Here is a 115343-nt window from a genome sequence, read left to right on the forward strand (position 1 = left end):
GTCCAAATATCACTTCCCGATGTATCTGAAGGAAATTGAGTATCGCTTCAACCACCGCAAAGAAAATCTCTTCAAGCTCTTCTTGCGGTGTTTCTTTGGTTACGTTTCGCCCTAATTACCTATCCTTATTAGGCTCCACACAAAATTTAACGCCCGTGAACGTAGTCGCCTCGTAAAACACTGCCTTCTGAAATGTCACCCTGCCACGAAATCTAGTTCCCTCAAAATCTGCCCCTTTCTGAAATGTTACCTCTGAGAAGTTTGCAGCCCAATCACCTGACTGATCCCCAAAGCAAGTGTCCTCAAAATAGGTCTTCTCGTTGAATGTAGAATCATGAAAGTTGATACCGGAGAAGTGGGCGCGCGAACAATCGACGTATTTTTTAAATTGGCAACCGTTAAACTCAACAGAAGATGTGAAGGAAATGGAGTTCAAATGCACGGACCTTTTGAACAGACACCGCTCGAATCGCATCTTTACGGCTTGCAGGCCTGAAGACCCACCGGAAAATTCTAATTCGCCGAACTCGCACTTCTCCGCATCAAAAGTCAGTTGCAGTTGTCGGTTATCCCATAGCAGGCGAACCTCTCCCCCCCCTTGAATAGTGACCGCTTCAAGATTCAGATTGAGTTTTGATTTATTGCATGCTCCATTGCCAAATGTACAATTCACGAAACATAGTCGTGCGATTTTCGCCTCTTGGGCAAAGAACCCGTTCTTGAACTGGCAGTCCTCGAACTCTACAGCACGCTTCATACAAGCATTTTTCAAAAATGCCAGCTCGTCAATGGCGCATTTTGTGAACCTTAGGAACCGCCCGGCTTTCGGCAACGTCAGTTTCTTATTGAACGTGCAGTTAGAAATATATCGATCTCGGCTGCCTTCCATTATGGTGCAATCATTTGATACTATTGCGGAAGTAATCTCGCCATTGGCATCCTGGTTCAACTGACAGTTGAAGGTCTCTGCATCCATTTCTTTCATATAGAAGACTCCGTCAAGACAACACGACGACCCGTGCGGCAATCACGGCGGTAGCCTACGTTTCACTCCTCAACCTGTCAATATAGCCGGAAGGGATTCGCGCATATTAAGCCTGAACATGACGTAGTCCAGCCTCACGTAGTTGACAACTCAAGTTACAGCTTAGCGGCTGGACTCAGCTCAGAAAGAACCGAAGGAGCAACACACCGTAACACCGCTACAGCGTTTGCCTGATCGAAGCATCATGGGATGCGGAGAGCGGGGCTGAGGCCTTGGGATTCTGAATCAGCCTACGCACTCGTGGTTGAATACGCTGCTGTTTGGGTCGTTCAATCAACTCCACATTCGCCAGCTTGACCGCCGCTCTTGAGGGAAGCGGGTCGACATCCCAGAGCGAGATCAACACGGCGCTGAGGGTGGGGACCTTGGTGAGCAGGACCGTCACCACCCCGGCGAGTGCCTTCAGATCCAACCAGATCGCTTCCGAACGAGCATTCTTTTCCCCCTGAAGGTCAGCGCGTGGAATTGAAATACTGAGCACGACCGGATCGCAATAGTCGGCCAATTGCTTGGCCTTTTGCCGGATACGCGCAAGAATTCGATGAATTAGGATAACGCCCCGATCCTCTTCCTCCCCAACAACCTCATCAAGATCGAGTCCGCGTAGAGGTAATCGTTGACGCGCCGCCGATCCCACCATTGCGGTGACTTCCACGAAAAAACGTTCGCGACCGAGATCACATTCAAAATCGGCTGTTCGCGCCTGCGACTCTGGCAAAAACGTGACCCGGACTCCGACACGAAATAATTGGGTGGCCAATTCCAACTCAGCAAGCGCGGATTCCCTCACCCCGTAATCATAGTGCGTGAGCCGCCACACGAGGCGGCCCACACGGAGTTTGCTTGATTGATCGGCGCAGTGACGATGAAGCATATTCCACCGATCGTGAAGTTCGCCAGAAAGCCCCTCCTCTTCCCGTTTCCAGGCTGGTATCGGTTCCGGCTGCCGGCCTCGCAGAGGTGCAACCAATCTGAATGTTTTTCGTGGGCGAAACCGTGCCACCGTTTACGCGACCTCCGAATCCCCCTCATCTTGACTGGACAGGCCCGACAGCTCAGGTTGCCGCTTAGCCAATTCATCGGCCACTTCATCCAACCATCTGCCCGCACATCCCAATACCTCACGCACCAACGGCTCTGGCTGCCCCGTTTGCTTGATCGTCCATTGAGAAACATATTCGAGCAGCGTCTCGCGGTCAAATGATCGAGTTGAATGGGTCGCGAGCGCAGAGAGTTCCCTCAGACCCACGCGCAGAATGTCCCCCACGGTCTCCCGTCCATAGGACGTACTCGCCGTGACATACTGGACTACGCGATGAAGTTCATGGTCGTTCATGGTGCTGTCCGTTCGAAGAATTCTTACACCATAGCCGTGACCTGTCAACGCCGCGATCTTGTTCAGTCCGGCAATTTTCTCCAATCTCGCCGTGGCCTGGTGATACACTACCGCCTGTTCCTGGCACACAACTTACTTGAGAGGAGACTCGGCATGGCCGCCAGACGTCCGGTTCGACAGAAGACTTCCACATCCCTTATATCCAACCAGTGGGATCTCACCCACCTCGTGAAGAACCCGCTGAAAGATTTGAAGCAACATCTGGCGGCCTTGGATGCACAGGTTGTGCAGATTGAGTCAGCTCGTCCTCGACTCCAGGCAACCATGGCGAGCACTGATTTCCACTCGCTCCTAAAAATCACCGAATCGATCGCAGAAGGGTCTGCCCGGCTTGGCGCATTCGCCTACCTCTGGTTTTCGGAAAACACCACAAACACCCAAGCGCGATCGTTTAAGGCGCAGGTAGAGGAGCGGCTCACCGGCATTACCAATCGCCTGCTGTTTCTCGATCTCTGGTGGCAGGGAGTCGATCAGAAGAATGCGGCACGGCTGATGACCGACGCCGGCGACCTTCGGTACTACCTGGAAACCATCAGACGCTATACGCCTCACACACTGTCTGAATCAGAAGAGAAGATCATCAATATCAAGAATGTCACTGGACGGAGCGCGGTCAATACCCTCTATGACGTGGTGACCAACGGACTGACATTCACGATGAAGATCGGCGGGAAAACCCGCACCATGAACCGCGAAGAACTCATGAGCCACGTGCGGAGCCCTAAGGCATCCATCCGCCAGGCCACCTACAGAGAACTCTATCGGGTCTTCTCGGGCCAACGAGACCTGCTCGGAGAGATGTATCGGACACTCGTGAATGACTGGAAAGCGGAGAACGTCGGACTCCGTAGGTTTGCCTCTCCCATTGCCACCCGCAACCTCGGCAATGATGTGCCGGACCAAGCGGTCGATGTGCTGTTGGCGACCTGCGCCAAGAATGTCGAGATCTTCCAGACCTACTTCAAACTGAAAGCAAAGATCTGCAAGATCTCCCCGATGAATCGGTACCATATTTATGCCCCCCATCGGGCAGAGACCAAGAAGTATGCGTATGCCGATGCCGTCCGCATGGTGCTGGGCGCCTATCGCGGCTTTTCTCCCCAGCTTGCAGACCTCGCCGAACAGGTCTTGAGGGAACGACGCATCGATGGGCCAACACGTCCTGGCAAACTAGGCGGCGCCTATTGCTACAGCGTGGCGCCAGGCCAGACACCGTACGTGATGTTGAATTTCACCGGGGAAGCCCGAGACATCGCCACCATGGCCCATGAGCTCGGCCATGCCGTCCACGGAATGATGGCCAAAGACCATTCGATCTTTACCTTCCATTCGACCCTCCCCTTGGCGGAGACAGCGTCTGTCTTCGGTGAACGCATTCTCTCCGACACCCTCATGTCGAACGAGCGCAACAAAGCCGTTCGACAGGGCTTGCTCCTGAGTCAACTGGATGACATCTATGCCACCGTGGTGCGGCAGGCCTATTTCATTCGCTTCGAACAAACAGCGCATCGAATGGTGGGAGAAGGGGCGACAGGAGACCAACTGGCCAAAACCTATTTGGCTGAACTTCGACAGCAATTTGGCAAAGCGGTGAAAGTGCCGGAAGAGTTTCAATGGGAATGGCTCATGATTCCCCATCTCTTCGCCAGTCCGTTCTATTGCTACGCTTACAGCTTTGGCAATCTGCTCGTACTCGCCCTCTACAGAATGTACAAGGAGCAAGGGGAATCATTTGTCCCACAATACCTGAACTTGCTTGCCACCGGCGGATCGCAATCCCCTCGAGATATTCTGAGCAAGATGGATGTGGATATGACGTCCGGAGCATTCTGGCAATCAGGATTCGACACCATCCAGGACATGGTCCAGCAGCTGGAAGACACGATGTAAGCCGCTGGATTGACGGTTGCTGCAGAAGCACTCACTAATCCTGGGTCGGCGAACGACAGAGTGACCAAGAGGTCACCGTTTACAGATTGCTCAGTTGGTTGATCGCCTTGATTTCCTCCTCCTCCAAGACTCGCCATTCACCCAGGTTGAGGTCGCCCAGGCGAACTGGTCCGATGGCGATGCGCACCAGCCGCAATGTGGGATGGCCTACCGCAGCCGTCATACGACGAACCTGACGGTTCATCCCTTCACTGATCGTGATTTCCATCCACGCCGTTGGAACATTTTTTCGAAACCTGATGGGCACGGACCGTTCTGGCAATGGTGGCTCCGTATCGAGCAACCTCACCTGCGCCGGTCTTGTTCGCTTTCCACCAAGCAGCACACCTGCGCAGAGCCGTTCGATCGCTGGTTCATCTGGAATCCGTTCAACCTGTACCAAATAGACTTTCGGCAATTTGTGCTGTGGATCGGTAATCCGGTGCACCAACGCTCCATTCGAAGTCAAAATCATCAGCCCTTCGCTGTCCTGATCGAGACGCCCCGCCGCATAAACGTGAGGGACCATGATGTAGTCCGCCAGCGTCGGTCTGCCTTCCAAATCGGTAAAGCATGGAAGCACCCCGTAGGGTTTATAAAATGCGATGGAATGAGTGGACATAGCCGTTTCGAACCCTGCCTGTATGGTATCAATCATGCCGTATCGTGCTTTGGGGAAATAGTCGGAAGTTGTGGCATGAAACTTACTGAAGACTAACAGAAAAGGATATTGGCAAGGTGTGAAAGCTTCGGCATGATATGGGAGATGAAGTACGAGTGCACACCTATCGACCGGCAACTCTCGGCCAGTAGCGGAAGTTCAGTACCGAGATCACACCGCCATAAAGCGGTCCTCTGCCCTGTCGCAGTAACGTTCGCCATCACTGGGCCAATTGAACGGACGCTGTCCTATCCCGCCACACGCCTTCCTCCTATTGAGCAGACCTGGAACCGTGCCTCTCAGATGTCAGCCTCAGCGCTGAATCGCATCGGCGTCGTGATCGAGAATGGGTTGATCGAACAAGGCCTATCGTAACCCGTACACTCAGGTCTGCTCGAATCTCCGCCCATGCCTGCCCCATCAACGCCCCACACAATTCTGGATGTCACTGAAGACAGTGAGATCGGCAGCGGCAGCGGATTGGGGAGCAGCCGGGATAACGGAATATTCAATCAGATGAGGGCACATGACGCCGTGTACGTCTGCTGTGGCTCGGATACCGATGGTCGAAGACGGCCAAGTGCGGAAGTTCGGCGCCGAGATCGCACCACCATAAAGCAGTCCTTAGCCCGCATTGAATGAAGCCAAAGCCCTAAGTTTCGATTTGCAGGGGGATTCTCCATATACTACGACTGTGCAGATTAGTGCGAGATGCAGGATCAGGATCAACAAAGTACAGAAATGGATTATTTCCTGTGAATTGGAAGACGTAACCACTTGAGGTGGGATCGACTATGCTGGGGTAGTAGGTCGTATTTGGTACCACATGTTCGCTATTCGGCCCATCCTCAACTAGCGAAATTCCGTGCTGCTCCCAGTTTGGACTAGCCAGAGAATCGCTCAAGGTATAGCACACAGTACGGGCACCACGATTGGCATAGCCGAGCGCAATCCACTGTTGAGCAGTTTGGTGATAGACTAATCGATAACCAAGTAATTGTCCCTTCGTAGGAAATTGTTGGTAAGGACAGTATTCCTCTCGGTGCCAGAGCTTAACCGTTTGACCCCCAACCCCATCGATGCGCCACCCTTGCCAGGTATTGACATCAATTGCTTTCCAGCCGAGCGCCGTAAAGACTTCCCAGGCCCGTGGATGGCCAGGATGCTGGGTTCGGATCATGGCAAAGCCGCCTTGATTCAAGCACTGGATTCCGTCATTTTGGTAGGTCTGACCAAGCCAGTTCGACGCTGTACACAATGCGTAGCAGTAAGCCCCTTCGCTGACGATATTAGACGGATGATAAAACCCATAATTAATCTTGGGCGGCCACGGGCGCATGTGAGAAGGCTCAGGAATCAGCACGGTCCGCCAGGAGTTCGAACGACCGCCGTTGTCATCATACGGATGGTAGGGCTGCGGCAGAAACGTTTGACCGCCATCAAATGAAAACATCTGATGAATGGTATTAATCCAGTGTTCCGTCGTCGCGTTTGGGCAGGAATCAGGATAAAACTCGTGATGACAGAGCGCCGAAAACGTATAGCCATCCGCTGTCCAGGGACTGAATACCCAAAAATTGTGATCATAGTCGGCCTCAACACAGCTTCCCGCCACCAGATTCCTCCCATAGCCACGATGGTAATATCGTTCAGGACGATTCGGATGGGGATAGGTACGTCCGGAATGAAAAACGATATCGCCCTGATCAAGTACTCTAAGCGGTCGCAGGTTGCTATCTAATGGGACTCTGTAATTGACAATATTTGCTGCAATGACAAAACATTCACCGTTTACATTTCTCCACGGGTTAAATGGGTTATCAAACGTACAGACACTCTTCTGTGGATCTGGGAAGTTCTCAGCCGAAGGGTCATGATATACCTCCCAATCCCAAACCAGCTCTTTCTGGCCAGCAAATCGTATTCTCTCAATGGGCATTTTGCTCTCATTTCGTTTAGCGGGAACGCGGGCTAACGCGGTGATCAGCCGCGAGTGTAACGAGACGGCTGCATCAAGTGGTTAGCCGTCTTGAAGGCAGGTTCCGTTACTGATGTTTTTCAATTGTCCATATTCCAATTACGTCCCCTCTGTTCATCCCATTGCCAATCCGGCTGTTTACGGGCGCTCAGCCGCGTCTGTGTACAGAGCACCTGTATCGGTGAATCCGCAATTTGTGCCATAAAACTTCACAACCTTACGAGCGGTATTGGGTGTGTAGCCATTATAGGATGAGAATGTGCACCCAGGAATGTTGAGCTGAGCAAACCCTCCCAACTGGTCAATTCTTATGTGATTCTGAACATACGGGTCGGCCACATTCGAGTTGAAGGTACAACCCTGGCAGTTAACGGTTACTTGTTTCGTGGCCACTACCACTCTGATGCTCGCGAGGCCTGCATTACTTTCGAAGTACGTTCCAACAAAGGTCGCAGCAACGCCGCCCTCATAGCCAGGATCGTTCAAGAATACCGCGCACTTATTCACGTCGCCACCGCTGTAATGAGCATTGCCCTCAATAGAACCGCCGATCCAAGTAAGTGCCGAGCCATTGTTCATTTGAATTCCGTGTTGATATTGCAGAGATGCTTGGCATCCGACGAATGTCAGCGCATTTGGCATTGAATACATATTATGTCTGCCACGAAACCCAATAGCGCCCCAGCGCGCTTGGCATCGCATCCATGTACACGACAGCACATCCTGCAAGTCCCAATGCACATTGAGGTGTAGGGTTGTAATATCTTCAAAGAGAGCGTATGCCGTCAGCAGTAACTGGATGCCTATGCCGCTTCCCGTTGTTTGCCCATGAACCGTGAAGCCAGACCACTTCCCCCAGATATGTATCCCAGCTCCAATGCTCCCTCCGCGCAATCTGATGAGTGGAACATCGGCAGCGATCGCATGGATCAAGATTGTATTTCCTGAACCATCCCCTTTGACGTTGATGGTTGTACCATCGGTGTCTAAAGTGGATGCAGAAAGATCAATATCGATAGTGCGAGATATCAAGTACTTTCCGACTGGAAGATAGAGCACACCTCCTGTGCTCGCGAGATACTCGACAGCAGCAAGGACAGCTTGTGTATCATCTGTCACGCCGTCTCCCACTGCACCAAATCTTCGAACATTTGCCTCCCTGTTTGAAGCAAGATCCCACCAAGCACCATCCGCGCTCCGAAAATGCCATGGCTTCACGGGAGAGGGTGCTGCCAATAATCGACGATACAGAGCGCCGCCGCCGTCGCCACCCGAGTAGTAGCCGAGTATCTGCAAAGTCTTGATCGCCGCCGGTACTTGTGCAGCAATGGCTTCGGAACGAGAGTCGTACATGGTGTTCTCCAAGTGAAGTCTATGAGTCGGCTAATATTTGCGCGTCATCGTAATTGCATGCGTTCAAGAGCTCACCAAAGCCTGTCCGTATAAACCGCCACTAGCGTTCGTGAAGAATATAGCAGGCTCGTTGTCGTTTCAATAAGTTGCGACGGTGGGATCGTTTATCACGGGTTCTTATGCGGATCGGTGTAAGATCCCTCTCTTGAGCAGGTTCACATCCGTAGCCCATTGCCACGACTGCCAGTCTCCCTGGGACGTACTTGGGTAGTAGAGGAGAACCGCCTACCATAGAACGCAGACGTTGAACGGCCGCTTTTCAATTCCATGAACGACCGGTTTGGGTCGGATGGCGACGGTCGGAGATCGGCCACGAGCGGCAGTTCGGCGACGAGTTCGCACCGCCCTAAAGCGGACCTCGGCCCTGTAGCAATAACGTTTGAGCTCAGCGCGTGCGGAGGCCGTAGCACGTCAGCTGGAGCGAAGGGTTAGCCGTCACTGGCGAAAGAGCCCGGCGGCCTGAAGCTGTGGAAGGCGCCGCTTGATGGGACGGTGGATCGCCACAAAGCAAAGACCGAAGCAGAGAAGAACCCACAGCAGAGCGGGAAACTCGAGTGCAGCAGGATAACGTTCCCTTGCGATGATGATCCAACCAAGGAGTGGTGCTACGGCTGTAGTGGCAAACTTGAGCCACAAGATGGTGGAAAGTGCCACCCTCAAGAGGCGTGACAGCTTAGCGACGGCGAGCAAGGCATGCACATAGACCGTGGCGAGGACAAAAAGCGCGGCGGCGGCTACAGCGAACCAGAGCAAAGTCGCGAGCAGCAGTTCAAGCGTAGGGTGCATGTGCCGGCTAATAATGTTTAGACAGACTGTATAGTCCCGCTACGGCAGATTGTCCACTTCTGCCTAAACCGGCGAGCACGCACCGCTCGCCAGCCCTAACCCATTGCAGCAGGACAAGTTCCGCTCCACTACCGCGATGAGATCATCGTCTTATGCGGATCGGCGTAAGCCCCCCTCTGATAGCGATCAGTAATGTGCGTCTGCTTTCGGTCGAGACCTGCCGGTCACTGGGCATATGTAAGGCGCCCCACCTAACAGAACGGCAGTTTCTTGCCGCCGTCATAGGGGCGCGCGAGGTTGGCGGTGATGAGGCATTGGGAGAGGTCTTGGCCGTCGGCGAGGAGGCGCCCATTGAGGCTGAAGTATTTATCCCGTGCAGGCGAATGGAGATCGACACGCACTGCGGTTACTAGCCACGCCACGAGAAAATCCCGAGCTTGAATCGGGAGTGCCCGCTCAGCGGCGCAGTCGCCTTTCAGTTCCGGCGTATCAATCCCGGCGAGCCGCACAGGAATATGATCCCCTAGCACTGGCGGCAGGAACGGATCATTGAGCGTCACGGTACACGTGTCTTCATCATAACAATGGTGGACGGTGATCGGAAAATAGTCTGAAGTTGTGGCCCCTTGCACGGTCTCTTTCGCGCCTTTTCGTAGCTTGACAGCATGCCCGTCATGTGGCATACTGAGAATGCTTCTCATAATCGTCGCTTGAGGATAGCATGTACGTGTGCTTGTGCAATGGCATTACCGAATCAGATGTCCGGGAGGCTGGACGATCAGGCTGTGTGATGCCCTGTCAGCTCAAGTCGAAGTTCGGCCTCAAGCAGAACGGCTGTTGCGGCCGCTGCGCGAAAAACATCCATGAGTTTGTCGAGATTGCAATCCAGGGAGCATCGACCAGCACAGTGGACCGGTAGAGATGCTCCTCACCACACGGCAGTTAGCAGAAAGATCTCCTCAACATCATTCAACGTGAAGACCCGCCTCTGATTAGCTTCGTGACTTCAGCTACGCGCCGACCTAACGCTCTGGCATCAGCGAGCTCTTGGTCATCGATCCCAGGACTCTCACCTTCTGTGGTCGCCGACGCTCCAAATGCGCCACCGCCACTCACCACAATCATTTGATTTCCCAGCATCGCGGCAAGAATGGTCAACAGCGTGACCTCTTTCCCGCTCGAGATTTGCCCTCCTGTGGCGAAGGCCGCCCCAACCTTGTTTTTCATCTTGAATTCTGGAAAGACGCCGAACTTGAACTGCCAGTTATCGAAGAAGGTCTTCACTTCTCCTGACATGTTCGACCAATAGACAGGAGAACCGACCACCACCGCATCTGAAGAAAGCAGATCTTCCGCAGTCACGTGTCCAACACGCTTCAACAGAACCTGCGTCCCAGAGACCGATTGTGCTCCGGTCACCACCGCTTCCGCCATACGTTCGGTATTTCCTGAAAGCGAATGGTAGGTGACAAGGATCTTCACCGATGGAGAGGCCTCGTTCGCCCACGACCAAGATGTGCAGCCGGCGCAAACAAAGATAACCGTTAGGGCAAGGGCCAAGCCATGCCCAAGTTGAATCAACGGAGAGATGAAGGTTCGATGTGATGACACAGCGTTACGGTCAGGATGGAAGCATGAGGCCGGTTAGTGCCGAATGGTCTCTTCCTCCATATGCTCTTCAACCGACACTTCCGTCAACGTTCCACGGTAGGTACAACGATGGCAACGAATCCGCCATTCTTCGATCCACTTTTCCTGCACGTAAGACTGACGGCAGGTAGGACAGACAAACACACCTTTTTTATAGAGCACTCGACGCTTTTCTTGCATGGTTCCCTCTCAGTCAACCCGAGGCGAGGATGGCACAAGCGGCGAGAAGATTGCAAGATTACGGGAGCAAATGCCTTCCTGCCAAGACATCAAGCAAATAGCCTTCTTGACTGCGAGAGAATCGATCATTACGATACGCGGATGCGCTGGAGATTCTCGACATGGCTTGCTTTCTCTGCCATGATCACAGGCGGATTACTCGCCGGTGATATGCGGGCGGCCAGAGCCGCCGGAGCTGAACTCGTATCGATTCACACTCCTTCCGGGACCACCATCAAGGCCGAAATCGCCGACACACCCCTCAAACGCTCCGTCGGACTCATGTACCGGGATCATCTCAAGAAAGACCATGGGATGCTCTTCTTCTTCAGCGAGCCTCAAGCTTGGTCCTTCTGGATGAAGAACACAAAACTTTCGCTGGATCTCATTTGGCTCGATGCGAAAAAGCGAGTGACTCATATTGAGCGCAGTGTTCCGATCTGCACGAAGACCGACGAGTCCTGCCCTCAATACCGCCCAAACGGGGACGATGCGATGTACGTGCTTGAAATTACGGGTGGAACCGTTGACGGGTACAAGATTGAGAAAGGAACGAAACTGCTGTTCGGCCAGCCCTAACCTCCATTATTCATGACTCTTCTGCTGTAATCGCCGATCCGCTGTTCCGACAAGCCTGCGGCCAGCACAGATCTTTTACGATTGTTCCTGCCAAGACCGAACACGCCGCGCCATAATCACCCCTTCGATCCGCTCAATGGTTTTCAGCACTCGATTGAGATGGGCCTTATCGGCGATTTCGATGACAAAGTCCAGCTCCGCCTTACGGTCTTCCCGCGTCATGATTTCCGCGCGGCTGATGTTTGCTTTGCATTCGGCAATCGCTGAGGAGACATTCGCCAACACTCCTGTTCGATCTTCCGCAATCACGGCAACTTTCACTGCGTGGTGGCTCTGCGAGGCGGTATCCCATTCCACCTCCACCAACCGTGCTCGGTCATACTCCAAGGCCTCCAGATTGGGGCAATCGACCGAATGGATCGTGAGGCCTCGTCCACGAGTGATATACCCCACAATTCTATCGCCGGGCACCGGATTGCAACAGCGAGACAGTTGCATCAAGAGATCCCGCCCGCCCTTCACTTGCACGCCCTGCTCTGCGCCTTGACCACTGGACATTTTGTGCGGTGTCGGCGGTTCAGGCTGAACAGGTGCGGTCCCGGATGCTGGAGCGGTCAACCGCCCGACGATGTGGGCCGTGGCAATGTGTCCGAATCCTATCGCGATCGCGAGTTCATCGGTCGTTTCATATCCCTCCTGCTTGGCAATCTCGAGGAGCGCGGAGGACTTCAAGGTCTGCGCCGGCGCAAGCCCATGCCGGCGTAATTCTCCGTCCAGCAAACGCCGACCGATCTCTAAGCTTCGCGCCTGCTCTTCAGCCTTAATCCAATGCTTAATCTTCGTTTTGGCCCGCGAGGTGCGCACGAATTTGAGCCAGTCCTTGTGGGGAGTCTGGTTCGGTGACGTGAGAATTTCAATGGCGTCGCCGCTCTCGATCTCATGCTTAAGCGGCACGATTTTCCCGTTCACCTTCGCCCCAACACAGTGGTCGCCGACTTCCGTGTGGATCTCATAGGCGAAATCGATCGGAGTCGATCCTTTCGGCAATTCCTTCACCACCCCCTTCGGGGTGAATACATAGACGACATCATGGAACAGCTCAAGTTTGACCGAATCCATAAACTGGCGGCTATCCGGCAAGTCTTTTTGCCATTCGATGAACTGCCGCAACCAGCCAAATGTTTTACTATCCTTATCAGGGATCTGCCCCTGCTCCTTATATTTCCAGTGGGCCGCAATCCCATAGTCTGCTACACGGTGCATCTCCTCCGTGCGAATCTGAAATTCTACGTGTTCCCCTTTCGGGCCAACAATCGTCGTATGGAGCGACTGATAGAGATTGGATTTGGGGATCGCAATGTAATCCTTGAATCGGCCGGGCACCGGGCGCCACAGCGAATGAATCACGCCAAGCATGGCATAGCAATTCATCTTCGTATCGGTAATGACTCGCAAGGCGGTGAGATCATAGACTTCCTCAAACGAAATCGATTGCTTCTTCATTTTTTGATAGACGCCATAGAGGTGTTTCGGGCGCCCATACACCGCGCCGACCAACCCATTCTCCTTCAACGCCTTCTCGACAAGCTCTTGCACTTCTTGAATGTACTGCTGCCGGTCTTCGTCCCGTTTCGCCACGCGAACCCGTAACATGTCATACGCATCCGGGTTAAGATGCTTGAGGCAAAGATCTTCCAGTTCGTTCTTGACCCAGCCGATTCCAATGCGGTTCGCCAAGGGCGCGTAGATTTCTAGCGTCTCTTGCGCAATTTCCTGGCGTTTCCCCTCATTGAGATGTTCGAGCGTGCGCATATTGTGAAGCCGGTCGGCTAGTTTGATGATCACGACGCGGATATCATCCGCCATCGAAAGCACCATTTTTCGAAAGTTCTCCGCTTGCCTCTCCTCGGAGCTTCGAAACGTAATCTTTCCGATCTTCGTGACGCCATCGACGAGATGAACGACGTCCTTCCCGAATTCCCTCTCAAGCTCATCAGCCGTCGCGACCGTATCCTCCAACGTATCGTGGAGTAGCCCGGCAACAATCGCCGTGACATCGGTTTTGAGGGTGGTTAAGACACCCGCCACGGCCACTGGGTGTTTCACATAGGGTTCGCCGGAGCGTCGGATTTGGCCTTCATGCGCTTTTGCAGAAAACTCATACGCCTTTCGCACTATGCCGACATCAGCGTCAGGCTGATAGCTCAGCAGACGCTCCAGTAATCGATCGATATCAGTTACGGTTTCGTACATGGTTCGCTATTCGCACCCGGCGGCCCGTATATCTCGAATGCGCAACTGAATCCGATCCTGGCCATTCCAGTGATTCAGTTCTGGCGTAAAGGCGACGTCGATGGGTGTCTTCAGAGACAATCCATGATCTTCCAAGGATTTCATCCCAAATCCAATACTATCAAACGGCAGAGATCCAGCCTGCCGAACAGTCATCTTCAAATGTTTCTCTCCGACTACGCGAGCATTGAGAACGTTCAGCCCTCGGACAGCGAATGTTGGCTCGGGATTCCCCGCGCCGAATGGATGTAGCGTCCCGATTTCACGAATCAGCTGTAGCGTAACCTCGGCCAAGCGCAGCTCAGAATCCAGACGCAGCATGGGAACGCTGTGAGTATCCCGCATCCACGTCTCGGCAATTGCGGAAAAGCGTTCGGCAAATTCAGGCAACCGCCCCTCCCGGATCGTAACCCCAGCTGCGCTGGGGTGGCCACCGAACGCCATGAGGAGGTCTCGACAGCCGGCTAATGCTTGATAGAGGTCAAACCCTGGCACAGTCCGAGCCGATCCCTTCCCGATACCGTCTTCATTCACGGCAATCACGACCGTCGGACGATGAAAGCGCTCCATAATGCGGGCGGCGACGATGCCAACGACCCCGAGATGCCATCCTCGGGCGTATAACACGATCCCTCCTGGCAGCTCCCGTGATTCCACCTGAGCTACTGCTTGCTCCACAATATCGGCCTCAATCTCACGGCGGGCTCGATTCAACTGCTCAAGCTCTTCAGCCAACTCTTTTGCTTCCTGTTCAGACTCCGTCGTCAGAAGTCTGACCCCTTTGATCGCGTCATCTAAGCGCCCTGCGGCATTGAGCCGAGGCCCAAGTTTAAACGCGATGGTCTCCGCTGTGCACTCACGACTAATACCCGCAACCTGCTTCAAGGCCCGTAGGCCACAGCGGGCACCGCGCGAAAGATGAACCAGACCTTCTCGAACGAATAGTCGATTTTCGTCGTGTAACGGAACCACGTCGGCGATCGTGGCCAGCGCGACCAAATCCAAGAGCGACTCCAACGGCACCGAACCGGAGCCGTATTTCATCTCATACGCCTGCGCCACCTTGTACGCCAGACCTCCGGAACAGAGCCCGTGAAAAGGATACCGCGCGTCGGGCCGATGCGGATTCATCACCGCCAACGCAGGTGGCATCTCCATATCGCTTTGATGATGATCGGTCACCACCACGTCGATCCCCAATTGATTCGCGAGGCGAATTTCATGGTGCGACGTGGTCCCGCAATCGGACGTCACCAATAGAGAAACACCCTCCTCCGCCAAGGTCCGAACGGCAGTCTCATTCAGTCCATACCCTTCACGCAGCCGATGAGGAACATAGGCACGGACTTCGGCACCGAGCCCACGGAAGAATGACAGATAAATGCTTGTGGCGGACATGCCATCTACATCGTAATCGCCGTAAAAACAGACGATTTGACGACGTTGCATGGCCTGATGCAGACGGTCAACCGCCCGTTCCATATCGGGAATTAAGAAAGGATCATGAGTTCGGAGAGGAGACATCCAGGCCGTCGCCTGGTCCACGTTCATCACACCCCGATTGAGTAACAACGAGGCAGTCGCCGAGGAGATCGACAAGGCCTTTGACAAGAGGCCGCGTTGGATGGGATCAACTTGAGAGAAAACCCAGAGCTTAGACTTCATCCCCATCTCCTTCATGGCCTAGGCCACACACTGACTCCCGATAATAGGAGAACGAGAAAGACTGTAATAAGGGGCTTCTTCTTTGTCAAACCGAAGGACGTCAAGGAACTGGCAGGGTGATTCGAGGGAGAGCTGGCGGTGGCGCTATTCCCCTCCCTTTTGGACGTAATTCTTCACAAATTCTTCAGCGTTCTTTTCAAGCACATCATCGATCTCATCGACCAGCTTGTCGATATCTTCCTTCAGCTTCTTACCGGTCTCGACCACCTTGGGGTTGGCCTTCACCTCTTCCTTGCCCTGTGGTTCTCGTCGAGGCTCTTGCTTCCGTTCCTGTTTTTCCATTCGAGCACCTCCCGTGGATCTGGGAAACCCTCGCGATCAGCCAGCAGCTGTCATCAATGAATTTACCATACTCTAGGGTATGGAAACCCGTCAAGACGAAGGGAAAAACGAAAAGCGCCGTGCCCCAGCTTGGACACGGCGCTTCAGCATGCAATTTAATCGAGTGTTACCGGATACTCGACCCTACCCTTTCAGACAATCAACGACACGATCAGCAACGCCACGATATTGATGACCTTGATCATCGGATTCACCGCCGGTCCTGCCGTATCCTTGTACGGATCGCCGACCGTATCACCGGTGACCGCCGCCTTGTGCGTATCGGTGCCCTTCAACCCCTGCTCTTCGATATACTTCTTCGCATTGTCCCAGGCCCCACCGCCACTCGTCATCGAAATCGCGACGAATATGCCGGTCACGATGCTGCCCACCAACACACCACCAAGCGCCTGCGGACCGAGAATCACGCCCACCAGAATCGGCGACACCACAGGAATCAAACCGGGGATCATCATTTTCTGAATCGCCGCTTGAGTCACAATATCGACGCAGGTTGCGTAGTCAGGCTTCCCCGTACCTTCCATGATGCCCTTGATGGTCCGGAACTGCCGCCGCACTTCTTCCACGATCAAACCGCCGGCTTCGCCCACGGCCCTCATGCACATCGCACCAAAGATGAAGGGCAACATACCGCCGAGAAACAGGCCGACCAACACTTTCGGGTTGGACAGGTCAAACGCTGCCAGCGCGGGATTAATTGCCGCCACCTCGCGGGAATATTCCGCGAACAACACCACCGCCGCCAATGCGGCTGACCCAATCGCATAGCCTTTTGTTACCGCCTTGGTCGTATTGCCGACCGCATCCAACGGATCCGTGATGTCCCGAACTTCTTTGCCCAGATGCGACATTTCGGCAATACCACCCGCGTTGTCCGTGATTGGACCGAACGCATCAATCGCCACGACAATCCCTGCCATCGACAGCATCGAGACTGCCGCCACCGCCACGCCGTACAACCCACCGGACTCCGCACCACCGCAGACCGAGTAGCTGCCCAAGATCGCCATTGCAATCACCACCACCGGTGCCGCCGTCGATTGCATGCCAACCGCCAGCCCCGCGATGATGTTCGTTGCATGGCCGGTTTCGCTCGCCTTGGAGATGTACTGCACCGGTTCATAGCTCTTCGATGTGTAATAGTCGGTAATGAACACGAGCGCCAGCGTCACCGCCAATCCCATCAACGCAGCAATGTAGTAACTGAACCCACTGACGCCCCCGACTCCACCCATGATCATGAGGGTGATCGGGAGAAATGCCACGGCAGCGATCCCGCCAGCCACGAACAGCCCCTTGTAGAGTGCCGTCATGACCTCCCCACCCGGGCTCACCTTCACGAAGAGCACCCCGATGATCGTCGCGAAAATTGTCACGCCTCCTAAGACCAACGGATACAGGATTGGGCCAGACGCCCCTTTAAACATCGTAAACGCCAACACCATGGCCGCCACTGTCGTCACGGCGTAGGTTTCAAACAGATCCGCTGCCATACCGGCGCAGTCACCGACGTTGTCACCCACGTTATCCGCAATGACCGCCGGGTTACGAGGGTCGTCTTCAGGAATTCCCGCTTCGACCTTGCCGACGAGATCCGCACCCACATCCGCAGCCTTAGTGTAGATGCCGCCACCGACACGAGCAAACACCGAGATCAAGCTGCCGCCGAACCCAAGGCTCAGCAAGGCGTGAATGGCTTTCTCTTGCCCCGCTATTGATTGTGCGACCATATAGAAGGTCGTAATCGACAACAGTCCCAGGCCGATCAGCAACAGACCCGTCACCGCCCCCCCTCGAAACGCGACGGTCAAGGCGGCATTCATGCCATCGTGCGCGGCTTGCGCTGTCCGCACGTTAGCGCGCACGGCGATGATCATCCCTACATAGCCGGCAATCGACGAGGCTCCCGCGCCGACCAAAAACCCAACCGCCGTCAGCAAGCCAAACTTGTCGGAAACCGCCCCAGCGGCCCAGAGCATGACGAAGAGCACCGCAGCCACATAGCCGACGGTTTTGTACTGTCGATTCATGTAGGCACTGGCACCTTCTTGAATCGCCTTCGCAATTTCCTGCATCTTCGCATTGCCGGCATCAAGCTTGAATACCCACATCGCAAGGTATAACCCATAGGCAATACCAGCGAAGGCCGCAATGATGGCAAATGTGATAATCGATGAATCACTCACTGGAAATCCTCCTGCTGGTTAAACGCACTCCTTAGGCCACACGGCCATCCGTGGCTTCAACCCATCCAACATACATGCATGAGTGGGGAAACCTAAGACGGTGCGGAGTCGAATTCGAAGTTAATGACCTGAAAAACGCGCTCATTCTATTAGAGTTGAACTGGCCGGATCAAGACCAAATGCGAGGCATTCGCAAACCGCTGCCCCGTCCATATATGGGCTAGGGCATGGTGGAATCGGGGTTCCACCATGGCCCGCTCCATGAGATCCTGAGGCTGCGCTAGCGAATTGGCACCGCTAGAAATGATAGGGTACGGATCATCTTTCAAACAGGGGGAAGGTGCAACCATGAGACAGGCGATCATCTCCATACCTCTGAGCCTGTGTTTCGTCGGCCTCCTTGCTGCCTGCGGGAGCGACAGTAACTCAGGAAACGCTGCCCCGACTTCTGGCAGTCTCAAGCTCCACACTGTTGCAAACAATCTGAGTTCGCCGGTGTTCCTTACCTCTCCCCCTGAAGACCAGACTCGCCTGTTCGTTGTCGAGCAGGGCGGCACCATTAGAGTTCTCGATCGGGCAACTGGCAGTGCACTCTCGACATTTCTGACCCTGACCGGTATCACGAGCGGAGGGGAACGAGGATTGTTGGGGCTGGCCTTTGACCCAAACTACAATGCCAACGGCCGGTTTTACGTCAATTATACGGATGCTAATGGCGCCATCACCATCGCGCGGTTTGTGGTGTCGTCAACGAACCCCAACGTCGCTGACCCAAATTCACGAGTCATCTTGGTCTCCATTCCCCATCCAACCTTCGCGAACCATAACGGAGGGATGCTGGCATTCGGACCGGATGGTTGCCTGTACGCAGCCGTTGGAGATGGGGGAGGTTCAGGGGATCCGAGTAACAATGCGCAGAATCTTGCAAGCCGGCTGGGAAAAATTCTCCGGATCGACCCGACGACCCCAGGAGCAGGCTGTACCAGCGAAACAATCAACCCTTTTGTCCTCAGCGGGGGCGATCAGCTGGTGTGGAGCTACGGGCTGCGGAACCCCTGGCACTTTTCGTTTGATGGAGCCGATCTGTATATCGGAGACGTCGGCCAAGATGCCCGAGAGGAGATCAATGTGTCACGAGGCCCCAATGCCGGACGCGGACTCAATTACGGCTGGCGGCTCATGGAAGGATCGGCCTGTTTTAATCCAGCCACCAACTGTAATAATGGAACTCTCACGTTGCCGATTCTTGAGTATCCACATGACAACGGCACTTGCTCGGTCACAGGAGGCTACGTCTATCGAGGAACAGCAATACCAGTCATTCAGGGCACCTATTTCTATGCAGATTTCTGCGCCGGCTTTGTCCGTAGTTTCCGCTTCAATAACGGCTCGGCTCTCGAACAAACAGAATGGCCACTGCTGGCTGCCTCTTCCATCACCAGCTTCGGCCAGGACGGCTTGGGAGAGCTCTATATCCTGAATCGGGGTGGCACCGTGTCTCGGATCGTTCCGAATTAGAATTTCCTCCGGATGTCTCATGGCTCAGCCGCGCTTCTTGGGCTGGTTTACGATTATTGCCAACTTTGCTATAGTCCTCGTGGCAGGAACCCTATGGCATTCGAACCGAGCTATATCATTATCGATGGGCAGACCTTCTCGAAGGCGACACTTCCCCTTGATAATCACGTCTACAAAAACTGTCAGATTGACGACTGCGACCTCTATTACAGCGGCGGGCAGTACGAACTACTCGACACCCATATCACCAATTCACGCTTGATCCTGAATCATCCCGCCAAAGGCATCTATAACGCCTTGCAGATCTTCAAGATGAAATCACCGGGATCGCGCATCATCTTCGAGTAGTCAGCTTTCTTCATGCCTTACACCTACGACTACACCAGCGCCGCTGTCGGCGAGAGCGCCGCTCGGAGATATTGGCGCGCCATGAAGATGACGCTGACCCGCAGCGTGAGAGCCAAGACGTTCCAATTCGACGGTCGGGAGTACGAGTACCTGTACCACCCGTACAACAGGACCTGGAAAAACGAGCGTGGCGTCGAGATCCCCATCTTCCGTGAACTTCTCCTCAAACATGAAGGCAAACGGGTGCTCGAAGTGGGCAACGTCCTCTCTCACTATTTTCCCATTCATCATGAGGTCATCGACAAATATGAGGTCAGCTCAGGCGTCATCAATCAGGATATCGTCGAGTTTGTTCCTCAGGATAAATACGATCTGATTCTCAGTATCTCGACCTTGGAGCATGTCGGGTGGGACGAACAGCCACAGAAACCAGGCAAACTCCTGCAGGCGATTGATCATCTGCGAGCCACGTGCCTCGCTCCATCCGGCCGGCTCGTGGCGAGCCTCCCGATCGGGTATAACCGCTACTTCGATTATTTGCAGAACAACGGCAAGAGTCCGTTCACGACTCAACACTTCCTCAAGCGGATCTCAAAACATAACTACTGGGTGGAGTCTGATTGGAATGGGTGCAAGGACGCGACCTACGGCCGGTTCGTCGCCCATGCGATCTGCATCGGAACCATCCAGGGGTGAGGGTGGGGCTGAGTGCCGACCGGCCCACACCCTAGGCACTGCACAAATTCAGGACTTTTTCCCGAACAGATTCAAGACATTCTTATTGCTGTAGCAGCCATGACGCTCTTCTACGTTCGCAGAGTCTAATTGTGTGGCTGTACAGTACGCAGCCATTACAAGAACATACGCTGACAACTAATTTTGCGGTGCAGTGCTACCGGTGTCCGAAGTCGTTGACCCAGGTGAAGAACCAGTTGCGCCTGATGCGCCAGCTGCTCCTGTTGAGGCAACTTGGCTATCATCACCTGAAATCGAGAGAAATTTCCCTGGGTAGTATTTTGCCACCCACATTTGAGCCAGTTCTGACTTGCTGATGGGCTTCAGATAGTAATTAATTGGTGCACCAATATTACCGCTCAGACACTTCGTCACATAATCCTCAAGTGCAGTCATCATGGAGTTGGTATCGATTACTTGGTTCTGCAGCTTGTCTATGTCTGCTAAACCGCCTAATGCAGCCGTCACCGTTGAGTTTTTCAAGGCTATCATCTGGTTGCCGGTGCGAGCGGCGGCCGCCGACGAATCAACGGAATCCTGGTCGGTCGCAGTCGCGTTTTGTATTTTCTGAAGCATGGTCATTGCCTTAGACCCATCATCGTCGGTAAAGCCCTTGACGGCCATTTGGACCGAATTCGATTTTATCGAGGGAATAGATCCGACTGTGACAAGAGAACAATGGGAAGTAATATTTTGCGAGCTTAGAAGATTTTTCGCATCATTCGCGAAGCTACTGTTGATTCCAAACCCTCCGGATGCGGACTCAAACCAGCCGCCGATCTTAAATTGCGCCTGCAACTTACTTGCGATGGCATACATCGTTTCACTCGATCGTGTATCGGTGGTGTTTAAAATATGGACCATGCCGATGAAACACGACCCATACGTGGCACCCGACAGAAGCGTCAACGCTTTCTCCTCTTTTGTATTGGCCTGAGCTGCGATTTTCGTGAGAGTCGCCATGCTGTCGGTTTTAATCATGTCATCGCGATAGACCGCGTTCCACACACGGATCGCCTTATCAACATCGAGGCAGAAGGGGAACAACAGCACCGCATCCTTGTGCGTGCACGACACGCTGATTACTAAGGTGCCTGCAATACTGTGCCGTGAGTGCTGGCTATTCATTTGTGCGGAAACTGAAGCGCTGACCTGGCCGGAATACGAGTCGCCCAACTCGTTGACCTCACCGCTCACAAACGAGCTGATCGTGGCAGAATGGGTGCCTGAAGTCTGACTGTTCTCATCAAACGAAAAATATTGCACATTCATTTTCATCGAATCCGCCGAGAGCGGTAGTTTCTTTACTTGTGTACGGTTATAGTCGATCGGACTCTCGACGCTGTCGCTTACCTCCGCAATACGTGCTTTTAACGGTTGAGTCTTGGTTTCTGCCTCGATCTTGGCTTTGGCATAGGCTTTGGCTGCCTCCCCCACCTTCTTACCCACATCCTGGCTTTCCTTCATCAGATCGGATGCATCAATGTTCATATTAATCAGCTCCTGAATAGTCATATCCACGCTGCGCTTCAGCGCGATGAGCGAATTCAGCTCAGCTTCAGCTGAATCTGCTGGAGCCTGTAGTTTTCCGATTTGAATCAGATTGTCGAGTTTTGCCTGACTGACAAGATTACCGAGAGCCAAAGATGGATCGTATGGAATAGTGCTAGGCATTGGGAGATCCCCTTTCTCAATAGTTTGTATCGTGCATTAGGTCAACACCATCATGTGCCTTCACCTTCCACAAACAGCTGAGAGAGCCACCTCACTATTTAGCCAGCTACCGAACGTACGAACCGGCAGCTGCATCTCTAAATAGCGAGTAACGTGGCGACGTGATCCGACATCGTGTTTGCCCCACCCGCGCCTGTGTCCAGGGTATTGGTGCGGACATGTGCCGCCGGTAGGCCTCCAGCTACTCCATGGTTAGCATACCAATAGTCGTACAGATTCCCGTGCCATGTTGTGCCACCAGCTTGTGCTCCTGCTGGTATGGCAGCTGGAAGAGTACCTTGGGAGTAGCATGCTGCGATGCCAAGGCGATCATTAGTCCTATCGACGGGATCGACATTGAAATCGCCGCCCAAGTAGATGGCTCCTCCGCCAAGCGCTGGATTTTTCCCGATCAACGACATCATGCTGGGAATCTTCCCTGCAACCAAAACTTTTTGGTCCACGAATGAGTACATATTGTGAAGGAAGCCAACGGCAAAAATGTGGCCTGCGCCATTCTGTACCACTACATACACGACTCCGCGGTAGTCATGGGTGGCACTCGGGTGAACAGCATCACACCAAGCCGCGGGTGGTGGGTGCACAGGAGCTCTGTCATCTATCAGATTGAGGCTCTTTCCATCAGAGTGAAGGAAAATTCTTCCGACGGACAGCACGTTCATACCTAACGCCGCCGCAGAGCTAATCGAGATTCCAATGAATTCAGGTTTTCCATTTGCCAGCGCAGTCAGTCCGCAAGCAGCCATAATTGGAGGCTGGACATTCAATGCCGCACAGAGGTTTGCGGGACCCCCGCCAGGGATACCTACTGCATTATGCCCACCAAGAGCAGTCGCTACATTTCCTCCGCTAGTCAGCTCGGTAAATCCAGCAACCGCGATCGGATTCACTGCACCAAGTCCAGCCGAAATGGCACCAAAAGCGCCAACATAGGCAGCGTTTCGCGCTGCATTCGCGCCGTTGAAGTTGCGCATATTTTGGTGGAACAACATTGGCATGTAGGCTTCCTTCTTCTATAGCTCGAGTACGAGTGTGTGTCTCAACATAATCTACGGAGAGGCAGAACCCTCATCTAGGATGTTTCGTTCTAGCGATAAGCAACTGCCATACCAATAACGTAGCATTCATTACTTTAAGAAATCTTGGTATCTGATCAGAGCAGGACTTCGGCAGCATGCCCAACTGGATGAAATTGCATTCACCAGCAATTGCAAAATCAGCTCATATTCATGATTTAATAAGCATTACTAATATGCATGCTGATTCCTACACATCTGCGGGGATCCGCAACATCCCCTGAACCACGTTCCTCACAAATCGCATGCAAATTAGATCAGGTTTGTACACTTGGGTAAGTATTTGTTTAGGGTCTTGCGCTGTCCGGTACTGGTAACAGTTCTGACACTCTAGGGTTGAAAACTCTCGTGGTCTCAACCCGATTCGTTGCGAACGCCGTACATCGTTGCCCCTTGAAATGCCCACACAATTGAATCCTATATAGCTCTCACTTGGGGGACAACTTTGTCATCAGCCTTGATGGTACAACACTTGCTCGCCGTCCAGTCGGAAGCCGTGGGACACGGCATCAATCCCTATAGCAGCACAAAAACAACCTCGCGTTCTATGTTTCATGTTCTTTGCTGCCTTGATTTGGATGACTTTACGCTAACAAGTAACCATGCTTTCCGTTCGAAGCTGTAGCGATCGATGGAGAGATGACGGACGTGTTCTCATAGGAAACTCTTAGCAGATAAACCGAACAAACCGGTTAGATCTGCTTGCGCAATCTTCCCGATCATTATGCCTATGACATTGTCCTGAACGTGAGAAGAATATTGATGATACCAAAACAAAGGAGAAGCAATGACACTACTTGAATCACTTCAGCGTGCGCGCCAACTCACGACACCGGCCGAAGTCTGGTGCATCACACGATTTGACCGTAGTGACGCCACGCTCGAAATATACTGGTCGGAAAAGGACACTCACAACCCTGCTGCAGTCATCAGCTCTACACCAAGTGGTGGGGAAGGCCTTAGGCCGTATGGTGGTTCGGCTGCGCATGCGGAATGCGTGATGGCAAGAGCTTTTCCGCGAGCGGTCACGACGTATGGCCGAACACCTGCACGGGTTGAGATTTTTCTCAGCCGTAGTCCTTGTGCCGTATCCGCGGCTTTCACGTTCGGAGGCATCACCTTTCCTACTGGTTGCGCGGCAAAACTCGCCACGCTCATTGCGCACAACCCGAACGTGGGTTTCTGGGATATCCGATACGATACTATTTATTGGGGAAATCCTGTGCACCAACCGAATCCGGAGTCAGACATACTGGCAGGTTCAGCGTCCGGCTTGGAATCTCTTGCAGCGCTTCACAATGTTTCCATACATCAATTTAACGCGCTTGATGTTGTGCCGTAGCGTACACGCATTGCCACAATCAAAGCGCTCAACAATGCGCGTCCCTGTGAACGACACTGCGTTCCATTTTTCTGGCACTGAGAGGATTGAGCAACGACGAGCGGCCATAGAACTCCCTCTTTCACAAGAGAGACGAGGTGGTCCAATCAATGTTCCGAACATGAGGAGGTGTCGACATGAACCTTTCCATTAATCTGACTCCGACCGTGGTCCTTGCCAATCGGGTTGCAGGGAGCTTTGGCATTTGTGAACTTATTTCCCTCAGCTGCACCGTCACACCAGCTACTGCAAATATTGCGGCACTTGGTGGTGTGGGATATAAGGTAAAGCAGGGAACCGGGAAATTGTCCGGGGCAAACACCGGGCTTGGCACTGCGATATTCACTGCGAGCGGCACTGCAGAAATCGTGAAAGTGGCGGCTTTCGGCTTGAATGACCCTAATAAAGAATTAGCGATCGCTACGTTGAAGATTGTCGCACCCCAAAGTTTGAAATTTACCAAAGTAGGTAACAGTATCAAACACACACAGGGCCAGGCCGACGCTGGTTTTATGGGAAAAGTGTCTTTGGAGCCTGCCGGAGTTTCTTATGAGCGATTGAGAGTACGTGAGGGGGAGTTTAAGGGCAAAGGGACTGGGTACTACGCAGTGCAGGACAATATGCTCCATCCCGCAACGGCAGGGTCTGTGTCTATCATCAATGGCAATCAAATCAATGGTGATGATTCCATTTATTCAGGAATTCAGGGGCAACCATGGTCGGCTGGGAAGTTTGAATGGAATATCCCCTGGCAATATCAGACACCTGGGAATACGGAATGGGTTACCTTTGCGTACGCAAACCATGTTCAGGAAATTACTGCCTCTGGCGTCGTGAGCATAGGGAAGTTCAATGCCGGGCCGTTTGCTGCGAAGCCATCTGACCCCACGCAACCGTAACATCCTATGAGCGCTATTGTTGGGCCAAATTTTCTGACTTTTCGTTGCTACGCGACGTCTTGCATCTTGCTGGCAAAGTCCCGACCCGAGGTCGACGGCGGAAGCGGCTTGCCGTCTTTGTGGTAGAGAGCGATGACCTCTTCGACGACTTGACAAAGCTCATCAAACACCGCCTTTTCGTCGGGACCGTGGCAGCCGCCATAGATGAGGCCGGGAGAACTGCCGACATAGCACTGGTCCTCCTCGGACCACTCAACGATCTTTGCGTAACGCGTGCTCTCTTTCATGACTTAGGAGCACCGCGTTGACAGACAAGACAGTTGAATGGAAATTGGGGTCGGATCTTGCACAGTGCATACCCGCTCTCTGAACTCGCACCGTCTGCAGCTCCACGTTCGGTACCGACATCGACGCTCGCGTACAGTTCCTCAGGTGCGATATCCGCACCGTTCGGCCAGGCGACCGTCCAGCCGTCAAGGAAGAACCGTTGAAAGTATTTGACGTCCTTCAGCGGCTCAAAGATTGGCCCCTTGAGGTAGCGTCGGAAGTCGATCGTCTTCTGAGATTCGTCATCGAAGGTCACACGAATCCGATACCCGCCTCGATATTGGGCCTTGGCCACATACCGAATCCTGTTCATGACGCTTTCCCTCTCACAATTACCACAACCGCAAAAAACAGATTCAGCCTCCTTGAATTTGGTGCCGCTGTCGCCGAGGAGCGGCGCACTGCGTTGCTATGCGACGTCTTGCATCTTGCTGGCAAAGTCTCGACCTGATGTCGATGGCGGAAGCGGTTTGCCATCTTTGTGGTGGAGCACGATGGCCTCTTCGACGACCTGGCAAAGCTCATCAAACACCACCCTTTTGTCGGGACCGTGGCAGCCGCCACAAATAAGGCCAGAAGAACTGCCGATTTAGCACTGGTCCTCTTCGGACCACTCAACGATCTTTGTGTAACTTGCGCTTTCCTTTATGACTTTAACTCCTCAATTGCACGGCGGGTCACCATAGTAGTTCAGAGTCAGCCTGCATATATACATCCATACGCGACAGCCATAGACAGACATATGTCGAATACACCGAAAGGTTAGGCCTTACTCGCGCTCCCAAGTCTTGCGGCTCTTGAAGTAGGCGTCCTCGCCCTGGAAGATTCCCAAGACCTCGCTGAACTCCGGAATGTCGCTGCTGATTCGCATTGCCCGATGCTGCAGTTCACTGAGGACCTCGACCCAGTACCGAATGATCTGAAGGACATAGAGCTGTCGATATGGGCCGACGAATTCGAAGACACCAGTGCGGTAGCTTGCATTCTCCATATCTGAGATTGTGTCACCTGTCTCCGAGGTGTACAGGACCATCGTATGGCCAGCCATCATCTGCGCCATAGCCCGTGCTTTGCTCCCGATAAGAACCTTTCGCGCGGGTGAGACATGCTTGTCGAAGAGAGGCATGTCAACTTTTTCGTGCCACAGCGATATAGGGTCCGATGAAGACGGCGCGCCAACAAGCAGGTTAATATTCGAATAGCGATCGCCTTCGGCAAACCTATGGAGGCAGTCGAGGATCGCGCTGTGAAAGGGGTCGCTTAGCTGTTGGCGATATTTCAGTTGCAGACCACGCCGAGTGACCAGTGCATCTGTGCGCTGATAGAGGAGCAATAGCCGGTGCCCAATCTGTTGTTTGAGGTGAGCTAGATCCGGAAACCTACCGTGTTCGAGATAGTGGTCAAGCATCAGACAGAGCTTACCCAGGCGCTCGATCCCCGTGGATAGGCTTACCAGAGCGAGGAAATAGGTGCCCTTTGTAGCGTAGTTTGCCCGTCGAATCTGCGTGCAGCCAGATCCCAGAATCTGCCGCGTGAACTGAGCCTCATTCAGCAGTGCTTGGAAGACCGGCGTGAGGGTAGCAGACATATGGGTCGTGAGACCTAACTCGTAAGTATCCTGGTCAGGATATTATCGCGAACATATCCCAAACAGTTCGGTAATTCTCCTGACTTCCCCAGGACGTGTCAAGCCGGTGAAATACCGGGACAGGCACCAGCATGAATTTCTGGTTTCGAGTTACGACAAGACAATGCTCTCAAGCACGACACTCAAAACGAGAAACCCGAAACTTGGTCGCGGAATAATACGGTTCACGAGAGACGAACGACGGACAGCGATTACTTCCCGACCGGCACATTCTCCGTGCGCTTCACGATCTCGATCGGCTGGAAGACCGGATCTTGTGAGCCTTGGGATGACTCTGCTTCAACACGCTGGAGGAACGAGGCAGGGCCATTCAGTGGAGCGTAATTGAGCCCGATTTCGACATCGAACGTCTTGGTATCTTTCGGCGTCGGAAATGTGAATATTTCCTCTCTCGTCTCTTCGGGTTTCAAGACCGTGTCTTCCGCCACTTTCGCCGCTTCGAAGTCAAAGATGGTGGGCTGTCCCTGGGCATCCAGATACGTCCGACCATAGACACGCTTGTCAGAAAATACCGTTTTGAGATTTTTCCCTTTGATGTCCAGATTGAGAACTACTGCGGCCCAAGCCGGATGGGTGGCAGGCAAATTATGCGGTACCAGACTTTGGACCTTGACCACAACAGTCGTTTTGTCACCGTCGACCTTGGTTTGCACATCTAGCTTCGCTGCCTCTTGACGCAACTTCCCAATTCGTCCAGGGAAACTATGATTAGCGATCGTGCGCTTCTTTTCCCCATTGGCTGACTCCCCTACTTGTTGTGGCATATGGCATGTCTGGCATTCTTTCCCAGACTTGACGGCCCGACTTTGGTCCCAATTCCCAAGCAAATCGTTAGCCTTGCCCAAGTTCGTTGCCGACGGCACCGACTGATGACAGTTCAGGCACAGATCAGACTTCTGAAACAGGCCCAATTCCATCGACTGATGCGCGAGATTCTGGACAAAGTCCTTGTAGGGTCCGTACAGCGTCTTTCCGCCTATCTCATACTTCGGCTCCGGGGGATGTTTGGCCCGATCCACCTGCTTGATCAGATGGCACTGGCTGCAGGCGACGCCATCCAAGGAAGGGTCACCCGATTTTGCTTGATCCACAAAGAGCTGCGCATGATCCTGGAACTCCCGCACATGCGGAGCATGGCAGCGAAAACACGCAGCTTTGTCTTTCCCACTTGGTGATTTAAGATACGCATCGAGCGAGACACGGAACGCCGGAGAATGGATGGATTTCGCCAGAGGCGAGGTTTCCCACTCTTCATAGACCCGTTCGTGACAGCGCTTACATTTATTCGAGTGAGGAAAGGTCTTCTCGATCAATGGCTGACTGACACCGGTCTGTGCCAGCGAGGAAGTGACCGTGCCATCAGATCCCCAAACGGCATACATCGCCAGGACGAAGATGAGCCTCACCGAAAGTGAGAAATGCGATCGTCTCACGGTCACAGCGTTTTCAGGAAAGTGATTTGACACGATACGTCAGAAAATGCCGCTGGGTATATTCTTGGATGATTTGCTTCGCCTCTTCGCGTTCTTTCTCGGTCTGCAAGGAAGCAAGATACTTGTCCGTCAGCATAGGCTCAGGCGTCGGAATGAGCGCATAGGTGAGCACTGCTTCGATCGACGAAGCAGCTGTGTCGGCTGGGAGGGCCAGCGCAAATGGGACCTTTCTCGTATTGCCACCCTTAATGAAGGGATCAGGAATCGGACCGCGAAGGATTTTGTTGTACGGCAACCCAAATTGTTTCGTCTCTTCCGCTAAGATCTTGCCTGCTGCATCCTTTGCCGTGACAGTCAAAAAAAACTGTTTCAGCACCGGATCGCCATCAGGGAAACTGTGCGGGAGACTGCCGACTTTCACAATCCCGGTTCCCTCCACCACCGTGCCTGCCTTCGTCACATCCACATCGATACGAGGCAGCCATTCCGCCTGCAGATTCCGATTCTTGAGCATCGTACCGGCAACGACGACACCTCGAAACCAGTGGCGTCCGATCGCTCTCGTCATGGCCCCACGTCTCGACGTGGAACTGCCGGTCGAGGGCTCCATGTGGCAATCCTGACAAATCGTTCCCTCAAGAATTTCTCCCGGCAGATTCCTCTGCGCCACATCCTTGACTTTGTCGAAATGGCACGCGGCACAATAATTGGCTCCTCGAAAGTGCTCAGACTGCGCGGCAGGATGGACAAGATTTTCTTCGGGATTGGGATAGGGGCCATAGAGGGTGTTGCCTGGCTGTAGTTTAAATGTCGGCGGTGAGTTTAATCCCTTTTCCATTCCGTTCATTAAATGGCACGCTGAGCAACCGATTCCTTCGAATCCCGCCTTGCGGGCAAGCACGTGCGCCACCATCTTCTCAGCATGCTGAGGGAACACGGTAACGGCAGGCACATGACAAGAGAGGCATCGTCCCTGTTCGTCCGCGGTCGGATTCGTCTGTTTCCAAAGACCCAACACCGTTCGAAAAACAGGTGACTCCAACGACGTGCCATGTAAAAGGGCCGCGTCCACTCGGCCAAAGGTCTTCAAATCTGGCGTCTGTTCTCTGACACCCTTCCACTCTTCGTAATGCCGTTCATGGCACTGCTTGCAGTCTTCAGAACGGATGAAGATTTTCTCGATTTCAGCGACCCACTCAGGCACAGACCGACTGTTCGCCTCCTGAGCAATCGCCAGATCGTGATAGAGGCTAGTCAGGCAACCCGCCATCACTAGCATCCCGATTATGCCCACGATTCGCAGCCTTACCATGTTCAAACGACCTTCACTCCTTAATCCCGCTTACAGCCGGCAAAGTGAAAGTTCACCCCCCAGCCGACCGGATCACCTGGATCGGCTGGCTCATAGGTGCCGACGGTAAAATTACATTCTTTCATGGCTTTCTTAATGGCGCGTCCGAAGTCCGCCATGGTTCGAATCTCCTGCTTATCGATTTCCTTAATGACGGAACGAACCTTAATCCCTGCGTAATCCGCGCGTGAATTCCCGATCACCTCGAACACGGCAACTCCCTGCGGCTGCTGGAGCTTCAGTTCTTGCTGAATGTCCTCGTCCACGGCTCCGACGACGATCCCGAATTCCTCACCGAGCCGAGCCGCTTCTTCCTCCGTCATCGGGTCGAGTTTCGTCTCACCAGCCGCAAACGCACCCTCGACGAATAACAGTCCGCTCACCAGACAAAAGACGCATCCCCAAGCTATGGTCTTCATTCGTCCTTCATTCGCATCTCCTAACTCGTGCAAATCCCGCAGGATGTTCAAAAAGTCCGTCCAGCGCGACCGTAACGAGCGAAAGACCGAGGAGGTACATACCAAGCTTCGCTTGAACCGCTCGCTTCGATCACATGCGAGCGGATAGGTATCTTTCCTTCGCCTTCGGTACGTTGAGGCCTTGAGCGATGTGAGAATAAAGCTGGCGGCCTTTTTCAACATCCTGCTAGAGTTTGGCGACGGGATCGATCGCCAGTTGAAACCATGGCGCCACAGCCTTTTGGCCATTTCGCTCTTTATTTTCCCCATTCCAGACGGCGAATGACACGGTCTGCATACGACCAGGAACGAGTGTGGCTTCATTCTCCTGTTCTTCGCTCACCAGAGGGCGGCGCATCACAACATGCCAGACCCCGTCCTTCCAAACCGCCTGTCCCTGCACCCGTCCTTGTTTATCTTTTGTGGTCAACGTGCTGAATCCCCCGCCGATCAAATCCTCGACTGACGACACCCGTCTCGGAATGACTTCGAATGTCCGAACCCCGCCCTCTTTCTTTTCCGGTGTCCGAGCCGCCCGTCGATCGATATCGGTTTGCCAGTCCGCCTTCCAATGCCAAATATTGATGTAGTGATCCAGCTGCCCCATGCAGAAAAATGCCGGCGCATCGCCGAGCGGAAGTCCAATTGCGACGCCATCCCGGAAGGTCCCCGGAGTGAGCCGATCATTCTTCGTGTTGTCCTGCCATTCCAGCAGAAAGGCGATCTCGGTTCCGTTGTGGATGGACCGTACGGTTAGTGCATGCACCGTGGGTTCCGGCCACACCGGTCTCGTGATCACCTGCCCGCTCAGGGGAATCGTAATTGGTGAGACCTGTTGCCAAGCGGTATCATCGGCAGCATTCGGTAGATCACCGTGGATCATGTACGATCTGATGGTCATCCCCTCGGAACTGACCAGTGGAATCCCAAATGCCCCGAGCACACTGGCCACGATAATCAGACCTGAAAAAAACCCAATGAGGTGAGAGCGGGAACTGTCGATGTACGTCATTCGCACAGCACAGGGCTCCGAGAGAAAACCAAACTCAGAATACCACAAAACCCGTGCGGGACAAACGTGAAGGATCGAGGTGAGGGCTAGACGAGCTTCAGACGGCGGATCTTGTTTTCTCCGCGTTCGCAGATGTAGAGGTGGCCTTGTGAATCCATGGTCAACCCCACGGGTGAATTCACCACAGCCTCAACCGCCAGCAAGCCGTCGCCGTGTTTCAACATCCCTGCCGATTCCTTGGCGACAAATCGAGCGGCGCCGCAACCGCCGATATTCTTATCCTCATACCCACTGTCGCCATTCCCCGCCACCGTAGTTATGACACCGGTCTTCACATCCACCTTACGGACCCGATGATTCATGGTATCGGAAATGTACAGATTGCCGTCGTGATCAAAGACCACGGCCTCTGGGGCGTGGAGCATGGCTCGAACGGCCGGCTTATCGTCACCGTCATATCCGTATCGGCAGACCCCTGCGACCGTTGAAATAATTCCCGTCTGGGAATCGATTCTTCGGATGCGATTGCTACCCTTGTCGACCACGTACACATCGCCCTTTGCATCGACCGCGAGTCCGACAATGTCGTAGAGACGCGCCTCCATCGCGGGCCTCCCATCGTCCAGATACATCGACATATCCAACCCATCGGAACACACCGGCATGAGCCATCCCTGATCATCGCTGAAATCAATTCCGATCGCATCGCCTGATAGCACCACCAAATTCCTCGCCACCAAGGGCTGTTCTCGTGCCTCATCTTCAGCCGTCCAGGCCCCAGCAATCGTCGTCACCATTCCCGTCTTGGGATCATACCGCCTGACCTTGTGCGCTTGGGTATCAGCGATGAAGAGGACATCATCGCGATCAAAGGTGATCGCCGCAGGCCAGGTCAGATTAACATCCAGCGCGGGGCCGTCCCCATTGAACCCATGCTGACCGGTACCGATCACCGTCGTAATGATGCCCGTCTCATGATCAATTTTCCGAATCCGGTTGCTCCCGGAATCACAGATATACAAATCATTGTGGGAATCAAACACGACGCCTAAGGGCAGATAGAGTCCTGCTTCTCCACAGGAGCCCTCATCTCCGCTATAGCAGGTTTCCCCCATGCCGGCGAAATTGTGGAGCGTGCCTTGTAGCAGGTCAATGCGCCGGACTCGGTCAGACCCCGATTCGGCGAAGTACAGCCACTTCTCTTCCTTGTCCAGTGCAACGTGATGGGGGAGCGGGATTCCGGACTTCACCGCGCGCTTGCCGTCACCCGTACTTCTGGCCTTGCCGTTTCCGGCAAAGGTTTCAATGTAACCAGCAGCTAAGCCAAGTTCGGTTTCCATAAGTATGACGCTCTCTAGAGGGCTGTTAGAAAATTATTTTGCCGCTCGCGCACGTTCGACTCTCGGCGCAGGATGTTCAACAAGACCTTCGTTCTCACCCGCCCACCCCTGCGCGCCCGCTTCGCCAACTCAGCCTACATCGAAGAGTCTGCGAGGCAAGCCAAGACGCGCATTTCACCGCCCAAGGTCCCAGCGAGCGAAGAAGCAAGGCGTATGCTCGGTACGTTGAGCCTCTGAGCGACGCGAGAACGCCGCTGGAGGGATTTTTCAACATACTGCTAGGTGCGTGGAGCCGGCTGTGCAGCGGCCCCGGCAGCTTGATTCAATGTGGCACTCTGAGTGGGCGCTGCCGTCACGGCTTGCGGCGCCGTCGCCTGTTGAGCCGCGGCCTGCGCTTCGGCCTCGATCGCATCCGCCTCATGGACAGACTTCTTAAATCCCTTGATTGCCTTGCCGATCCCCTCACCTAACTGCGGCAATTTCCCTGCGCCAAAAATAATGAGCACAATCATGAGGATGAGAATCAGCTCGGTAATCCCTAGACTCCCAAACATAGTGCACCTCTTCCTACAAGTAAGTTAGGACTTCGGACTATCCTTCGGCTTCTTGGAAAACCGCTCTTTCAACCGTTTGCGGGCTTCTTCCGCCTGGTCAAACATCTTGCACTTGTCATACACGCTGATAAGGTTGTAATACGCGAGCGGTTCATCCGGATTGTGCTCCACTGCACTCTCCATGACCCTGACTGCCAAATCGGTCTTCTTATGACTGAGCGCGATTTCCATGAGCTTGAAGCTTGACTCCAAATGCTTCGGATCCAGCTCCAAGGTTCGAAGATAGCACTGAATGCCCATATCGATCGTGTTGTAATCGGATACTTGGGGATTATCCAGCTCGATATAGACGCCGGCAAGATTATACCAAGCGATCGGATCATCCGGCGTGATCTCAACGAGGCGTTCGTAGTATCCCTTGGCCTCCATGTATTTCTTCTTGTCTGCGTAGAGCCTCCCCAGGTTGAATAGCGCCAGGACATCATGAGGGAAAATATCCAGCGCATGCCGAAACTCGGCCTCGGCTTCATCGGCCATGCTCTTCGTCGCATAGATCGTTCCCAGATTCGCGTAATACATGGCCAGTGAGCGATTCATTTCCGTACGAAGAGATTCCGCCATCTCAATGGCTTTCTTGACCTCCGCCAACGCATCGTCGAGCCGCCCCTTACTGAAGTACAATTCACCGAGTCGACAGCGAGCCTGAAAGTCATCAGGTTCGTCGACCAACAACTTTTCGATCCCAGAGATCTCTTCATCCGGAGTAAGCGGCTGATCGCCGGGGTCAAGAAGGGTTTCTGACTGCACTGATGTCGGTCCTACATTTTCCATAATCATCTCGCTCTCACACTAGGCCTGACCGTGGACGAGGCCGTCCGTTGCCGGCAGCACAGAGCCGGTGGCAGCCGGCAACGATTCAGCAACGGTAGGCTTCACTCGATCAAGGGTAAGTAATATAACTCCGAGAACAACCATCAACGTCAAGTTGGAGAACAGTAAGGCATACCCGGCGATAAACATCAGACCGACCCCATAGCCGGCCAGTCGCCCGATCATCAGCAACTTCACAACAGTGTAGGACCAACACAGTAATCCTGCCACATACACCGCAAAGGGGAGATAGAAGGTATAGCCCATTCCAAATTGAAAGATCCAGCCGATGCCTTGCGAGGCCTGCCGAAAGGCCGATGCGAAAGCCGGGCTATACAGTTCCAGAAGATAGTCAGCCACGATGAGCGCCGAAAAAATAATACCTGTCGTCGACCAAAACCACATGGCCCGCTTCCACTGCTGCCGGTTCCTCGTTCGTAGCGACAAACTCTTGCTCTTGCCATAGGCCACAAACACGAAGAAACTGGCCACAACCATCAATGCCTCACCCATGCGATGTGATTCGTAGACCAATGGCGGCGCCGCTATCGTTCCCGTCAAACTGTACATGGTCGATACGATCTGATAATAGAGCCACCCGGAAATGCCCAAGTAATATGTGGCCGCCAGCACACGCTGTGCCGGCTCACGATGGGTCATCACGTATTCCGACAGAAACGCCGTCAGGATCAGCAGCGTTAACCCGTTGTAGATGACTGCGCCCAGCATGCCGGGCTGTATCACGAGAAACACAATCGTCAACAGCAACAAGAGTGCCGCCCCTGCACTGCCAAGTTTGCTGAGCTGGCTTGTTTGAGGCCCTCCCCAGCGATTGATCACGGCCAATGTCAGCGCCAAAAATAGCAACACGGCGACGATATTGAGAAGCCATGTGCCCACCTCGGTCAGGGCGGTGAATGTGGGGTTAATCCACGGGTGATCTGTCGCTAGCTTGCTGAGATGCATCCCAAGACGGGAGACCAGCCGATAGAGAACCAGCTCGAGAAAAGAGGTGAGGAGAACGAGCTTGACGGTATACTCAAACAGTGGACCGAAGTCCGATACTTTCCCCGTCACCCGTTCGCTGAACGTTGCTGTCTTCATGACCATACCCATCAGGGGCAGACATTATAGCTGTCGCAAAAAAAAGCGGTCAATGTGCCGCCACCGACGCCTGTCCGGCTCCTTCCTTCGCCCGTGAGATGTAGAGTAACCCATCGGCCATCGCATAGTTGAAGGGAAGCTCGCACACGACTTCACTGATCCGCCCATAGACATACTGATACAGTCGCTCGGCCTCGTCGGGAGTCATACCCTCTTGCACTTCATAGAAAAACCCGAGGCTCAGGTCCTCCGCCGACGGACGCATGATTCGTCGAATCCCATACCCGCCGGGGTCGTTCATAATCGGCGCTTCTTTTTCCAGGTCGAACAGGCAGGGCTGGCAAGAGAATCCATACGACTCGTGGAGTTGCTTGTTTTCGACGATAAAGTTCATAGTTTCAAGCGCTTCTTCTTCTTTTTCCGTGGGGAACCCAACGATGATGTAACAATGCACCGCAATCCCAAGATCGACACAGTCGCCTGTGACGCGCCGAACCCATTCCTGCTTGATCCCCTTCTTCATGAAATCCATGATGCGCTGATTAAAGGACTCCAGCCCGAAGACGATCTTCAAACACCCGGCATCCCGCATCGACGTCAGCAGCTCACGTGAGAGATTTTTCTCGAACCGCATCTCGCAGGTCCATTTGATATCAAGCTGTTTTTCGATCATCTGCTGGCACAACCGCCTTGTCGGCGCCAGCGCAAAGCATTCGTCGGTAAAAAAGAAATGGCGCGCCCCATAGCGTTGTTTGAGCCATTGCAGCTCCTCGATCGTTCGGCCAGGGTCTTTCTGTCGAAAATTCTGATGGTCGAGGGTCAGGGCACAGAATGCACAATCCTTGTAATAACAGCCTCGCGAAAACTGGACCGGCAAGACCGGCTCCGGCGACAAATAGCGATCCAGCGGGAATCCATCATAGTTCGGCGCCGGGAGTTGATTGACATTTTCTGAATAGAACGGTTGATTGACCGTAATCTTGCCATTCTGCCGATAGATCAGGTTGGGAACCTTACTGTAATCCTTCTTGCCCGCCAGCTGATTGACCAATTCCAGCAAGGCCGTTTCGCCCTCAAACACAACAATATCGTCGGCCAATTCGAAGAGGCTCGGGCAGCGACGAATGTTGTCCACGAGACGAGTGAAGATGCTGCCCCCAATCGTCACGTGAAGGTCCGGTGCGGCCTCCTTGATCAGCCGACAGAGGGTGAGGCCAGGGATGATCTGAGACGTGGCCGTAATCGAGACCCCGATGAGATCAGGACGGTCATTCACGATCGAGGGAATGAATCGATCCCGGAAGAGGCTCAGATAAGGATTCTGCCCTTCGTCACGAATGACCTTCATCAAATCTTTCGAGGAATAGATGGAGTAGTTCCCAAATTGATTATCCACAACGGTCAGTCTGGTCGGAAAATACACAGAGGAAACAACTTCCAACCATTTGTCGATCATGAACAAACTCGCTCGATAGGCGTCAGGATCGTAAAATCCTTCGCTGCGCAAGGTGTCCTTGGCGAGCTCAATCCGATCGACGAGATAGGAGAACCGATCGAGCGAATCGGTCACCTTCGCGTAATGCTCGCGACTTCCAGAACCCGTCTCCCCGGTCTGAGTCCGCTCAAGGTCGCGCTGCTTGGCGATCAACTGCTGGTAGACTTCAGCCGCATACTCTCTGGTCAGCACGGTATCCAACAATTCGATACCAAGGTCGCGCTGCGAGACGTCAGAAACCCCACCCTGGTGCAAAAACCCGGTCAGAGACGGCAAACTGAGATAAGGCTGAGACGGATGCCAGGTTGGGGGGAAAAGCAGCGAGACTTTCATGCGGCACTGGTCCTTTTATGCTTGAAAATCAGTGAGTTCGAGACCGAACACTCTTATACCCTCCGCACTTCGGCAAATGCAATCCCGCGGATGTAGAGAGACTGAAGCCCGTACCGGAATCTTCAATGAAAAAGGCCTCGAACCGTTCCCTCACTTACCGGGATTCCGATCCGAGGCCCATTTCAAATACGCGACGTCGCGGCTGTTACTTGCTGCTCTAGCCGCTACAGCTTCAACGTGAACCAGGTCGACAGCGACTTCATGCCGTTTCGCTCAACGTTGGCACCATCCCACACTGCGAAGGCAATCGGCACCGACATCCCCCCTTTAAATTGCACGTCGTTCGCATCACCGCTCTCCAGCGACCGCTTCACGACAACCCGCCATGTCGGCCCTGAATACGCTCCACCCTTGACGGATCCCGACGGTTCCCAGACACCGTTTCCGATGACGTCCTGGTGAGCTTGCGTCGTGAGGGTGCTGAAGCCGTTCGCGCTCAAATCTTCAACGGAACTCACGCGAAGCGTCGGATCAGACATGATGTTTCCCGACCAGATACCGGAGTTGAATGGCCCCAGGCTCCGACCAATACGGTCTGGATAGGTGACGCCCCCCGCCGGCTCTTCAAAGTAATAATCCCAGAAAATCCCAGGATACTGATCGTCGACATCCCAAATCCCCGCGCTGTCCTTGCCAAGGTCCTTCTGCCATTCCGCATTCCACCGCCAAATGTTGGTCGTCCCACCGGACTGTCCCATACACTGGAACGGCGGAGCCCCCGCCGTATTCACCGGAAACATCACCGCAACCTGGTCCCTGAAGTCTTGCGGACCGATCGCCGTGTCATTCTTCGTTTGATCAATCCACTCCAGCCGCATCCCAATATCCTTGCCGTTGGTCATCGCCTTGACGAATACCGACTTCACCGAAATATTCGGATGCATCGGTGTCGTGATGAGCTGACCGCTCAACGGAACGACCACGCCTGGAACACTTTCCCACATGGGGTTGGCGCCATCCATGGGAATTGGGCCCTTCACCGTCTTCGCCGGTATCGTCACCGGTTGACTGACGGCCAGTGGTACTCGCCCCAACGTCAGCATCAGGCCGACAGTGAGGGCGGAGAGAAGAATGGCAAACACCAATTTCTTGTTGGTCGTCTGCGCTACCCTCATAGTGCACTCCCTCCTCTGAATTAGTGTAAAGATTGTGTTCGCTCTCGAACCGTTACCACACTTACTCACGCCGTTCCGGAAGGCTGCCCCTCCTCACTCTCCTTGTCTTTCTCTTTCACATCCATAAAAGACTGCGCACCAACTTCGTTCAACAACATGGTCAACTCGTTCCCCTGGTCTTGTGCACCGCATTCATACGTTTGGCCTTCGGGGGAGCTGAATGTCGCAGGACGATAGTCGGTTTCCGTATAGGGCTGAGGGATCACACCCAAGAAAGCTGTCTCAAAATCCATCCAATCCGCGGTCATATCGGCTACCAGTTTAAAGAGACCCGAGTCCGCCTTTTTGGTCAACATGCGACAGAACAGCGGGACCCATCGACCAATATGATTCTTGACAAACTTCTTCTGTGCGTCAACCACGATCTGCGTCTTCTCCGGCCCGTCGTGGCAGAGCGAGTAGGATTCCTTGTACGCGAGAAAGTGCATGAACTCAAACTCGACACTGAGATGATCGAGCCGTTCATGGATGTCTTTCGACAACTCAACTCCAAAGGCCTTATAGAATCCGGAAATGTCGCCCATCACATGGGATTGCGCAAACACATGGTCATTCCCGAACAGGGTTTCGTAAGGAGGGCAATCCAGTGTAATCACGTTGCTGAACACCCGGCGATGTTCTGACTGGAGATCGCTGAGCTGCCAGTTGACACATTCGGAGGCAATCAGATCCTCAATCAGTGCCAACTGTGTCCTCAGCGAAGTCAATTTCCTCTTGGCTCGCTCGCCCCCCTCAGTGCCGAGGGCGACCTCTAATGCATCAAGGGCAGCCCGGCCATCCTCCACAAACTCGCCGCACCGGAGGTAATCAAGAAACTCCTCATCTTCCGGGTACAGGAGGCTCCAAGAGACCAATAAATAGATTTTACTGCGATTAAGCGCACGTTCAACGGCGGGGGAGTCCTTAATGGACACAGGACTCGGCAGCGTGGCGGCGGCAGATGCAGATACGCCTTGCATCGGCTGTTGACTCGTCATACAAATTGCCTCCCGACCACCTTAGCTCACCCTACTACAGAAGCCCCCAAGGCAGGGTAACAGGACCTCGTATGTATATGAAAAGGCCCGTGCGAAGTCAAGGGTGAACTAGTTCGATCTTGTGACATAGTGATTTTCTTCCAAGCGACATCGCAGACGATGTGGCGCAATTATCAATCGATCCCTTCCAATAGACAGTATCAGAAACGCCGCCAGGATGTTCAAAAAGACCGTTCGCGAGGCGAGAACAACGCTGGCGGTCTTTTTCAACCTCCTGCCAACTGCCTCGACGGTACCACACGGATTGCGACATGGTCATTGACGGTTTTACAGATCATCTCACACATTCCACAGCCAACACAGGCTTCCTTCATCACGGAAAGCTGCAGGGACGCCACGTCCATCGCAAGGGCATCCGTCGGACACTTCGAGACACAGGCATGGCAGCCTTGCCCTGCCGTGCAAAGTCTATGTGAAACTGTCGCAATTCCCATTCGGACATGGTTGATCCCCTCGACCGGAAGGAGCGCCTCTGTCCCACAGGCGATAATACAAGGAAGGTCCTCACATAACACGCAGGGCGACTGATCGGCGAAAAGTAGGGGTGTCCCATCCCGAGGATGAGCCGTGATCGCGCCTGGCGGACAGGCCGTGACACAATCATTGCACTTCGTACAACGTTCAAGGAACAGCGATTCTTCTACCGCACCAGGGGGACGCAGCCAGTCCATACGCATCGGCGGAGGCGGCGGCTCCACTGGAACACCCTCAGCCTCTTTGACGAGTTCGCGCGCGGCTTTGACGGTAGAGATAACGGAGTCTTTCAGGAAATCCCGCCGACCGTATGAGGGGTTAGTTGCCACAGCTGGGGTGTTCCTTCGAGGAGGGTCAAAAGGGCCGTTCGGCAAGGCCGCAGGCGATGCAAGAACCGGAGGCGTACCTTCGGAGGTACGTTGAGGATTCTTGCGAGCCGAGAACGCAGCCGGCGGCTTTTTTCACCCTCCTCTATCTACATGACGCCGTCGGCGCGCAACTTATACACCTCAACACAACGATCACAGGCTCCGAAGTCCACGTCCCATCCAGGATGATTCTCGCGAATGAAGTCGAGCACATAGGGTTCCACCTTCGTCCCCATATCCTCGACCCACGAATAAGTGGGGAACCGACACAGCGGACACGGGAACCCCGGCATGAGCATGATTTTGTTTTCAGTCTCAGGAACTTCACCACCCTCCACATCCACAGCCCGATCCATCACACGAAGCGTATCGGCGGACATTTCAATCAACTCGGAATGGGTGAAGTACGACGTCTGCCAGAGCCCCTCAAACACCGACTTCAGTTGAGGAGGCGGAATTTTTCGGTACCACGACCGAAATTCCTTGAAGCGATCCTCCTTGCTCAGCATCGGCTCCTTGCCTGCTGCAACCAGCCGACTATCGACGCTCAAACTCCAGAGCACACGATAGCGCTGTAAGATGAGCGTCTCTTCGCCGGGGTTCTGTCCCAGCTTGGTATCTGGGTCGTAGCCGAACACCGAGTCGATCATGTCGGAGATGTGCATCAACTCATGGCGGCAATAGCGGGTCAATGCCGGGTCGTAAAAACGGCGGGGAATCAGCTTAATTCCAACGCCCTTCAGGCCCTTCTCCTCAAACTCCTTCGCCAAATCCTTTTCGACGGACCCCCACTTGCGTAGGATATCGACGCCTTCCTGAGCTTCCTTCAGCACGCCTTTGACCAGGACAATTCCCACCTTCTCCTTCAACAGCGGATACTCGTTGAATGAATCGCGGACGATATCGGAAAACCCCCAGATGCCGAAGAGATATTGATACAACTTTTTGAACTCCGCCTCCCGATCTTCGAGCATGTATTTCTCGTAAATCGGGTCGGCATACTCATGGAATTCTTTGTAGTAGGTGGGATCCCCTTCTCGTTCCGTCTTTTCAACAAACGAATCGATGACTTCCTGGAGCAAAGCTGGCTGAAATCTAATTTCCATGAAAAAATCCTCAGCGGCTAATTGGGGAAACCAGTAAGAAACACGGTGCACGACGACCCATGGACGACATAGCCATGGAAGCGGCTTGACTTGACCGCGAGGCATCTCTTACGATCCGAACGACCAACAGAATTATACTGGCTGGCCTGTTGCCCAAGCAAGGACTAGACGGCCAAGAAAACACGCTGCACATGCCGGAACCGACCATGACTCCACCACTCCCTGGCGTCTCCTCAGAGATCGTCGCCGCATCAACACCTCCGATCGACTTTTTGAACTTCTGGGAAGCCGACTGTCGGGAAGTGAATACGTTCCGTGGCCATTCGCACGGAGTCTGGGTGGTCGCCTTTTCCCCTGATGGATCGACGCTCGCCAGCGGCGGCGCTGAACGCCTCGTGCGCATGTGGGACATCGAAACCGGCCGGCTCCTGCGTTCCCTGCGCGGTCACACCCATGATATTCGCGCCGTTGTCTTCACACCGGACGGACAGACCTTGGCCACTGGGAGTGAGGACCGCACCATCAGGTTGTGGAACGGCAAGACCGGCGAGCCCATGAAGCTCCTGTTCTCACGGTACGATCATAACGTCTGCAGCCTGTCGCTCTCGCCGGATGGGCTCATGCTCGCGCGTGGCAGCTATAACAAAGACATCAAGATTTGGGAAGTCACCACGGGAACCGAGCTGATGACGTTGCTCGGGAAGGATGAGTACGACCATCACTGGTCAGTCTGTGTGGCCTTCTCCCCAGACGGCATTCATCTGGCCAGCGGAACTGACATCGGAAAGATCAAGATGTGGGAGGTCCTCCCGAGCGGCGAGGAAACAGTTCTCCACGACGGGCATTGGCGGAAAAACCAGGAAGATTCCACCGAGACCCGCGGCTACTATATCGAGGATGACGGCGGTTTCCAAAAACCCATGGACTACTGGATCGGGGCCATGACCTTTACCCCGGACGCGAAACTCTTGATCACCGGCAGCCGGGATACCACGATCAAGCTGTTCGAGATGCCGGGCGTCGTTGAGAAGAAATCCCTCACCGGCCACAAAAGCTGGGTCCGCAGTCTCGCTGTGTCGCCGGATGGGAAAGTCTTGGTCAGCGCGAGCGACGACGAGACCATCAAGTTTTGGGATCTATCCACCGGCCGCAACTTCCGGACACTCAAAGGCCATGGTGGCGGTGTGCGTTGTATCACCTTTTCTCCGGATGGCAAACGCCTCGCCAGCGCCTCCTGGGATCGGACCGTGAAGCTCTGGGAAGGTGGAGAGAAAACGAAAGAGTAAGCGCACTGCTTACTGCAACAAGCCTGGAACGTCTGACACTTTCTTTGCGACAGCATACTGCCAATTCCCATATGTGCCATCCGCATTGACCGCAGCAACCCATCTCTCAGCAGCAGCGCGTTTTACTTCCTCTGTTGGGTCATATCCCTTGATCTCAAGTATGAAGTGGTGCGGCTGCTTAGACTTGAGCCGAATAATAAAGTCGGGCACATAGTCGTGCATCTGGCCATTGTGGAGATAGGGAATGGCAAAGCCTAATCCTGAGTTCTTCACAAAAGCATCAACATTCGGATGTTTATCCAAATAGTAGGCAGCTGATTGCTCCCATTGGCTGGTATCTGCAACGACATAGTTTAAGTGGCTCTTCGTCACTTCTCGCACATCACGGCTCGTCCAAAAATCGACGTCGGCTGTCGAGCCTGGGCCGCGATTTGTTTCATAGCGTGGAACTTCCGGGCTCTCCCCTTGGGAGGTATCTGGACGAATGGCTTCGATGAGACGCTCCACAATCCATCCATAGTAGGGAGCCAGAAACAGATCTTTGATGTTTGCAGGAGAGCGAACTTCGACCTTTCTATCAAGAGACTGGTGAATAATTGCTGCTACCTGCGGAAAGAGGACATGCGCGGATACGCCACAATCCTTTTGAGATACATAACTGTGGGTCAGAGTCTTTGCAAGATCGAACACCAATTCCTGTAACCGCCTCCGCGCCCTAAACTCATCCAGATTCACTTCATCAATTCGACCAGGGCCACTAAGAGACAACTTCCCCTTCGTGTTGACGTGCAGCCCTTTGACATCGACCTCTGGTGGAATACGTCCCGGCTCTAATACCAAAGAGGGAACCGTAGCCCAATCCACCGTCACACGATTACGGATTGCCTGCGTGTACCCTTCAACTCGCGGAAACTTAATTTCATACTGCGCTTTTCCTGGAACTGCATGAACGTGGAAGCGTTTGACCTTCGACTTGGGTTGGCCCTGCGGCGAGGATTTGAAGGGGATCACTTCGAAAGGCACACCAAAGACCTTGGCTACTTCCTCCGTCAGCTTATCGTCAGGGCCAAGTTCATAGCTCGCTCGACGCAGCCCTCGACCGACAACCTGCTCACAAAGAAGCTGAGACATGAACGGCCGAAGCCCGATAATATGCGTCACCGTGTTGCAGTCCCATCCTTCCGTGAGCATACCCACACTGACGATACACCGTACATCTCGACCCGGGGGGTGATCAGGACGATCGAGCTTCTCAGCCAGATCCTTGAACCCATCAGGATAAATCGGCCGCCCAACTCGGTCTGTCGGCCATGCAAGCTTCCCCACCGTATCAAGCGTGAATCTCATCCAGCGAACTTCATCGTTCTTGGACTCGCCAGAATCCGACTCATGAACAACCTTCGAATCCACACGGATCGTATGTTGCCGGCCATTGTTCTTAAAACTCTCGATTTTGACTGGCGGGATTCCGGTTGGCGCTTTGTCTTCAGCCAGCCACTCATACAGCACTTTGGCAATCTGCGTGTTCTTGCACACAAGAATGAAGACCGGTGGCCGAGGGTCTTCTCGATTCGCAACCCAGTCTTCTCGTTCCTTCTCCCAGAGCCCACCGAGCATCGCGATCGGATGATGGGCGTACTTCAAAATCGCCTCAGGCTTTGGACTCGCCTTCTTGCCGCCTCGTTCTGCAGGCGTGAGTTGCGGGAGAATCCAATGCCAAATATTGAAGTAGCCGGGAATCTCCTTGCCGGTCGTGTCACGTACAGCAAGCTGTGGGATTTTCACCAAGCCTGATTCGATCGCGTCAATCAAACTGAAATCGCTTACCACCCAGGAAACGGCCGGTTGGTGTCCTGGCCGACTCGCCCAAGAAAGTAGGGTGTTGCGGAGAGATCGAGGCAGAAGTTAATCCCTCGCAGCTTCTGAATACGATCGAGCCCATCAACCCAGACCGTCGCTTCCTTAAAGAAATCATCCGCCTCTTCGTCCTCTCCGAAAAGATCATCCTCATCTTCATCTTGCTCTTCCCGCACGATACGGTAGGCATGATGTGCTTCGTCGTTCATGACGAGGATGTTCTGCTTGCCCCCCACTTCGCGGCCAAGAATGCGATTCACTAAAGCCGTATCGCTTTCGACATACCGCCTTGATTCAACCGTCACCTTCTTCAGTGTGCCGTCATTCTCACGTTCTTCTCCTAGAACCGTCAGAATCCCAGCGGCCACCTGCCGCTCAAGATCTTCCAGCGTCAAATACCGCTTTCCTCTGGCCGTCGTCGTCTTAGCACTGATGGTAATGGTCTCTTTCGTCCGGACCTCAACTCCGGCTTTGTTGACTCTCGCACCGACCCCACCAGTCTGAATCGCTTGAGGTTCAAACACATGCCAGTTCGTCACAAGTACCCGGCCTTGCGTCAGGAGCGGCATCAAGTGGGAAGGAACCAGGTCGCGTGTACGGTACAGACTGGCCTCCCCTATTTCTGGATCCAACTCACGAAGCCGGCTCTTAATCGTCACATTTGGACAGACAACCAACACCACATCGGAGAATCTTGCGTCACTTCGATCATTGACCTTATTGAGAATGCTCCACGCAGCCAACATCCCCATCACGGTCGTCTTCCCAGACCCCGTCGCCATCTTAGAGGCATATCGCCGAAACCCCATGAAACCCTGCGTACGCTTTTCCTCGCTGAGTTCTTCTTGCGGGACTTCGATGCCCTGGCGGAAGTCAGACCGAGCCTCACAGAGAAAGATGACCGTTTCTACTGCATCGAGTTGCGCAAAGAAGAGGCGCTGCGCCCGCCCATCGCGCCGCCACCACTGCAAGAGCTCAAGGGTGGTTCTCGTCACGCCGGGATAGCCATCTGATCGCCACTTCTTCACTTGAGCCCGAATGCGATTCACCAATTTCAGCTCGATGGCTGTCCCAGCGACCGTTCCATATTCCTTTTCCGGCCGCACCTTGGGGTCACGATAGAAATACATCGAAGGGCGACGGCCAGGCCGTTGCTCGGGCTCTTCGCCTTCCACGATATGCCAATGCTCTTTGGGCTCTTCGAAGGGAGAATTCAGAATGGGCTGTGGGACTTCGTAGGCGCTCATGGTCAAAGAGGAATAGACGCGCGCTCAGGCGGCAAATTTGATCACACTCAATTCAGCAGCCTCATCCACCGCATCGAGTATTGTTTCTACGACCGCCATGACGGAATCCTCAAAGGAGTATTCCGTGCAGTTGTCACAGAGCAGGACGGGCAGGCTCTTAATCACGACAATAGACCGGTCGCTGTGCTTAAACGGCAAGTCTGTCGTCTCCCGTTGCATGTGCCCTCCACAGACTCGGCATCTCATGGGTTCTTCCTCCTGGTTCTGAAATCCGGTTCCCACTCGCGAGGACTCGGCCGGTACACCGTTACGATGCGGACATTGTCTCCCGGAACATCGGTCGCAATCTGGAGATGCGCCGCCCCTTCATCCGACTGACACAGGATCAAATAACTCGGCAAATACTTGTCATCGGGATAGGACTCGATGATGTCATAGGTCTCCACAGCACGGAGAAGAGCATCCCGACGAATCGTGCGTCCCTTCAGCCGCATCTGCACATGATACGTCCACAGTATCCGTCGCTCTCGTATGCAGCGTTGGATAAAAGTGAGCGGATTCTCCGGAATGATACGCTCGCTGACCATTTAGAAACCAGTCCTCAAATCGGGGCGCGTCACAGCTTCTTCACCACCAGCAATTCATTCCCTCGATCGTCAATCACTTTCACGGCAATCTGTTTGTGCTCGCCTGCCTCGAACGGCGCGCTCGTCGTCCCGGAAAGATGATCCCACACGGATTCTTCATATTCGCCCTTGAGGGCTTTCTTCAGATTGTCCCAGGCGCTGGTGCGGGGAAAGAAAGCTTGCGAGACATGAAAACAGAGGTCATTGTAGTCAGTATCAAGGAGCCAGGCCGGTACATCGTTACCGCTTCGGTGCGTCACGTCCATCGTAATGGGATCGAACACATCCAGACCGAGTAGCTCGACTTCGTATTGTTTATCCTTAGTCCGAATAACCTTAATCTCTGGCTGCCCACAGACGCTGAAGATTTGGCTCGACCGCATATTCTTGAGCAAGTCGCCCATCATCAAGTCCGGCGTGGCTTGGACATAGGTGGCCGGAACACCCATCACATCCACACATTTCTCCACCAACGTGCGCGCGTTCGGCTGGATGGCAAAACCGATGACGTAGAGATGGGTGTAGTTCTTCGCATGGGCCTCGCGCGCTGCTTCATAGACCAGCTTCTCACTCACCGCGCCGTTCTCCGGTCCAAACACCAATGCCACGGCCTTTTCCTGGCCATTGATGATCAATGCCTCGGCGGACAGCGAGAGTGACTTCGCAGGAGGTCGGACGTTCTTGAAGGTGACGGTCTTGTTGCCTTCTAATCGAAGAACTGGGCTCTTGCGGAGCACTTCAAGCATCCGGTCGACAAAGGAACCGTAGGCTTCGCTTGAGACAACCCCGGAATCTTCGATGCCATCGCCTTCCCAATCTACTGGTGTCGGGATAGTCGCTTCGACGCAGAAGGGGCCAGTGACCCTGGTGATGCCATTCTCAACTTCCGGCCGATCCACCAGCACTTCTTCAGCCGGTGGTTCGTTGTTCGCAATGCTGCCAAGCGTAATGTGCGGAACGATGCCGCCAACCTCTTCACCCTTCTTGTTCTGCTTGCGCTTGTAGGTGAATCCGCCGGCCGGACCGCGATGCAGGTCTTTCAGTTCGTACCAGGGGAACGTTGCCGTCAGGAGTCGTTGCCGAGCCAAAGCTAGCGGTACGCGGCTGGTATCTGCCGTAATCCACCGCCTGCCCCATTGCTCGGCGACATAGGCAGTAGTTCCGCTGCCACACGTGGGATCAAGCACCAGATCACCTGGATCGGTGGACATGAGAAGACATCGATCAACAACCTTCGAATTTGTTTGAACAACGTAAAGCTTGTCTGAAGCAAAACCGGCAATTCCCGTGTCATCCCAATTGTTATCAAGCGGGCTAACAGGAAAATCGCTCCAATGGCGAACGTAGTAAAGTCCAGTTGTGGCTTCAAGGCGGTTTAAACTGACCAGTCGGTTCAACCCATCAACGGTAGTTTTCCAATTCCGCTCTGCCCCAGGATGGTAGCGCTTTCCATTGAACTCGAACTCAACAGTTGTGAATTGACGAAACCCCTGGCTGGTTAAATTGTCTAATCGGTAAAGCTTGGCACCCGGAGGCAACAGTGTAAGATCATCTCGCTCTTCCTTGGTCATAGGTCGTCTGATACCACCGGGAAGTTCAACGCGAGAATAGGCGCTATCGTCGCTGCCAGCAGTCGCCTTAAGTTTGAATAATGGATGATATTTAGTTCGCTCTCGATCTCGGCCATACCACAGAAGATAGTCGCAAGGAGACCCGAGTAGCTCACTTGTTGTTCCGCCTGACTTTTTAAAAACAATCAACCCGCAGAAATTCTCCGCCCCAAACACCTCATCCATTACTTCCCGAACATGGTGCAAGTTCTCGTCGCTGATCTGGACAAAGATACTGCCGCTCGGGGTGAGCAGATCGCGGGCAAGGAGCAGCCGGTCGCGCAGATACGTCAAGTACGAGTGCAGTCCCAGTTCCCACGTATCCCGATAGGCCTGAACCATTTCGGGCTCGCGGGTCATGTCTTCATCGTCGTTGTGACTCACGTCTCGCTTGCGAACGAAGGGCTGGAAGTTGCTGCCGAACTTCACGCCGTAGGGCGGGTCCATATAGATCATCTGCACTTGGCCGCCCAGGCCTTCGTAGTGCAGCATCGAGTTCATCACGACGAGCGAATCGCCAAGCACCATCCGGTTGGTCCAGTCATCCTGATACTCATACGATTTCAACACCTGATCGGTAATCGAGTGCTGTGGATCGCCGAAGAGGGCGAACATGTCCTCTTGCTTGTCGGTCTTGTGTCCGGCCAGCGTTTCGATGATGGCTTTAGTGGAGAGCCGCTCATGGATAAAGAGCGGCAAGGTTGGCACATCAAAAGAAAGCCGCTCGACTTTCCCAGCCCAATTGAGGAAGGGCTTGCTCAGGCTCTTGAGCTTGGATGCGGCGGCTTTTGCTTCTTCGAGGCTTTTCGCGTCGAGGACTTGCTTGATGAGAGCCTCCCCCTGCTCACGAGCCGGGTTCTTGGCGTCCCAATCCAGGGCAGGTGAGAGCGATGAATCGTAGCGGTAGGTCTTCGGAGATTTCTTCTTCTTAAACTGTGCCTGCGTCCCCACCTCCGGTCGCATGAGGCTCTTCGCCTCAGGATGCTTGTAGGGAGCGGTCTGGTTCGCCTTTGCAGCAGACTTGGCTTTCTTGGCCATTCACCTGGTCCTTAGTGGTGGATACGAACAATTGCGCCGAAGGATACCCTGTTAGGGCAAAGAAATCATCTGGTGGTCTCTAATGGAGAAATGGGTAAGACTAAAGAACCGGGGTAAGAGCAGCATTCCAGAACGTTTAGTGAGCAGGGCCTAGCCGGCTTTTGGCTTTCGGAATCTCCATCATGGCCTTGAGACTTTTCATACTGACCGGCTGGTTCTCAAACGCCATGGACTGGACCACGCGGTCCAGTAGAACTTTCCGATGCGTCGCAGCGACCTTCGCGGGCGTGTTGTGTTCCTCTCGCCACGCGCGTAGCTTGGCATCCGACTCGTCAGCGTTTATGGAAACGATCATGAGCCGGTTTGATAAATCACAGGCCGGTACCGTGGACGGGGAATGGGTTTGCCTTCGGCACGGGCGGTTTCTAGCCAAGCCTTCTTGGCCAGTTGCGCCTGCTTGAGCGCTTCCGCCGGTGTTTTGCCAAATGCCGAACAGGCACCGAGATCAGGAATGTCGGCAATGTAGCCCTTGTCGGCATCGCTGTAGAAGATGTTGATGTGATAATCCTTCATGGCTCATCTCTCATTTCAAGCGGTAGATTATACCGTTCCACGAGTCCAGATCCCTTTGCGAGTGGGCAGAAGCATACCGTTTTCCTGAAAAGAAATCATCGAGCATCTGCTGTTGGGACTGAATCACATGAGACATGAAGAGGCATGGTAAAAGGCACAACAAGTCTCCGCCGTGCGAGGCGGAACCCAAAAAATGAGTCAAGTTATCAGTCAACCTTCCTGAAGCTCCGTGTGCGGGTTAGCTCTCAGATGACATCGTAATGCACACAGACAGACTCCTCCATTTCCACAAAATGTGCTCTCAGTTCGACGCAACTTCATAGACCAGCGTCACCGTTGCCTCAATCTTCAGTTCCCCCGGTGAGATCGGCACATCACCTGCGCCCGACTCCATTGCCATGCGTGCCATGGCAGCAGCGGGCCTGATCATATGGCCACCCTCATGAATTGATAGCACCCGCGCGAGTTTCACCTGCAGCGCCTCGCTCAGCACCGCTGCTTTCTCGCGCGCCTTGTCCGCCGCCTGCTTCAGGGCATTCAGACGTACCGATCGTTCATCGCGCAACCCCCAGTGCAATCCCTGAAAGCTATTCGCACCGGCCTTCAAGACTTCTTCGATCACCGCGCCGACTCTGTCAAGAATGCGGATTTCCACCGTCACCATATTGCTCACGACGTAGCCGACAATTTCCGGAGAAGTAGGCTGCACATCAGCCGGACGACTCGGCGGCGGTCGATATTGCGGGGAGACTGTAAAGGACGAGGTTTGGATACGTTCCTTGTCAATCTGCAGATCTCGTAGCCGGTCCATGACTTTGCTCATAACGGCGCTGTTCCGCTTCTGCGCTTCGGTGAGTGATTTGCCGGCAGTCTCCAAGCCGAACGTCACAAAAGCCGTATCCGGTGCGTGCGTCACCGTCCCGGTTTCGCTGACCGTGAGGGTCGGCGTCTCGGGCTTCGTCTCATCATGCGCCAGCGTCATAGCCGGAGCCCCTAACAACAGCACTAACAGCCAAGCGATCAACATGCTCGTCCTCCTTTCATCTCATCGACAGAAGCACTCATCTCGTCATGGCTCGTCCACACATCCAAGCGATGTGTGGCAGCATAGCGGCCCTTCAACGATGACGCAAGAAACGCGGCCGCCTCACTGCTACTTGACCCAGCCGACGACATGCGGCATCTTCTCTCTGACAGGCTTGATGAGACAGGACCTCATGGCTATGACCTCGACCATGCTTCCACTTGGTACCACAGCACCGCCATTCGCCTTGCACGACGTAGTGAGCGGGCAACGGTATTCCCTCGACTCGTTCGCCGCCAAGACAGGGCTGCTCGTCATGTTCATCTGCCGCCACTGTCCCTATGTGGTGCACATCGAGCAGGAACTTGCCCGACTTGGACGTGACTACCACGACACGAGCTTAGGGATCATGGCCATCAGCAGCAATGACCCGGTCAGCTATCCCGATGATGCACCGCCGCAGCTCAAAGAAATGGTCGTACGCCTGGGCTTAACCTTTCCATTCTGTCACGATGAGACACAGGAGATCGCAAAGGCCTATCGCGCTGCCTGCACCCCAGAATTCTATCTTTTTGGTGAAGATCGTCGACTGGCCTACCATGGACAACTCGATGAGAGTCGGCCCGGCAACAACAAGCCAGTCACCGGCCAGGATCTCCGCTCAGCCATCCAAGCAGTCCTCACCGGCAAATCGGTCGAGGGTACCCAAAGACCCGGCATTGGCTGCAGTATCAAGTGGAAACCGGGCAATGCCCCACCTTACGCTTGAAAGGCCGTTGCAGGAACCCATCCGCATCGTGCCAAAATCCTGAAAATTCGTTCAGCGCCCAATGGCCTACCCCACCTAGAACGCATCTATCCATCAGGCGTCAACACGGTCATACAACGACGACCGATACATCACTCATTCAATCAGCGAATGATTCCAGATGGTTACCCAAAACTATGCCTTCAAGGTGAGCATGACATGAGAATTCTTATTCCCCATCTTCTGTGGATAACCATGTGAACAAGTATCGACATTCTTCCAAATACAGTGCAAATGGCGTGTACATTCATCAAATCGCCTACTTTTTAGGCATCCGCCACATATTGGACAAGCCACAACTAATAGTGGTTCTTCTCTACGTTCATTACTTTCTTGCATATTCCTAGGAAATTATCTTGACATGAATCCGTCAGCCCTCGCTGAGACCTGTACCATCCCCACCAATCCCCTAGTTGTCCACAGGTTCAACACATTTCTGGGGATGACGGCTCTCAGTATCAGTAGCGAGGTTTCGTATCTGTCAAGGGGACGAGGAGAAAAAGACGGCTCCGTTGAATGGAGAAAAAGATCTAGCGACCACATCATAAGACCAGGGCCAAACGGCTGGCCAAGGCACTCAATCCGGAATAATAACGCAAAATCCATTAAGATCATCGACAGCGCGCTCGGAGCATGAGGAAGACTCTATCAGAGAGTCATAGAGCATGATTGCTCCTCTCTTGGTGGAATGCGAATATAAGTCACTGAGTCCACCTCGGCACGGCCGGACTCCTGGCCGCCTCCATTCAGCAGGCCATTCCACCAACCCAGAAACGAGTCAGAGAAACTGCGATGTACACGCGATGGAGACTGGGGAATCGGTCACGCTGGGAATGGTCAGGAAGCGCGAAAGATAAGACAGACAGCGGGGCTTCACACCAGACGTTATCACCTCGGGCACAATGAGGATAGGAGTGAAGCAACATAGATTTCGTACGAGATATGAGCCATTTCCCATCCCCCAGAGGCAGCCGGATACAGTCCCATCGAAGAACGCCTCAATGAGGTCGACAGTCGTTTGCTTTGTTGTAGTGGGCCAGGGATATGGAGCCATCTCAAGGGAGCCTATGCCGATCCGCATAAGACCCGGTCATACATGGTCAATGGGCCGTCACGCATTGCTCCACCGTCGATGATGGGATATTGTTCACGATCCTTGAAGGTGTGTTGTGCGGATAGAAGATGGCAGATCCGGTCCTTAGTTATGGTCCGCCTAAACGTGGTGAGACCTTCGACGAGAAAAACTCCATGATCAGTCGGCGCACCATCATTCAATCACTTGGTCTTCTTACCGCAGCCACTCTGCTTGGCAGCGCAAAAGAAGCTGTTGCGATGGCGAATCGTCAAGACGTGTGGTTCATGCCAGACGAGAGTGCCCCACACGAACGCACCTGGATGGCCTTTGGTGCCAGCCAAGAAATATGGGGCAGAAAGCTCTTACAGGATGTTCAGCGCAATGTGGCGACGATTGCCCTCACCATCGCCAAGTACGAGCCAGTCTCGATGCTGGTTCGTCAATCTGACCTACCACGCGCCCAACAACTGATGGAGGACAAGGTTGATCTGATTGTCTGCCCGCTTGATGATGTGTGGGTGCGTGACACCGGTCCGCTTTTTGTCGTGACGGAACAAGGTGGCAAAGCTGGGATTGATTTCAACTTCAACGGCTGGGGAGAGAAGCAGGACTGTGACGACGATGCTGCAGTCGCCGCGTTCGTCGCTCAGTGTGCTGGTGTGCGCCGCATTCAGACCGACTTGGTGCTTGAGGGCGGTGGGATTGAGGTCGACGGACACGGCACGGCGATCATTACCGAGAGTTGCGTGCTCAACGAAAACCGCAATCCTGGTGTCAGCAAAGCCCAGTGCGAGCGGGAGCTGAAGCGGTTACTTGGCTTGGAGAAGATCATCTGGTTGCCTGGCATCAAGGGCAAAGACATCACCGATGGACACACTGATTTCTATGCGCGCTTCGCGCGCCCAGGGACGGTGATCGTTGGCTATGATTCTGATCCGAGATCCTTCGATCATGCGGTGACAAAACAGCACCTGAAACTGCTGCGCGGAGCCACGGATGCCGAAGGCCGAAACCTGGACATTGTGGTGCTGGAGGCACCTTCAAGGGTTCGAGAGAAGTTTGCCAATGACGACTTCGCCGCCGGCTACATCAATTTCTATGTCTGTACTGGCGCAGTGATTGCCCCTGAGTTTGGTGATCTACGAACCGATGCGGCAGCTCAACGCGAACTGCAACGAGCGTTTCCTGGGCGCGACGTGGTCCAGATCAACATTGACGGAATCGCAGCTGGTGGCGGAGGTATTCATTGCACGACACAGCAAGAACCGAAAGTCTAACACGTCAATCCAGGGGACTACCTCCGGCAGCCGCTGATTTCCAACGTTAATGCGACGGAGCTGAGGATCGCTTTATGATGGTGCGATCTCGGCGCCGAACTTCCGCACGTGGCCATTCCACGACCGTCAGAATCCGATCCAAAACAGAAGTCCACGACTGACGGGTTTCAGGTACTCGCGCAACAGACCAGACTCGTAGAAAGCCTGAAGCATCCTGTAAATGGACACAGAATATGGCGGGCCACGGACAGGCGAATCCTTTCCTGTGGGTCATGGCTCTCATTGACTGATATCGCCTACAAGAAGGAGGGGCGCAGTATGATATTCGAACAGCTCAATCCCAATGCCTGCCGGACCTATCTGATCGGCGACGAGAAGAGTCGAGAGGCCGTCCTCGTCGACCCGGTTCTGGAGCACGTCGAGGACTACCTGAAGACGCTGGATCAACGGAAACTCACGCTGACACATGTCATCGATACGCACACCCATGCGGATCATATTTCTGGTGGAGCCGCGCTCAAGGATCAGATTGGCTGTCAATATGTCATGCACCAAAAGGCTCCAGCCCGCTGCGTGACCTTTCACCTGACGGACGGATTTGAATGCCACCTCGGCAATATTCCAGTCAAGGTGATGACCACGCCGGGTCATACGAAAGACAGCCTTGCGCTCGTGTTTGAGGATCGCATTCTGACTGGAGATGTCCTGTTTTTGGACGATGCTGGAGCCGGCCGTACGGATCTGCCCGGTGGTGATCCAGGCGAACATTGGGACAGCATGCAGCGGGTGCTCGGCCTGCCTGATCACCTCATCGTGTATCCGGCCCACGAGTACCGGGGACGCCAACCATCGAGTTTAAAAGACCAGAAACTCCACAATCCCAATTTGAAACCTCGCACCAAACAGGAGTACATCGACTACCTCGAAGGGCTCACACTCGGTCCCGCCGATTGGATGAAGGAGGTGCTGAAGGCCAACTATGCCTGCGCACGTGATCCTAAGGCGGCCTGGATTCCGGTCGATGTGCCTGCCTGCGAGGTCAAAGGAACGTTGGAAATTGGGGCGAACGATCAGCTGGTCGTCGGAATTCCTGTGGAGGACGTCTCTCGTAAACTCGCTGTAGGAGCCAGCCTGTTCATGCTCGACGTGCGTGACCGTCACGAGTTGAGCGAGGAACTTGGTCATATCAAAGGGGTGACCAACATCCCGGTCGCCAAGCTTTCACATCGACTGTCTGAGTTGGAGACCTATCGCGATCGAGAGATTGTCGCAATCTGCAAAGCAGGAGGGCGAGCCCATACCGCCGCGCAGATTCTCATGCAGGCAGGTTTCCCGAAAGTCCAGGTCATGATGGGCGGGATGCAGGGATGGAAACAGGCGGGGTTTCCGACGGAGAAGTGAAGGGTCGGCGATCGAGAGATTTCTGAAGTGCAGGACGGGCAACGGACAAGGGGGCACGGACGACGATGGACCAATGACCATTGACCATGCAGGATTAGCCCTTCTGTCGGGGGGATTGATCGGTCTTGCGTTGGGAGCCACTGGCGGGGGAGGTTCCCTCCTGGCAATTCCGCTTCTGGTATACCTGCTCGGCATGAAGGTGCAGCCGGCTACTGTTCTGTCGTTGATGGTGGTTGCGGCTTCGGCATTGATCGGCGTGTATCAACGAAGAGAGTCCGGTGAGGTGAGGGTGAAGCCCGGATTGATCTTCAGCATCACCGGCGCAACCGGCGCGTGGGTTGGGGCACTTGGCCATCAGTTCGTGCAGGGGGAAGTGGTGCTCCTGCTATTCAGTGGCGTAATGATTGTGGCGGCTTGGCGGATGTGGCGAAGCAGCGGTCAAATCGACAGCCAATATACCGGCGAGAGCTGCGCGGAACGATTTCCTCGTTCCTGCTGGATCAAGGTTTCGCTGATCGGTGCTGTGGTCGGTCTGTTGACTGGATTCTTCGGTGTCGGCGGTGGATTTGTGATTGTGCCGGCGCTGAGCCTGGTGCTCGGGTTTCCCATGAGAATGGCCGTGAGTACCTCTCTGCTGATCATTGCGCTCGTCGCCGTGGGAGGCCTCGTCGGTCATCTGCAGACGGGACAGATGGATTGGTTACTCGCCGGTCTCTTGCTGCTGGGCAGCGCGGTGGGTATGACCGGGGGATCGTGGATCGTTCGACAGGTCGCGCCGATAACACTGACAAAGAGTTTCGCAGTCTTCGCCATCGGGGTCGCCATCATCATGTTGATTCACAACGGCCTGAAACTGTTTGGGGCGAACGTCTGATCTATCCGTCATAAGCCACGTCTGGCCAGGTGTGAATGGCATCTGGTTCGAGATTCGCAAGCTTGCCCCCTCGGCTCCATCCGAGTTCGAGACGTACAGGAAGACATGTGGGCAGGTTTTGTGGACACCGAGACGTGTGTTCGGTAACTGTTCAGCGACCCTCCCCCAGCTGACTCAGACCCACTTCAGCCAAGCGTAGCGCTAAGCGAGCACCATCTCTCATGAACGGCAGCTTTCTGGCACGGAGAGTGCCCTAGCGACTGTCGTCTACTGGCCGATGGCAGTCTTCGACCCAAAGCAGAAGTCCACGACTGACCGCTATCAGAAGCATAAGAACCCATAGTCAATGGTCGATGGGCCGAACTTATTGCATCACCCGCGACTGCGAGCGCAACCGCCCAAAATGCTCCTCCACTGGCGACTTAGGTCCGGATTCACACCGCGACGTTCCGAAATCATACGAGAGAATTCTTTCTTCTCCGAAATACCACCATTCCACTGGTCGCCCCTTGCGCTGCCTTTTCCTCCCCTCTACAATACGCCTCCCTGCGAGACCCCTATGCCATTCTCGATTCGCCCCTTCCCTCTGCTTCCAGTGCGGCACAAGGCAAACACCTATCATGCTGGCTTGATGTTTCGCAGAGTTCTAAGTTTTATCCTGATAACCCTTTGCCTTTCTTTTACTACCTTCCAAGCGAAAGCCCGTGGCGCCGAAACCAATACAACAAACTGTGATACCCAAACCGAAGGCCAATGGGCTTGGGTTGATCGTTCAGGGAAGAACAGAACTCATGAGGAGCTTCAAAACATTCTAAAACAACACCAGACTTGGTTTGATACTGCGAAAAAAGAAGGTAAGCAAGCAGACCTCAGCGGCACGAAGCTGAAGAGGGCAGATCTGCATTCGGTAAATCTTTCGGAAGCCAACCTTACCGACAGCGATCTGAGCTATACCGATCTCACGCGTGCCATACTGAACCAAACAAATTTGAGAGGAACAAACTTGCAGTGTGCACGATTGAATGAGACCTATCTTCAGGGCGCCGATCTCACAAATGTGGACCTTTCTCGCACCATCATCTCATCGAAGTCCAATTTTGCTGGGACCATACTTGTTAGAGCCTCTCTAAAAGGACAAATTCTTCACGACATCAACTTTAGTAGTGCAGATCTGACGGAGGCAGATTTGAGTGCCACAAATCTAACGAATATGGCATTCACTGACGTAAATTTTCGCGATGCAAATCTAAGAGGCGCTCTTCTCGTTCATACTAATATGAGTGTGGCACACTTAGAAGGTGCGGACCTCTTCGGAGCAACCTACGAAGTCGACACCCATCCAAAGACGAGTTCCATCGCCTATGCGAAAAATATTGAGTATATGACCTATGAAAGTGACCCAAGTTCGTTAGCTCACCTTCGGGCCGAGTTCAAGGTCGCCGGATTTCGAGATCAAGAGCGAAAGATCACGTTCGCGCTCAAGTCTCGACAGGTAGAAACCTTGTGGGAAACCTGCGAAAACGCCAAAGGCAATTGTTTTGAATACTTCGTGAATCGCTACCTCTTTGACCTCACATCACAATACGGCATGAACCCCGGACGTGTCTTACTAACCATTCTGACAATTTTTGGGGTCTCAACCGTTCTATATTGGGGGTTGATCCATTTTTCAAAAGACTCTGGCCTCTCAATCAACGTTCCCCTAGATCACGATCGAACCAACCAACCACTCTGGCTAAAGGCAGACCTCAGCAAGGATGGACAGCTGATTAGAGAGAGCGGGGTCGAAACCAAGAAGGGGTATAAGGTCCTGCCTCGTCAACTTCACCAATTTAAGAACCTGGCTTATTGTCGGGAATGGATGCGCCGAGAGCGTGCACTGCTATGGGTTTCTTTTGTCTTTAGCCTGATGAGCACATTCAACATCAAATTCAGAGATGTGGATTTTGGACGCTGGCTCAAGCAACTCACGACCAGGGAATACGAGATCAAAGCCGTAGGGTTCGCCAGAACCGTCTCTGGTATCCAGGCTCTTTTGAGTGTGTATTTTATTGCGCTGCTGCTTGTCACATACTTCGGCAGACCGTTTGAGTAAGCCTATATGCCAGAGACACAGCCTTGGTTCAAAGCATAGACCAAGGGGTCAGACAGCTAAGAATTATCCTTGATACCTTCACCGCAGTCGGCAGCTTAATACCGGACCATCAATGCACCAGGGCTGAGGGCCGCTTTATGGCAGTGTGATCTCGGCGCCGAACTTCCGCTCGTGGCCGATAGCGGCCATCACGGCTGGTCAATCTTGCCGTACCTTCAGCAACGCTACCACGCAGAGCTTTCATGAAACGGCCACGTGAAGAGATATCGTTTGAGCCGCAAGTTCTTGCAGCATGACTTGCACTGATCCACCTTTACCATGCATACGCTTCCGGTGCGGCCCCACCCGAGCCTGGAAACATCTCATCCAGCTGCTTCAAGGTGTCCTGGTCAAGAACAAGACTCAGTGCCCGCATCGCCCCTTCCAGCTGTTCCATGGTGCGTGGCCCAATGATCGGTGCCGTCACTGCCTTTTGATGCAGCAACCACGCTAAAGCCACATCGGCCGGTCGTTCGCCGATCTTCCCGCACAACACCTCGTAGGCTTCCAATTTTGGACGAGACTTGACCACCTCTTTTTGTAGGTCCTCGTCGGCTCGACGCCCACTCCCTGCGGATTGCAGGACCCCGGCCAAGAGCCCACGCCCTAGCGGACTCCACGGGATCAGACCAATCCCATAGGCTTCACAGGCAGGAATAACTTCCAGCTCGATCGTACGTTCGTTGAGATTATAGAGGCTCTGCTCGGAGACAAGCCCAAAGAAATGGCGGCTGCGCGCCGCTTCCTGAGCCTGAGCCAAGTGCCACCCGGCAAAGTTGCTGCTGCCCACATAAACCACCTTGCCTTCTCTGACTAACTGCTCCATCGCTTGCCAAACTTCTTCCCACGGTGTTCCGCGATCGACATGATGCATCTGATACAGATCGATCCAGTCTGTTTGAAGTCGGCGCAGACTCTCTTCACAAGCTTGCTTGATATGGCGGGCCGAAAGGCGAGACTGGTTGGGCCACTCCCCCATGCGGCCGAATACTTTGGTAGCCAGCACGACCTTCTCCCGACGACCTCCACCCTGTGCGAACCACCGGCCAACGATCTGCTCGGTCCAGCCTTCACCGAGCTTCCACCCATACACGTTGGCGGTATCGAAAAAGTTGATGCCGAGTTCCAAGGCGCGATCCATGAGGGCAAAGCTATCCTGTTCGCTGGTCTGCGGCCCAAAATTCATGGTCCCGAGACAGAGCCGACTGACTTTCACGCCCGATCGACCAAGATGCCTATATTCCATGGGCCGACTCCTTTATCTCTGGAAAGACCATGAGCAGCGCGTGATCCCACAGGGCAGAGGGTCACCCACTCCCCACTCTACTTAATAGCCCCGCCCGGTACTCCCACCACGCCCCATCCGATCGAGAGGGAGCGCTTCATAGCGTTGTTTGAGGTCCGGATGTTCGTTGAGGTAGTGCTTGACCGCAGTGTCGTCGGCAAACACGTCAGGACTCCGCTTGCGATATTCTTCAAGCGTCAGATCGTGCTTCGCCAGGAGCGCCGTGAGCTTGGCATTGATGTCCGCTCCCATTTGTTGCATGTGTTCCTGTGACGGGCGCTGTCCCTCACCATAACCTGCGCCCCCTTTGAAATAGTTTGTCATCATCTCACCGATCTCAATCCGTGCATTGACGAATTTCTCCACTTCAGCCAGCTCAGCGGCACACGCAATTCCCGCAAATAACAATAGGCCCAACGAGACAATGATGGCCCGACACCTAAGATTCATGGTCTAGATTCCTTCCCTAGTAGGTTACCCATGACACATCCTCAGACAATACTCTCTTCCAGATCTTGCAATTGTTCAGACGTTGACTGGAATGAGAGTGAATGCATTATCCTTCATTGTCGCTGTTGTTGTACGCCGAAGGGATGCCGTAGCGTTTGCACTTTTCCCAGAGCGCCTTTCGGGACAGCCCCAAAAGTTTCGATGCTGTCGTTCGACTCCCATCCACGCGCTCCAACACGGAAACGATATAGTCCTTTTCGAAGCCTTCTCGTGCAGTAGCAAGTGAGGTGAGAGAGAGATCTTTCTTCTTTTTTCCTCCGGTCAAGCCCTCGGCACAGAAGCCGCAAGATTCCTGGGGAACACCCCCCAGATATGGGCAGGATTGCAATCCACAGAGGTCAGCCGGCTGCACTGTCGTTCCGTCCCGTCCAAGCGCCACGGCCCGCTCAACCATATTTTCCAACTCTCGCACATTTCCCGGATAGGAATAGCGGAGCAACAATTCATGCGCCTGCTGGGAAAACCCACGCAGTTGTTTGTTCAGTTTCGCCGAGCATGTTTCGAGGACATGCTCGGCGATCACCAGAATATCTTCTTGCCGTTGTCTGAGCGGCGGAACGATGATCGGCACGACGTTGAGCCGGTAAAAGAGGTCTTCGCGGAACCGCCCCTGCGCCACCTCTTTGCGTAGGTCTTTCTGTGTGGCGCACACAAGTCGCACATCCGTTTCGATCGGCTCATTGCTCCCCACCCGTTCGAAGGTACGTTCCTGCAGGGCGCGCAACAGTTTCACCTGTACTACGGGGGAGATTTCGCCGATTTCGTCAAGGAACAAGGTCCCTCGATTCGCCATTTCGAATCGCCCACGTCGCTGGCGCAACGCGCCCGTAAAGGCCCCTTTCTCATGGCCGAAGAGTTCCGCTTCCAGCAGCGTCTCCGGCAACGCAGCGCAACTGACTTTGATCAACGGATACCCTTTCCGTGGGCTGTTCTGATGCAGTGCGTTGGCGACAAGTTCCTTGCCTGTTCCACTCTCCCCCACGATCAGGACGGTGGAATCGGTCTCAGCCACGAGCTTGATCTTGTCCAGTACACCGCGCATCTGACTGTTCGCCCCTAAAATGCCATTGAAGCAGAACTTGTCCTCGAGCTGATGTTTGAGATCCTGATTCTCCCGACGGAGCGCGATCATGCCACCGACCCGCTCAACGATCAGCAGTAATTCGTCCATCTGGAATGGCTTCGTGATGTAATCAAATGCCCCCAGCTTCATCGCCTCAACAGCCGTTTCGACGGATCCATGTGCGGTAATCATGAGCACCTCGGTCTGGGGCTCCTTACCTTTGGCCGTCTGAAGCACAGTCAACCCATCCACACCCGGCAATCGCAGGTCGGTGATCACCACGTCATAGGTCTTCTCTCGTATCGCTTCGAGCCCTTCCGTGCCGGTCGAAGCTGCCTGAACCTCGCAGCCGACAGCCTCCAAAGCATCCATCATGGAAAGACGCATCAAGGGCTCATCGTCGACCAGCAGAACAGTCAACCCTTTCATGTTTCCCTCTCCGCAAAGGAACGTTCTCGTGACACGGGCAGGCACAGCGTGAACGTCGTTCCTGTTCCAACTTCGCTCTCGACTAAAATTTTCCCGCCATGCCGCTCCACGATACCAAGGTTGACCGAGAGACCAAGCCCCGTCCCCTCTCCTTCCCCTTTGGTCGTGAAGAAGGGATCAAAGATCCGTGGGAGCACCGAGGCAGGAATGCCAGACCCCGTATCGCTCACCTCGACTCGGCAAATACCCTCAGCCACGGAAGTCCTGATCGTCAGCACTCCGCCATTTCTCATGGCCTGCACGGCGTTCAAGATCAAATTCATCAAGACTTGCTCGATCATATGCCGATCAACCATCACGCTGGGCAAGTCATGGGTTGGAAATGTTTCCAAATGAATGCGATTGGAGGCAAAGAGATGCGTGGTCAGCCCTAACACTTGGCCGACGATTCGATTGATATCAGCCGGGCTGAAAGCTGGTTCATGCTGCTGCGAAAAATCGAGCAACTGCCGAACAATCTTTTGAACACGACGGACGCCATGTTCCATGGAGGTCCAATACTCCTCTTGACGTGCCGGGGAAAGGGTCCCCTTTCGAAGGTTGTAGAGACAATTGAGGATTCCTCCGAGAGGATTGTTGATTTCATGGGCCACCCCAGCCGCCAGTTGGCCGATTGATGCCAGTTTTTCCGCATGACGAATCTGTCGCTCCAGCTTCTTGGTCTCCGTCATGTCACGCGCGATCCCAAGCACTCCAAGGATCTCCCCGTCGGCCCCTTGAAGGGGAGAGACACTCACCATGACGGCACGCACGTCACCGAGCCGAGTGACGACTTCGACCTCGTACACCTGCTTGGCCCCGATATCCAGTGTACTCTTGAGACGTCGCCCCCGATGACGCCGGGAGAGCAGTGAGAGATACGGCCGTCCGATCAGATCATCCTTGCGATAGCCCCACGCATTAACCTTACTGTTGACATAGGTAAACTGCTGATCCAGATCGAGCGTATAAATGACATCGTTGGCATTCTCGAGCAAATTTTCCAAGTACTGCTTGGTCTCTTCGATCTCTCTTGTGCGTTCTCTCACGTTCAGTTCAAGATCTTCTCGGTATGATTGCAGTTGACGCTCGAGCTTTTTCCGATCAGTAATATCGCGAAGCTGCACCATCACCAGCAATTGTTCAGTCCCATCGACCCGAATCAAGTCCATTTCCACCGGGATCTCATGGCGATCGGCATGGTACACCGTCATTTCCTGAGTGGTGACCTGCCGTTGCTCCGTACTGACATCACACAACCAGCCTGTGAAGGCTCGGTGGTGCGCATCCGGGACGATCTCGAGCACGTTCTTCCCGATGATCTCCGACTCGGCATAGCCCAAGACGTGTTGTTCTCGTTCATTCACGGCCACGACGGCCCCCGTCGCACTCACCATAAACACCGAATCAGCGACGAAATCGAAAAGGGACTTATAGCGGGCTTGCGATGCTGTCAGCTGCTGTGTACGCTCCGACACCGCCTGCTCAAGCCCAACCGTGTACCGCTGAAGTTCCAGCTCTAACCGGCGCCGTTCCGTCACATCTCGGACGAACGCACGAGAGTGGACCAGTCCCCCTCGTGCTTGATCGAAGAGTGCCGTCGCATGAATTTCCACGTCGATCGGTCGGTGATCTTTCGCCAACAGCATCGTTTCGATTGCGGCCTGCCCCACACAAGCCAGCTGCTCCAGAAAGTGGGACACCTGTGATTCCTGTCCGGTCGGCACGAGGTGCAAAAGCTTCATCCCCAACACTTCGTCATGGGTATATCCGAGTTTATCGAGGCCGGTTTTATTGACATGGACCAGCCGACCATCTCGATCAAATTGACAGATCATTTCCGGCGCATGTTCGATCAAATCCCGATACTTCTCTTCCAACTGTCGAACCTCTATCATCCGCTGTTCGATCTGCCCGAATGAGCGTTGCAGATTGCTCGCCATGTGATTGAACGCTTGAGCCAATCGTTCAATTTCGTCACCAGTCTTGATCTCCAGTCTTTGCTCTAAGCGTCCGCTCCCGATCTGCTGGACACCATCATGCAACATCCGGATCGGTCGAACGATTCGGCGGGCGACGATCACTCCTGTGACAGAGAGCACGAGTAACACCATCATGCCGAATAACAAGACCTTGACCATCAACTCCCCCAGTGGGGCAAACGTCTCTGATGGATCTTGGCGCACGACCGTAATCCAGCGCTTCCCACCAATACTGCCTGTTGCAAGCTGATCGGCAAACCGTACCGGAGCAAACCCGATCAGGGCGCGCTTGTTTCCGTGCGAGTCGTCAGCAGCGACTGCCCATCCTGGCTTCGGAGCCCCCAGCGTACTGACCAATTCAGAATCGATCGAGTGGGCTTCTGGCGGAAGCACAGGACAAATCACAACACCCCCGTCCGAGGTGAACAACATGGCATGGCCTGTTGCGTCGAACGAACCCTCAGCAATGGACTGAAACAATGTGTCACGTCGAAGAAGAATCGTCACGGCGCCGACCACCATCCGATGTTGATCATCCAAAATTGGTGCAGCGACGATGACGACGTGAGTCCCAAACGCTGGATCAAAAGCGATTTCACCCACATAAGGATGCGGGCTGCCGCCTTTTACCACAGCCTGCCACCAAGCGGTCTTGGCATAGGAATATTCGACCTGAGGAATCGAACTGACCACCAACGCTCCCTGTCCATCGGTTACCAAGATGCCGACATAGTCTGACTTTCGAATCTCGTGCCATCGAATCAAATAATTGGTGACAATCCGGTTAACGAAGAGGGGGAATTCGCTGCGCTTGTCTCGCTGTCTCCACCGCTGTTGCCAACCCTGGATAATGTCCGAAATGCTCTGAGCGTCTTTGCCCTCGTACGTTCGGTTGGCTTCCGAAACGGCGGTGCGAAGAAAGGGCGCGGTTGCGAGTTGTTGGGCCTCGTTCATGCCCCGCGTCACATGCATTTCGATCCGGCGGGCGGCCTCGACGGCCACTTCTTTGAAGTTCGTCCCCGTTGACTCCTGCAGGGCGCGTCGTTCTTCGACATATATGAGGGCAAGCATGAGGGTCAGCGGCAGGAGACCGACCATCACGATCGCCGCGATGGTCTTCTGCTGGAGACTGTGAGACCGGCTCCAGAGATTCATACAGGTGCCTTTGAAGGGCGAGCTACCTCAGCATACTGCGGCTGGATCTCGAAATTCCAGACTGCCAAACATGATCTGGACGAATTTCAGAATCTGTTGATCTGACGAGCTGATGAATACCATCCATTTCCGACAAGTCGACAAATCAACAGATCAACAAATTCGGCTATGACCGTTTCAAAAGGCGACCCGAGGCTCCCGGCCACAAGAGTAAGAGTGGACTGGCCACGAAGACTGATGAATAGGTGCCGAAAATCACACCCCAGAGCAGTGCAAGTGAGAAATCGTGCAGCACTTCTCCTCCTGCTAGGGTCAACGGGATTAACACGAGCACGACGGTCAGACTCGTGACGATGGTACGACTCAAGACTTGATTGACGGCGGTATTGATCGTCGCTTCTTCGCTTTCCCGACGGCGCGATTTTAAGTTTTCCCTGATCCGGTCGAACACCACCACTGTGTCAGTTAATGAATATCCAGCCAGCGTCAAGAGTGCCGTCACAATCAGAAGCGTAATTTCTTTGTCCAGGAGATAGAACGCCCCGATCACAGCCAAGACATCATGAAACGTCGCCAGCGCGGCCGCAACGCCAAAACGAAGTTCGAATCGTGCCGCAATGTACAGAATAATGCCCACAAATGAGACGACGATCGCGACGAGCGCATCTTCCTGAAGCTTCTTCCCGATGGTTGGTCCGATCTCAGTGGTGGAATCAACCACGAACTTGTTGTTCGGGAACTCCTTGGAGAAGACTCCCACCACACGTTCGGCTACCTTTTCTTCGATCGTCGTGGAGGTCTTCACCCGGATGAGGAGCTTGTTATCCTGTCCGAATTCCTGCAGCTCCGCATCACTCAGGCCGTTGGCCTGCAGGGCCTTACGAGCCTCATCGATCCGGACCATCTGCTCAAACTTGAGCTGGACAGCTGTCCCACCAGAAAAGTCGATGCCCAGATTGGCAGAACCTCGCGCAATCTGGACCAGTGCGATGAGCCCGAGCAAGACCATCACGCCAGAAAAGAGAAACGCGAACGTGCGCTTGCCCATGAAGTCAAAGTTGGTCTTCCCAAGAATCTCTAACATGCGCACTCCCTTTTGATAACCCTGAGCTTCTCCATGAAGAGTCATCGCTGATGGCTTCATGGTTAGATGCTCAACGCCTCGACTTTTCGTCGATGATACAACAGATCAAAAATGACTTTTGTCCCGATCAATGCCGTGAAGAGATTGATGGCAATCCCTAGGCACAGCGTCACGGCAAATCCCTTGATCGGCCCAGTCCCAAAGAGAAACAGGGCGACTCCAGTGATCAGCGTCGTCACGTGCGAATCGATAATCGTCAAGAGCGCCTTGTCGTAACCAGCATCGATGGCAGATCGCGCCGCCTTTCCGCCACGCAGCTCTTCTCGAATTCGCTCGAAAATCAAGACATTCGAGTCGACTCCCATTCCAATCGTGAGCACAATGCCGGCGATTCCTGGCAGGGTCAACGTGGCGGTCACGGCAGAGAGGGCCCCCATCAGGCACACCAAATTCAAGACCAAGGCAAAGTCCGCGATCAACCCGGACAGACGGTAGTAGACGATCATGAAAATCACCACCATCGTCCCGGCGATGAGAGTGGCCTTGATCCCTTTATCGATAGAATCTTGGCCGAGGGACGGACCGACCGTAAGATCCTGCACGATCTTCAACGGTGCCGGGAGCGCACCGGCCCGGAGAACAATCGCCAAATCATTGGCCTCCTGGGTAGTAAACGTCCCCGTAATCTGCGCACGTCCCCCTGAAATACGTTCCTGGATAACCGGCGCCGAGTAGATGGTGTTATCCAGGACGACGGCCATACGCTTCTTGACGTTCTCGCTCGTAATCCGTTCGAATTCCTGTCCCCCCTTGGAGTCAAACGTGATGGACACATACGCATCGTTGAATTGACCGATGGAAACACGTGCATCGCTCAGCACGTCACCGGTCAACATGACCCGCTTCTTGACGACATAGGGCATGCGAAACTCGACACCCGTGTCCTTGTCGACCATGCGCTCGAATAAAATCTGGTCGCTCTCCGGCAGTTTGCCGGCAAACTGTTGAAGCACCTCGGCTTCTTTGTCTTTCGGAATACGCACCGGGAGATCGAGGTGGAGGTCTTCGTCCAACATTTTGAATTCGAGCAGCGCCGTCTCCTTAATCAGACCCTTGGCACGTTTTGGATCCTTGACACCGGGCAACTGCACAATAATTTGCTTCAACCCTTGGCGCTGAACGATCGGCTCCGCGACGCCGAACTGATCAATGCGGTTCCGGATGGTTTCCAACGCCTGGTTGATAGCAGAATCCTTGATGCGCTTGGTTTCTAGCTCACGAAGCTCCCACACCATGCTAGTCGTTGACCCCGCCGACTCCTTCTCGACAAACATGGGAAAATCATCGATCAGTTTCTGTGCGGAGGCCTTCGTATCGACATTCTGCAGCTGAATCACAATCTGCTCATGTCCGGTTCGCTTGACTGAATCGACCGCGAGTTTCTTTTCGGTCATGAGATCCTGCAGCGCGGTGACGGAACGGTCAACCGCGATCTCCACGGCGCGATCCTCGTCCACCTCCAGAACCATATGGATGCCGCCCTGCAAATCTAACCCCAAGGTAATCCCTTTGTTCGGGAGCACTGCCTTCAGCCAGCCCGGCAAAGCTTGATACACCGGCTGATAGGACGGGAGAAAGGCCACCACCGATACCAAGATGACCAGTGTTAATAACCAGAGCCGCCCACTTACCTTTTTCATGTCGTCCGTGACCCCTTATCCCGTGTGAACTACGCGTCTTTGTCCTTGTCCTTATCTTTGTCCTTGTCTTTATCTTCCTCATCGCCACGCACGCGCGAAACATTCTCGCGCTGCATTTTGACCTTAGTATTATCGGCAATCTGCAAGGTCACCGTCTCTTTCCCGATGTTGGTGATGGTGCCCCAGATTCCTGACGTCGTGATCACTTTGTCGCCCTTCTTCAAGGCGTCCAACAAGGACTGCTGCTGCTTTTGCTTCTTCTGTTGAGGCCGGATCAGAAGAAAATAAAAAATGACAAAGATCAAGAGGAACGGGAGCAACGATAACATCCCGCTCGCCCCTCCACTCGCAGATGCCCCGGCTCCGCTCGTCCCCTCAGCCCATGCAATCGATTCCATCAACATCAAGCCAATCCCCTTCTTCTATATGTGACCGTTCCCATCCAATTTTCCACACGGTTCTTCACGCTCCGCTAGACCAGCTATGGCCGCCTGTCGGGTGTGGTTCTGATAAAACGCGTCCCGAAATTCAGGAAACGTTCCCTCTCGCAAGGCTTCCCGTATGTGGCGCATCAATTCGGAAAAATACCATAAGTTATGAATCGTGTTGAGCCGGGCTCCCAGCATTTCCTTGACCATAAACAAGTGGTGCAAATAAGCCCGTGAGTATCGACGGCATACCGGACAGGTGCACTCAGGATCGATCGGTCGTTCATCCTCCGCATACCGTGCTTGCTTGATGACAACCCGACCGGTGCGTGTAAACAGAGAGCCTGTTCGGCCATGACGCGAGGGGACGACGCAATCGAAGAGATCGATACCCCGGGCCACCCCTTCAAGCAGATCGTCCGGATGTCCGACCCCCATAAGATATCGAGGCTTGCTTGCCGGCAACTCCGGAACCGTCACATCGAGCATCGCATACATGTCGGGCTTCCCTTCTCCGACCGACAGCCCGCCGATCGCGTAGCCGTCGAACCCCAATTTCACGAGGTCCCTCGCCGAGGCTACCCGCAAGTCCGGTTCCAATCCACCCTGGACGATGCCAAACAAAGCCTGGTCCGTTCGTCGCCGGCTTGCCTGACAGCGCTCCGCCCAGAGCTGAGTTCGGCGCACACCGTCCTGGATGATCGCTCGACCGGCAGGCAACGCCACACATTGATCAAGCACCATGATGATATCGGCACCCAACGCCTCTTCGATTTCTATCGCCTTTTCTGGCGTCAGGACATGCGTCGAGCCATCGATGTGCGATTGAAACGTGACCCCCTCGTCGGTAATCTCGCACAACTTCGCTAAACTGAAAATCTGAAACCCCCCGCTGTCGGTGAGGATCGCTCCCGGCCAGCCGGTGAAGGCATGAAGCCCCCCCATGTCGGCCACAATCTTATGACCAGGGCGCAAGTACAAGTGATAGGCATTATTGAGGATGAGCCGAAACCCAAGATCCTTCACGTCATCCGGTTCGAGCCCCTTGACGGGACCCAACGAGCCAACTGGCATGAAGGCCGGTGTTTCGACCTCTGCATGGCTGGTCGTGAGCAGGCCGACGCGCCCTTTGGAGTGCCGATCGGAATGTTGAACGTGGTACTGCATCATCTTCTACGGGGTCTGATCCGCTACATGTGCTCCGGCGCTGAGATGCCGAGCAAGGTGAGTCCATTTTGAAGAATCTGCTGGACCGCCCCCATCAAAACCAGTCGCGCCGCCGTCCGTTTGGATGTGAGCACTTCAGTAGAGGCCGACTCCTTGTTCTCTTGATCGAGTTCGGGAGGCAACACACGGTGTTTGTTATAAAACGTATGGAGAAGCGCCGCCAATTGTTGAAGGTAGTACGTCACACGGTGCGGCTCAAAAGCTAGAGCACTCGCCTGGACGACTTCAGGGTAAGAGGACAGCTTCTTGATCAACCCTAATTCATCAGGATCCATCAACACTGTCAGGTCTGTGCCCTCCGCAGATGGACGGGCAATCCCCCTGGCGGATGCGACACGCCACAGGCTGCAAATTCTCGCGTGGGCATATTGAACGTAGTACACCGGATTGTCGGCGGACCGTTGCTTCGCCAACTCCAGATCAAACTCCAAATGCGTATTGGAGTCGCGCATGAGAAAATAGAAATTCGCGGCGTCCGCTCCGACCTCATCGAGGACTTCCCGCATGGTAATGAATTCCCCGGTCCGCTTGGACATCTTCACTTCGACTCCATCTCGCAATAATTTCACCAACTGGACCAGCACGACATGGAGACGATCTTTGGGATGTCCATAGGCCTGCATGACGGCTTCCATACGCGGGATATACCCATGGTGGTCGGCACCAAAGACATCGACCAGCAGATCGTAGCCACGCCTCAGCTTGTCATGATGGTAGGCGATATCGGAGGCCAAATACGTATACTCCCCGTCCTGCTTCTTGACGACACGGTCTTTTTCGTCACCATACGTGGATGCCCGAAACCACCAGGCACCATCCTCTTGGAATAGGAGGTCGCGGGTTTTCAATTCTTCCAGAGCCAACTCGATAGCTTTGGACTCGAGAAGCGACGTTTCGCTGAACCAGGATTGAATCTCGATTCCAAAGGACCTAAGATCGTCACGGATGAGTCCCAGCAGTTTCTGATAGGCAAGGGATCGGCAGCGAGTTTCAAGGTCAGCAGGAGTCAGTTCACCTGCGACTCGGTCGAGTTCCTCCTTGAGCTGCTGTGCCAGCGATGTGATGTAGGAACCATGATAGCCATCCTCAGGAAACGCGATCGTCTGCCCTGACAACTCCTGGTAACGGGCATACACGGACGCGCCCAACAATTTCATCTGGCGACCGGCGTCGTTGATATAGTACTCGCTGACGGCCTCGTATCCGATCGCATCCAGCAATCGAACGACCGCCTGCCCGACCGCCGCCCCCCTGCCATGACCAACATGCAACGGCCCGGTTGGATTGGCGCTCACATATTCAACCAACACTCGACGGCCGGCCCCGACAGCTGTCCGGCCATAACGAGCTCCTTGCAACTCAACTTCACGAAGAACCTCCTGCCAGAGAGCCGGTTTCACCGTCAAATTCAAGAAACCGGGACGAACGATTTCAACACGATCAAACAGCTGCTCTCGCTGAGGAATGTTGTCTACGATGATCTGGGCAATATCATGAGGGGCCTTGTGCTCAGATGAGGCTAATGACATGGCGACTGTGGAAGCGAGATCGCCCCATTCTGGCCGTTTGGGCGCATCAAGACTCAGCGTGGGCCACGCCGCCGTCTTCAATTGCCCCTTTTGCCTCGCGCCATTGAGAGCGCCAAGTAGGGCCGTTGTGACCCTCTCTTGCACAAATCCTTGAGACACAATAATTCCTCTAAGTCCTTACCAAAAAAGGAAATTAGCTTGTTAATCTATCATATGGAATTGGGCAGAGACAAGGCGGTTCACGTGGAATAACGAGGGTTTGCACTACTCGCCCTCCGTATCGCAAGTCCCGATGCTATCAGAATCTTTTCGATCGGCACTTGAAGACAGGGCTTCCCCTCACACATTTTAACGGTAGCCCACGACTCACAGATACAGGGAGAACCTCGAAGGATCGTCACATGATGACCCTGAGGTGCCCAGCGATGGTAATCCGTAGGACCGAATAGAGCGATGGTCGGCACACCCAACAAAGCAGACAAGTGAGTCACACCTGAATCATGACCGATATACAAAGCCACCTGCGCAAACACTCCTGCCAGCTGCGACAGATCAAGGCCTCTGAGCACACGGGGTGCCCTACTCACAAAATGCAGTGTCTGGGCTACGGCATCCTGATCAGCTGGCCCCTCCACGATGAGGGGATACATCCCCTTCTCCCACAACCCTTCAATCAGCGAGGCCATTTTTCTGGATTCAAGGCGCTTGTGAACGCTTCCACTCCCTGGATGCACAAGAACCAACGATTGCTCCTGGGAGATCCCCAGCGCGTCAAGAGAGTCCTTCCCCCGCTCCAAGAGATGCGGGGGAACCTGTACCATTCTCTCCGATACACTATCTCTGGTCGGTTCACCCAGCGTCTCAAGAAAACGGTCGCTCTGATGCGTTGCACGTAGTCCCGTGGAAAATGGCGACTGAATCTGAACCTTGGCCACACCAAACTCCTGGAAGAAAGCACCAAGCATGCCTTCCTTATCTTCCATCCAGGCCACAGCAAGATCACAACGGTTCACGCATGAAGAGAGTTCCCTGGAGATCGATACGGTCCTTGAAAACAGCCTCAGACATACGTGGCCTTCCAATGGAAGGCCATTGCTGATCACCCCACATTCTAATAGGAGTCGACTCACCGCGGTAGAAGCTATGAGCACAATTTCATACTGGGGGAACTTCAGTCTCAGACTCTGTATCGCTGGGATAGCCAGCAGGATATCCCCAAGTGCACCGGGATGAATGATCAGGACGGTCCGTTTCACCTGTCATCCCTACACACTACGACCCACTCCCCGTACCAGGACCACACACTGATCGAGCCTGTTCCACATCCGACGGCGTATTGATGTTGGACATGGAGCGCCCATCGGGATCGATCTGTCTGATCTCCACTTCGGGAACCACACAGACGCGAAGGGCAGGATGACCCACCATACTGTGAATTTTCTTATTATGGAGGGTCATCATTTCCTCAATAACTGGAAGGCAGTTTCGGCCATAGACCGCATGGGTTGGCTGAAGACGAGTCGCCCACCGACTGATGACAATATCAGCTGAATCCTTCAGTTGAACCATATGCCGTATGACATGTGAGCTGAGAAATGGCATATCACAGGCCACGACGAAGATATGTTGGGTCTCGGCCAGTCGAAGCCCCGTATACAATCCACCAAGGCTCCCACAGTCCGGAATAAGATCACGGACTACCGGCACGTCCGCCTGCAGGGGCGGACTATCTTGAGCGATGACGACACAGACCGCCTCAAACACTTCACGGAGAACCGTCAAGCTCCGATCAAAGAGAGTCTCCTGACCGACAAGGATGAATCGCTTGTCTTCTCCCATCCTCCTACTTTTTCCGCCAGCCAGCAGAACACCTGTCACATCAGTGATCATAGGAACGTACCCTGTCTAAAAAAAAGAGGAGGCAGGTTTCCCCACCCCCTCCATCTTCTTGCTGCACTGAAGCGCGGCGTGATGAAACGCTACAGCGTCTTTCCCTTTTTCCTGTTTGCGCGACGAGTCAGAACCCAACCCTCCAGCAGTACCACTCCAACAGCGATAACAACTGGATAGATGTACGTTTCCTGAGGAACCGGTGGATTCATAAAGGTGTAGTAAAATGCGGACACCGCCATCTTTCGTCCTGCATCACCATTGTGACCATCCCACGCAAAGAAGACAGTGGGAATATATTGACCCACTTCAAAAAAGGTGTCTTCATCGTAATCCTGGTCTTTTTTATTTCCTACGGGCCGCTGAATCATGACATACCAGCGACCATTCTTCCATTCGCTCTTTACGAGCTTCATAGCCTCTTCGTAATTATCGCGCTCTTCAAAATCCTTATCCCAGCCTGTACCTTTAAAAGCACGAAGGGAGCCGTCAGCTTCCCACTTCACGATATCCATAGGGTACTGGTCGTTCGTCCCAAAGAGATAACGAGGCTTAATTGGAGCCGGCAACTCTTTCCACTTCACCGCCGTCTCAATAGCAATTGCGTCATTATAGACGGTGTAATTGTTTTGTTTCATCGCGATGGACCCTTCCTCGCCAGTCTTGGGGTCCTGCTCTTTCACATCGATATTAACCTGGGTTGGAGCCCAAGGGAGCTTCCCTTCGGCGACACTCTTCGTTCGATCATCCCACTCAAGGAGATAGACAATATATTTGTCATTGTAGAGCGACCGAACCCAGATATCATCGATTCGATTAACAAAGTTTCTTGGCTTATGGGTGATCTGTCCCCCCATGGCCACAAGCCGCTTTGGAGCCTTTTGCCAAGCCTCATGCTCAATCTCAGCCGGGATTTCCCCCTCAACGAGATCTGAGGGGATGACGAAGTTGATCTTAGGCTTATCGGTTAAGGGATCAATGGGCAGTGGATTACCCAATGTATCCCTTTCACACAGCGAACTGACAAAGTTGGCGATATCCCACCGTTCATCGACAGTCGTGTTATCAGCAAACGATGGCATCGGTGTGCCATTTACACCCGTAGAAAAAGTACGAAAGATGTTGGCGACATTGTACGGATCTTGACGACTCCCCCTGAAGTTCCAGCACTTATGCCAATTGGCCGGTTGGATCGAGAAACCCCAGTCATCCTTTAGATTGAAGGCGTTTCCATCGCCACGCCCTTCCATTCCATGACATTCGACACACTTTCTCTCGACGATCAACTCGCTTCCCCGCTTCTTACTTTCGTCAGTGGCTGGTTTAGGCTTAAGTTCAGCTAGTTGTAAAATCGTCTGTGTTTCTGACTGCTTATCGGTAAACTTTCGGTCTTTCACGAGTTGGGTCGTAACAAAAGAGAGGACTTGTAGGCGCTGTTCCTCGCTCAAAATCCCTTCCCAAGGTGGCATGGCAGAACCCGGCAATCCATGCGTGACCGTTTCAAACAGATCATTTTGTCCAGCTACAGGTTTCTTAGCATCGAAAAGTGGGAGTTCGCCGCTTGCTGTATGGCGAATTTTGAATGTGCCTTGATTAAAATTCCGCGGGCGTGGCCAAAGCCGGTCGGCTCCAGGTCCATCACCGGCTCCATCCACTCCATGACACCACACACACTTGGTGAAATAGACTCGCTTCCCTGCTTCAATCATTTCTGCTGACGGTTCAGGCGCAAGATCACCCTTCTTAAAACCCTCGGGAAGCCCTTGAGCAGAAACCGACGAATACCCAGCACTCGACACTAGAACCACTCCGAAGGCAGCAGCCGCGATGATCCCGGCCTTCTGAGTTATACTTTCCATCATGTTTGGCCTCATAATCTTCATTATGTCTAGTTTGGCATTCTTAAGGAATATGGCGACTAATCCCAGGTTCGCGGATAGTAGCCAGTGTGCCAATATTCAAACAACACAACCTTCCAAATTTCATCAACCGTCAGGTGTTGCTCCCATGGCGGCATAACTGATGCCCAGGGGAATCCTTCGTTGGGCAACCCAATTCCACCCTTCGAAACACGCCAAAAGATAAATGTTTCTTGCAGCTGTGCGATTGTGCCAGGATCCGTAAAGTTTGCCGGAATTGGATTGAAGGCAAAGGCGTGGAGCCCTCGACCATTCAAATTATCTCCATGGCAAAAATGGCAGTTCTGAAAGAATATCTCACCACCCTCTCGCACATACTTTAGGTAGCCCTGATTCTTATCATCCCACGGGTTGGCATTGGGCTTCATCAAACGCCCCATGCCCTGTTCAACAATATTGGCATTCGTGAACTCTTGATCGTATTTCCCTTCTGGATTCACACGATAGGGGTTCTGAGAGGTCTGTAACGTATAGGTCTTCCCGTGGACCTTCGTACTTGCAGGCGGTGCTGGATGAACCGTTCGTAATTCGATTGGTTCCTCAGACTTTGGCATCATGGCATTAAATGAAAATCCTCCGATGAGGATCGGCAGGAGCACAAGATACAGATACCGCAAGAGCCGGTTCCCCCCTGTCTGAGCATCAAGAACGTTCATGATGGGTTGCTTAAACTTCTGCCAGTCCTCTTCACTTGCGGAGACCCACATGAAAACTGCCACCAATGACACTGTGCCATACATGGCTCGCACGCTGAATGGGATAGGCGGGTACATACGGTACTTCAGATAGAGCAGAAAAAATACCCAGAAACCAATGCCCTGCCAAAACCGTGGAATAGCCATACCCATGGCATTCAACGTATAGCTCAATCCCGTAAAGCCGATCACATAGCATGCCACTTCGAGCAGCATTTGAATCGGCATGTAGCCTTCCACCAACCGTATGTAGGTTGAAGGAACGACATCAAGAACCATTCCGCCCAGAAGGAGAAGACCAGCCACTCCGATCAGGGCACCGAGCGACATCAACGCTTTCATCGGCAAACTCCCTTTACTCTCCGCATGACAAACACTCGGAGGCTACTATATTTTTGGTGGAGCCGATCCGGTTTTCACCTGAGATAAATAATCGACAATTTTTTTCAACGCGCCAGCACTCAGCTTTTGTCCAAAGACTTTGGGCATCGTGTTATCTGGGAACGGCTTCACCACATAGGCACTGGGGTCTACAATAGACTCCATAATGTATTCGGCAGGTGACTTGGCTGTTCCCTTATAAGTAGGATCCTTAATACGCTGCGGAGCTGTTGTCCCTTCTTCCAGTTTAGGCCCGATGGTGCCCACCGCTCCTGGGATGCCAGGGATCGTATGACATGAAATGCATTGCCCTTTGGCAAAAATCTGGTCAATCGGCTCTGTTCCATCGGCCATCAGGGATGTGGCTCCCGCAGGCTTTTCATCGGCCTGCTTAGGACGATCTGCCTCTGGAACAAACTTCTCGTACGACTTTACAATCTCTTCAAACGACGGAGCATCTATTCCTTCACGCAAATACATCCAAGTATCCACAGCCGCAAGCTCTGCAAGACTGAGGGAGATAGGCGGCTTATGAATAGAAGGCATAGGACTCTGCTTGTCATTCGTTCCCTTTACCCCATAACCAGCGACCACATAGCAGCTAGGGCATGCGTGCGATTCCGCAATGTACTCTTGCCCATTTTCTGCAGTTCCAGAGCCTGGGAAAGCCTCTTTCACCTCATAATCCCTCTTGGAAGGATTACCCTTGGAATACTTGGGATCCTCTATTCGTTCTTTCCCTCGTCCAGGGAGCCCTGCTAAGTTTGGTGCTCGTTCACCCAACATACCAGCATGGAATGCATGGCAAAGCGGACATTGGCCCTTCCCGATTGCGCCTTGCTCTTTATTCTTCCCAACACCGCCAAAGATAATCTTTTCGCCTTCATCGGCTAGCTGTTGTGGGGTCATCGAATCCCACGTCTTCTTTTCCTCTACCGGCGGGAAACCACCCTCGACTTGAGGAAGCCAGTTTCCATAGCCGGATAGAAACGCAGCGACAAAGAACATCAGCCCCCCGATCTTCAAGAGAGCACTGAGGTTGGTGAAATACAGCGCCATAACAAAGGTGCTTACCGTAATAATCACCAGTGATACTGGCAGAAGCCGATTTTGACCGTAGAAATTATTCGCATAGTTCGCGATAGCCATAAACAGCAAAAACGTCGCAATAATGCCGATGAATGTTTTGAAAACTGCGCGCTTCTTTGCTGCAGGATCGCTGATCGATACCTGAAAATAAACCAATAACCCGGCCAGGATAGCGAACGCCATCCAGCCCATGGAGAGTGCCTCTGCAATCATGTTACCCAAGGTCTTGACCTCCTACAGCTACAACGCGTGGACTGAGCCCCCACCATTGAGCCGACTAACAATAACCAACGTCCATTAATGACTGGCTGCCGGCTGCGGGACACCGCCAGGAATTCCAGCCTTAGATTCAACCGGAACCTTCTTCGCACCCAAGCTGCCAAGCCAGAAGACAAATAGGATCGTGATCCAAAAAAACAAAACATTGAATGAAATCATGTTGGCCGCAAATCCCACCGTATGAGTGTACGCCCATGGCGAGTTATCTCTCATGATCTCATTGACGTGCCAGAAGAGCCTGACTGACGAGCGAATATAACCCATCAAACCCATCATCCAAGTAAAGGCCGTTGCTAACATAATGAGCGCATACTGAGAGCGGGCTGAAATCTTTCCCCACTCAATCGGCCCTATTTGTTTAGCCCCCTGCATCATCACGCTATTGAGAGCAAACATAAAGAATAGACACGACAGTGTGGTCGCCACCTGAGGAACAGACAAACCAACGCGAACGTTTGCTGGAATGTAATATCCATATATCGCTAGAAAAATAATATTGAAGTAGGCGGCACCGAAAAATATGCCCATAAAGATATTACCGAATTTCGCCCACGATACGGTGGAAACTTTGTTTCCCCTCATGTACCAGACGAAACTCAGTACAGTGGTTGTAATAATGACATTGATCCCACCGTTTTTCGCCGACATGACTCCATAATTTCCCAAAACGGGATGCTGCTGCCCTCCCATGGCCTTCAATTCAGCCGGGGTCATGACCATGGTGTGAGGGGTAATAAAGACCATGTATCCGCAGGCAAGGATGAAAACAAGGTACTTAATATAGCGTTGGTACTTTTCGGCACCACGCATGCGGCCCATTGCCTGCCAGAGATAATAGTTCGTGCTCAGAAACAGAATCCCAATCATCGTAGCTTGGATAATAAACAGCCAGGCAAGCAGACCACCCATCAGCGTGATGCCCATCTGCTGACGATAGGCATACACTTCTCGCATGAGCCAATAGCCTGCAAATGGCAACGGGATCAAGAATGCCACACCGAGCGCCATGGCAATGTAGCCCATCCAATCATAATGAGCCCGATCCTCATCGGTCTTAGATGCCAAAAATTTATAGGCAGCATAGGCAGCGACAACGCCACCGCCGAATGCCATATTGCCAAGAATGCGATGCAGATTGAGAGGGTTCCATAAGGCAGTGTGGATCACATGCCAGATATTTCCAAGATACCGCCCCTGCTCATCGACGCCAGCAGGCGACATCATGAAACCAATCCAGGAGTTCGCCAGGAACATCAGCAATGTGCCGATGATATTCAAGATCACCGACATGCTCAGATGAATCCACTTCAGGAACCCCTCCCTCATCTTGTCCCAGCCGTAATAGTAGATGTAAAGAGTTCCGCTCTCGGCCACAAACATCAATGCATAGATATGCATGACGGGACGGAAAATACCTGACAGATAAGAGAAAAACGCTGGATATAAGGTCAGAAAGGTAAAGATGAGAATACCACCAAGGATAGCCGTGAGAGAGTATGCCGTCAGGCTGATCTTAATGAAGTCATAGGCCAGCTGATCATAGCGCTTGGCGAGCGCCTTATCCTTCGTCACGACACCCATGAACTCGATGATCATGCAGAAGATCGGCACGGCCAATACGAAGCTGCCATAATATAGATGCTGCTGATTGGCAAACCAGAGCAATACACGGCTTTCAAAGTTGTATCGCGGGTAGTCCCTGGGACCATCCACCGTTTTAGGGGCGGGAGCACCGACGACAATGCCCTCGGTTTTGTAATAGACATCTCGACCCTTTTCAACCTTGTCTCCATCCTTCTTAGCCGCATCGCCAGCAGGAGCCTCTTCACCGATTGCCAGTGAAGGTAACGCTACGACGATCGGAAGCAGAAGGAGGCCAACCATCATGCAGAGCGCCATAATCGAAAAGACGCGCTTGCCGGCTAAAAGGCCCATGGAATACCTCCTTGATACGCTTACGTTAAGATTCACAAGTTACTGATAATGCCAGACCACAACCTCTAGAGGTTCAATTCCGGAAGAGGTACCAGAAATCCAACCCCTGCATGTCCATAAGGTAGTGATCGACAAAAACAAAGTACCCAACCGAGATAATAAGAGAGACAATCACTGCGACAACAGGATTATTCAGCGCACTCATTTCTTTCTTCTCCTCTGCCACCAAGTCCAGCTGTTGATTAAACTGTACCGCCCCCGGCAACTACACAAGACCTTCAACTCAACAGGGGCACTGGATACCGGCAAACCAATAGAAAAACCATAATCCAACAGCACAGGTGATGTAGAAAATCATCTTCCCGATTTTTACTTTAATTTCGCTGTCAGGGGCTGCCGTTGCCATTGTTACCGTACTCCCGATTAAGATAGTTTTTTATGATAGAAAATCAGAATAGGCGCATTCCGCATTACTTGACAGGTACAAGACCCTGTGTTATCAAAATTTCGTCATTTCCATTCAGAAAACAGGAGAAACCGTGACGAAAAACTCAAAAGTGTTTGACATTATAGTTTTGGTCGGAATGGTTGTCAATATCATTTTGGCCGTGTTTTTGATCCTCTACCACTTTGATCTTCTGTAACTTTATCCTGATTGTTCTTTTCTTCTTCTCTCATTCCCGCCTTCGAAATCGCGCAGCGAAATCCGATCGTCTCATCTCGAAAATCAGGCATCATTTTGCTTCGACTGGTAATTCGAACATCACCTCCGGTCGTCGTATAACCTCCGCCGCGAAGCACCCGATAGGTGCCATACTCGGGACTCGGTGGGTTCTGTTCCGGCGAGCGCTTGTAGTATGTCTCATCATACCAATCGTCCACCCACTCAATGGCGTTCCCTGCTCCATCCATCACACCATAAGGGCTCGTATCAGACTGAAAGCTCCCCACAGGCGCAGATACCTCATACCCATCCTGCACCCTGGCCCAATTAGCACCACTGGCCTGCTCTTTGGTCCCCCATGGCCAGAGCCGTTCGTCACCGCCTCGCATCGCCTTTTCCCATTCCGCTTCCGTCGGAAGTCGCTTCCCCTTCCAGCGGCAATACTCCATAGCATCATCCCACGAGACGTAGACGACCGGCTGATTGGTTCCCTTCACCCTTCCACCGCTCTTGGCGTAACGCGCAGGCAACCCTGGCTTCCGATGGCCGGTCGCCGAGATGAACTGCTGATAGTAATGATTCGTCACTTCGTACCGATCAATAGAAAACGCGTCCAAGTGGATAGTTCGCTGCGGCCCCTCATCGAACCCCCCACTCTCGGTGCCACGAACAAACGGCCCCGCCGGAATCGTCACCATCTCATCCGCAATAGGCTCCTCGCCGGGAACACTCTCGGGTGCCGACTCAACGTCAGCATTGGCTCCAGGCATCGGCGCTTCATAGGGAGTCGAAATCGTACCACGCATAATGGCGACGATTGGCATGGCAGCACAAGCCAGTACCACGAGCAGAAAGACGAATTTAAATTTCGATTCCAGCATGCCGGTCTAAGACTCAGGAGCCCCCTCCTACTAGATCAAGATCGCTTGCACAGCGAATACCAATCGTGACATCCGTCCGCCAATGTTTCGCGGTAAACCGCTTTGACAGTCTTGCATTATGTTCTGTTTCTCGCCATGAGCCGCCGCGCACAACTTTGAGATCAGCATTCTCCGGTCCCTTAGGGTCTCTAAATGGTGACTTCTTGTAGTAGTGTTCGTCATAGGAGTCCTCGACCCATTCAGCGACATTGCCTGTCATGTCGTAGAGGCCGTAGGGGCTTCGTCCCCCGTCGAACGACCCAGGCGGAGCGATGTATTTATATCCGTCCTCGCTGCCGTCGACATTGGCAGCAGCCGTAACAAACTTCTCCCCCCACGGATATTTTCGCTTGCTCTCGCCACGCCCAGCCTTCTCCCACTCAGCTTCCGTGGGCAATCGCTTGCCGGCCCACTTGCAGTAGGCTACCGCTTCGTCCCACGAGACACTCATCACCGCAAACTCCGGTTTCAAAACCTTCGACTGATCATCATCGAATACCTCGATTCTCGGCATCGCTCGCTTGGTCATCTTCGCGAACCGCGTATACTCCTCTTGTGTGACTTCTTTTCGGTCGAGGTAGAATCCCTTCAGGTAGACCTGATGCTCTGGCACCTCGTCCGGATCACCATCATGACTCCCCATCGTAAACGGACCTTCCGGGATCTGAACCATCTCCCGGCCCTCATCTCCTATTTTCGTCTTATACATCGAGAAATCCTGAGAAGGCAGACCGCTCGCCGTCGGTCGAGCTTCTGACTTCACTGATGCCGCGAGCTGTTTCATCTGCTTTGCCTTATAGGACTCATAGGCCAGCAGGCCAATCATGAGAAAGAACGATGTAAATACAAAGACGATGGACCCGACTAAGACACCCTTGTTTTCCACGAATACCTCTTTAATCCAACGGACCTACCGATAGGATGGCGACGTTTCAGCTTGTTCCGACGCCGCCTTCTTCGCAGCACGCACGTCGAGCAACATTGAAATCTGGACACCCAGAAACCCACCCATGGCAGCTCCTGCTCCGGCGCCAACCCAGATCCACTCGACACCGGCCAACACCCAGGCTAACGCACCACCAGATACAGTGCCGACCAGGATACTGACAAGAAATCTACGCCCACCCAGAAAGCCAATCACCGCACCAAGGGTAATCCCAATAGCGATGGCGACTGGCATCAGCCCGCCACCCATGGTCATACCGATCAGAGTCCCGACGGTACCCATCACGACGATCCCGAGCGCAATATCGAACACCTTGCTTGTCGCCATTACGCTGGTCCTCATAGACCGAGAGGCAGACCGCTACTTAGCTGGAGCGGCAATCAGCGGGCCAAAATCGATTTCAACTCCAGGCGCCGCGATGATGGAAATCCCCCATGCCTTCTCCGCCGGCTCATGTTTATGAATCCGTTTAAAATCCTCGTAGACATTCACCCGCTCCTCAAACCATTGCCCGATCTCCTTCGTTCCAGTCTGGACAACGATCTCGGAGCCACTAAACATGCCCCCTTCCGTCACGGTGCCATCCGGCTTCGACTCGCTCCACACATACTTCGTGAACACCGGGATAAAGAGAAGATCCGTATCGAGTGATGCATAGACTGCGGCCAGCGGCTCAGTTCCAGTCGCTGCCTTATTGAGACGCCACCGCCAGGTCAAAATTGGATAGGCCTTGGGATCCCAATCTATTTTCTTTTTCTTAATTCGCTGCCCTGCGTCTTTGGCCGACAGAAAGTTCGCGCCGCTCTCCGATTGCACCTTATAGGCATCACGGCCTTTCGATTGACTCCGTTGATTTTCGTGATCCCACAGAGAAGGGAACCCGTCCGCTTCCTTTGCTTGGAAATCTTCCAGTACCAGAACCTGCCCGTAGGCACCGCCAGGAACCTGCCACATCAACATGCCCATGAGGAGACTGAGAACAACGGTTGCACACTTCGACCCACGGCGCTCCATAGACTCCCTTCCCTTTCTATGTTTCCTGCGAGGGAACCGGTGACAACAAGGGCACCTGCTGCTCCTCGAATTCCTCACCCATCACTGGCCGCTGCCCCCGTTCACACATCCAGAACAAGACAAGTACAGCGGCCCAGAAGACCACCATGTTGAGCGTCACCATTTTTGTGGCATATTGAAGGTCCGGGGTAAAGGCCCAGGGCGAGACATCCGCCATCAACTCACTCACATGCCAGGACAGTCGCCCTGATGAACGAATATACCCCATCAAGCCCATCACCCAACTGAAGGACGCCGCTAACCCAAACAATCCCACCATGCCACGCAGCGGAATTTTCCCCCACTGAATCGGGCCGTGCACCACCGCGCCTCGAAGCATGAGGCGGTTCATCACCACACCGAGTACGATGACTGTGAACGTCGTGAACGCCTGGGGGGCGGATAGGCCGACGCGAACCTTCGCAGGCAAGTAAAACCCGTAGATCGACAGCCAGATGATATTGAGCGCCCCGACCACGTACAACACCGTGAGGAGCGTATTCCCGGTCTTGATCCAGGAAATGGTCATCGTCCGATTCGCCCGACGATAGTACAAAAAGCTCAACGCCGTGACGAGAATCAGGATATTCACTGCTCCGTTCTTGGCCGACATCACTCCATAGTTGCCAATCACGGGATGCTGAGCACCGCCCATCGCCTTGACTTCACTGGCAGACGTAAGCAGCGTGTGAGGCGTCAGCCAGACGAAGAGCGCCAGCATCAACACCCCCAATAGGAATTGATAATAGGGCTGATAGCGCTCACCACCTTTGATCCGCCCCATGCTCTGCCATAGATAGTAGTTAATCCCCAAAAACAGGACGCCGATCAAGAGTGCCTGAACCACAAACAGCCAGGTGAGCAAGCCACCCATCATCGTGACACCCATGGTCTGGCGAAACACGAACACCGACTTCATCAGCCAGTAGCCGGCAAACGGCATGGGAATCAGTGCAAACACTGTCACAAACAGAAAGATATAGCCGACCCAATCGAAATAGGCCCGCTCCTCATCCGTCTTGCTGGTGAAAAACCGATAACAGGCATAGGCCAATACCACCGCGCCACCAGACATAATGTCCGCAAGGAAGCGATGGACGTTCAGCGGGTTCCAGAGCGCGGAGTGCAGCAGATGCCAGGCATTTCCCAGAAACCGCCCCTGCGCATCCACCCCAGCGGGTGACATCATGAAGGCCGACCAGGCATTGGCCATCATCAATAACGCGGTTCCCACAATATTGGTCAGAATCCCGATCGCGGCGTGAATCCACTTCATGCCCCGACCCGTCATCCGATTCCATCCGTAGTAATAGACGATCAGGAGCAGCGATTCTCCCACAAATACAGCCGCGTAGGCGGGCATGAACCCTTTGAAAGTTCCGCCCATATACTTCATGAAACTGGGATACAGCGTGATGAACATCGTCAGCATCAGGCTCCCGATAAGCGCGGTCACCGACATAGCCAACACCGCCACCTTGGCAAGATCTCGTGCCAATCCGTCATAGCGCAGCGCCAAGGCTGGTTTTTTGGTGATCAATCCAAGGAATTCGAGCAGTGCACAAAACAAGGGCAGTGCAAGGACAAATCCACCAAAATAGGTATGTTGCTGTGTGATGAACCACACCACCAACCGACTGTCTAACGAACCGATTCTCGGATAGACCGTTTCATCAGGAGCAGGAGCTGCTGGTCCCTGCGGAGTCCCCTCCGTGCCGAAGTACACATCCGTCGATGATTCCGCGAATGACAGATCGGGTCCATTCCACGCAAGCCCAATGACGATCGCAACCATCGCAATACCCATCGCAACGGCAATCGAGGAACGTGTCATCATCAAGAATCCTCGGCCCATATCTCTACCCCTTCGGTCCAGTCTTACCAAGCGCGAAGCCCCCAGCCGCACCGTCAGCACCAATCGATTTTCCAAGAATTCCCATCATAAACGGGCACCGTAACATGCCAGACGACAATTGTGGCGCCTGCTCATCCTCGACATGACGCCGATCACCGAGATAGTACCCATACACCGCCATCATCGCCGTCACCAGCGCACCCATCACTGCCGTGGCACCCACCGTCATAGTCGGCTGACGGACGACAAACAACAGCACACCCATCGCCACCAAATAATAGGTCGATGCAAAGGCCATCCCAGGCCACCACCAATACTTCAGCAGTTCACCCGGCACAGTCTGCCGGAGCGAGTGCAGCCACGAACTGGCGGGATAGAGTCCTCCAAAATACGCACAGAGTGCAAGGCCTCCCCCGAGAAGCGTCACGGTCACCAGTTGTGCCAAAGCTGCACCCTGCTCATCCGCAATCACCAGCCCAGGCAACGATGTCAACGCACCAACACCCAGCCCTACGAGAGCCCACGGTCCTAATTGCCATGCCCGGCGTTGCACCAGCACACGTAGCTGCTCCCCATCCGGGAATGTCAAAAATGGACGCCCCAGCACTGATAACTTGCGTACATGGCCAATCTCAAACGCATCCCGCGCAACAGATGTGCAGGAGATGATGATCGCCATCATAGCCGGCCCATCGGGATGCTCGAGATAACTGTAGTGCATGATCCATAACAGGGTAAGCACCAATAGGGATAGTTGAACGCCATATACGGCTCCGATCCAGCCGCCCAGCCAGCTCAGAATCTTTAGACCATCCTGTCGAGCAATGACAGACCAGGATGCGGCGCGCCCCACTCGATAGGCCAAGAGTGCCGTCACCATTGCGACGAGACTGCTAACCGCCAGCAAGACCACGGGCTCAGTGATCGGCACAAGATGTTTCGCCAGCCGATACACCCCGAAGGCGATCAGTCCTGGCACAAACATGACAACTCGCTTTGTCCGACGGACGGCATCTTCCGTCACCGCCAGGCTCAAGCTAGGAATCACGCGCAAGGCCATTCGATGCAGCATAATGTTCAGAACTGAGCCAGCAGGACTGAGGACCGAACTTGGAGAGGAGATTGTTGCATTGCTCCTCTCCTTCTCAGCACTCAGTCCTCAGCACTCGTGACTATTTTGAAGCGGCCATCCCAAAATACTTCGCTTTGATCTCTTCCATCAGCGACACGGTGATGCGAGACAGTCCGCGGTCGGCTGCGGTACGCTCAAGTTCAATCCGTGCCATGGCACGAACCGCCGCCGGCACTCGATCTAACCGCAGTTTCGCCTCCGGGTCCCATTCAATACGTTCCCCAGTTCGGGGACGGAGCAGCGTCTCATATGTGACCACCCGCTCGCCTTGACGACGAATATCCTGCTCCACTTCTTCTCGAACCAGCCCAGCCACATACGGCGGCATACGCTCCAATTGATGCAAGGCCTCATCAGTCCAGAGCAACCGATCAACGAGGCCGTGGGCCTGTTCTTCCCGCACATCGACACCGACTTTCAGCCCACAGCCACGGCATTCCGAACGGATAAACCATAACAGCAGACCGGTCTCTCCACCTCGCTCCTCAATCCCCTCCGTATGCATCCATCGACCACAGCCACAGGTCAGCATTGCCGATACTCCAAGACTGAGCAATGAGGACTGAGTGAATAGCCGAGGGATGCCTTTCCCAAAACTCCTCTACCCTCAGCACTCATGCCATTCATCCGATCTTCCCTGGATACAGGATGTACAACATCGTGTACGTGAAGCTACCCGTGACGAACAGCACACAGTAAATAACCATCGTAAATCGGCCGAGCGCGCGATGCCGCCGCGCGCCATCTGGCCAAATCCGTTGAATCGTCATCTCAATCGCAAACACAAAAGCCACGATGGCGAGAAAGATCACATACACTTCCAGCTTCCGCATCGAAAACCCTGCCGTGGCGACACGCGAAAAAAACAACCCAAGCACGACCATGGCAATTCCGCCAAAGATGAGGCCGATCTTCTTCCACGTCGTGAGCAGCCGTGATTCCCGTAAGGATCGGACTCCGTCGAGGAACTGCTGAGAGCGAAACCCCAACACAATCATATACACCGCCATGATCAGCCCAATCATGACGAGAATGATATGGAGCGTCAGGACGGGGATGAAGACATAATCATAGAGCGACTGCGAGCCACCAAACCCTTCCTTACCTTCAAACGCCAGGACCCCCAGCTGCCGAAACAGATAATACGCGATAAAGAAGCTGAGCATGGCAATCATGCCACCCAACATCAACCAATGGTGTGCATCGGCCTTTCGCCGACGAGCTTGGAACCATCCCATGATGAACAGCCCGGTGAAGAGCGTCGCCATCAGCTGACTGAGGTCCGCACCCGCCGTCGCATACGTTCCAAAGAAGCCTGGTTCCCGTAACCAATCCAGCATCAGACCCTGCCCCTACTTCCTCGTTTCTCACACCTACGCGAACACTCTCGCGTTCGATACCACGCATGTTTTCTACAGCTTCGTGCCTTGCGCCACTGCCGTCTTCTCCAACTCCACAACAGAGACAAACCCGGCGGCTTGGAGCCATTGCATGGCCTCGCCGGCCCGATAGCAGCTGCCCTGCTGAGTGTTGACAAGGATATGGACCGCGAACGCGGTCGTCCATGCTGGGCCAGTCCCAGCTTCATCTAGAAATCGATCTTTAATCACCAACCGCCCGCCCGGCGCCAACGATCCGAAGCTCTTTTTAACCAGATCCTGATTCATCTGAAACGTTTGATAGTGCAAGATATCGGACATCAAGACCACATCGTATGGTCCCCCAAGTTGGTCTCGATTGAAATCACCGGGATGCAGGGCGACTCGTGCTTCCAACCCGGCGTCCTTGACCGTTTTTTCCGCCAACTTCAACGTCGCCGGGAGATCAAAAACCGTCGCGTGCAGTTCTGGATACACCTGGCAAAACGCAATGGCGTTGGTCCCAGCGCCACCACCAAGATCGAGCAACCGCTCGCGGCCACCCAGCTTCAGTCGCTTGGCTAAATCAGGACCGCTTTGTTGGCCAATCCGATTGAGCACCGCTAGCACGTTGCTTCCCAACTCGGGATCGGTCTCAAAGACATGGCGATCGACCGCCCGTTTCCCTGTCCGAATCGTCTCTTCCAGCTTTCCCCAGTTATTCCACTCCGCATCGTGCAGAAGGAGCAAGTGGCCAACATACTTTGGTGACTGCCGAACGAGGTGTGTCAGCGCCGTCGGCGAGTTGCCATACAGGTCCCCCTCCTTCGTCAGCAACTTCATTGCCACGAGGGCGTTCAAGAGAATATTCAGTGTGTGAGGATCGGCCTGAAGTCGACCCGCAATGTCCTGGACTGCCTTCGGTCGCTCACTGATGGCAGAAAAAACGTCCAGCTTCACGGCCGTCAGGAGGACTTTGGTCTCCCAGTAGTAGCCAAGCTGAAAGATTTCTGCGAGTGAGAGCTCTCGTGACACACCCATTCCCTTGGCTAATAGCTTTCAAACGTAAGATCTTACCTAGATCAGAAAGTAAAAGACAAGGCGGTGAATGCCACGCTTTGGGGTTGAAAGAGCCGCATCGAAGACATCTTGGAGACTGGCCAGAGGACTGACTCCGACCGAGTGGCTGTGGAAGGAGGCGACGAGAACAGACTTCCGTTCACGCTTCTTCCAGTTGAATCACTTCTACATGCACCCTGGCGGTGCCCTGGCCGACAAATCCCAGTTGTTCGGCAGCGCCCCGGCTGAGGTCGATGATGCGTTTCCCGGAATCCGGGTTGTGATCACTAGGGAAGGGGCCGCGGTCATTTACTCGGACGATGATCGACTTGCCGTTTTCCAGGTTCGTCACCTGGACGTGGATCGGCAGCGGCAGATACTTGTGCGCCGCCGTCAACCCGTTGGGGTTGAACAGCTCACCGTTGGCCGTCATGTGGCCTCCGGGTAAACGCCTGGTTTCCTCTCCATACCACGAGGCGAGGCCCGTCTCTTCGTACGTCCGTGCACTGGCAAGGCTCATCGGCACATAATGCTGACCCTTGACAGTGTACGGAGCGGCTTTGACTCGCCCAAGCCTGATTGCCTCTTTAACTGGGAGCCCATCGATGGTCTGAATATCGTCCCGGATCAATGGATACTCCAATGGAGCCTGGACTATCTCAAAGGTAAACTTCCCAATGCGATAGGCCAGCTTGGTGGCCCCCTTCGTCAATTCATAGGTGCCGCGCACGACCCAGATCGTGCCTTTGACCGTTTTTTTGGCGACGCGATAGGTGGTCTTGATCGATGAGAAGACCCCGTCAATGACCGAACAGGACACAAGCGTCGGCAGGATGGGGAGCAAGAGCAGTGGAATGATGTTTGATTTCTTGCAGCAGAAATATAAAGACACGGCGATGAACTTGGCATGAAAACAGGATAAAAACAGGAAGGGCAGCGGAGACTCCGCTGCCCTTCAACAACACATCCACAAAACGAGGCTTACTTGATTTCAGCCTTGAGGTTGGCGGAACCACCATCGGCCACTTCCACCTCAAACTCGATTTTCTTACCCTTGCCAGCGAATGGATGCCAAGCTACCACCTTGTGCTTGCCAGCAGGAACATCCTTAATCTCAAAGGATCCATCCTCCTTGGCAACCGCGAAATGCGGGCTCGACACTGGGAGGAAGAACCCTTGCATAAACTCATGCTGGTCACATTGTAACCGATAGTACCCTTCCTTTTCGGCACCACCACGGAAAGTCACCGGCTTGTCCAGCTTGTCACCCTTCTTCGCAAGACCAATGTTGAAACCGGTTGCCGAGGATGTACCCTTCACCGTGAAACTGTGGGGATTGTGAAGCACACCCAGAGTAGACTTGGGATCTTCAGCGTCTGCATCGGTATTTTCGACCTTGAAGGGCCGAGTATTCACAACGATCCCCGTGAACGGTTGGAAGTCACAGAACGCCGCCACCACTTCCGTGCCGGTATAGCCGTCCATCCAGGCCTTGTCTTCGATGTCGACTACCGCCACCACTGCGCCCTTCAACCCACCATCCTTGCTCACTTCGATCTGCTTCAAGAACCGCTTGTCGCCATCCATCTTGCTCTTGTCGGGAATCTGGGGACAAAACTTTGGATTGGGGAACTTTGAAAAGAGAAATTCCTTATTCTCCGCCTTCCCCGCAAACGTGACCTTCCCACTGATCGTTCCGCCCGCATACGAGGTGAGAGGCGCCGCAACCAACGCGACGGCTGCTACACCAAACATGACTGATAACGCACTCTTCATTGGACTGCCTCCTTAGTGATAGACCAACCAGCCTGTTTCTGACTTTCTCTCTCCACCCTATTTCACATCGGTCGCGATGAAAACTTCGGACCAACGTCCGTTACAGTGGACACATTCACACCACCGCTGGCGAGCTTGACTCAGACCGAGTATGTATATGAAATCTTACAGCCTGCTGTCAATGTGAAACAAGAGGCTTGTATTAGACTACTATTCGGCCTTTCTGACAGTAGATTTTTTGCCTTTAGTCCTGGTAAAGTTACAACTGCATGCCTGATTCCTCAGGCCTGATTATCTGCAAGAGACTCTGCTTCATATGAAGATATGCTCTTTCCCCCAGTAGTGAGTATTATGGTAACACCCGTACAATCCGCCGTCACGCTCAGGCGTACCTATCCCCTCTCCGTCACAATAGTACTGTTCACTCTTGTTGTGGGGAGCGCACTCATCGGGGTGCCCGCTTTCGCAGTTGTCTATGGATATACCTGGCTGGACTGGACCATGTTTGGGCTCCTATACATGATTACCGGGCTCGGCATTACGGTTGGCTACCATCGGCTGATTTCGCACAGGAGTTTCCTGTGTCCCGATTGGGTCAAGACCGGATTACTGATCGCCGGCGGATGGGCACTGCAAAACTCTGCCCTGAAGTGGGGAGCTGATCACATCCGCCACCATGCCGCGTGCGACCAAGATGCCGATCCGTACAACGCTCAGCGAGGATTCTGGCATAGCCATTGCGGATGGCTCTTCTCCGACGGGCGATACTCGGATGAAAAATATGCCACACGGCTCAAGCAAGATCCGGTTATCATGTGGCAACATCGGTACTATGGGCTCATCTTTCTCTCAGGATTGGCACTCCCGTTCGTGGTGGGCTTTCTCTACGGCGGTTGGGTCGGCGGCTTCGGCTGTTTTATGCTCGCCGGCGTCGGTCGGACATTTGCCGTGCTAAATTCGACCTTTTGTATCAATTCAGTGTGCCATTTGTGGGGAAGCCAGCCCCATGGCCAAGCCGATTCAAGCCGCGACAGCTGGTTCGTCTCGCTCCTGACGTTTGGGGAGGGGTATCACAACTATCATCACACTTACCAAAGCGACTACCGAAACGGTCCCCGCTGGTATAATTTTGACCCATCGAAATGGCTGATTTTCACACTGTCGCTGCTCGGATTAGCCTGGTCACTCCGCACCGCTTCCGCCGCTGAGGGCAAAGTTTCAAACCTCTAACTGTTCCCGACCTTCAGCACCACTATTTGCAACAGGTAAATGAGCGGTGTGCTTAGTACTTGCGCAAAGACACCGGCGGGAGATTCAATAACCCTTCACGCACGGCTGCCCATAACGCATCGAGCATCGCGGTGAGGTCAGGGGCCGTTTGAGCCAGTATCTTGACGGCAAGCCCCGGGACAGGTCCAACAGACACACCTCCCAAGACTTCCCCTGGACGAGTGTCCAAGATCGTGGCGATTTTTGACTCCAATTCGTTCCACACCTCTGATGGCGTACTATCGTTCACCACATAAAGCGAAGCCACATAGTTCCATTCTTCCACCAAACCAACACGTCCTAAGTCCGTAGATGGATCAAGAACATATCGCTCAAGCAGCGTACTGCCGGACGCCATCGTAATTCGAATATCGTTCTCCAGATCCGTAAATGCCCATCGCTCTCCACTGGCGATACGGCCAGATGCGACAGCATCCCATAGCAAGAGTGTTGCGCCAGGCGCCAGAGTGGCCTGGAGAGTCTGCCGAAATCGAGAACCGGCAAAAGGGATCGTATGTTCAGGGAACCACTCGAGCACCGCGCCAGAGCCGACCGTGATATTGACGTGCTGTTCGGACACCTTTCCCTCCGTCCGATAGACACGGTTGGCAGAAGGGGCAGAAATCAGGACATGCGCATCCTGCTCCACCTTCATGTCAATGGACAGATGATCACCGCCAACAAGACCGCCGGAGGGGTTCACCAGAAGTGTATAGGCGGCTCCCGTGTCATCAAGATAGATGGGGGGGAGCAGTTTCCAAGGTGTGGTGAAATATGAGTGCGAGATAATAGTCTGGTGATCACACTTCGTGTAGGTGAGCTTAAGCTCGCCGACCCGTCCGACCAATTCCGTCACAAACCATCCTGGAGCCTTCTTTTTCAAGGAAGGCTTTCCTTTCCCAGAAGGTATTCTTTTTGAGGATGTACCGGTTTCCCGAGACGTCCTCTTGTGCTGTCCCTCCCGAGTCGGCATGGTTAGGAACGCCTGGCTCGTTGCGGGATGCGCTCCTCCACCCAGGCCACTACGGCATCCATGCCCTCGCCGGAAAGAATATTCGTGAACGCGAACGGCAGATCCCCGCGCATTTTGCGGGTATCCCGATTCATGACGGACAGATCCGCGCGCACATGCGGCGCCAGATCCATCTTATTGATGACAAGAAAATCTGATCGAGTGATCCCTGGTCCACCTTTTCGTGGGATCTTGTCACCACCCGCCACATCAATCACATAGATGACGTGATCGACGAGCTCAGGGCTAAAGGTCGCGGCCAAGTTGTCGCCCCCGCTTTCCAGAAAGATCAATTCAACATCCGGATGGCGACGAAGCAGATCGTCAATGGCTTCCTGGTTATGCGAGGCATCTTCCCGGATCGCCGTATGTGGACACCCCCCCGTTTCAACACCAAGAATCCGGTCAACCGGCAAAGCACCGCGCGTAGTCAGGATTTCCGCGTCGATTTTCGTGAAAATATCGTTCGTCACGGCGGCAAGGCTGAATCGATCGCGCAACCGCTGACACAGCGCTTCGACAAGCGCTGTCTTCCCTGATCCAACGGGACCTCCAATACCAATGACCGGAATGCCTTGTTTCCGCGCTTGAGTCGGAGTCCAATTGTGACTGTGCTCACGATTTAGATCATGCATGGTCATCCCACGAGCGGACCGTTGAGACCGAAGGCCCTCAACGGCCGTTCTGTTCCTTTCTATGCGTCACGCATGCTCGCTGACTCACGATTAAGACCGAAAGAGTCTCCATTCCAGAGCACCATGCCGCATGGCATAAATGTCTTGAATCGGCGACCACGAGCTCATTGCGCTCTCTGAGTCAACGTCTCGACTGATCCGCTCAATCAATGGCAGCCATTCGCCCAAGATGCGCTGCCCTTCATGTTGTCCAAGAGGGCTGAGTCGCATGGCCGCGGAGATAAACCCGACCGCAGCTTGATACAGGAAGGCAGCCGCCGTGTCCTCTTGGCTCCAACCTGCTGCACCGAGCGTGAGTCCGAACGTGATCGCTAAATGGCCAGGAGCGCGCGCGGCCTCGACCTCGTCACAATATGCCGCAAGAATCGGTTTCCCTCGGATTTGATCCGCCGCAACTCGGATGACTTGCCGCCCCATTTGACGGCTGGCCAACCGCGATGCTCGACTGAGCTTCGCCGCCTCGAGCATTCGATCGATAGCCAGCGCCATCGAAATTTGTCCGGCAGCTCCTGCTCGATTGGCTCTTTTCGTGGCCAGGGCGTCTCGTCGGCTCATGCCACCTCGGAGCAAATCCTCGATGTACCCGGCAAGTTGATCGGAGGTTTTTACAGCACCACCTTGAACGGCAGCTTCCAAACCCGACGAAAATGCGTACCCGCCAGACGGGAAAAACGTATCAACAAACCGCAACCCTTCAAGCAATGCAGACGTATTCATGGGGCATGAAGAAACAAAAACAGCCAGTCAGCGACCTTCACACTACATCCGCTACAGGTAGCCGAGCCAGCCGTCATTTTCGTCAAAACAAGAAATACCGCTGCGCCATCGGGAGCACGACGGCTGGCTCACAGGTCAGTCGCACCCCGTCGGCTGTCACGACGTACGTCTCCGAATCAACCTCGATTTTGGGAAGGTAGTCGTTCAGCTTGAGGTCCCGTTTTTTGATATTCCGGCAATTCTTGACCACAGCCACACGCTTCTGCAATCCAAGCTTCGTTGGGATCCCTCGATCTAGTCCTGCCTGCGACAGGAAGGTCAGACTGGTGCTGGACAGCGCCCTCCCAAAGGCACCGAACATGGGCCGGCTAATAATCGGCTCCGGTGTGGGGATTGACGCGTTCGGATCGCCCATCTGTGCCTGAGCGATAAACCCGCCTTTCAGCACCATTTCCGGCTTGACTCCGAAGAACGCCGGCTTCCAAAGCACCAGGTCGGCGAACTTCCCGACCTCCACGGACCCAACCTCATGGGCAATCCCATGCGTGATAGCAGGATTGATCGTGTACTTGGCCACATACCGCTTGGCGCGGAAGTTATCATTCTGCGACGAGTCTGTCCCCTCATTCGGCGACAGATGGCCCCGCTGGACCTTCATCTTATGCGCGTTTTGCCAGGTCCGGATGATGACTTCTCCGATGCGACCCATGGCTTGCGAGTCAGAGGACATGATACTGATCGCGCCTAAATCATGGAGGATGTCTTCCGCCGCGATGGTTTCTCGCCGGATTCTGGACTCGGCAAAGGCCACGTCTTCCGGAATTCTTGGATTGAGGTGATGGCATACCATCAACATATCCAGATGCTCGTCCATTGTGTTGGTCGTAAACGGCATCGTGGGGTTCGTCGACGAGGGAAGCACGTTCGGCTCGCCGCACACTTTAATGATATCCGGTGCATGACCGCCCCCGGCGCCTTCCGTATGGAACGTATGGATCGTTCGGCCCTTGAACGCCTTGATCGTGTCCTCGACAAACCCTGCCTCATTCAACGTATCGGTATGAATCGCAACCTGCACATCGTAACGCTCCGCCACGCTCAGACAGGTGTCGATCGCTGCCGGGGTCGTCCCCCAATCTTCGTGCAGCTTGAGACCTATGGCGCCGGCCTCAACCTGCTCATTCAATCCATCGGGATGGGACGAGTTGCCTTTACCCAGAAATCCAAGATTGATAGGAATACCCTCGGATGCCTCCAGCATGCGATGGATATTCCATGGTCCTGGCGTACAGGTCGTCGCGTTGGTACCCGTCGCAGGACCAGTGCCCCCGCCGATCATCGTGGTAATGCCAGCCGATAGCGCGTCCCAATATTGTTGCGGACAGATGAAATGGATGTGGGTATCAATGCCGCCGGCCGTCACAATATGTCCTTCTCCTGCGATCACTTCCGTTCCGGCACCAATCTCCATTCCCTTGGTCACATTCGGCATCAGATCAGAATTGCCTGCCTTCCCGATACCAACGATCCGCCCGTCTTTGATCCCGATATCCGCCTTCACTATCCCGGTGTAGTCGAGAATGAGGGCATTGGTGATGACCGTATCGAGTGCACCGTTCGCGTTCGTCACCCGCGGCGACTGGCCCATCCCGTCTCGAATCACTTTCCCGCCGCCGAACACCGCTTCTTCTCCGTACGTCGTAAAGTCTTGCTCGACTTCGATAAGCAGTTCCGTATCCGCTAGCCGGACACGATCACCAGTGGTGGGGCCGTAGAGTGAGGCATATTGCCTTCTTGGAATTTTCACCGGACGCCTCCTTTTCCAGAAAATCCGCGGGTACCCGCGAGCGACAGCGCGCGACCCTTGACCTGCGCATCATCGAGTGATCCTTCCGTCAATCCATTGATGCCATAGGCAACCCGCTTCCCGGCTAAGGCCACAACCGTCACTCGCTTGTCCTCGCCCGGCTCGAACCGAACCGCCGTGCCGGCGGGGATACAGAGCCGAAATCCGAACGCTTGTGCACGGTCGAATGTGAGGGCATGATTGGATTCGAAGAAGTGGCAGTGGGAACCAACTTGGATAGGTCGATCCGCGACATTCTTGACGGTCAGCTCCCTTGTTTCACGCCCGTTGAACGCCTCGACCTCGCCGGCGGCGGTCAGAATCTCCCCTGGAATAACCGGCTTCCCCAGCTCAGCTTTGATCACGTCGGCAAGCGACCTCACGGTTTTCTTTGGCGACTGCTGACGCTTCGCCGAACTTCGCTTCGCCGAACTTCGCTTCGTCTTCTTCGGCATGGCTCCCTCCTACAGGGATACAGATGGGTGGTTGGGCACGAGTTGCGCTTATCGAATTGGATTGTGGACGGTCACCAGTTTGGTCCCATCAGGAAAGGTCCCTTCGACTTGAAATTCATGAATCATCTCCGGCACACCAGGCATCACATCTTTCCGCTTGAGGAGCGTCGTGCCGTACGTCATCAACTCGGCGACGGTTTTTCCGTCACGAATACCTTCCAGGACAGCGGCAGTGAGATACGCAACGGATTCTGGATGATTGAGTTTGAGGCCTCGCTTCTTGCGATCAGCGGCCAGTTGTCCCGCAACATAAATAAGTAACTTTTCCTGTTCTCTCGGGGTCAGATGCATGAGCTTCCCTCCCTAGCGCAATGACTCTCCCATTTCTTGGCAAGAACACTCGATGCGGGCAAGAGCATCCTCTCTCTTAGCGAAATCTAAGCATTCCTACTGTAGAGTTGCAATCCCTGTCTAGACGATTGGCAATCCCGATAGTTCATCGAGGCAAGTCCAAACAAACAAGAGGCAGGAGATACCTTCCATCGCACCCACTACACCGTGAGATGTTGCCGCACCATGTCGGCATTCAACTCCGTGCTCTTGCCCTGAGCCATCACGGCTCCTTTGGCCATAACCACGTACTTCTCCGCCAGCCGGGCGGCGAAGTGGAGGCCTTGTTCCACCAACAGAATCGCGAACCGGCGCGACTGCTTAAAGCCGATAATGACATCCTCAATCTGATCGACGATCGAGGGCTGAATCCCTTCGGTCGGTTCATCCAATAACAGGAGCTTCGGACTGGAGAGAATGGCGCGGCCGATTGCCAACTGCTGTTGTTCCCCACCACTTAAGACCCCACCCGGACGATGAAGAATCTGCGTCAACTTTGGAAACAGGTGATAGACCTCATCGAAAGCCTCGCGTTCAGAGACATCACCCGTGATGGACGGGCGGTTCCAGTACCCGAGCAAGAGATTTTGGTGCACGGTCAAGTGCGGGATAATCTCGCGCCCTTGCGGCACGTACGCCAGCCCTCGCTTAGCCCTGAGATCCGTGCGATCCTGCGTGATATCTCGCCCATCAAACGTAATGGTGCCGGACCGAGCCGGCAGCAAGCCCGTCAGCGTCTTCAACGTGGTCGTCTTCCCCATCCCGTTTCGGCCCATCAGACACACCACTTCCCCCGCCTCAATGGTGAACGAGACATTCCGCAGAATATGGCTCTCGCCGTAGTACGCGTTGATATTCTCGAGCGCTAGAGTCATCCGTGGTGTTTCGTGTGCCATATGCAACGCAGCTCCGTCTTGTCCCTAATGGGCCACCTTGGCCCGGCCAAGGTAGATTTCTCGAACATGGTCATCCGCTTGGACGGCTTCGACCGTACCTTCGCAGATGACGGTCCCCTCAGCGAGCACCGTCACGATCTTTGCAATCTGCCGGACAAAGTCCATATCATGCTCGATCACGACGATCGCCTGCTTTTCCGATAAGGACGTCAGCAAGCGTCCGGTCTGCTCCGTTTCCTTATCACTCATCCCAGCCACGGGCTCATCGACCAAGAGCAACGAGGGGTCCTGCAAAATCACCATGCCGATCTCCAGCCATTGCTTTTGGCCGTGAGACAAAGCCCCGGCCCGATCATGAGCATGATTCGATAAGCCGATGGTCTCCAACGTCTCCTCAATGCGCGCGCGCTCCGCCGCCGACGACCGGCCCATCAAGGTCGGAAAGACGCCCTTACTCGGGCGCTTGACCGACAGATCCAGGTTCTGCCAGACCGACAAGTTGCCATAGACCGACGGCGCCTGAAACTTCCGGCCCACGCCCAGCTTCGTAATGTCTTCAGCATTCTTCCCAACTAAATTGGCCCCCTTGCCGAACAGGATCTTCCCAGAGGTGGGTCTGGTCTTGCCACAGATCACATCCAAGAGCGTTGTCTTGCCAGCTCCGTTCGGACCGATGACGACACGCAACTCGTTATAATGAACACTAAAGTTACAGTTGTTCAACGCCTTGAATCCGTCGTAGTCCATAACGACGTTTTCGCAGTTGAGAATCAGGTCTCCGTCGGTCACGCCACGGTCCCCCCTTCTGCCTTGATCGCCGGCGCCGGGGTTTCCTTGCGTGCCGTCGCTTTCCGAATCATCCCCAGCAGTCCATCCGGAAACATCGTCACCACGACCACAAAGAGTCCGCCAAGGATAAAGGGCCAGGCCTCCGGAAAGTAGTTGGTCAACACGCTGCGGCCATAGTTCACAGCCACCGCCCCCAAGACCGCGCCGATTAACGTGCCCCGCCCGCCGACCGCCACCCAGATGACCACCTCCAGCGACGGCAACACCCCAATCTGCGCAGGGGTAATAATCCCCACCTGCGGCACATATAGCATGCCCGCTAATCCTGCCAGCCCTGCAGAGACCACGAAGACAAAGAGCTTGTACTTCCAAGGCGTGTAGCCCGAAAACGTGACGCGGGATTCACTGTCGCGGATCGCAATGAGGACATTGCCCGCGCGTGAGGCCACAATCCACCGACAGAAGAGATACGCCGCCACGAGCGCGAGAACCGTGATGATATACAGTCCTCGTTGGGTCGACGGGTCTGAGAGCCTGAACCCGAGGAGCTGTTTAAAATCCGTCAACCCATTCGTGCCACCTAGCCGCGTCTCGTTCCGATTGAACACCAGCCATGCCGCAAAGGCTAAGGCCTGGGTGATGATGGCAAAATAGACGCCCTTGATGCGGCTGCGAAACGCCAGAAACCCGAAGAGCGTCGCGAAGAGGACCGGCACGAGAATGGCGCCGAGGAACCCGCCCACAAAGCTCTTGAACGGGTACCAGAACAGCGGCAGCTCTTTGACCTGCGTCCACACCATAAAGTCAGGCAGTTCGCTGCCATACACACTTTCCGCCCCGATCTGCAGCGCCAGGTACATTCCCATGCAGTAGGCGCCTAATCCGAAAAAGACCCCCTGGCCCATGCTGAGCACACCGCAATAGCCCCAGATCAGGTCCAATCCCAGCGCGAGGATGCCAAACGCCAAGAACTTGCCGAATTGATTCAACCGAAAGTCAGAAAGATGCAGCCAGGAGTCGTCGGCTGGCAGCACATTCAGCAGCGGGAGGAGAACGAGTAATACCAGTCCGACCAGGGACAACGAGACAGTCTCGCGGCTATCGGGACGAGCAACCGTTTGTTCAGGCATCGGCGTTGCGTCCTTTCGCGGCAAACAGGCCCTGTGGCCGCCACTGCAGGAAGAGAATCACCCCGACCAGGATAAAGACCTTCCCATAGACTGCCCCGCTGACGGGCTCGATCAGCTTGTTCAGCCCACCAATGCCGAGCGAGGCCCAGATCGTCCCGGCGAGTTTTCCGACTCCACCGGTCACCACGACCATGAAGGCATCAACGATATAGTTCTGCCCGAGTCCGGGATCAACATTGCCCACCATGGTCAGCGCCCAGCCTGCGATCCCAGCCAGCCCGGAGGCGAAGGCAAAGGTATAGGAGTCCACCTTGCGGGTCGGGATCCCAAGACAGGCGCTCATATTGCGGTTTTGCGTAACGGACCGGACCCGAATGCCGAGGTTGGATCGGAACAATAAGAAATAAATCCCAAGCACGCACACGATCGAGAGCAGGATGATGAAAATCCGATTGTACGGCAAATAGACGCCGACCATCACTTGCGCCCCGCCGCGCAAGGCTTGCGGCGCAATGACCGCCGTCAGGTCGCCGAAGTATACCCGCGCCGCCTGCATGAGGATTAAGCTCACGCCCCACGTCGCCAGCAGGGTCTCCAACAGTCGCCCATAGAGAAAGCGAATCACGGTCGCCTCCAGCACCCAGCCAAAGGCGGCGGCCGAACAAAAGGCAACCGGCAAGGCCACGGGGAAATACCAATCGAAGACCTCGGGAGACAACCAGCTAACGAACGCCTGTTGTGTGACGAACGTGGCATAGGCGCCCACCATCATCAACTCGCCGTGCGCCATGTTGATGACCCCCATCAAGCCGAAGACGATCGCCAGGCCCAGAGACATCATCAACAAAATAGAACTGAGGCTGAGGCCTCGAAAGAATGTCTCGATGGCATCCGCCCACCAGAACCATGCGTCAATCTGCCCGATCGACGCATGCGCCGCATCCGCCAACGCGCGCTGCTCGTCCGTGGCTCCACTCTGGGTACCGGCTTCAAGCAATTCTTTGAGCGCAGACAGCCCGTTCTGGCTTCTGAGCTCCCCAAGCTTCTTGACAGCGACTACTCGGACCGCGTGATCCTCAGCACGAAGCCGGAGCAGCTGTGCGGATTCCTCCATCGTGTACTTGACCCACCAGACAGGCTCCTTTGTGGCAGCCTCTTCAAGCCAGACAATGGCTTCCGACCGGCCGGTGCCGACCAGATCGGCGGCGGCTGACCGTCGGGTATCCGACTGGGCATTGGTGAGATTGGCATGGTTCTTCAGCAGATCGATCACGGGCTTGAGGGCTTGCCGGGTTGCCCGATCCGCCTCGGCACGGATTGCATCGAGCTTGGGAAGCAGACTCGCATCACCCTGCGCAATGAGGAGCGCCGCCGCCGTGCTCCGGACCGCCGCATCCTCACTCGTGATGTCGAGAAGGGCCTGTTCGATCGGAGAGCTGGCTCCTGCAGCAACCTCCGAGGCCAACGGTTGCTCTGCCACTGCCGTTCCTTGTGAAATGATCAGGAGAAAAAGAGCAACAACAATTTTGGAGAATAGAACAAATCCTCTACGCATGGATCTCCATTTTGGTGATACTGGCCGACTCACAATCAGTCAGGCGCTTCCGCGCCGTTCTTCACCGAATACAAGGGATCAGACATAGACCACCCGGCAAAGTCTGAAACGCAGTCCACATTCGCAATTGAACCCGCCCTATCGCTACTTCTTGATTGATGCAGTAATCATTCTACCCATGTTGCGGCTCAAGATATCTCACAAAAGACAGTGTAGACCTATCGGGGAAATCCTGAAAGATCGGTGGGAGATCCCCTAGGGAAGTGGAGCCGTCCAATTTACTGCAGGGGCCCAATCGTCGCACTGTGGAGAGCTGCGTCCTCGCTCTTGAGCTTGATACGCGCAGGTTTGATCGAGCTGCCAGCGAATCCCACACAAGCGATGCACATATGCATGTGGAGCGGGCCAGGCTCATTACCAAGATAACCTCCGTGCATAAACGTCAGCAGCAGACAGCCTCAAGCAGGAGGGGCTGGAATCTTCGTCACGAACGATTCCAGCCCCTCCCCGACAGACGTTGGACCCAGTATCGGAACGGCCGGTGAGCCGGCAAACCGGCTTGCGTCCCGCTCCTATTTCTTTTGATACGTCCCTTGATGATTAATCCAGTCGCACCCCTTCTCGGGGTTGGTGTACTCACTCCACGGCTCAGGCTTCACCAGGCCTTTGGAACGATGCACGACCTTGAATTGACCATTCTTGAGAATTTCAGCGATCAGCACCGGCTTATGGGTGTGCTGGTTGGCCTCATCCATCATGATCTGGCCACCCGGCGCCAGGAACTTCTGTCCGTAGACCGCCTTGCGCACGGCGTCCACTTCAATGGACCCTGCCTTTTCCACCGCCTGCTTCCACACATAGACGCCGAAATAGGCGGCCTCAATCGGATCGTCGGTGACCCGGTTTTCACCGTCCGGCAGATTGTTCCGCTTGCAATAGGCCTTGAAGGCTGCCACGAACTTCTTATTTTGCGGCGTCTCCACGCTCTGATAATAGTTCCACGCCGCCAAGTGCCCGACCAGCGCGCTCGTATCCATGCCGCGCAGTTCGTCTTCGGCCACGCTGAACGCCATGATCGGTGCGTCTTCAGCGCGCATGCCCTGATTGCCAAATTCTTTATAGAATGGCACGTTGCTGTCCCCGTTGATGGTACTGATCACCGCCGCCCCGCCGCCGGCCGCAAACTTCTTCAGCTTCCCGCAGATGGTTTGATAGTCCTGGTGATGGAACGGCGTATATTCTTCCTCGATGTTGGACGCCGGCACCCCCTTCGCCAATAACATGGCCCGCAGAATCTTGTTGGTCGTGCGGGGATAGACATAGTCGGTCCCGAGGAGATAAAACTTCTTGAAGCCGCCGCCTTCGGCGCTCATGAGGTATTCCACCGCCGGGGCCGCCTGTTGATTGACCGCCGCACCGGTATAGAACACGTTGCGGGAACACTCTTCGCCTTCGTACTGCACGGGATAGAAGAGCAAGCCGTTATTCTTTTCGAAGACCGGCAGCACGGATTTCCGGCTCACCGAGGTCCAGCAGCCGAACACCACTGACACTTTGTCTTCCAACAGCAGCTGCTTGGCCTTCTCGGCAAACAGGTCCCAATTCGACGCTGGATCGACGATCTTCGCCTCGATCTGCCGCCCCATGACGCCGCCGGCTTTGTTGATTTCCTCGACGGCCATCAGCACGACATCGCGCAAGGATACTTCGCTGATCGCCATCGTGCCGCTCAGCGAATGGAGGATTCCAATCTTGATCGGTGGGCCGCCCGCCCCATACGACAGAGCGTACTGGCCGAGGTTGCCCAGGAGTGCCGCCACGCCGACGCCGGCCGCCACGCGCCCGCTCTGGCCGAGAAATTCTCGTCGCGACGACCCCGGGTGTTCAGTAGGGGCAATCGATTCCTTCACGTCCTGTAAATCCTGCGGGGTGTTCTTGTCCATCGTGCATCACTCCTTATGTGTCTGCCGTGAGTTGCCAACTGCCGGTCCCTGCTGCTTCCGCTAAGCACCGCTCTCCAAAACGATCGGCCACCTGGCATAAGCCTCTCGCGCAAAAGTTCTTCGAGCGGGCCACTGTACAGCCTTACACCGAGCTACCTGGCTCATAAATAGACTCCTCTCCCTCCTTTCTTTTGGAACGTTCAGGGAGCCAGTGGAAACTATCGGAACTACCTAAAGGGGGCCACCGAGAGTGGATGTTGACGTGTAACGTGCGTTGTATGGAATGGGCGTTGCTACGTGATTGACAGCTTCGCTTGCGCCTCATGAGCATTTAAACTCGTTCTCCTCCGTGGGGCGACAGGATTGTATACAAAATGTTCTCGCCCCGTCAAGGTCGCTGTCCGCTCATCAATGCACGTGATTCGTCCGCAAACCAAGAGAGGAAGCCATCCCCGGCTGAATGCTCTATACCTTTCTGCGTCGTGAGGCAAACCCCATCTGACTCACTTGCTCACTCAGCAGAAGGATCACCCTGAATATCGACCTTACAGCTACTATCCTCCAGGATCACACGACCTGATACAAGCTGGCTACTGGTGTTTTGTTTTTAACGGATGTTCCTGTTACACTGCATCCCGCTTGAACTCAACCAAGCAACACAACATCATGAATGTCACGCAACGCTTCTCTTCGATATTTCGCCTCAGCCTGCTCATGCTAAGTTGTTTGGCAATTGGTTGCGCCGGACCTCGCCCTACCACACTTATTCACGAGGCCCCTCTCGGCACAGTGTTCCTTGAGGATGTCTCCAGTAACTCGTCCCAGGCGGCACATCCCATCAAATTGTCCGAAACGACCGTCGCAGATATCTTGCGCGGAGTACACACGAAGGAAAAAAGCGGACTCTTGCTGCTGCTCGGCAAAGCCTTGAAGACAACGAACCTGAACGATATTCGGACATTCTCCGAGGATGACATCGCATTCTTGACTCCACATATTGCCACCGCCCTTGCGCGAGCGACGCCCAATCAACGAGTGGGTTTTCATATCTATTCCACACCGCAGCTATCACAGGCTCCAACGGCCAATCAAAATAGAGAGACGACCTCGGGGCATCTCTTCGCTGACGGTCTCTCGCTACATTTCACGTTGACTCACTACCGATACTATCCAGGGAAAAAACCCACCGCGAGCCAAAAGGAGCCACGTCCACTCCCGGATACGGATGGCCTGCGCGACCGTGAAGTGACCTTCCTGCCAGAAGCCGCCCTCCGACCGGACGCATATGACCGATCGAGCTGGATTGGAAAGTCGGAAGATCGATCACTCGCCATTGATTATCAACTGCTGGCGAGAGTCCTTGCCACACCTCCACCTTCGCCCCCTGTTGCGCAGCCGGCCCCCACGGTCGCAGCGCCCATTCCACAACAGCCCCCATCGATTCCAGTGCAAGCCGCACCAAGTGAGAGGAATGAGGCCGACTTGCAGGCGTTTAAGGAAGAGCTGAAAGCGCTCCAGAAAAAGGTGGACGAACAGAGCGCCGAACTCCAGCGACTCAAGAGCCCACCACCCAAGAAAAAGTAACGCCCTCACGACGGAAGCTGACGGACGCGAAGGGTCTGGTGACGGTTCGAAGACTCATCCCCACACACCGGCCTTCGCCTGAGCTCCCGACGATCTGTTCGTTGACTATTGAGCGGCAGGAAGGGGATCCAGCATTTCATCGAGAGGAGCAGACGTTTGAAGATCATCGCTCACTGAGGGCTCCACACTTGACTCGATCGTCTCAATCGATCCCTCCTCAGACAACACCTCTCCACCGTCCATCGGAAGGAATGCTTGCTCCGCCTCACCAAGCTCCTTGAATTCACGAAGAGGTGGCAGCTGCGAGAGGTCGCTCAAACCAAAATGTTCAAGAAAGAATTTGGTCGTCCCGTACATGATCGGACGACCGGGGACTTCTTTGCGTCCGACGATTCGCACCAGTTTTCGCTCCAACAGCGTGCGCAAGACGCCGGACGTCTCCACTCCACGGATTTCTTCGACCTCCGACCGCACCAACGGCTGTTTGTAGGCAATAATTGCCAATGACTCCAGCGCGGACCGGGACAGCTTCGCCGATGTCTTGGCCTTGTCCAGCCGTTTGATCCAGGGCGCATAGTCCAACTTCGTCACGAGACGGTATCCGCCGGCGACGACAGCCAGTCGCACCCCGCGCCCATCTTGATCGAGCGCTTGGCCAAGATGTCGCAGCGCCTCTTCCACATCAATCTTCGGCACATTCCCCATCACGGTCACAAGGCGAGCCACAGACAACGGTTCGGAAGAAACAAAGAGCAGTGCTTCCAGAATCGCTTGGAGTTCCCCCAATCCTTGCACCTGAGGGCCATTGATACTCTGATCAGACGGCGATCCATTCGCCTCTTCGCTATTCACCGTACTCGTCTCCGGCATCTCATGAACCAGATCCGCCGTCAGTAGCGTCATGTCCCCCTCCATTCCATATCGACATCGTCAAGTTCTGCCGGATCAGGCACCAAGGAGAACATCCGTGAGACTAAAATCGGTCCGAATGTTTCCACTTGGAATACACGAGCCACCCGCAGTCTCATCAACTCAAGTAAGGCCAAGAACGTCACGACGACCACCAGCCGATGACTCGATCCCTCAAACAGCGCAGCAAATGAGACCGAGTCTTTGCCTCCAAGTATTTCCAAAATGAGATTCATTCGCTCGCGTACCGTGAGATTGTCAGGCGCAATCTCAATGAGCTTGCTGCCAGGATTCCGCTCAAGCACTCCCTTGAGCGCATCGACCAGATCAAACAGCGAGACATTCTCCAGCGAAAGATCCTCCTCAACCGCTGCGTCTACTGAAAGCGCTTGCTCACGCCAAAAGATCTCATTCCACATCTTTTCCTGGTCGTCGAGCTGACGGGCCGCTTCTTTGAAACCCTTATATTCCAGCAGCCGTCGAACGAGCTCTTCCCGAGGGTCCGGCCCTTCCTCGTCATCGTCGGACGTCTCATCAACCGGCAACAGCATTTTGGATTTGATCTGCAAGAGCGTCGCCGCCATGACCAAAAAATCCCCTGCCACATTGAGATTGAGTTCTTCCATCGCTTCCAGATACTCGAGGTATTGTCGGGCAATCATCGCAACGGGGATATCGTAGATGTTGATCTCATTCTTCTTGATGAGGTGCAGCAAGAGATCCAGTGGTCCCTCGAAATTTTCGATACGGACCTGGTACGGAAGCTCTGGTTGCTCAAAATCTTCTGCCTGAGAGTCCACGGCGTCGTTATATCAACTTATGGGGTGACGGGCAAGCCTGATCCTATATGTTGGGGATGATCGAGTGCTCTTCATTTGAGCTTTGCGGCATACGCCACGAGCAAAGCGGCCACGATGAGAAACATCACAGTGAGCGCATACTGTCCATTACTGGTTTGAAGAAGGCCGCCAGGCTGAGCTGATTCACGTCGTTTTGCTTGGTCTAATAGAGGCGGGTGATCGAACCGTGCCTTTACCAGATCGTCTTGTTGCCGGAACTCAGCATGGGAGAAGTCAGCTGATCCTAAAAACTGGGCACCCGCAAAGACCGCTTCGCCCTCAAAGGCCGCAAAGCCAAAGAACGTCTCGCGGCTGAAAATCGCTTCACTGAAGCTGACCCGCCCCTTGAAGCGACTCCCTGAAAATCCTGTCCCCAGGCCGAACCTCGACCGCTCAAATACCGCTGGTTGCTCGAACGTCACTTCTAGGAATTCCGCCATACCGTCGAAGAGCGCGCTGGTACAGTCCACCGAACCTCGAAATGTAGATTGGTGAAATCTGGTGCTGGGGCCAAACTTGGTCTCCCGACACCCCACCGGCATGGTGAACTGTCCCTGGACAAAATAGGCTTCTTTTTCGAATGTGGCTCGTGAGAGCTCGACCGGCTTGTGGAACACCGACCGAGAGAGATCCACACCTTCCTTGAAATGGGACCCAGAAAAGTCGACAGGTCCTTCAAACCGAAGCGTGCTGTCGGTTGCCCGATGGCGCACTGCGCCCACCACCACGGAATCTCGCAGGCTCAGTGCCTCACGAACAATTCGCTGCCCGTTGCCGCCGACATGATCCTCGAGGTTCGCTCTCTCCGAGGTACGCCCTGGTGAGCCTCCCGTCGTCTGTACGGCTAGGCGATCGAAGATCAGGTCCCCGCGCACCAATACACCAAGGAGATCCACGGAACGCCCCTTGGCGATCGCATCCATAATCACTTCGCCACGCACGGCATGGCTCTCCCGCTCCGCCTGCGTGCAGCTGGGCGAGAGATGGATCACGAGCCCCGCGTCAATTCCAGTTGCAGCTGTCTCGGCAACGCAACCAGCATTGGCCTCTCGTGAACAAGTCACCATGGCACAGAGAAGCACCAGCGCCAGGCACCAGGGAGACCGTCTCGTTTTCAGCATGGCAGTGAGTGAACGATCGAAGCGGCGATGGAACAAGGTGCTGGCCACATTATTTCATGGAGGAGAGAGACGAAACATTCAGAAGATAACGAGACACCGCCGCTGGAACCGATCAGTTCCAGCGGCGGTCAGTGAACACACTGAGCGACTCCAACCTGAGAACCCTCGCTCTTGCACAAGAGTTTACATCGAACAGAAGATACGAGGGACCTAGCCAGAAGTCCCAGAGGCCATGAGATATCAGTTATTTCGATAGTCGTCGTCCAATAAGTCTTCAGATTTATTGATTAACCCGTCCCTGTCATCATCGGCATCAAGATCGAGCTCCTCTTGGGCGTCATCTTCCTCGACCTCGTCCTCCATCCCCAGCTCATCACTGTCCATTTCATCTTCATCGTCAAGATCAGCCTCGTCCGGCTCCATAGGTATCGCTGGTTTCGTCACTACGGGCTTGCGTGGCGCTACATCCGGCTCCGCCACGAATTTCTTCGCGGGTGCGCTCGGTGGGCTGACCTTGGGTGCAGCCTTTTTCGCAGGTTTGCCAGCCGCTTTCTTGACGGTCTTTTTCTTCAAGGCCGACTTGGATGCCTTGACGGCCGCCCGCTTCTTCACTGTCTTCTTGACAGCCTTCTTCTTCGGCAACGGTGCAGTCTTTTTCGTCCGCGACGATTTTTTCGTGACGGCTTTCTTCTTCTTGTTCGCCATTCCGATCCCTCCTCTTCATTTCAGCCAGGCGCAACGGCCTCCATCTAGCATGAACGAACAACCTCTTGCAACCACCCCGCTTCTTGGCCTCCATCGATTGGCTCGTTCGCCCGTTCTTAGGATTTCATGGAGAACGATTCTGGCATCCTACGAGGTGCGGTACGGTGGGCAGATGGCAGGGCACCACCCCCAAGCGATCCGGCTCAATCGCATGCTATTATGACGAGGCGCCTCGAGCACGAGCCTGAATCCTCTCTTTTACTTCCGGCTCTTATGAAGAAACCGCCTTATTGAGCATGGAGTAACGCCGACGTGAACCGCTTACGCATCATAACGATTGCCCTAGGGATCGGAACCGCCACAGGTGGACCCGCCCTGGACCTCTCCCCTGCCACACAGATCCTGATGGAGAACGGATCGCCCTATTACATTCCTGCCACCGCCACCGTGGCGAGCGGCATGCCCATTCGCTGGAATAACCCGACACCAACCCACCATACCGTCACCCACAGTGACTGCGTGAAGGAAGAAGGTCCCTGCCTGTTCGATTCTGGGACAGTGGCACCAGGAGGACACTTTACGGTGACGGGCTTGCCGGCCGGCCGGTACCCCTATCACTGCAGTATCCATCCCATCATGCGAGGCCAGCTGGTCGTGACTGACAATCCCTCAACACCGTCGCAGCTGTAACACATCGATCATCTTGCAGGATGGCTGATCGCTCCTGTAGGCTGCCGATGCTTAGCACGAAAAAACTGCTCGTTATGAAACCCGCTGCCGCTATCCATCCACCCTGGAGCTTGACTGGAGAGGCCCTAAGCCTCCTGGCCTGGCACATGCCCGACCTCGTCGCGTATCACTCTCACCTCGACGAATGGTGGTTTGCTCCGCTCGATGACAACCTGCCGCTCATCCGACTGAACCGCACCGGCCTGGACCTGCTCAAGGCGATGAACGGCCATGCGACGGTCGGTATGCTCCTTGAACAATACGGCGCGACAATCTGTGGGCCGGACGGGCAACCAGGGTCCTGGCATCTTGAACGATGGGCCACGCCCAACTATTCCCTCTGCTATTTCGGAACGGACCCACCAGGAGGCCATCGACACAACGCCAAGTGGGATATCCTACTCCAACAGATCCGTGAAGGTTGGTCGGGCCAGGATGGGTTCGAGGGCGAAGAGCATTTGGAATCATTCCATCATCACGAGCTTGCCCAAAGCAAAGAAGATGACAGCCACTTTGACCTGATCGAAACCACCGTCTCTCATCTCTTCCGTGAACCGAGCGAAGCCCTGAGCGGCTTGACCTACGGGCGGCTCCTCATGCGGCAACTGCGTCGACTCGGCTGGTTCAACCCCAAGCCGAAGGTTCTCCTGGAAATCGGTGGAGGACTGGGCTACCTTGCGCAAGAACTTGGCAAGGATCTGTTGCCCTTTGAAAAGCAAGGCATCACATACTTGTCACTCGACATCACGCAACCGTTCCTCACACTCCAAGTCACTCGAGCCAAAGTCGGCGGATGGCAGGTCTCCGGCACCAGGGCCAATGCCGAATCGCTTCCGTTTGCCGATCACTCCATCGATCTCGTGATCGACAACGAGAACATGGCAGACATGACACCGGTGCAACTGAGCAGAAACGAGCTGACGTGTGGGGTCGGAGAGACAGCACAACATCAAGAAGCCCTGGATTGGATCAGGCGGCTTCGCCTTCCAATCGAACAGAACCCGCCTGAATCAGTGATCTTTAACCTAGGACCGATTCGCTTCGTCGCTGAATTGTGGCGAGTGCTCAAGCCGGGTGGCCGAGTCTTTCTCACCGAGTTCGGCATTGAAACTGGTTGGCCCGCGCCCGTGAAGCTGCCGGGACATACAGAATACGAGGTCCAATACAACCACCTGCGGCAAGCAGTCCGTTGGCTCGGCTTTCAGGAGCGGTATCTGTCCCTTCCACAATTCCTAGGACTGAAACCGGACACAAAAGTCCTCTGCACCGGCGCCACCTACACCATCCAGCGGTTCTGTCAGGCCACCAATAAATCCTTTGCCGTGCGCGCCTATACAGAAAAGGAATTACAGCAAGCTCTAGGTGATATGCTTCCCAAACTCCAGGGCCTCCACTATCACGACCTCGCCGATCCCGCGTGGTTCGGCCTCCAAGACTTCAAAGTGCTGTTGTTGGAAAAACCAGGAGGCGCACCAAAAGCCCAGTTCACTGAACAACATGGCTATCGGTGGTATTCGCAGAAGTAGAGGGCTTGAGGGTAGCCTGGTTAGTTCCCCGTGCTCGCCGACCGCGCACACAAGAATTACCAAATTCTCAGATCAAGGGCGATGCTCGGTCAATGCGCGCAGTAGGGAACCAACCAAGCTGCCCTCAACAGAGTGGGTGATAGAAGGAAACGTCCTCGGTTCAGGCAGCTCTCATTACGCTGCAAACTCGACTCGAACAGTACGGCCCAAACGGGCTTCCAGCGTGATGAGCATTTCTAGGCTGAACTTGTCCCATTTGCCCCGCACGAGGTCAGAGACGCGCGATTGTGCAATGCCAAGGCGCTTGGCCGCTTGGGATTGGGTCAGCTTGTGCTTTTCGATATACAAGCGAAGATCGCTCATCAAGTTGGAACGCATGTGAAGCACAGCCGCTTCAGCCGGATCGAACCCAAGGTCGGCAAACACATTGCCGCTCGATTTCGTCGTGTTCTTTTTCATGATCGACCTCCAATCTGACGATACCGTTTCCGCGCCAACTCAATGTCTTCTCTTCTGGTCTTCCGTGTCTTCTTCTGGAACACATGCAGCACGTAAATAGCCTTGCCAAATTGGGCTACATAGAGCACCCGCCATTCTCCCAAGACATGGATGCGAATCTCCCGCACCCCAGCACCCACCTCACTCATGGACCTCCAGTCAGAAGGGTCTAGCCCTCGCTGAATGAAGCCCAACTCAAACCCAGCCGCCCGCCTGGCTTCCGCAGGAAAACTCCTGAGATCATCACGACTCGACCCAACGAACTCCAAGGATTTCATCGAGAGCATTATATAAGTTTAATGATAACAGGATCAACAGATATGGAGGGTCGCATTCTGGCTTGTCCGGCCACCTCGACTTCAAGAGACTGTTATTCAAAAGCCCGACGGCGCGCCGAACATCCAGTTGATCAAGACCAAGGTTTACCAGTCGGATTCACAGAAGTAGGACGTGAAACCTAATAGGTGGCAGCCAGCATACAGGCTTCCCCTTACTACCTCATCGCCACTTCAAAATGAAACGAGCTACCCCGCCAAGTACAAATTCCAGGAACGCCCCCTGTTATGATCGAGTTAAATTGTTCAGGTGAGAAGTGTCGACTGCCATGTTATTTCTACTTTCCAGGGCACTCATGCAATATCTGCAAGACTTCCAAGATCATGAGCAAGATGATCGAGATCCGGAAATAAATATGAGTCTCGTATGCCCACAATCTTCAGGGCATCGAGAAGGTTGTTTTTCATTCCTCCTAAAACTTCGAATTCAAGAAGAAATTGATTTCGTTGTGGATGTTCATTGAGTGCGATTGTGGTCCCATGAATGGTAAAGGCTGCGGATTGAACCAAATGTCGCACATCGAAGTGATCCCCTATAACGGATAGTATTCTCGCATCCGGATTGTGGGCCTTGACAAATGCTTCTTGGCAGAGAAAGTGAGCTTCCTCCATCTGAGGCAATGCAATTCCGTTGACGTCGTGGAGAAGATTAAGCTTGTACGGTTGCAGGCACCAAATCCTCCCGTTCTTTTCCTGACATGCAGTTTCTTTCACTGCGAAATACAATGCGATTAAGGGCGATTCACTCCAATCGAGCAACCGCGTCGGAAGTCCATAGTGTTGCATGAGGAAAAGCCAGCTTGGCCACTCGTCAGATCCTGTAGGACATTTTTCGTATCTGACCTTCGCACGATTCATAAAATGAAATGCCAAGGAGGCTTCATTGTGCTCCTTGCGATAGACTTTTGGCTTCAGTTTCCAAGCGTCGTCAATAATACCCTCTCCACGCCACCAGCAATGTCCTTCTCCAAAGTGCTTATTGGCCAGTGCGGCGGCTTTGATCAGATCGCCAAGATCTGCTATTTGAATTTTGTCAGTCATAAACTCCTTACTCCCGGGCAAGGACATATTTGGGCTACTGCCTTCTATCACAAGCGCTTTGCTGCTTCCGCACCGCCAAATCAATCAGCACCCCTTCTCGCAATCCTAGATCACTCACCAGACATTCCCGTAGACCCAGCGCGTCCATGATTGTTCGGACGATGATCGTCCCGGCGGCGATGACTTCTTCGCGGTTTTTCTCAAGACCAGGTAGACCGACCCGTTCAGTTTTCGTTCTGCTGAGCAGTCTCTGCTCCAATTCACGGATGGTTTCCAGCTTCAACCGATAGTTATGGATGCGAGCCGGCTCATAAGTAGAAAGCTTCTGGGCCATAGCGGCGAGGCTGGTAATCGTACCGGCTGTACCAACGAACGTCGCCTGCCGATAGTCAGCCATACCAGCAACGGCGGCTTTGGTTTCTCGAATCACCCACTCACGCGCCTGTCGCACTTCCTCATCAGTCGGAGGATCATGGTGCAGCACCCGCTCGCAGAGGCGGACAACGCCAATATTGATTGAGCGGACAATCGGCTTATCTCCTGGCCGATCAAGGATGAATTCCGTACTGCCGCCGCCAATGTCCAGAGCCAGAATGTCGGTCACCCCTGTAGGAAGTCCTGACCGAATGCCGAGCAGCGTCCGACGCGCTTCTTCCTCGCCCGAAATCACTTCGACATCGAATCCAGCTTCTCGCTTGACCCGTTCAAAAAACTCATCTCGGTTCACGGCGTCTCGAACAGCGCTCGTTGCCACCACCGAGGACTGCTCGACCTGATAGCCATCGATAACATTCCGCCACTCTTGGAGACAGGCAATAACCCGATCCATTGCGACTGGACTCAGTCGTTTAGTCTGATCGACGCCTTCACCCAACCGGAGAATGCGCCGTTCTGATCGAAGTTCTGTGAGGGGATGCCCAGGGGCTAGATCCGCAATCAACAAGCGACAGGTGAGGGTGCCAATATCGATGCCGGCGAATCGTCGCCGGTGCTGACGCGGCTCGATCATTGCTCGTTCCGAATGTCTTCCATGTCGGCTTCCAATTTCTTCTGCGACGCTTTGAGCCCCTCAACCTCCTTGACGAGACGCACAATTTCGGCGTCGTACACCACCCGCTCTGCCGTTTCGCCCCGCTCCTTCATATCGATGGCCCGCTCGCCAATGTCTTTGTACAGATCGGACAACTGTTGTTCGAGCTTGCGGAGCTCCAGCCTCATGCGGAGCAGTTCCGTCTCTTCCAGAGCACGTCCTGCCGCATGGACGGTCCCCAGGCGCAGGGTAGCAATCCCGGCTCGCAAGTCATCTTTCATCCGCTGCAACAAACCCATACGACTCCTGGCCGACAGGGTACCATGTGTCACGCTAATAGCGACAATTCTATCGTGTCAGCCTGCACTTCTGTCAGCGTATCAGTTCAGTCAACTGATTGAACCCAACTCCAACTTTTTCTCCCATTTCCGCAACATCGCCGCTCGCAATTCCTGATGGGCCGGCTCTTTCAATCCTGGATCAGATTTCAGCAGTGAAAAGGCCTCCTGCCTGGCCTGCTGCAATAGATCAGCGTCGCTCACCAGATTCGCCACACGAAACTCCGGCATCCCCCATTGGCGCAACCCAAAGAACTCTCCAGGGCCTCTGATCCGCAAATCATCTTCGGCAATCACAAATCCATCGTGTGACCGGACCAGCGCCTCCAGCCGTTCTCTTGCCGTAGACACCGACCCCTCACTTCCCATCGCACGTCCGCCCGACTGCGCCCTTCCTCGTCCCAGATGCTGGGCCATCAAGAGGCAATAGGCTTGCTGGTTGCCCCGCCCGACCCGTCCGCGCAATTGATGTAATTGTGCAAGGCCAAACCGCTCGGCATGTTCGATCAAGATGACGGTCGCATTCGCCACATCGACTCCGACTTCAATCACTGTCGTCGCGACCAACACCTGAATTCTTCCGGCCTTAAAGCCGGCCATCACCGCTTCTTTTTCAGCCGCTTTCATGCGCCCATGCAGTAGGCCGACACGGAATTCCGACAATTCCCCGTTCTGCAACTGCTCGGCTCCCTGAATCGCTGCTTGAAGATCGATCTTTTCCGATTCGTCCACCAGCGGATAGACCACATACGCTTGCCGTTCGGCGCGCAACTCATCGCGCACAATCTGATAGGCACGCCGTCGCTGCGCGTCCTGAAAAAGAAATGTTCGCACCGGCTTTCGTCCAGGCGGCAGGACATCAATCACCGAGACATCAAGGTCACCATAGACCGTCATAGCCAATGTCCGGGGAATGGGCGTGGCCGTCAAGACAAGCACATCCGGCTTGTAGCCCTTGTCGATCAGAGTCTTTCGCTGCAGCACACCGAACTTATGCTGCTCATCGACCACCGCCAATCCCAAATTCTTGAATTGTACTCCCTGCTGAAGGAGGGCATGCGTTCCGATCGCCACATGAATCTCACCCGATGCCAGTTGCTCAGCCTGTATCTTCTTCACCGAGGATTTCTCTCCCCCACGCACGAGAGTCGTCTGAAGCCCGAGGGCCTGCAGCATTCCTGACAGGTTCCGATAGTGTTGCTCTGCTAGAATCTCGGTCGGTGCCATCAATGCAGCCTGATAGCCTGAACCACCAGCCAGCACCAGCGCATGCAAGGCGACCGCCGTTTTTCCGGATCCCACATCGCCTTGCACCAAACGATTCATGGGACGCGGCGAAATCATGTCCTGAAATATTTCGCGAATGACCCGATCCTGTGCGGCTGTGAGGCAAAATGGCAAGAGTCGACCAAGCTTTTCTAAGAGAGGTGTCTTCGCGTTGAACCGCAAGTCCTTCGGCTCTTCGTGCACCGCTCGATGCCTGCTCGCCAAAGCCAATTGGAGCAAGAGGAGTTCTTCGAACGCCAAACGCCGGTGCGCCGGCGTCTTCCCTCGTTCCAGAAGCTGAAGATCCGTGCCGGTCTTGGGGAAATGGACATCTTGCAGCGCGTCATGGATCGAGATCAGCCGCTGCCGCGCTCGAAGAGACATGGGCAGAGGGTCTACAACCTCACGCCCATGGTCTTCCAACAGATTCCTCACCAACACCCGCATCTGACGAGAGGTCCATCCCTTGGTCTCAT

At 54.2% G+C, this 115343-nt stretch carries 105 protein-coding genes and 2 pseudogenes (2 of these 107 running past the window's edge); 20 read left to right on the forward strand and 87 right to left on the reverse strand.

Annotated elements, in window-relative coordinates:
* Positions 1-29 carry the end of an IS1595 family transposase gene (locus E8D52_03225; protein TKB70075.1) on the forward strand. It extends 742 nt beyond the left edge of the window, so 29 of the gene's 771 nt are visible here — the last part of the coding sequence; its start codon lies off the left edge, out of view; the stop codon is at positions 27-29.
* Between the two features lie 86 nt (positions 30-115).
* Here the strand turns inward: E8D52_03225 and E8D52_03230 are convergent, their stop codons facing one another.
* The 3 genes from E8D52_03230 to E8D52_03240 all read right to left on the reverse strand — a co-directional run bounded on the left by E8D52_03230 (position 116) and on the right by E8D52_03240 (position 2489).
* Positions 116-985, reverse strand: a complete 870-nt coding sequence (locus tag E8D52_03230; protein ID TKB70076.1) for a hypothetical protein — start codon at positions 983-985, stop codon at positions 116-118.
* Between the two features lie 217 nt (positions 986-1202).
* A complete protein-coding gene (locus tag E8D52_03235; GenBank protein ID TKB70077.1) occupies positions 1203-2048 on the reverse strand; it encodes a hypothetical protein in 846 nt (281 codons plus the stop codon).
* A gap of 3 nt (positions 2049-2051) precedes the next feature.
* Positions 2052-2489, reverse strand: a complete 438-nt coding sequence (locus tag E8D52_03240) for a hypothetical protein (protein ID TKB70078.1) — start codon at positions 2487-2489, stop codon at positions 2052-2054.
* Between the two features lie 45 nt (positions 2490-2534).
* On the opposite strand from E8D52_03240, the gene E8D52_03245 reads away from it, so the two are divergent.
* Positions 2535-4331, forward strand: a complete 1797-nt coding sequence (locus E8D52_03245) for an oligoendopeptidase F (GenBank protein ID TKB70079.1) — start codon at positions 2535-2537, stop codon at positions 4329-4331.
* Positions 4332-4410: 79 nt separating this feature from the next.
* Here E8D52_03245 and E8D52_03250 read toward each other — a convergent pair whose 3' ends face one another.
* On the reverse strand, positions 4411-4992 hold the full coding sequence (locus tag E8D52_03250) for a pseudouridine synthase (GenBank protein TKB70366.1): 582 nt from the start codon (positions 4990-4992) through the stop codon (positions 4411-4413).
* Positions 4993-5136: 144 nt separating this feature from the next.
* Between E8D52_03250 and E8D52_03255 the strand changes: the two genes are divergently transcribed.
* Positions 5137-5406 carry a hypothetical protein gene (locus tag E8D52_03255; protein TKB70080.1) on the forward strand — a complete coding sequence of 90 codons (270 nt, stop codon included), beginning with the start codon at positions 5137-5139 and terminating at the stop codon, positions 5404-5406.
* A gap of 277 nt (positions 5407-5683) precedes the next feature.
* On the opposite strand, the gene E8D52_03260 is transcribed toward E8D52_03255, so the two are convergent.
* From E8D52_03260 to E8D52_03275, 4 genes are all read right to left on the reverse strand, one after another.
* On the reverse strand, positions 5684-6970 hold the full coding sequence (locus E8D52_03260) for a hypothetical protein (protein TKB70081.1): 1287 nt from the start codon (positions 6968-6970) through the stop codon (positions 5684-5686).
* Positions 6971-7147: 177 nt separating this feature from the next.
* Positions 7148-8374: a hypothetical protein gene (locus E8D52_03265; GenBank protein ID TKB70082.1), complete on the reverse strand. Its 1227-nt coding sequence runs from the start codon at positions 8372-8374 to the stop codon at positions 7148-7150.
* 483 nt (positions 8375-8857) lie between these two features.
* Complete coding sequence (locus E8D52_03270) at positions 8858-9208, reverse strand: hypothetical protein (protein TKB70083.1); 351 nt, start codon at positions 9206-9208, stop codon at positions 8858-8860.
* A gap of 251 nt (positions 9209-9459) precedes the next feature.
* Positions 9460-9891 carry a thermonuclease family protein gene (locus tag E8D52_03275; protein ID TKB70084.1) on the reverse strand — a complete coding sequence of 144 codons (432 nt, stop codon included), beginning with the start codon at positions 9889-9891 and terminating at the stop codon, positions 9460-9462.
* Between the two features lie 38 nt (positions 9892-9929).
* On the opposite strand from E8D52_03275, the gene E8D52_03280 reads away from it, so the two are divergent.
* The gene (locus E8D52_03280) at positions 9930-10127 is read left to right on the forward strand and encodes a (2Fe-2S)-binding protein (protein TKB70085.1); all 198 of its coding nucleotides are present in this window, start codon (positions 9930-9932) and stop codon (positions 10125-10127) included.
* 50 nt (positions 10128-10177) lie between these two features.
* Here the strand turns inward: E8D52_03280 and E8D52_03285 are convergent, their stop codons facing one another.
* Positions 10178-10690 (reverse strand): flavodoxin family protein, encoded by a 513-nt coding sequence (locus tag E8D52_03285; protein TKB70086.1) that lies wholly within the window; start codon positions 10688-10690, stop codon positions 10178-10180.
* 165 nt (positions 10691-10855) lie between these two features.
* Between E8D52_03285 and E8D52_03290 the strand changes: the two genes are divergently transcribed.
* On the forward strand, positions 10856-11656 hold the full coding sequence (locus E8D52_03290) for a DUF192 domain-containing protein (GenBank protein ID TKB70087.1): 801 nt from the start codon (positions 10856-10858) through the stop codon (positions 11654-11656).
* A 75-nt stretch (positions 11657-11731) separates the two neighbouring features.
* On the opposite strand, the gene E8D52_03295 is transcribed toward E8D52_03290, so the two are convergent.
* The 4 genes from E8D52_03295 to E8D52_03310 form a co-directional block, all read right to left on the reverse strand.
* Complete coding sequence (locus E8D52_03295; protein TKB70088.1) at positions 11732-13909, reverse strand: bifunctional (p)ppGpp synthetase/guanosine-3',5'-bis(diphosphate) 3'-pyrophosphohydrolase; 2178 nt, start codon at positions 13907-13909, stop codon at positions 11732-11734.
* 6 nt (positions 13910-13915) lie between these two features.
* On the reverse strand, positions 13916-15613 hold the full coding sequence (gene recJ / locus E8D52_03300) for a single-stranded-DNA-specific exonuclease RecJ (GenBank protein ID TKB70089.1): 1698 nt from the start codon (positions 15611-15613) through the stop codon (positions 13916-13918).
* Positions 15614-15757: 144 nt separating this feature from the next.
* Complete coding sequence (locus E8D52_03305; protein TKB70090.1) at positions 15758-15955, reverse strand: ubiquitin-like protein Pup; 198 nt, start codon at positions 15953-15955, stop codon at positions 15758-15760.
* A gap of 191 nt (positions 15956-16146) precedes the next feature.
* Positions 16147-18201, reverse strand: coding sequence for a sodium-translocating pyrophosphatase (locus E8D52_03310; GenBank protein TKB70091.1), 2055 nt, complete (start codon positions 18199-18201; stop codon positions 16147-16149).
* Between the two features lie 348 nt (positions 18202-18549).
* On the opposite strand from E8D52_03310, the gene E8D52_03315 reads away from it, so the two are divergent.
* The 3 genes from E8D52_03315 (at position 18550) to E8D52_03325 (ending at position 20763) form a co-directional block, all read left to right on the forward strand.
* Positions 18550-19719 (forward strand): PQQ-dependent sugar dehydrogenase, encoded by a 1170-nt coding sequence (locus E8D52_03315; protein ID TKB70092.1) that lies wholly within the window; start codon positions 18550-18552, stop codon positions 19717-19719.
* 93 nt (positions 19720-19812) lie between these two features.
* Complete coding sequence (locus tag E8D52_03320; GenBank protein TKB70093.1) at positions 19813-20067, forward strand: hypothetical protein; 255 nt, start codon at positions 19813-19815, stop codon at positions 20065-20067.
* A 12-nt stretch (positions 20068-20079) separates the two neighbouring features.
* Positions 20080-20763, forward strand: coding sequence for a class I SAM-dependent methyltransferase (locus tag E8D52_03325; protein ID TKB70094.1), 684 nt, complete (start codon positions 20080-20082; stop codon positions 20761-20763).
* Positions 20764-20940: 177 nt separating this feature from the next.
* Here E8D52_03325 and E8D52_03330 read toward each other — a convergent pair whose 3' ends face one another.
* Positions 20941-22476: a hypothetical protein gene (locus tag E8D52_03330; protein TKB70095.1), complete on the reverse strand. Its 1536-nt coding sequence runs from the start codon at positions 22474-22476 to the stop codon at positions 20941-20943.
* Between the two features lie 137 nt (positions 22477-22613).
* Complete coding sequence (locus tag E8D52_03335) at positions 22614-23534, reverse strand: hypothetical protein (GenBank protein TKB70096.1); 921 nt, start codon at positions 23532-23534, stop codon at positions 22614-22616.
* Between the two features lie 865 nt (positions 23535-24399).
* Between E8D52_03335 and E8D52_03340 the strand changes: the two genes are divergently transcribed.
* Both E8D52_03340 and E8D52_03345 read left to right on the forward strand, forming a co-directional pair.
* Positions 24400-24954 (forward strand): hypothetical protein, encoded by a 555-nt coding sequence (locus E8D52_03340; GenBank protein ID TKB70097.1) that lies wholly within the window; start codon positions 24400-24402, stop codon positions 24952-24954.
* A 176-nt stretch (positions 24955-25130) separates the two neighbouring features.
* Positions 25131-25892, forward strand: coding sequence for a hypothetical protein (locus E8D52_03345; protein ID TKB70098.1), 762 nt, complete (start codon positions 25131-25133; stop codon positions 25890-25892).
* 47 nt (positions 25893-25939) lie between these two features.
* On the opposite strand, the gene E8D52_03350 is transcribed toward E8D52_03345, so the two are convergent.
* The 17 genes and pseudogenes from E8D52_03350 to E8D52_03430 form a co-directional block, all read right to left on the reverse strand.
* The gene (locus E8D52_03350) at positions 25940-26179 is read right to left on the reverse strand and encodes a hypothetical protein (GenBank protein ID TKB70099.1); all 240 of its coding nucleotides are present in this window, start codon (positions 26177-26179) and stop codon (positions 25940-25942) included.
* Positions 26176-26532, reverse strand: coding sequence for a DUF2442 domain-containing protein (locus tag E8D52_03355; GenBank protein TKB70100.1), 357 nt, complete (start codon positions 26530-26532; stop codon positions 26176-26178). Before E8D52_03355 ends, E8D52_03350 begins: the two co-directional genes overlap by 4 nt.
* A gap of 96 nt (positions 26533-26628) precedes the next feature.
* Positions 26629-26868, reverse strand: a pseudogene (locus tag E8D52_03360) (hypothetical protein).
* A gap of 120 nt (positions 26869-26988) precedes the next feature.
* Positions 26989-27807 carry a hypothetical protein gene (locus E8D52_03365; protein TKB70101.1) on the reverse strand — a complete coding sequence of 273 codons (819 nt, stop codon included), beginning with the start codon at positions 27805-27807 and terminating at the stop codon, positions 26989-26991.
* A 251-nt stretch (positions 27808-28058) separates the two neighbouring features.
* The gene (locus E8D52_03370) at positions 28059-29300 is read right to left on the reverse strand and encodes a hypothetical protein (GenBank protein ID TKB70102.1); all 1242 of its coding nucleotides are present in this window, start codon (positions 29298-29300) and stop codon (positions 28059-28061) included.
* Positions 29301-29313: 13 nt separating this feature from the next.
* The gene (locus E8D52_03375) at positions 29314-30618 is read right to left on the reverse strand and encodes a hypothetical protein (protein ID TKB70103.1); all 1305 of its coding nucleotides are present in this window, start codon (positions 30616-30618) and stop codon (positions 29314-29316) included.
* 14 nt (positions 30619-30632) lie between these two features.
* Positions 30633-31070 carry a PDZ domain-containing protein gene (locus tag E8D52_03380; GenBank protein ID TKB70104.1) on the reverse strand — a complete coding sequence of 146 codons (438 nt, stop codon included), beginning with the start codon at positions 31068-31070 and terminating at the stop codon, positions 30633-30635.
* 226 nt (positions 31071-31296) lie between these two features.
* On the reverse strand, positions 31297-32121 hold the full coding sequence (locus E8D52_03385) for a hypothetical protein (protein TKB70105.1): 825 nt from the start codon (positions 32119-32121) through the stop codon (positions 31297-31299).
* 86 nt (positions 32122-32207) lie between these two features.
* A complete protein-coding gene (locus E8D52_03390) occupies positions 32208-33461 on the reverse strand; it encodes a hypothetical protein (GenBank protein ID TKB70106.1) in 1254 nt (417 codons plus the stop codon).
* Between the two features lie 278 nt (positions 33462-33739).
* Entirely contained in the window at positions 33740-34015 is a 276-nt protein-coding gene (gene tatA / locus E8D52_03395) for a twin-arginine translocase TatA/TatE family subunit (protein ID TKB70107.1), read from the reverse strand.
* A gap of 24 nt (positions 34016-34039) precedes the next feature.
* Positions 34040-34852: a tetratricopeptide repeat protein gene (locus E8D52_03400; GenBank protein TKB70108.1), complete on the reverse strand. Its 813-nt coding sequence runs from the start codon at positions 34850-34852 to the stop codon at positions 34040-34042.
* A gap of 12 nt (positions 34853-34864) precedes the next feature.
* Complete coding sequence (locus E8D52_03405) at positions 34865-35989, reverse strand: hypothetical protein (GenBank protein TKB70109.1); 1125 nt, start codon at positions 35987-35989, stop codon at positions 34865-34867.
* Positions 35990-36038: 49 nt separating this feature from the next.
* Positions 36039-37817 carry a radical SAM protein gene (locus tag E8D52_03410; GenBank protein ID TKB70110.1) on the reverse strand — a complete coding sequence of 593 codons (1779 nt, stop codon included), beginning with the start codon at positions 37815-37817 and terminating at the stop codon, positions 36039-36041.
* Positions 37818-38041: 224 nt separating this feature from the next.
* Positions 38042-38992: a nitrite oxidoreductase, gamma subunit gene (locus E8D52_03415; protein ID TKB70111.1), complete on the reverse strand. Its 951-nt coding sequence runs from the start codon at positions 38990-38992 to the stop codon at positions 38042-38044.
* A 65-nt stretch (positions 38993-39057) separates the two neighbouring features.
* Positions 39058-40029 carry a hypothetical protein gene (locus E8D52_03420; GenBank protein TKB70112.1) on the reverse strand — a complete coding sequence of 324 codons (972 nt, stop codon included), beginning with the start codon at positions 40027-40029 and terminating at the stop codon, positions 39058-39060.
* Positions 40030-40295: 266 nt separating this feature from the next.
* On the reverse strand, positions 40296-40892 hold the full coding sequence (locus E8D52_03425) for a 4Fe-4S ferredoxin (protein ID TKB70113.1): 597 nt from the start codon (positions 40890-40892) through the stop codon (positions 40296-40298).
* A gap of 146 nt (positions 40893-41038) precedes the next feature.
* The gene (locus E8D52_03430) at positions 41039-42037 is read right to left on the reverse strand and encodes a hypothetical protein (GenBank protein TKB70114.1); all 999 of its coding nucleotides are present in this window, start codon (positions 42035-42037) and stop codon (positions 41039-41041) included.
* Between the two features lie 191 nt (positions 42038-42228).
* Between E8D52_03430 and E8D52_03435 the strand changes: the two genes are divergently transcribed.
* On the forward strand, positions 42229-43323 hold the full coding sequence (locus E8D52_03435) for a WD40 repeat domain-containing protein (protein ID TKB70115.1): 1095 nt from the start codon (positions 42229-42231) through the stop codon (positions 43321-43323).
* A 9-nt stretch (positions 43324-43332) separates the two neighbouring features.
* On the opposite strand, the pseudogene E8D52_03440 reads toward E8D52_03435, so the two are convergent.
* The 7 genes and pseudogenes from E8D52_03440 to E8D52_03470 form a co-directional block, all read right to left on the reverse strand.
* Positions 43333-46427: pseudogene (locus E8D52_03440) on the reverse strand (type III restriction endonuclease subunit R).
* Positions 46428-46451: 24 nt separating this feature from the next.
* Positions 46452-46673, reverse strand: coding sequence for a YgiT-type zinc finger protein (locus E8D52_03445; protein ID TKB70116.1), 222 nt, complete (start codon positions 46671-46673; stop codon positions 46452-46454).
* On the reverse strand, positions 46670-47014 hold the full coding sequence (locus E8D52_03450) for a DUF4258 domain-containing protein (GenBank protein ID TKB70117.1): 345 nt from the start codon (positions 47012-47014) through the stop codon (positions 46670-46672). The genes E8D52_03445 and E8D52_03450 overlap by 4 nt, the downstream gene beginning before the upstream one ends.
* Positions 47015-47043: 29 nt before the next feature.
* Positions 47044-49701, reverse strand: a complete 2658-nt coding sequence (locus E8D52_03455) for a site-specific DNA-methyltransferase (protein ID TKB70118.1) — start codon at positions 49699-49701, stop codon at positions 47044-47046.
* A gap of 136 nt (positions 49702-49837) precedes the next feature.
* Entirely contained in the window at positions 49838-50056 is a 219-nt protein-coding gene (locus tag E8D52_03460; GenBank protein ID TKB70119.1) for a hypothetical protein, read from the reverse strand.
* Complete coding sequence (locus tag E8D52_03465) at positions 50053-50274, reverse strand: type II toxin-antitoxin system HicB family antitoxin (GenBank protein TKB70120.1); 222 nt, start codon at positions 50272-50274, stop codon at positions 50053-50055. The genes E8D52_03460 and E8D52_03465 overlap by 4 nt, the downstream gene beginning before the upstream one ends.
* Positions 50275-50575: 301 nt before the next feature.
* A complete protein-coding gene (locus tag E8D52_03470) occupies positions 50576-51301 on the reverse strand; it encodes a DUF541 domain-containing protein (protein ID TKB70121.1) in 726 nt (241 codons plus the stop codon).
* A gap of 190 nt (positions 51302-51491) precedes the next feature.
* Between E8D52_03470 and E8D52_03475 the strand changes: the two genes are divergently transcribed.
* From E8D52_03475 to E8D52_03495, 5 genes are all read left to right on the forward strand, one after another.
* Positions 51492-52067, forward strand: a complete 576-nt coding sequence (locus tag E8D52_03475; GenBank protein ID TKB70122.1) for a thioredoxin family protein — start codon at positions 51492-51494, stop codon at positions 52065-52067.
* A 1287-nt stretch (positions 52068-53354) separates the two neighbouring features.
* Complete coding sequence (locus E8D52_03480) at positions 53355-54458, forward strand: agmatine deiminase family protein (GenBank protein TKB70367.1); 1104 nt, start codon at positions 53355-53357, stop codon at positions 54456-54458.
* Between the two features lie 318 nt (positions 54459-54776).
* Entirely contained in the window at positions 54777-55859 is a 1083-nt protein-coding gene (locus E8D52_03485) for an MBL fold metallo-hydrolase (protein ID TKB70123.1), read from the forward strand.
* Between the two features lie 73 nt (positions 55860-55932).
* Positions 55933-56733, forward strand: a complete 801-nt coding sequence (locus E8D52_03490) for a sulfite exporter TauE/SafE family protein (protein ID TKB70124.1) — start codon at positions 55933-55935, stop codon at positions 56731-56733.
* A 346-nt stretch (positions 56734-57079) separates the two neighbouring features.
* Complete coding sequence (locus E8D52_03495; protein ID TKB70125.1) at positions 57080-58828, forward strand: pentapeptide repeat-containing protein; 1749 nt, start codon at positions 57080-57082, stop codon at positions 58826-58828.
* A gap of 313 nt (positions 58829-59141) precedes the next feature.
* On the opposite strand, the gene E8D52_03500 is transcribed toward E8D52_03495, so the two are convergent.
* The 27 genes from E8D52_03500 to E8D52_03630 form a co-directional block, all read right to left on the reverse strand.
* On the reverse strand, positions 59142-60113 hold the full coding sequence (locus E8D52_03500) for an aldo/keto reductase (protein TKB70126.1): 972 nt from the start codon (positions 60111-60113) through the stop codon (positions 59142-59144).
* An 81-nt stretch (positions 60114-60194) separates the two neighbouring features.
* Positions 60195-60602, reverse strand: coding sequence for a hypothetical protein (locus E8D52_03505; GenBank protein ID TKB70127.1), 408 nt, complete (start codon positions 60600-60602; stop codon positions 60195-60197).
* Positions 60603-60708: 106 nt separating this feature from the next.
* Positions 60709-62154, reverse strand: coding sequence for a sigma-54-dependent Fis family transcriptional regulator (locus tag E8D52_03510; protein TKB70128.1), 1446 nt, complete (start codon positions 62152-62154; stop codon positions 60709-60711).
* The gene (locus tag E8D52_03515; GenBank protein ID TKB70129.1) at positions 62151-65330 is read right to left on the reverse strand and encodes a PAS domain S-box protein; all 3180 of its coding nucleotides are present in this window, start codon (positions 65328-65330) and stop codon (positions 62151-62153) included. The genes E8D52_03510 and E8D52_03515 overlap by 4 nt, the downstream gene beginning before the upstream one ends.
* 166 nt (positions 65331-65496) lie before the next feature.
* Positions 65497-66414, reverse strand: a complete 918-nt coding sequence (secF, locus tag E8D52_03520) for a protein translocase subunit SecF (protein ID TKB70368.1) — start codon at positions 66412-66414, stop codon at positions 65497-65499.
* A gap of 62 nt (positions 66415-66476) precedes the next feature.
* Positions 66477-68114 (reverse strand): protein translocase subunit SecD, encoded by a 1638-nt coding sequence (secD, locus tag E8D52_03525; GenBank protein TKB70130.1) that lies wholly within the window; start codon positions 68112-68114, stop codon positions 66477-66479.
* 29 nt (positions 68115-68143) lie between these two features.
* The gene (gene yajC / locus E8D52_03530) at positions 68144-68518 is read right to left on the reverse strand and encodes a preprotein translocase subunit YajC (GenBank protein ID TKB70131.1); all 375 of its coding nucleotides are present in this window, start codon (positions 68516-68518) and stop codon (positions 68144-68146) included.
* A gap of 18 nt (positions 68519-68536) precedes the next feature.
* A complete protein-coding gene (gene tgt / locus E8D52_03535; protein TKB70132.1) occupies positions 68537-69712 on the reverse strand; it encodes a tRNA guanosine(34) transglycosylase Tgt in 1176 nt (391 codons plus the stop codon).
* A gap of 20 nt (positions 69713-69732) precedes the next feature.
* Positions 69733-71457, reverse strand: coding sequence for an arginine--tRNA ligase (locus E8D52_03540; GenBank protein ID TKB70133.1), 1725 nt, complete (start codon positions 71455-71457; stop codon positions 69733-69735).
* 80 nt (positions 71458-71537) lie between these two features.
* Positions 71538-72554, reverse strand: a complete 1017-nt coding sequence (locus E8D52_03545; protein ID TKB70134.1) for a glycosyltransferase family 9 protein — start codon at positions 72552-72554, stop codon at positions 71538-71540.
* Between the two features lie 16 nt (positions 72555-72570).
* Positions 72571-73188, reverse strand: coding sequence for a molybdenum cofactor guanylyltransferase (locus E8D52_03550; protein TKB70135.1), 618 nt, complete (start codon positions 73186-73188; stop codon positions 72571-72573).
* An 89-nt stretch (positions 73189-73277) separates the two neighbouring features.
* Positions 73278-75050, reverse strand: coding sequence for a c-type cytochrome (locus tag E8D52_03555; protein TKB70136.1), 1773 nt, complete (start codon positions 75048-75050; stop codon positions 73278-73280).
* A 56-nt stretch (positions 75051-75106) separates the two neighbouring features.
* Positions 75107-76144: a cytochrome c gene (locus E8D52_03560; GenBank protein TKB70137.1), complete on the reverse strand. Its 1038-nt coding sequence runs from the start codon at positions 76142-76144 to the stop codon at positions 75107-75109.
* 45 nt (positions 76145-76189) lie between these two features.
* Positions 76190-77494 (reverse strand): nitric oxide reductase, encoded by a 1305-nt coding sequence (locus E8D52_03565; GenBank protein ID TKB70138.1) that lies wholly within the window; start codon positions 77492-77494, stop codon positions 76190-76192.
* 75 nt (positions 77495-77569) lie between these two features.
* On the reverse strand, positions 77570-79486 hold the full coding sequence (locus E8D52_03570) for a cytochrome ubiquinol oxidase subunit I (GenBank protein ID TKB70139.1): 1917 nt from the start codon (positions 79484-79486) through the stop codon (positions 77570-77572).
* A 73-nt stretch (positions 79487-79559) separates the two neighbouring features.
* Complete coding sequence (locus E8D52_03575; GenBank protein ID TKB70140.1) at positions 79560-79751, reverse strand: hypothetical protein; 192 nt, start codon at positions 79749-79751, stop codon at positions 79560-79562.
* Positions 79752-80083: 332 nt separating this feature from the next.
* On the reverse strand, positions 80084-81031 hold the full coding sequence (locus E8D52_03580; GenBank protein ID TKB70141.1) for a formylglycine-generating enzyme family protein: 948 nt from the start codon (positions 81029-81031) through the stop codon (positions 80084-80086).
* 13 nt (positions 81032-81044) lie between these two features.
* Complete coding sequence (locus E8D52_03585; GenBank protein ID TKB70142.1) at positions 81045-81956, reverse strand: formylglycine-generating enzyme family protein; 912 nt, start codon at positions 81954-81956, stop codon at positions 81045-81047.
* Between the two features lie 24 nt (positions 81957-81980).
* Complete coding sequence (locus E8D52_03590; GenBank protein TKB70143.1) at positions 81981-82343, reverse strand: hypothetical protein; 363 nt, start codon at positions 82341-82343, stop codon at positions 81981-81983.
* A 33-nt stretch (positions 82344-82376) separates the two neighbouring features.
* Positions 82377-83030 carry a DUF3047 domain-containing protein gene (locus E8D52_03595; GenBank protein TKB70144.1) on the reverse strand — a complete coding sequence of 218 codons (654 nt, stop codon included), beginning with the start codon at positions 83028-83030 and terminating at the stop codon, positions 82377-82379.
* 16 nt (positions 83031-83046) lie between these two features.
* Positions 83047-84906: a cytochrome ubiquinol oxidase subunit I gene (locus E8D52_03600; GenBank protein TKB70145.1), complete on the reverse strand. Its 1860-nt coding sequence runs from the start codon at positions 84904-84906 to the stop codon at positions 83047-83049.
* A gap of 22 nt (positions 84907-84928) precedes the next feature.
* On the reverse strand, positions 84929-85996 hold the full coding sequence (locus E8D52_03605; GenBank protein ID TKB70146.1) for a hypothetical protein: 1068 nt from the start codon (positions 85994-85996) through the stop codon (positions 84929-84931).
* Positions 85997-86096: 100 nt separating this feature from the next.
* Positions 86097-86588 carry a hypothetical protein gene (locus E8D52_03610; GenBank protein ID TKB70147.1) on the reverse strand — a complete coding sequence of 164 codons (492 nt, stop codon included), beginning with the start codon at positions 86586-86588 and terminating at the stop codon, positions 86097-86099.
* 91 nt (positions 86589-86679) lie between these two features.
* Complete coding sequence (locus E8D52_03615) at positions 86680-87396, reverse strand: DUF420 domain-containing protein (protein ID TKB70148.1); 717 nt, start codon at positions 87394-87396, stop codon at positions 86680-86682.
* Positions 87397-87468: 72 nt separating this feature from the next.
* On the reverse strand, positions 87469-88455 hold the full coding sequence (locus E8D52_03620) for a methyltransferase (protein TKB70149.1): 987 nt from the start codon (positions 88453-88455) through the stop codon (positions 87469-87471).
* 178 nt (positions 88456-88633) lie between these two features.
* The gene (locus E8D52_03625; GenBank protein TKB70369.1) at positions 88634-89278 is read right to left on the reverse strand and encodes a septal ring lytic transglycosylase RlpA family protein; all 645 of its coding nucleotides are present in this window, start codon (positions 89276-89278) and stop codon (positions 88634-88636) included.
* A gap of 176 nt (positions 89279-89454) precedes the next feature.
* Positions 89455-90249, reverse strand: a complete 795-nt coding sequence (locus E8D52_03630; protein TKB70150.1) for a hypothetical protein — start codon at positions 90247-90249, stop codon at positions 89455-89457.
* 351 nt (positions 90250-90600) lie between these two features.
* Between E8D52_03630 and E8D52_03635 the strand changes: the two genes are divergently transcribed.
* Positions 90601-91479, forward strand: a complete 879-nt coding sequence (locus E8D52_03635) for an acyl-CoA desaturase (protein ID TKB70151.1) — start codon at positions 90601-90603, stop codon at positions 91477-91479.
* A gap of 52 nt (positions 91480-91531) precedes the next feature.
* On the opposite strand, the gene E8D52_03640 is transcribed toward E8D52_03635, so the two are convergent.
* From E8D52_03640 to urtA, 11 genes are all read right to left on the reverse strand, one after another.
* Positions 91532-92491: a hypothetical protein gene (locus E8D52_03640; GenBank protein TKB70152.1), complete on the reverse strand. Its 960-nt coding sequence runs from the start codon at positions 92489-92491 to the stop codon at positions 91532-91534.
* A 2-nt stretch (positions 92492-92493) separates the two neighbouring features.
* Entirely contained in the window at positions 92494-93165 is a 672-nt protein-coding gene (gene ureG, locus E8D52_03645) for an urease accessory protein UreG (protein ID TKB70153.1), read from the reverse strand.
* A gap of 90 nt (positions 93166-93255) precedes the next feature.
* A complete protein-coding gene (locus E8D52_03650) occupies positions 93256-93942 on the reverse strand; it encodes a hypothetical protein (GenBank protein TKB70154.1) in 687 nt (228 codons plus the stop codon).
* An 82-nt stretch (positions 93943-94024) separates the two neighbouring features.
* Complete coding sequence (ureC, locus tag E8D52_03655) at positions 94025-95743, reverse strand: urease subunit alpha (protein ID TKB70370.1); 1719 nt, start codon at positions 95741-95743, stop codon at positions 94025-94027.
* A gap of 2 nt (positions 95744-95745) precedes the next feature.
* Positions 95746-96243 carry an urease subunit beta gene (locus tag E8D52_03660; protein TKB70155.1) on the reverse strand — a complete coding sequence of 166 codons (498 nt, stop codon included), beginning with the start codon at positions 96241-96243 and terminating at the stop codon, positions 95746-95748.
* 48 nt (positions 96244-96291) lie between these two features.
* Positions 96292-96594: an urease subunit gamma gene (gene ureA, locus E8D52_03665; protein ID TKB70156.1), complete on the reverse strand. Its 303-nt coding sequence runs from the start codon at positions 96592-96594 to the stop codon at positions 96292-96294.
* Positions 96595-96794: 200 nt separating this feature from the next.
* Positions 96795-97508, reverse strand: a complete 714-nt coding sequence (gene urtE / locus E8D52_03670) for an urea ABC transporter ATP-binding subunit UrtE (protein ID TKB70371.1) — start codon at positions 97506-97508, stop codon at positions 96795-96797.
* A 45-nt stretch (positions 97509-97553) separates the two neighbouring features.
* The gene (gene urtD / locus E8D52_03675) at positions 97554-98276 is read right to left on the reverse strand and encodes an urea ABC transporter ATP-binding protein UrtD (GenBank protein TKB70372.1); all 723 of its coding nucleotides are present in this window, start codon (positions 98274-98276) and stop codon (positions 97554-97556) included.
* Between the two features lie 38 nt (positions 98277-98314).
* Positions 98315-99448: an urea ABC transporter permease subunit UrtC gene (gene urtC, locus E8D52_03680; protein TKB70157.1), complete on the reverse strand. Its 1134-nt coding sequence runs from the start codon at positions 99446-99448 to the stop codon at positions 98315-98317.
* On the reverse strand, positions 99441-101003 hold the full coding sequence (gene urtB / locus E8D52_03685; protein TKB70158.1) for an urea ABC transporter permease subunit UrtB: 1563 nt from the start codon (positions 101001-101003) through the stop codon (positions 99441-99443). The genes urtC and urtB overlap by 8 nt, the downstream gene beginning before the upstream one ends.
* 572 nt (positions 101004-101575) lie before the next feature.
* Positions 101576-102946: an urea ABC transporter substrate-binding protein gene (urtA, locus tag E8D52_03690; GenBank protein ID TKB70159.1), complete on the reverse strand. Its 1371-nt coding sequence runs from the start codon at positions 102944-102946 to the stop codon at positions 101576-101578.
* A gap of 789 nt (positions 102947-103735) precedes the next feature.
* Between urtA and E8D52_03695 the strand changes: the two genes are divergently transcribed.
* Positions 103736-104530 (forward strand): hypothetical protein, encoded by a 795-nt coding sequence (locus E8D52_03695; protein ID TKB70160.1) that lies wholly within the window; start codon positions 103736-103738, stop codon positions 104528-104530.
* 105 nt (positions 104531-104635) lie between these two features.
* Here E8D52_03695 and scpB read toward each other — a convergent pair whose 3' ends face one another.
* The 4 genes from scpB to E8D52_03715 form a co-directional block, all read right to left on the reverse strand.
* The gene (scpB, locus tag E8D52_03700) at positions 104636-105445 is read right to left on the reverse strand and encodes an SMC-Scp complex subunit ScpB (protein TKB70161.1); all 810 of its coding nucleotides are present in this window, start codon (positions 105443-105445) and stop codon (positions 104636-104638) included.
* On the reverse strand, positions 105430-106239 hold the full coding sequence (locus E8D52_03705; GenBank protein TKB70162.1) for a segregation/condensation protein A: 810 nt from the start codon (positions 106237-106239) through the stop codon (positions 105430-105432). Before E8D52_03705 ends, scpB begins: the two co-directional genes overlap by 16 nt.
* Before the next feature lie 71 nt (positions 106240-106310).
* Positions 106311-107447: a pentapeptide repeat-containing protein gene (locus E8D52_03710; GenBank protein TKB70163.1), complete on the reverse strand. Its 1137-nt coding sequence runs from the start codon at positions 107445-107447 to the stop codon at positions 106311-106313.
* Between the two features lie 192 nt (positions 107448-107639).
* Positions 107640-108041 carry a hypothetical protein gene (locus tag E8D52_03715; protein TKB70373.1) on the reverse strand — a complete coding sequence of 134 codons (402 nt, stop codon included), beginning with the start codon at positions 108039-108041 and terminating at the stop codon, positions 107640-107642.
* A gap of 375 nt (positions 108042-108416) precedes the next feature.
* Here E8D52_03715 and E8D52_03720 point away from each other — a divergent pair, with 375 nt between their 5' ends.
* Together E8D52_03720 and E8D52_03725 are read left to right on the forward strand one after the other, a co-directional pair.
* Complete coding sequence (locus E8D52_03720) at positions 108417-108794, forward strand: hypothetical protein (GenBank protein ID TKB70164.1); 378 nt, start codon at positions 108417-108419, stop codon at positions 108792-108794.
* A gap of 20 nt (positions 108795-108814) precedes the next feature.
* Positions 108815-110359 carry a class I SAM-dependent methyltransferase gene (locus E8D52_03725; protein ID TKB70165.1) on the forward strand — a complete coding sequence of 515 codons (1545 nt, stop codon included), beginning with the start codon at positions 108815-108817 and terminating at the stop codon, positions 110357-110359.
* Between the two features lie 174 nt (positions 110360-110533).
* On the opposite strand, the gene E8D52_03730 is transcribed toward E8D52_03725, so the two are convergent.
* The 6 genes from E8D52_03730 to recG form a co-directional block, all read right to left on the reverse strand.
* The gene (locus tag E8D52_03730) at positions 110534-110818 is read right to left on the reverse strand and encodes an XRE family transcriptional regulator (protein ID TKB70166.1); all 285 of its coding nucleotides are present in this window, start codon (positions 110816-110818) and stop codon (positions 110534-110536) included.
* Positions 110815-111135, reverse strand: coding sequence for a type II toxin-antitoxin system RelE/ParE family toxin (locus E8D52_03735; protein ID TKB70167.1), 321 nt, complete (start codon positions 111133-111135; stop codon positions 110815-110817). Before E8D52_03735 ends, E8D52_03730 begins: the two co-directional genes overlap by 4 nt.
* Before the next feature lie 351 nt (positions 111136-111486).
* Positions 111487-112260, reverse strand: a complete 774-nt coding sequence (locus E8D52_03740) for an FRG domain-containing protein (protein ID TKB70168.1) — start codon at positions 112258-112260, stop codon at positions 111487-111489.
* Between the two features lie 7 nt (positions 112261-112267).
* Positions 112268-113242, reverse strand: coding sequence for a Ppx/GppA family phosphatase (locus tag E8D52_03745; protein TKB70169.1), 975 nt, complete (start codon positions 113240-113242; stop codon positions 112268-112270).
* Positions 113239-113562 (reverse strand): hypothetical protein, encoded by a 324-nt coding sequence (locus E8D52_03750; protein TKB70170.1) that lies wholly within the window; start codon positions 113560-113562, stop codon positions 113239-113241. The genes E8D52_03745 and E8D52_03750 overlap by 4 nt, the downstream gene beginning before the upstream one ends.
* A 90-nt stretch (positions 113563-113652) precedes the next feature.
* On the reverse strand, positions 113653-115343 hold the 3' portion of the coding sequence (gene recG / locus E8D52_03755) for an ATP-dependent DNA helicase RecG (GenBank protein ID TKB70171.1). It continues 1009 nt past the right edge of the window; 1691 of the gene's 2700 nt are visible here — the last part of the coding sequence; its start codon lies off the right edge, out of view; it ends in the stop codon at positions 113653-113655.

It is taken from the genome of Nitrospira sp., assembly GCA_005116745.1.
Classification (GTDB): Bacteria; Nitrospirota; Nitrospiria; order Nitrospirales; family Nitrospiraceae; genus Nitrospira_D.

Bases quoted from the DNA above. Each gene is read 5' to 3' on its own strand.
- E8D52_03315 (TKB70092.1), top strand. From the start codon at position 18,550: ATGAGACAGGCGATCATCTCCATACCTCTGAGCCTGTGTTTCGTCGGC.
- E8D52_03260 (TKB70081.1), bottom strand. From the start codon at position 6,970: ATGCCCATTGAGAGAATACGATTTGCTGGCCAGAAAGAGCTGGTTTGG.
- E8D52_03505 (TKB70127.1), bottom strand. From the start codon at position 60,602: ATGAATCTTAGGTGTCGGGCCATCATTGTCTCGTTGGGCCTATTGTTA.
- E8D52_03410 (TKB70110.1), bottom strand. From the start codon at position 37,817: ATGAAAGTCTCGCTGCTTTTCCCCCCAACCTGGCATCCGTCTCAGCCT.
- E8D52_03600 (TKB70145.1), bottom strand. From the start codon at position 84,906: ATGATGACACGTTCCTCGATTGCCGTTGCGATGGGTATTGCGATGGTT.
- E8D52_03495 (TKB70125.1), top strand. From the start codon at position 57,080: ATGGTCGATGGGCCGAACTTATTGCATCACCCGCGACTGCGAGCGCAA.
- urtD (TKB70372.1), bottom strand. From the start codon at position 98,276: ATGGACTACGACGGATTCAAGGCGTTGAACAACTGTAACTTTAGTGTT.
- E8D52_03365 (TKB70101.1), bottom strand. From the start codon at position 27,807: ATGTCTGCTACCCTCACGCCGGTCTTCCAAGCACTGCTGAATGAGGCT.
- E8D52_03345 (TKB70098.1), top strand. From the start codon at position 25,131: ATGAACCTTTCCATTAATCTGACTCCGACCGTGGTCCTTGCCAATCGG.
- secD (TKB70130.1), bottom strand. From the start codon at position 68,114: ATGAAAAAGGTAAGTGGGCGGCTCTGGTTATTAACACTGGTCATCTTG.
- E8D52_03245 (TKB70079.1), top strand. From the start codon at position 2,535: ATGGCCGCCAGACGTCCGGTTCGACAGAAGACTTCCACATCCCTTATA.
- E8D52_03640 (TKB70152.1), bottom strand. From the start codon at position 92,491: ATGCCGACTCGGGAGGGACAGCACAAGAGGACGTCTCGGGAAACCGGT.
- E8D52_03415 (TKB70111.1), bottom strand. From the start codon at position 38,992: ATGAGGGTAGCGCAGACGACCAACAAGAAATTGGTGTTTGCCATTCTT.
- E8D52_03330 (TKB70095.1), bottom strand. From the start codon at position 22,476: ATGCCTAGCACTATTCCATACGATCCATCTTTGGCTCTCGGTAATCTT.
- E8D52_03385 (TKB70105.1), bottom strand. From the start codon at position 32,121: ATGACGTACATCGACAGTTCCCGCTCTCACCTCATTGGGTTTTTTTCA.
- urtE (TKB70371.1), bottom strand. From the start codon at position 97,508: ATGACTCTAGCGCTCGAGAATATCAACGCGTACTACGGCGAGAGCCAT.
- E8D52_03550 (TKB70135.1), bottom strand. From the start codon at position 73,188: ATGATCACTGATGTGACAGGTGTTCTGCTGGCTGGCGGAAAAAGTAGG.
- E8D52_03605 (TKB70146.1), bottom strand. From the start codon at position 85,996: ATGCTGCATCGAATGGCCTTGCGCGTGATTCCTAGCTTGAGCCTGGCG.
- E8D52_03320 (TKB70093.1), top strand. From the start codon at position 19,813: ATGGCATTCGAACCGAGCTATATCATTATCGATGGGCAGACCTTCTCG.
- E8D52_03635 (TKB70151.1), top strand. From the start codon at position 90,601: ATGGTAACACCCGTACAATCCGCCGTCACGCTCAGGCGTACCTATCCC.
- E8D52_03725 (TKB70165.1), top strand. From the start codon at position 108,815: ATGGCTGATCGCTCCTGTAGGCTGCCGATGCTTAGCACGAAAAAACTG.
- E8D52_03740 (TKB70168.1), bottom strand. From the start codon at position 112,260: ATGTCCTTGCCCGGGAGTAAGGAGTTTATGACTGACAAAATTCAAATA.
- E8D52_03465 (TKB70120.1), bottom strand. From the start codon at position 50,274: ATGAAGGATTATCACATCAACATCTTCTACAGCGATGCCGACAAGGGC.
- E8D52_03350 (TKB70099.1), bottom strand. From the start codon at position 26,179: ATGAAAGAGAGCACGCGTTACGCAAAGATCGTTGAGTGGTCCGAGGAG.
- E8D52_03455 (TKB70118.1), bottom strand. From the start codon at position 49,701: ATGGCCAAGAAAGCCAAGTCTGCTGCAAAGGCGAACCAGACCGCTCCC.
- E8D52_03555 (TKB70136.1), bottom strand. From the start codon at position 75,050: ATGATGGAAAGTATAACTCAGAAGGCCGGGATCATCGCGGCTGCTGCC.
- yajC (TKB70131.1), bottom strand. From the start codon at position 68,518: ATGTTGATGGAATCGATTGCATGGGCTGAGGGGACGAGCGGAGCCGGG.
- E8D52_03250 (TKB70366.1), bottom strand. From the start codon at position 4,992: ATGTCCACTCATTCCATCGCATTTTATAAACCCTACGGGGTGCTTCCA.
- urtC (TKB70157.1), bottom strand. From the start codon at position 99,448: ATGCCTGAACAAACGGTTGCTCGTCCCGATAGCCGCGAGACTGTCTCG.
- E8D52_03500 (TKB70126.1), bottom strand. From the start codon at position 60,113: ATGGAATATAGGCATCTTGGTCGATCGGGCGTGAAAGTCAGTCGGCTC.
- E8D52_03325 (TKB70094.1), top strand. From the start codon at position 20,080: ATGCCTTACACCTACGACTACACCAGCGCCGCTGTCGGCGAGAGCGCC.
- E8D52_03595 (TKB70144.1), bottom strand. From the start codon at position 83,030: ATGGAGCGCCGTGGGTCGAAGTGTGCAACCGTTGTTCTCAGTCTCCTC.
- E8D52_03270 (TKB70083.1), bottom strand. From the start codon at position 9,208: ATGCACCCTACGCTTGAACTGCTGCTCGCGACTTTGCTCTGGTTCGCT.
- urtA (TKB70159.1), bottom strand. From the start codon at position 102,946: ATGGACAAGAACACCCCGCAGGATTTACAGGACGTGAAGGAATCGATT.
- E8D52_03355 (TKB70100.1), bottom strand. From the start codon at position 26,532: ATGAACAGGATTCGGTATGTGGCCAAGGCCCAATATCGAGGCGGGTAT.
- E8D52_03660 (TKB70155.1), bottom strand. From the start codon at position 96,243: ATGCCGAAGAAGACGAAGCGAAGTTCGGCGAAGCGAAGTTCGGCGAAG.
- E8D52_03230 (TKB70076.1), bottom strand. From the start codon at position 985: ATGAAAGAAATGGATGCAGAGACCTTCAACTGTCAGTTGAACCAGGAT.
- E8D52_03750 (TKB70170.1), bottom strand. From the start codon at position 113,562: ATGGGTTTGTTGCAGCGGATGAAAGATGACTTGCGAGCCGGGATTGCT.
- scpB (TKB70161.1), bottom strand. From the start codon at position 105,445: ATGGAGGGGGACATGACGCTACTGACGGCGGATCTGGTTCATGAGATG.
- E8D52_03435 (TKB70115.1), top strand. From the start codon at position 42,229: ATGCCGGAACCGACCATGACTCCACCACTCCCTGGCGTCTCCTCAGAG.
- E8D52_03305 (TKB70090.1), bottom strand. From the start codon at position 15,955: ATGGAAAAACAGGAACGGAAGCAAGAGCCTCGACGAGAACCACAGGGC.
- E8D52_03475 (TKB70122.1), top strand. From the start codon at position 51,492: ATGGCTATGACCTCGACCATGCTTCCACTTGGTACCACAGCACCGCCA.
- E8D52_03490 (TKB70124.1), top strand. From the start codon at position 55,933: ATGACCATTGACCATGCAGGATTAGCCCTTCTGTCGGGGGGATTGATC.
- E8D52_03730 (TKB70166.1), bottom strand. From the start codon at position 110,818: ATGAAAAAGAACACGACGAAATCGAGCGGCAATGTGTTTGCCGACCTT.
- E8D52_03340 (TKB70097.1), top strand. From the start codon at position 24,400: ATGACACTACTTGAATCACTTCAGCGTGCGCGCCAACTCACGACACCG.
- E8D52_03450 (TKB70117.1), bottom strand. From the start codon at position 47,014: ATGGTCAGCGAGCGTATCATTCCGGAGAATCCGCTCACTTTTATCCAA.
- E8D52_03590 (TKB70143.1), bottom strand. From the start codon at position 82,343: ATGGCGACAAGCAAGGTGTTCGATATTGCGCTCGGGATCGTCGTGATG.
- E8D52_03560 (TKB70137.1), bottom strand. From the start codon at position 76,144: ATGAAAGCGTTGATGTCGCTCGGTGCCCTGATCGGAGTGGCTGGTCTT.
- E8D52_03735 (TKB70167.1), bottom strand. From the start codon at position 111,135: ATGAAATCCTTGGAGTTCGTTGGGTCGAGTCGTGATGATCTCAGGAGT.
- E8D52_03570 (TKB70139.1), bottom strand. From the start codon at position 79,486: ATGGGCCTTTTAGCCGGCAAGCGCGTCTTTTCGATTATGGCGCTCTGC.
- E8D52_03295 (TKB70088.1), bottom strand. From the start codon at position 13,909: ATGTACGAAACCGTAACTGATATCGATCGATTACTGGAGCGTCTGCTG.
- E8D52_03470 (TKB70121.1), bottom strand. From the start codon at position 51,301: ATGTTGATCGCTTGGCTGTTAGTGCTGTTGTTAGGGGCTCCGGCTATG.
- E8D52_03515 (TKB70129.1), bottom strand. From the start codon at position 65,330: ATGAATCTCTGGAGCCGGTCTCACAGTCTCCAGCAGAAGACCATCGCG.
- urtB (TKB70158.1), bottom strand. From the start codon at position 101,003: ATGCGTAGAGGATTTGTTCTATTCTCCAAAATTGTTGTTGCTCTTTTT.
- E8D52_03390 (TKB70106.1), bottom strand. From the start codon at position 33,461: ATGGAAACCGAACTTGGCTTAGCTGCTGGTTACATTGAAACCTTTGCC.
- E8D52_03380 (TKB70104.1), bottom strand. From the start codon at position 31,070: ATGAAGACCATAGCTTGGGGATGCGTCTTTTGTCTGGTGAGCGGACTG.
- tatA (TKB70107.1), bottom strand. From the start codon at position 34,015: ATGTTTGGGAGTCTAGGGATTACCGAGCTGATTCTCATCCTCATGATT.
- ureA (TKB70156.1), bottom strand. From the start codon at position 96,594: ATGCATCTGACCCCGAGAGAACAGGAAAAGTTACTTATTTATGTTGCG.
- E8D52_03510 (TKB70128.1), bottom strand. From the start codon at position 62,154: ATGAAAGGGTTGACTGTTCTGCTGGTCGACGATGAGCCCTTGATGCGT.
- E8D52_03480 (TKB70367.1), top strand. From the start codon at position 53,355: ATGATCAGTCGGCGCACCATCATTCAATCACTTGGTCTTCTTACCGCA.
- E8D52_03420 (TKB70112.1), bottom strand. From the start codon at position 40,029: ATGACGAGTCAACAGCCGATGCAAGGCGTATCTGCATCTGCCGCCGCC.
- E8D52_03615 (TKB70148.1), bottom strand. From the start codon at position 87,396: ATGCTGGATTGGTTACGGGAACCAGGCTTCTTTGGAACGTATGCGACG.
- ureG (TKB70153.1), bottom strand. From the start codon at position 93,165: ATGCATGATCTAAATCGTGAGCACAGTCACAATTGGACTCCGACTCAA.
- E8D52_03275 (TKB70084.1), bottom strand. From the start codon at position 9,891: ATGCCACATGACGGGCATGCTGTCAAGCTACGAAAAGGCGCGAAAGAG.
- E8D52_03405 (TKB70109.1), bottom strand. From the start codon at position 35,989: ATGAAGACAGCAACGTTCAGCGAACGGGTGACGGGGAAAGTATCGGAC.
- E8D52_03650 (TKB70154.1), bottom strand. From the start codon at position 93,942: ATGAATACGTCTGCATTGCTTGAAGGGTTGCGGTTTGTTGATACGTTT.
- E8D52_03485 (TKB70123.1), top strand. From the start codon at position 54,777: ATGATATTCGAACAGCTCAATCCCAATGCCTGCCGGACCTATCTGATC.
- E8D52_03745 (TKB70169.1), bottom strand. From the start codon at position 113,242: ATGATCGAGCCGCGTCAGCACCGGCGACGATTCGCCGGCATCGATATT.
- recJ (TKB70089.1), bottom strand. From the start codon at position 15,613: ATGAAGTCTAAGCTCTGGGTTTTCTCTCAAGTTGATCCCATCCAACGC.
- E8D52_03580 (TKB70141.1), bottom strand. From the start codon at position 81,031: ATGCTGGAATCGAAATTTAAATTCGTCTTTCTGCTCGTGGTACTGGCT.
- E8D52_03620 (TKB70149.1), bottom strand. From the start codon at position 88,455: ATGGGTGTGTCACGAGAGCTCTCACTCGCAGAAATCTTTCAGCTTGGC.
- E8D52_03460 (TKB70119.1), bottom strand. From the start codon at position 50,056: ATGATCGTTTCCATAAACGCTGACGAGTCGGATGCCAAGCTACGCGCG.
- E8D52_03400 (TKB70108.1), bottom strand. From the start codon at position 34,852: ATGATTATGGAAAATGTAGGACCGACATCAGTGCAGTCAGAAACCCTT.
- E8D52_03630 (TKB70150.1), bottom strand. From the start codon at position 90,249: ATGAAGAGTGCGTTATCAGTCATGTTTGGTGTAGCAGCCGTCGCGTTG.
- E8D52_03430 (TKB70114.1), bottom strand. From the start codon at position 42,037: ATGGAAATTAGATTTCAGCCAGCTTTGCTCCAGGAAGTCATCGATTCG.
- secF (TKB70368.1), bottom strand. From the start codon at position 66,414: ATGTTAGAGATTCTTGGGAAGACCAACTTTGACTTCATGGGCAAGCGC.
- E8D52_03610 (TKB70147.1), bottom strand. From the start codon at position 86,588: ATGCTGACCTGTGGCTGTGGTCGATGGATGCATACGGAGGGGATTGAG.
- E8D52_03445 (TKB70116.1), bottom strand. From the start codon at position 46,673: ATGAGATGCCGAGTCTGTGGAGGGCACATGCAACGGGAGACGACAGAC.
- E8D52_03335 (TKB70096.1), bottom strand. From the start codon at position 23,534: ATGCCAATGTTGTTCCACCAAAATATGCGCAACTTCAACGGCGCGAAT.
- E8D52_03255 (TKB70080.1), top strand. From the start codon at position 5,137: ATGAAGTACGAGTGCACACCTATCGACCGGCAACTCTCGGCCAGTAGC.
- tgt (TKB70132.1), bottom strand. From the start codon at position 69,712: ATGATGCAGTACCACGTTCAACATTCCGATCGGCACTCCAAAGGGCGC.
- E8D52_03280 (TKB70085.1), top strand. From the start codon at position 9,930: ATGTACGTGTGCTTGTGCAATGGCATTACCGAATCAGATGTCCGGGAG.